Origin of the sequence: Vreelandella halophila (genome assembly GCF_009856365.1) — a bacterium.
GTDB classification, from domain to species: Bacteria; Pseudomonadota; Gammaproteobacteria; order Pseudomonadales; family Oleiphilaceae; genus Halospina; species Halospina utahensis_B.
Map to the genome: position 1 here is coordinate 1 of NZ_WMEX01000003.1, position 115343 is coordinate 115343.

Below are 115343 nucleotides of genomic sequence, written 5' to 3' on the forward strand. Positions count from 1 at the left end.
CAAAGACCGCACTCGAATCAACGAGCACTGACTTTGATGATCGCACCGACCACCACAGCCAGCGCCCACACAAATAACCTGACCCCATTGTTAAAGAACCTCAGAAGGCGTTAAGCCCCTGATTGGAGAAACAAAATTCTAAAGCATTTCAGAATTTTGTCAATCCCCGGAACAACTCATCTGCGCCCGAAAGCGCCGCCGCTGTGGGCCGTTGCCCCGAAAGAGATGCGTATTCTACACCCTGCGCCGTGAGCGTCAACACGTTTTAAAGCTCCCCTGGCACAGTGTTTCGGTTTCCACGTATCCAGGCGTAACAGGGGCTTTTTTCAGCCCTGGTCGCTGGCCCCGAATGCCGCCTTCAGCGCGGTTCGATAGCGCTCCGCATTCTCCACGTAATGCGCCGCGCTGTATTCCAGCATGGCCTTGTGCTCGTCACTCAGGGTGCGCTTGATGACGCCGGGCGAGCCCACAACCATGGAACCATCCGGCACCTCCATACCTTCCGGGATCAGCGTATTCGCCCCAATCAGGCAGTACCTGCCAATGCGCGCCCGGTTCAGGACCACCGCATTGATACCGATCAGGCTGTAATCGCCCACTTCACAGCCGTGGAGCATGGCCTGGTGGCCCACCGTAACGCCACGACCCAGAGTGAGCGGCAGGGATGGATCAGTATGGAGCACGGCCCCATCCTGCACATTACTGTCCTCGCCGATGGTCATCAATTCATTGTCGCCGCGGATAACGGCGTTGAACCAGACGCTGCTGCGTGCCTCAAGCAGAACAGAGCCAATAATGGTGGCGTTGTCGGCGATAAAGTGACCGTCGCCGCGGATTTCAGGCCGGCGGTCTTCCAGTTCGTAGATCATTCTCACCCCTCGCGTGGTGGCTTTGTTATATCAATGGCGGCATCAAAGGCCATGTTCAGGCATTCCACCAGAATGATGGCGGACAGACCCCAGATGTCATGCTCCTGCCAGCGGTAGCACGGCACGTACAGGCGCCAGTCGTGGAAACTGATCTCATCCGTCCGGCTGCGACGGTCATCCAGAAGCCACCGCACGGGCACCTGGAAAACGGTTTCCACCTCTCCCGGTTCGGCGCAATAGGGATAGGTTTCCGGAACAAGCCCCACATAGGGCGTCACCAGAATGCCGTGACGGGAGACCACCTGGCTCAGTTCGCCCAGCAGCTCCACCCGCTCGGGAGGCAACCCGACCTCTTCATGGGTTTCACGCAGCGCTGTAGCTTCAGGCCCCGCATCCTCCTCACTGGCCATGCCGCCGGGAAACGCGACCTGACCGCTGTGGGGGCCATTGCGGGCGGCCCGGCGCGTCAGAACAATCTCCGGATCCCGCGCGTTCGTAATGGGAACCAGCACACTGGCGCGCGGATAGGCCAGCGGCAGCGCCCTGGGCCGATATTGACTGAACCGTTGCAGAAGATCCTGTTTCAAAGGTGTGACCCCGAGTTCCCGATCGTATTCGACATTATGAGATAATGCGGGTGGCCGCAATGGCCGCCGAATCAACCAGTGGCGCCGGCCCGCCGAAAAGGGTCGGAAACAGAAGATGGCCAGGAGACGGGCATGCAGTACTGCAGCAGCTGCGGGGCAAACGTGGAATTCCGGATTCCCGAAGGTGATGACCGGGAGCGCCACGTGTGCCACAACTGCGGCACGATTCACTACATCAACCCACGGATCGTAGCGGGGACGATTCCGGTCTGGGAAGACCGGATCCTGCTGTGCCGGCGCGCGATCGAGCCCCGCTATGGGTTCTGGACGCTACCGGCGGGATTCATGGAGAACGGCGAGACCACCACGGAAGCCGCTATCCGTGAAACCCTCGAGGAGGCCGAGGCCCGTGTGGAACTGGACGGCCTCTACACCGTCCTCAACGTGCCGCACATCGACCAGGTACACATGTACTTCCGTGCCCGCCTGATCGATGGCCAGTTCGGAGCCGGCGCGGAATCACTGGAAACAGCCCTCTTCCGGGAAAGCGAGATTCCGTGGGAAGAGCTCGCCTTCCCCACTGTCACCGAGAGCCTGAACCGCTACTTCCGCGACCGCAACGCCGCGGATGCCCAATACGGTGTGGTGGTGGATGACATCCGGAGACGCCTCGAGCGCAACGGCTGAGCGCTCAGAAGTCCTCCATCCGATAGACCTCGTAGGCCGGCTCCTCGTAGGGATGCCCGGCCTTCATGGCCCTGATGACGGCACGGATCAGGTCCTCCTCGCAAACCAGCTCAACCCGGTACTCAGGAACCGTCTCAATCTGCCCCTGATGACCGAGAAACGGCTGACTGCCATCCATGGGACGGAACTGCCCCTGACCCTTCGTCTGCCAGCAGCAGCTGTCGTAGTTCCCGATCCGACCACCGCCAGCGGCAAAGACCGCGGTCTTGGTCTGCTCCAGATAATCCTCCGGAACGAAGAAACAGATCTTGTACATACGTGCCTCCCGAGAGCCCTGAAAGTTAACCACAGAATCTGTGGAAAACTCTGTGAACAATTTATGGGAACAGCCTCTGAAACCGCTCAGTGACGGGCTCAGCCTCTCATTGATGAGATTTTCACCGAAACCCGATAGTTCTTTATTTTCAGATAGTTACGAATATTGAACACTTATTCGGCAGTTCGATTCAGCTTGCTATCTAAACCCGCCTGAATCGATACTCCAATGTGAATAACGATGCTGTGTCAAGGCCTTAACCGACCCATTTACGGGCATTACGGAACAATCTGAGCCAGGCACCGTCCTCGCCCCAGTTATCCGGATACCAGCTGCACTGAACCGACCGGAACACCCGCTCCGGATGGGGCATCATGATGGTGGCCCGACCGTCTTCGGAACAGAGCCCGGTAACCCCTTCCGGGGAGCCGTTGGGGTTATGCGGGTAGTGTTCCGTCGGGCGCCCGTAATGGTCAGCGTACCGCAGAGCCACCTGGTTGCCTTCCCGGAGCCCCCGCAGATCCGAGCCGTTACGGAACTCGGCCATGCCCTCGCCGTGAGCCACCGCAATGGGCAGCCGTGAGCCCGCCATGCCCTGGAAAAAGGCGGAGCGGGATTCCGGCACTTCCACCATAACGGTGCGCGCCTCAAACTGTTCCGAACGGTTACGCACAAAGCGCGGCCAGTGCCCGGTTCCGGGAATCAGCTCCCGCAGCTCCGCCAGCATCTGGCAGCCGTTGCAGACTCCCAGGGAGAGCGTGTCCCCACGCTCGAAGAACGCCTGGAACTGGGCCCGGGCACGCTGATTGAACAGGATGGACTTGGCCCAGCCACCGCCGGCCCCAAGCACATCACCGAAGGAGAAGCCACCGCAGGCCACCATGACGTGGAACTCATCCAGGGTCATCCGGCCGGAGAGGATGTCGCTCATGTGCACATCCACCGTATTGAACCCGGCCCGATCGAAGGCCGCCGCCATCTCCACCTGGCCATTGACGCCCTGCTCCCGCAGCACGGCCACGGAAGGTCGCGCCCCTGTGTTCACCAGCGGCGCGGTGATGTCCTCGCCGGGATCAAAGCTGAGATCAACATGGAGACCGGGATCGGCATCATCCGCCAGGGTCTCGAACTCCTCATCGGCACAGTCACTGTTGTCCCGGATGGCCTGCATGCGATAGCTGGTCTCGGCCCATTTCTGCGCCAGTTCCGCGCGACCACGGTCAATGAGCGCTTCGCTCTGGAAACTGAAGGTCAGCCTCTGGTCCGAAGCCGGCGCCCCGATCATGGCGATATGACTGGAAAGCCCGGCTTCCTCCATGGCCGCCAGGACCGCACTCACATTGTCGCGCGCCACCTGGATCACCGCGCCCAGCTCCTCGTTGAACAGCTCGCGCACCAGATGGCTGCTGTCTTCCAGCAGTGAATCCAGGGTGATCCGGAGACCGGTGCGGCCGGCAAAGGCCATCTCGCAGAGCGTGGTGAACAGCCCGCCATCAGAGCGGTCATGATAGGCCAGCAGCAGCCCCCGGCGATTCAGCGACTGGATGGTCTCGAAGAAGCCCCGCAGCTGTTCCGGCTTCTCCACGTCCGGCGCCACCGCACCCATGGCGCCATAGGCCTGCGCCAGGGCCGAGCCGCCCAGCCGGTTCCGGCCCTCACCCAGATCGATCATGATGAGTTCGGTGGGGCCCTGGTCGGTCCGCAGTTCCGGCGTCAGCGTTCTACGGACGTCATCCACCGGCGCAAAGCCCGTGGTCACCAGCGACAGGGGCGAGGTGACGCTGCGCGATTCGCCCTCCTGTGACCAGACCGTCTTCATGGAAAGCGAATCCTTGCCCACGGGGATCGTGATTCCCAGCTTCGGGCACAGATCCATTCCGACGGCGCGCGCCGTCTCGTAAAGATTCTCATCCTCGCCGGGGTGGCCTGCGGGCGCCATCCAGTTGGCGGACAGGCTGATCCGGGTAATATCCCCGATGGGCGCTGCCGCCAGGTTGGTCAATGTCTCGCCCACCGCCAGGCGCCCGGAAGCCGGCGCGTTGATGCAGGCCACCGGTGGCCTCTCGCCCATGGCCATGGCCTCACCGGTGTAGCCCTCGAAACTGCTGGCGGTCACCGCCACGTCCGCCACCGGCACCTGCCAGGGCCCGACCATCTGGTCACGGGCCACCTGGCCGGTAATGGAACGGTCACCAATGGTGATCAGGAAACTCTTGGACGCCACAGCGGGAATCCGCAGCACCCGATCAATGGCCTCGTCCGGATTCAGCGCTTCACTGTTGAACACCGGCTTGGTGAAGCTGGCCCGCTTCACGTCACGGTGCATGCGCGGCGGCTTGCCGAACAGCACCTGCATGGGCAGGTCCACGGCATTGTTGTCGAAATAGGCATCATGGACAGCCAGATGCGGCTCTTCCACGGCATCGCCGACCACCGCGTAGGGGCAGCGTTCCCGGCGGCAGATGGCATCGAATCGATCCAGATCGTCCGCCGCCACGGCCAGCACATACCGCTCCTGGGCCTCGTTGCACCAGATCTCCAGTGGCGACATGCCGGGTTCCGCATTGGGCACTTCACGCAGCTCAAACCGGCCGCCGCAGCCGCCGTCCTTCACCAGCTCAGGCAGGGCATTGGAGAGCCCGCCAGCGCCCACGTCATGGATAAACGCGATGGGATTGCCCTCGCCCATCTGCCAGCAGCGGTCGATCACTTCCTGGCAGCGGCGCTGCATCTCCGGGTTCTCACGCTGGACGGATGCAAAATCCAGGTCTTCCGCGCTGGCCCCGGAATCCATGGAGGAAGCGGCACCGCCACCCAGCCCGATCAGCATGGACGGGCCACCCATCACAATCAGCCGTGATCCGGTCGGGATCGCATCCTTGTGGACGTGGTCCTCGCGGATGTTGCCGAGACCGCCGGCGATCATGATGGGCTTGTGATAGCCGCGGTACTCCACCCCGTTCACACCCGGCACCTTCTGCTCAAAGGTGCGGAAATACCCGGTCAGGTTCGGGCGGCCGAACTCGTTATTGAAGGCCGCTCCCCCAACGGGGCCGTCCAGCATGATCGACAGCGGCGAGGCCATGCGCCCGGGCCGGCCGGGACTGTCTTCCCATGGCTGCTCAAAGCCGGGAATCTGAAGGTTCGAGGTGGTGAAGCCGGTCAGACCCGCCTTGGGCTTGCCACCCAGGCCGGTCGCGCCCTCGTCCCGGATCTCACCACCAGACCCCGTGGCCGCGCCCGGATGCGGCGAGATGGCCGTGGGATGGTTATGGGTCTCAACCTTGGCCAGGATGTGGATCGGTTCGCTGTGATAGCGGTAGCGCTGGGAAGAGGGATCCGGATAGAACCGCTGACCCTGAGCGCCCTCAATCACCGCCGCATTGTCCCGATAGGCGGAAAGCACCCCGTTGCCCCCCACTTCGTGGGTATTGCGGATCATGTCGAACAGCGAGCGATCCTGCTCCACGCCGTCAATGGACCAGGAGGCATTGAAGATCTTGTGGCGGCAGTGCTCCGAGTTCGCCTGGGCGAACATCATCAGCTCCACGTCCGTGGGATCACGCTCCAGGCCGGCAAAGGACTCGGCCAGATAATCGATCTCATCCTCCGCCAGAGCCAGCCCGAGGCGTTCATTGGCCTCCGCCAGCGCGGCACGACCTTCCGCCTGCACCGGCACGGCCTCCAGCGGCTTCGGCGCCTCTTCGTCGAAGAGCAGCTCCGCGCCGGCCATTTCATGGAAGACCCTTTCGGTCATACGGTCGTGAAGCAGCGCCGCCAGCGCCTCGCGTTCAGCCAGTTCCAGCTTGCGGCCGGCGCGCAGGTAAAAGGCCGTGCCGCGCTCAACCCGGCGGACCTTCGTCAGACCGCAGTTGTGCACGATATCCGTGGCCTTGCTGGACCATGGCGAAATCGTGCCGGGCCGCGGCACCACAAGGAAAAGCACCCCGTCCACTGCCTCCGCCTGGGCCCTGGGCCCGTACGTCAGCAGACGGTTGAGGACATCCAGGCCACTGCTGTCGAGCTCGGCATCCAGGTCCACAAAGTGCATGAATTCAGCGTAGAGTGACTCGATGGCAGGGCAGGTCGCCTGTACCCGCTGCATCAGCCGTTCTCTGCGAAAGGCGGAAAGGGCCGGGGCGCCGCGAAGTTCCAGCATGGGTCTATGAGCCTCGTTGATGGGCCGGGATTCAGGTAGGTTCTGAGGAGCGCGTATCATACTCAAATCGACGGACAGGATACAGGGGCAAATGACGGATGAACGGTTGTGACAGGGCCATCAACCCATGTCCGTTTTTTAACGTAGAATAGAGTATGTTTCCATCTTTGCCGGACGGGACAATGCGCAGCAGTAACCCCAAGCGCCCGGGTCTCGAACCCGGTCTGGCAGTACGTCTGGCGGCGCCGGCCATCCTGGCACTGGTGCTTACGGCCTGCTCCCAGCCCACCACACTGGACCGCATCAACCAGGAGGGCGTGCTCCATGTGGTGATGCATCCCGCCTCCACGGTCTATTACGAGGAGAACGGCGAGCCCTCGGGGTTTGAATACGAACTGGTGCGGCGTTTTGCCGATTCACTGGGCGTGGAACTGCGCGTGGAGGTGGTGGATGACTTTCCCGAGCTCTATCAGCGCCTGGACGAACACCATACCCACCTGGCTGCCTCGGGCCTGGCGCTGACCCCGGAACTCCGCCGCCGTTACCGCCACGGTCCGGTCTACGACCGGAGCCGGCCGGTCGTTGTCTATAATGCCGACGTGGATCGCCCCCACACACCAGCGGACCTCATCAGCATGGACATCGCAGTGCGGGCCGGCAGCGCCGCCGAGCAACAGCTGGAACGGATCCGCGAAACCTTGCCGGAGCTGGCCTGGCAGTCGGAAAGCAACCAGGACCCAACTGAGCTCCTTCACCGGGTCAACAAGGGTGAACTGGATGCCACCGTGATCAACAGCCGTGAACTGGAAAACAACCAGGTTTTCTTCTCCAGCGTACGGGACGGACTGGCACTGAGCAGCCCGCGCCCCGTGGGATGGCTGCTCCCCCCCGAAGGCGACGGCTCACTCATGCAGGCAGCCCGCGATTACTTTCAGAAGATCCGCGCCAACGGCACACTCGCCCAATTCGAGGAGCGATTCTTCGGCCACCTGGACCGCCTGGATTACGTCGGCGCGAAAACCTTTACCACCCACCTTGAAAACCGGCTTCCGGACTACCGTGAGACCTTCAGGAAAGCCGCCAGCGCCCATGATCTGGACTGGCGCCTTCTGGCCGCCATCGGGTACCAGGAATCCCACTGGGAACCGCGGGCTGTCTCGCCCACCGGCGTGCGCGGACTGATGATGCTGACCCTGGACACAGCCGCCCTGATCGGCGTCAAGAACCGGCTGGACCCGGAAGCCTCCATCTGGGGCGGCGCCCGTTTCTTCCGGCGCCTTCACAACCGCATTCCCGACAACATCACCGAGCCGGACAGGACCTGGTTCGCACTGGCCGCCTACAACGTTGGTTACGGCCACCTCCAGGACGCCCGCCGCCTGGCCCGCAGGGACGGCAGCAACCCCGACCGGTGGCTGGACGTCAAGGAATACCTGCCACTGCTCGCCCAGCGCAAGTACTACACCCAGACACGATACGGCTACGCCCGTGGCTATGAGCCGGTTCTCTACACCCAGAATATCCGCCGCTATTACGACGTTCTGAAATGGATGTTCCCGGGAGAGGATACTTCCGTGGCGATGACCGAAAACGGGGTGGAATCCCCTCTGGAGGACCCCGAGGAGCAGCCCTCCCGGCCCCGGAAAACCAGGGAGCAGACCGCATCCGGCGACCAGCGCCGGGAGCTGCGCCGCGTCTCCCCCCTCCTCTAGCGGCCTCAGTCCGTGGGCAATCCGTCATCCGGTGTCATGGCCAGCGCCTTCTCAATGTGCGAGTGGCTGTACCCCTTCTGCGCCAGGAAACGCCCCTGCCGCCCCTTCTCCTTCCACTCCGCCGGTGCCTCTGGCCCGAAACGCTTCTGACGCTGTTCCAGCGCCATATTCACCCAGTCATCCTCCGCCAGGGCGGTCAGCGCCTGACTGTCCCCGCTGACACCACGCTGCTCCAGCTCGGAGCGGATCCGCAGTGGCCCGTAACCCGCCTCGATCCGCTGCCGGCTGAAGGACTCCGCAAACCGTTCGTCGCTCTGCCATCCCTCACCGGCCAGCTCATCCAGAACCTCCGCCAGCAGCTCCCCACTCTCCGCCGCCCTCTCCAGCTTGCGCCAGAGCTCCAGCCGACTGTGCTCCCGCCGCGCCAGAAGCTTCATGGCGCGCTCCCTGAGGTACTGCCTGTCATCACTCATATCACCACCCGCCCAATAGGCTGACGCCATTTCTGTGTGCTAATTTTAACGACCTGATTCCAACCACCTGCCCAAACTTGCCGGGCGGGCTTTTTCGGCATTAAAGGACACTCATCATGGCCGGCTTTCTGAAACAGTTCTTCAAACCCAGGCAACCCACAAGCGCCGCCGAACAACCGGAGCCTCAGGCCAGAACGGCCACACCGGAACGCCCGGCCCCGGACCCCGATATCGTAGCCAAAGCCACAACCACCGGCGAACTCGAAACACTGGCGAGCCAGGGCGAAACCGCTGCCATCCGTCGTGAAGCCATTGGCCGCATCCAGGACACCGAGGCGCTTGAGCGCATCAGCCGCGCCCTCAAGGGCCGGGACAAGGGCGCCTTCCAGGCCGCGCGCCGCAAACTGCGCGAACAGCGTGAGCAGGCCGAAGCCGAAGAGGCCCGCCAGGCTGACATAGAACGGATTCTCCAGGACATCGAGGAACTGGCCACCACCCAGGATACCAAGCTCTACCAGGCACGGCTCGACGCTCTCGTCAGCCGTTGGGGCAGTATCAGCGGCACAATCGAAAGTGCCCAGACACAACGATACGAAGCCAGCCTCGCCCGGTGCCGGGAGCGGGCACAGGCCATCGCCAACGAGGAGGCCCAGGCCCGGGCCGAACAGGAACAGGCGCAGGAGCAGCAGGGTGCGGTGGAAACCCTGGCGGCCACGGCTGCGCAGCTTGCCTCGGCATGGCCCGAAGAAGGGGCAAACCTCTCCTCACTGGACGCCATGATCAAGACCCAGCGCAACCGCTGGGAGCAGGCCACCGCCAACCGGACGCCCGACACCGAGCTGAAAGCGCGCTTTGAGCGACTGATGGCGCAGCTGGAAGCCTACTATCAGGCACTCAGCACCTGGCAGCAGCACGAAGCGCAGCTGGAGCAGGCCCTGCAGGAAAAAGATACTGCCACCGTCGAGGCCACCCTGACAGCCGTCAACTGGCCTGAAGACTTCCCCGCGCCGCCAGCGCTGACCCGAGCACGCAAACACAGGGATGGGGAGGCCAGATCCACCTCCGAACCGCAGCAGGATGCGCCCAGCGTGGACACCGGTGAGCTCAGCCGTACCCTGGACGCCCTGGAACAGAGCCTGGAACAGCAGCAGCTCAAGCCCTCACGGGAGCATTTCCGGGAGGCCCAGAAGCTCCAGGACCAGCTGCCGGAAAAGGAAGCCCGCCAGCACCAGGCCCGGATCACCCGGCTCGGCCGTCAGCTCCAGGAGCTGCGGGACTGGCTCGGCTTTGCCGCCCGGCCCAAGCTGGAATCGCTGTGCGAGCAGATGGAATACCTGGCCGACCAGCCCATGGAACCCGAGGCCAAGGCCGAACACATCCAGGATCTGAAGCAGCAATGGTATGACCTGGGCGGCACACCGGACCAGCAGCTGTGGCAGCGCTTCAAGGAGGCCACGGACCGTGCCTACGAGCCGTGCCACCAGTACTTCAACGAGAAGAAGCGCCTCAAGGAAGCGAACCTTGAGAAACGCCAGTACATTGTCGAACAGCTCCAGGAATTCGTGGATAACCTTGACTGGGCCGGCTGCGACTACAAGGCCGTCGACCGCATCCAGCGCACCGCCCGGCGCGAGTGGAGCGACGCCAAACCCGTGGACTACCGCGCCAACCGTCCACTCCAGAAACAGTTTGACCGGTTGATCAAGACGCTGAACGCGGGCCTCGAGCAAGAACGCGAACGTAACGATGCCCTGAAGCGGGATGTTGTTGAGCGGGCCGAAGCCCTGGTCGAGCATGAACCGCTGCGCGAGGCCACCGACGGCGCCAAAGCCCTGCAGAAGGAGTGGGAGGCCATCGGCATCACCCACCAGCAGGAGGACCGCCGTCTCTGGAAAGCGTTCCGCAGCGCCTGCGACCGGATCTTCGCGCGCCTGAGTGAAGAACGCGAAGCGCGCGACGAAGCATTCAATGCGGCCGCCGACGAGGCCGAAAAGCTCATCCGCCAGCTCCAGGATGTGGACCCGACGGAAACGGCCCCCGGCGAGCTTGAACAGTTCCGCAAAGCCTTCCGGGCACTGGAACTCCCCCGGGACCGTGCAAACGCCCTCGCCGACCGTTTCAACAAGGCCATGGACGGCGTTCAGGAGCAGCAGATGAGTGCTCTGCGCGCCCAGCGTTACCAGCAGTGGCTAGCGGCCCTGGACCAGCATCAGTCCGGTGAAGCACCTGGCCCGGAAAGCTTCCGTCACCCACCCATGCCTTTGGAGCAGGCGACCCAGGAGACGGATACCGCCAGCCAGGCCCGGGCGCTGTGCATCCGGGTGGAGATCGTATCCGGCGCCGCCACGCCACCGGAGGACCAGGCCCAACGCATGGCCCTGCAGGTCAGCCGGCTCAATGAAGGCATGAAGAGCGAACAGAGCCTGGAATCCCAGGAGGATGAGCTGGACAGTCTGCTGGCGACCTGGTGCGAGCTGGATGCCGCGGACGGCCTGACGCCGGAGCACTACCAGCGCCTGCGCGAAGCACTGAAGCACTGGTTCCTGCGCAGTAGCGGCGATGAGGCTTCGCCGCAGGAGTGAGCGCATCCGCCAACGGTTTTGATGGGTGGTGCCATTAACCCCGGGAGGGTGCGCCGCTATCGTGCCCTTGGACTTTGACACAAGCATGAAAACGGGCTGCGGGTGATCGGCAGGGAGTTCTTTCCGGGAATCGCTATGAATCCATCCATGGACGCTGCGCGATCGCCATCCATGGCGATCGAGCTTCCCTCCAAGCACTCCCTGCCGCTCACCTCCAGACGCATAGCTGATTTGAACCCCACATGACAGAGATCCCGAGATGACCGAAGAAGCCTACATTTTCGATGCCGTGCGGACACCGCGCGGTCGGGGTAAAGCCGATGGTGCCCTGCACGAGGTCAAGCCGGTAACCCTGCTCGGCCAGACTCTCACGGCCCTGCAACAAAGGACCGACCTGGACACCAGCCTGGTCGACGACATTGTGATGGGCTGCGTGACGCCCATCGGCGAACAGGGCGCGGACATCGCCAAGACGGCCGCCCTGGCTGTGGACTGGGATGAGTGCGTGTCCGGTGTCCAGCTCAACCGCTTCTGTGCCTCCGGGCTGGAAGCCGTGAACCTGGCGGCGATGAAGGTACGCTCGGGATTTGAAGATCTCGTAGTGGCCGGCGGCGTGGAATCCATGTCGCGCGTGCCCATGGGCTCGGATGGCGGTGCCTGGGCCACGGATCCGGAGACCAACCTGCACACCGGTTTCATGCCCCAGGGCATTGGCGCGGATCTGATCGCCACCATCGAGGGTTTCTCCCGCCAGGACGTGGATAACTTCGCCGCGGAATCCCAGCGCAAGGCGGCCGAGGCCTGGGAGAAGGGCTACTTCAAAAAATCCGTGGTGCCGGTTAAGGACAGGAACGGTCTGGTCATTCTGGACCGGGATCAACACGTGCGCCCCGGCACCACCGCCGAGGCCCTGGGCCAGCTCAAGCCGTCCTTCCAGCAGATGGGCGAGATGGGCTTCGACGGGGTGGCGCGGGAGAAATACCACTACGTGGAGAAGATCAACCACGTCCACACGCCGGGCAACTCATCCGGCATCGTGGACGGCGCGACCGCCATGCTGATCGGCAGTGAAGCCCGGGGTAAGCAGCTTGGCCTGAAACCGAGGGCGAAGATCATCGCCACCGCGGTGACCAGCACCGACCCCACCATCATGCTGACAGGCCCGGCTCCGGCCTCGCGCAAGGCGCTTGAGAAGGCCGGCATGACACCGGACCAGATCGACCTTTTCGAGGTGAACGAGGCGTTCGCGGCCGTGGTGATGCGTTTCCAGCGCGAGCTCAATGTCCCGGACGAGAAAGTCAACGTGAATGGCGGCGCCATTGCCATGGGCCACCCGCTCGGTGCCACCGGCGCCATGATCCTGGGCACCCTGCTCGACGAACTCGAGCGCAGGGACCAGCGCTTCGGCCTCGCCACGCTCTGCGTCGGCGGCGGCATGGGCATCGCCACCATCATTGAACGGGTTTAAGGGCAGGACGAACACCATGACGGCAATCAACTACGAGATCGACAACGACGGCATCCTGACCCTGACCATCGACATGCCGGGGCAGTCCGCCAACACCATGAACGCCGCCTTCCGCGAGGCACTGACCGAGACCGTCCAGAAGGTCGAAGGCGATGCGGAAAAGATCAATGGCATTATCATCACCTCCGCCAAGGACACCTTCTTCGCCGGGGGCGACCTGAACGAGCTGATCCAGGTCACCAACGACAACGCGGATGAGTTCTTCCAGACCATCCTCTCGCTCAAGGCCCAGATGCGGAAGCTGGAGACCCTGGGCAAGCCGGTAGTTGCCGCCATGAACGGCACGGCGTTGGGCGGCGGCTACGAGCTCTGCCTGGCGAGTCACCGGCGTATTGTGCTGGATGATCCAGGCATCAAGATTGGCCTGCCGGAAGTCACCCTGGGCCTGCTCCCCGGCGGCGGCGCCTGTGTGCGCCTGCCCCGGCTCCTCGGGCTTGAGAAGGCCTTCCCTTACCTGATGGAAGGCAAACAGATCGACCCGCAGACAGCGCTGAAGGAAGGCATGGTCGACGAGCTGGCCTCCTCACAAGAAGAGCTGCTCAAGAAAGCCCGCGAGTGGATCAAGGCCAACCCGGAAAGCAAGCAACCCTGGGACCAGAAAGGCTTCAGGATCCCCGGCGGCGGCCCCAACCATCCGGCCATGGCCCAACGTCTCGCCATAGGCCCGGCCATGCTCAAGGAGAAGACCAAGGGCTGCTACCCAGCTCCCGAACGCATCATGGCCGCGGCCGTTGAGGGCGCCAGCGTGGACGTGGATACCGCGGACCGTATCGAAGCTCGCCACTTCACCGAGATCACTTGCAGCCAGGTGGCCAAGAACATGATCCACACCTTCTGGTTCGGGCTGAACGCCATCAAGGCGGGCGGCAGCCGGCCGGATGCGCCGGCGAAATCGAAGGTCAAGAAGGTGGGCATCCTCGGTGCCGGCATGATGGGCGCGGGCATCGCCTACGTCAGTGCCAACCGGGGCATTGAGGTGGTTCTGAAGGATGTTTCCAGCGAGAACGCCGAGAAGGGCAAGGCCTACTCGGACAAACTGCTCGCCAAGAAGGTCTCGCGTGGCCAGCTGGACGAAGCGGGCAAACAGAAGGTGCTGGACCGGATCAACGCCACTGAAAACGCCGACGATCTGGCCGGCTGCGACCTGATCATCGAAGCGGTGTTCGAGGACAGCGACCTGAAGGCGAAGGTCACTCAGGAAGCGGAACCACACCTGGCCGACAACGGCATCTTCGCCTCCAACACCTCGACCATCCCGATCACCCAGCTGGCAAGGGCCTCCGCCAACGCGCAGAAGTTCATCGGCCTGCACTTCTTCTCCCCCGTGGACAAGATGCCCCTGGTCGAGATCATCAAGGGGGAGCAGACCGACGACGAGCCCCTGGCCAAGGCCTTCGACTACGTCATGCAGATCAACAAGACGCCCATCGTGGTCAACGACAGCCGGGGCTTCTTCACGTCACGGGTGTTCGGCACCTTCGTGAACGAGGGCATCACCCTGCTCTCGGAAGGCTTCCACCCCGCCTCTGTTGAGAACGCTGGCCTGCTTGCCGGCATGCCCGTAGGGCCACTGGCCATCTGTGACGAGGTGAGCCTGACGCTGACCCAGCACATCAGGGACCAGTCGAAGAAGGATACCGAAGCGGCAGGCGGCACCTGGGACCCACATCCGGCCGAGGCGGTGATCGATGCCATGGTTGATCAGCACGGTCGCAAGGGCAAGGCCGCCGGCGCTGGCTTCTACGAATACCCGGAAAACGGCAAGAAATACCTCTGGCCGGAGCTGGAAGCCCTCTATGTGGATCAGGACAGGGCCCGCAACGCGGACCTGACCCTGCTCAAGGAGCGGTTGCTCTTCATCCAGGCCATCGAGACGGTGCGCTGCCTGGAGGAAAACGTGCTGATGGAGGTGCGCGACGCCAACATCGGCTCCATCTTCGGCATCGGCTTCGCCGCCTGGAGCGGGGGCGCGCTGCAGTACATCAACCAGTACGGGCTGCAGGCGTTCACCGAGCGCGCGGATGAGCTGGCGGACCGCTTCGGCGAGCGTTTCCGGCCACCGGAGCTGCTGCGCGAGCATGCCGCGAAGCACCAGTATTTCGAATGAGCCACACCCCGACCAGTTCCGGCTGGTCGGGCCCCCTCCCTCCCCTACAATTCAGTGTCGAAGCATAGTATGGTGACTGAGACCACCTGATCAGGAGCAACGGCAACCTTGCGTATCCAAACCTTTCCTACTCTGTTCCTGGTGCTGGCGCTTCTGGTTACCGGCGCGGCACAGGCCAATCTCCAGACCGAACGCGACTACCAGGCGGTTGAGCCCACGGCCGACCAGGCTCGCGCCAATATCCTCATCGCACGCCAGCTCCAGTTCGGCCATTTCAAGGAGCAGGACATCGATGACGAGCTGGCCTCCGAGACCCTCGATGCCTACCTCGACCAGCTGGATGGCCAACGCCTCTACTTCACCCAGGGCGACATCGACCAGTTCGAGACCTACCGCGACTCCATGAAGCGCTCGCTGACATCCGGCAATCTCGAGCCCGCATTCCGTATCTACAACCATTTCCAGCAGCGGACCATCCAGCGCCTGGAATACATTCTTTCCCTGCTGGAAAAAGGCATCGATAATTTCAGCTTCGATGAGGACGACCGTTACCGGCTCGACCGCAGCGACGCCGACTGGGCAGCCAATGTGGAGGAGCTGGACGAACTCTGGCGGGATCGTATCCGCAACGCCGTCCTGAGCATGCGACTGGACGGCCAGCCGGATGAGGCGATCAGGGAAACCCTGACACGCCGCTACGAAAGCCAGCTGGACCGGGCCTACGACGCCCGCAGCGAAGATGCCTTCCAGCAGTGGATGAATGCCTTTGCCGGGCTCTGGGATCCGCACACCCAGTACCTGTCGCCACGCACCTCCGAGAACTTCGACATCAACATGAGCCTGTCCCTGGAAGGCATCGGTGCAGTGCTCCAGTCCGAAGACGGCTATACCAAGGTCTCCCGGATCGTGCCCGGTGGCCCTGCAGCCGAGGAGGGGTCACTGGGTGCGGCGGACCGGATCGTCGGCGTCGCCCAGGAAGACGAAAAGATGAAGAACGTCATCGGCTGGCGCCTTAGTGAAGTGGTGGACCTGATCCGGGGCCCCAAGGGTTCGAAGGTCCGGCTTGAGGTCATCCCGGCCGGTACCCAGAACGACATGAACACCCACGAGATCACCATTGTCCGGGACGAGGTGAAACTCGAGGAGCAGTCCGCACAGAGCGATATGATTGAAATGGAGAACGGCGGCGACCCGTGGCAGCTGGGCGTCGTCGACATCCCCACCTTCTACGCGGACCTCAAGGCCGCCCGCCAGGGCGACAAGAACTACCGCAGTACCACCAGGGACGTCCGGGCGCTTCTCGAGGACCTGAAGGCCGACGGCATGGACGGACTTGTGATCGACCTGCGCGGCAACGGCGGCGGTGCCCTCTCGGAAGCCAACCAGCTGGTGGGCCTGTTCATCGAGAGTGGCCCTACCGTCCAGGTCCGTGGCCCGGATGGTTCAGTGCAGGTGTTCCAGGACGACGGTAACAACGTTGCCTGGGACGGCCCCGTAGTCGTACTCGTCAACAATCTCAGCGCCTCCGCCTCCGAGATCTTTGCCGGCGCCATGCAGGACTACGGCCGCGGCCTGATCGTTGGCGCCCAGACCTTCGGCAAGGGCACCGTTCAGGCCATACGGCCGCTGAACCACGGCCAGCTCAAGATCACCCAGTCCAAGTTCTATCGGGTCTCCGGTGCCAGTACCCAGAACCGGGGCGTAGTGCCGGATATTGAGATCGAGGACCGTATACAGCGCGAGAACGTGGCCGAGTCCGCCCTGGACGGTGCCCTGACGTGGGATGAGATCGACACTCTCGACTATCACCGCTACTTCGAGTTCGGCGATGTACTGCAGACGATCACCAGCAAGCACGAGAAACGCTTCTCGGAGGTGCCGGAATACAAACTGCGCCAGCGCGAACTGGAACTGCTCAACGAACGCCGGGATCGGACCTGGGTCAGCCTCAATGCCGAAGAGCGGCGGGCCGAGCAGGAAGCCTTCCGCGACAAACAGCTCGCCATCGTTAACAAACGCCGCAAGCTGCAGGACGAGGAACCCTTCGACTCCTGGCAGGCGTACGAGGAGGATGCGGAATCCCGCCCGGCCATGGCCCGGCGCAGCGAACTGGCGGATGAAGGACCGGACTTTGTGGTGCGGGAAGCAGGCGCGATCCTCACCGATCTTCTGGCCCAGAGCCAACACTACGCCAGCATCTATCACGAAACTCCCGAAAAGGGAGCAGTGGCCGGCGAATAGAGCGGAGCAGGCGCCATGGCGAGCGACGACGAGAAATCCGAAGCGCTGGAAACCTTCCTCAAGGACTCTCTGCACGCCCTGGAGTCACTGGAAAAGGTTCAGGAGCTCGAAGACGAGGATCAGGACGGATCCAGCCCACAGGAAGGCACGGCATCAGAGCAGCGCACGGATGCCGATGGTGACGAGGAGCCGAACCTTCTCGACCGCCTGGCTGGCTACACCGGCTCCGCCTACAAGATCGCCCGGCGCACCACCGGCACCTCGCTCAAGGTGGGCCGAAAGCTCATGGGCAGCCAGGATCAGCTGCGCATGATGCTCGCCGCCGGTGAATCCCTGCGCGACCTGCGCGAGGTGGCCGGGCTCACTGTCAGCGACCTGGCCGAGTCTCTCAATCTCCGCGACAAAAGCCTGCTGGAAGCCGCCGAGGATGGCACCGCCGCCCTCCCCTTTGAACTCATCCTGCGCCTGGCGGCCGTACTGGCACGCAACGACCCAGTTCCGTTCATCCTCAGGTACACCCGCGCCTACAGCCCGGATACCTGGCGGGTACTCAACGACTGGGGCGTGGGCCGCCTGCCACTGCACTTCGAGCGCGAGCGCGAATTCATCAATATCTACCGGGGCCGCGACGAAGCCCGGGAACTCTCGGACGAAGGCTTCAAGCGCGTACTGGAGTTCACCCGCCAGTCATTCGAGATGTCCCTGCACTTCGTGGCCGAGGAAGAGGAGCGTCTCAACGAAGCCCTGGATGACCTGGAAGCCGAACGTGACGCCGCAAGGCAGGAAGGCCGGGAACCGGCCACGCCCAAGCGCGAACGGCGCCATCGCGGTCAGTCGCAGAAGCAAACCGAGGACAGCGCCACTTCCAGGACCGCCGGGAACCAATCCGGAAAGAGTAAGCAGAAGCAAAGCAGCAACAGCAGCAGAACGACGAGCGGCCAGTCCCGGAAAAAGACCGGCGGAAGCGGCCGTCAGTCAGGTGAGTGAATCCAGCGGCGTCACCTGATCCCCCGGCGCCTCACAGATCCCCTTCTCCGTCACAATCACATCCACCAGCGACGCTGGTGTCACATCGAACACCGGGTTGAAAACCGCCACTGAGTTCGGCGCCAGCCAACGCCTGCCGGAACGCCGCAGCTCCGTACCATCCCGCTCCTCGATCTCGATCCGATCCCCACTGGGTGTCTCTGCATCCAGGGTTGACGATGGCGCCACGACCATCACCCCCACACCATAGTGCCGGGCCAGGATCGCCAGCGGCAGGGTCCCGATCTTATTCGCTACATCCCCGTTCGCCGTAATCCGGTCCGCCCCAACCACGACCCAGTCCACTCTCCCCTGAGCCATCAGCGTCGCCGCCGCGCCGTCCACATTGAGCGAACAGGGCATCCCCTCGCGCTCACACTCCCAGGCTGTCAAACGCGCCCCCTGCAACCAGGGCCGAGTCTCATCCATATGCACACAGGTAAGCGCACCGCGCTGAAACAGCTCCCGCACCACGCCCAGCGCCGTCCCCTGGCCCCCGGTAGCCAGCGCCCCGGTATTGCAATGCGTCAGCACCTGCGCCGGCCCTTCACGCTCAGCCAGAATCCGATCCGCCCCGAGCACACCCATGGCCCGGTTCGCCTCCGCATCCTCTCGGTGAATGGCCAGCGCTTCCGCCTCAAGCATGGTTATAAGATCAGCCGAATCCGCCACCTGCGCGAGACAGGCACGCATCCGCTCCAGCGCCCAGACCAGATTCACCGCCGTAGGCCGCGCCTGCGCCAACCAATCCATGGTGGCACCCAGCCGCGAATACCAATCCGGTGCCTCCGCGCAACTGCGGGCAGCCAGAACCACCCCATAGGCCGCCGCAATCCCGATCGCCGGCGCCCCGCGCACCTGCATCTCATGAATCGCCCGGTACACCCCCTCAGCATCCGAATACGCCTGCCACACCTCCTCAGCCGGCAACAGCCGCTGATCCAGTACCTCCAGAACCTCGCCATGCCATCTAAAAGGGGTTACTTGATCCTGTGTCATTCAGAACGATCCTCAATCAACTCAATAAAGACAAATCCGCGGGCGCAAACCTAATCGAGGCGCTCAAAAGGCGGGTATGGGGTACGGCTCTCCGGGAAGCTCTGGAGCCATGGGTCAGGCCAAAAGGCCTGACGGGTTGCCATGGATGGTAACCCAGGACCGTCACGCGGAGCAGGATCGCGTAGCGTGACGGGCGGAAGAGCAGCCTACATGGACGTACTCGTGGCGATTCCCGGAGAGCCGTACCCCATGGCCGCCCGCAACAGGCCAACAGTCTTGAGACAAGGCAAAGCCATGGGACCCAAAGCCACCATCCGTTATACTTTCGAGTCTGAAGCCACAGGGCACCACCCACAAGTCCCTGAAAGCCGAGACCCGAAACCAGCAACCGAGCACTCCATGAGCCAGATGCAACCAATCGACCAACTCATCAGCGCCCGCTGGCTCCTGCCCATGACCGACCGGCAGGTCCTTGAACACCACAGTGTCGCCATCCAGGGCAACCAGATCCTCGATATCTGCCCCACGAACACCGCCCTGGAACGCTACCAGCCCAACCAGCACCGCGACCTCGGCGACCAACTGCTGATGCCCGGGCTCATCAACGCCCACGGCCACGCCCCCATGACCCTGCTGCGCGGCCTCGGCAACGACCTGCCCCTGATGGAATGGCTCCAGGACCACATCTGGCCCGCCGAGGGCCGCTTCGTGGACGAAGCCTTTGTGGCGGACGGCACCCAGCTGGCCATCGCCGAAATGCTGCGTACCGGCACCACCTGCTTCTCGGACATGTACTTCTTCCCCGAGACCATTGTGGAAACCGCCCAGCAGCACGGCATGCGCATCCAGTCCACCTTCCCGGTACTGGACATGCCAACCCAGTGGGGCAGCGGCCCGGAAGAATACATCCAGAAAGGGCTGGCCCTGCACGACCGCGTACGCAACAGCAACCTGGCCACCATCGCCTTCGGCCCGCACGCTCCCTACACCATTTCTGACGAACCACTGCGGCGCATCGCCACCCTGGCCGAGGAAGTCGATCTGCCCGTTCAGATCCACCTGCACGAGACCGCCGGGGAAGTGGATGACAGCATCCAGAACCACGGCCTGCGCCCCACCCGCCGACTGGCGGAACTGGGCCTGATCTCGCCGCGCACCCAGTGCGTGCACATGACCCAGGTGGACGATCACGACCTGAAGCTGCTGCAGGAAAGCGGCGCCCACGTGCTGCACTGTCCGGAAGCCAACATGAAGCTCGCCAGCGGCGCCTGCCCGGTGCAGCGCCTGCTGGATGCCGGCGTGAATGTAGGCCTGGGCACGGACGGCGCCGCCAGCAACAACAATCTGGACATGTTCGGCGAGATGCAGAGCGCCGCCCTGCTGGGCAAGCTCAGCACCCTTGAGGCCGGCGCCACGGACGCCTACAGCGTCCTGCGCATGGCCACCATCAACGGCGCGCAGGCTCTGGGCATCGACGACCGGGTGGGGACGCTTGAACCCGGCAAACAGGCGGACATGATCGCCGTGGACCTGGGCGATATCCTGGCACAGCCGGTCTACGACCCGATCCCGCATCTCGTCTACAACACCAACGGCCGCCAGGTTACCCATACGTGGGTCGCCGGCGAACCCCGGCTGATCGAGGGTGAGCTCCAGCGTATGGATCTTCACGGCCTGCGCGAGCGGGTCAACCAGTGGCAGCGCCACATCGCCGCAGCCGACCAGCACTGAGGACAGCGCCATGACCCCGAACGTCGACCAGAACGAAATCGCCAAATTCGATGCCATGGCCCAGCGCTGGTGGGACCCGGAAGGCGAATGCAAACCCCTGCATGAAATCAACCCGCTGCGCCTGGGCTACATCGAGCAGCACACCGGCAGCCTCAACGGCCAGACCGTGCTGGACGTGGGCTGCGGCGGCGGTCTGCTCAGCGAAGCCATGGCCCGCCGCGGGGCGACGGTGACCGGCATCGACCTGAGCCGGGAAGCCGTGGGCGTCGCTGACCTGCACGCTCTGGAAGCCGAAGTCACCGTGGATTACCGCGTGGAGGATGTGGAGGCGCTGGTGGAACAGGAAGCGGGCCGCTACGACACCGTCACCTGCCTGGAGGTCCTGGAGCACGTACCGGATCCGGCCGCCACGGTCGCGGCCTGCGCCCGCCTGCTCAAGCCCGGCGGCAGCCTGGTTGTCTCGACCATCAACCGCAACGCCAAGTCCTGGCTCTTCGCCAAGGTGGGCGCCGAATACGTGCTCAACCTTCTGCCCCGTGGCACCCATGAGTGGAAACGTTTCATCCGGCCTTCCGAGATGGACCGCCACTTCCGGCACGCGGGCATTGAGACCCGAGACACCACGGGCCTGACCTACAACCCGGTCACCGGCCAGTACCGGCTCGGGCGGGACATCGACGTTAACTACTTCATGCACGGCATCAAGCCGGAGGCCGACGCGTGAGCCGCTTCAGCGCCATCCTGTTCGACCTGGACGGCACCCTGCTGGATACCGCACCGGACTTCATCTGGTGCCTGAACACCCAGCGTGCACGCCACAGCCTGCCCCAGCTGGACGAACACAGTATCCGGCGAGTGGTCTCCAACGGAGCCCGCGGGCTGGTTCAGCTCGGTTTCGGGCTGCGCCCCGGCGATCATGGCTACGACGACCGCCATGCCGAGCTTCTGGAACTGTACATCAGCCATATCGCCGTCCACACCCGGCTTTTTCCGGGGCTGGCCGAGGTTCTGGCGCACCTGGAGGCGAAACAGGTGCCCTGGGGCATCGTCACCAACAAAGCCAGCCAATACACGCTGAAGCTGCTCGAGGACATGGACCTTCTCAAGCGCTGTGCCAGCGTCATCTGCCCGGATCATGTGGCCAACACCAAACCGGACCCGGAACCGGTACTGCTGGCCGCTGAGCAGATCGGTGTGGCGCCTGAAACCTGTCTCTACGCCGGTGACCATCGGCGCGATATTGAATCCGGCCTGGCCGCCGGCATGACCACCGTGGCCGCACGCTACGGCTACCTGGGCGCGGATGAGAACGTGGCGGACTGGAACGCCCACCACATCATCGACCACGGCCGCGAACTCTTTCACCTGATCGACACCCACCGACCCGAAACGGATTCCGCATGAGCGCACAGACCATCGAGAACTACCAGCCCACAGCGGACCTGTTGAAGGACCGCATCATCATGGTCACCGGCGCCGGTGACGGCATCGGCCGGGCCGCAGCAAAAGCCTACGCCGCCCATGGCGCCACCGTTATCCTTCTGGGGCGCACCATTAAAAAGCTGGAAAAGGTCTATGACGAGATCGACGCCGCTGGCCACCCGGAGCCGTTGATCCTGCCGCTGGATATTGAAGGCGCTGGCGCGGCGGACTATGACCAGGTGGTGGAACGCATCGAGGAGGACTTCGGCCGACTGGACGGCCTGCTGCACAATGCCAGCCGTCTCGGCGACCGCACGCCGCTGGAGTACTACAATCCGGAGGAATGGGAACGGGTGATGCGCACCAATGTAACCGGTGCCTTCCTGCTCAGCCAGGCCATGACCCCGCTGCTGCGCGCCGCTCCGGACGCCTCAGTGATCTTCACGTCATCAAGCGTGGGCCGTAAGGGGCGCGCCAACTGGGGCGCCTACGCCATCTCCAAGTTCGCCACCGAAGGCCTGATGGAAACCCTCGCCGATGAACTGGACGATGCGCGCACCGCCGTGCGGGTGAACAGCCTCAACCCCGGCGCCACCCGCACCTACATGCGCCACCTCGCCTACCCGGCCGAGGACCCGGCCAGCAACCCGGAACCGGACGCCATCATGGGCGCCTACCTGTACCTGATGGGCCCGGATTCAAAAGGCGTAACCGGCCAGCAGTTCGACGCCCAGATCAAGCGCTGAGCGCGGAACGGTCCTCGCCGCCAAAGGCCTCCAGCAGCGCCGGAACCAGGCGTGACAACTCCAGTGTCATCAGGCTGAAGGCGGCATCAAAGCGGGCGACGCGGTCATCCCCGGCATCGTCGTCCAGCTTCTCCTTCAGGTCATCCCCGAAGCGCAGCCGACGGATCGTCAGCTCATCGTCCAGCATGAACGACAGCTGATCCTCCCAGTCCAGCGCCAGCCGCGTCACGCTCATGGCGTTATCCAGATGGGCACGAACCTCATCCCCATCCAGACCCACGCCCTTGATGCGGACCACACCGCCCTGCTCCTCATCATCGCGCAGTTCACACTCATCCGCTGGCACCAACCCAGCTGGAGGATGCGCTTCACCGCGTAGCCATTGGGTCATAGTGAACGCCGGCGATTGCTGTACCGCCGGCGGGCGCACCGGCATGGAGCCCAACGTCTCACGCAGCTCCGAAAGCAGTGTCTCGGCCGCGTTACTGGCAGCGGAGTCCACCACAACCAGTTCCTGGGACGGCGCAATATAGGCATGAATGAACCGCGACTTGGTGAACGCCCGGGGCAACAGTTCCAGCGTCACCTGCTCCTTGATCTCCGTCTTATCCTTGCGCCGCAGCGGTTGCCCCCGCTCTTCCTCAGCCGCGGCAACGCGCTCATCCACCTCCTCGCGGATCACCGCCGGCGGCAGCACCTTCTCCTCGCGGCGCAGGCAAACCAGATGGCACTCTCCGGACGTAAACACCAGCTGATCGCCATCACGCCCAAGCGGCGACACCCAGCCCATACGCTCGGTGTCCTGGGGCCCGCAGGGCTGGAACGCCCGCTTTGCCAGCGCCTCCTCCAGGGCCTCGGCGGACCACTCGAAGGCTTTGGTGATACGATAGAGACGCGCGTTACGAAACCACATGAACCAGATCCCCGGCATTGACCAAACAGGGCCGGGATTATCCGGGGGAAGCCAGCACCATGTCCACAGGCACCAGCCTCTATTTCTACATCACTGAAAACTGCGAACTCTGCGAACAGGCCGAACAGATCCTCGTCCGCACCCCACTCGAGACCCCCATCCCGGTGGACGTCGTCGACATCAGCGAATCCGAGGAGCTGGTGGAACAATACGGTGAGCGCATTCCGGTTCTGCGTATGGAACCTGAAGGAAAGGAACTGGACTGGCCGTTTACGGCGGAGGATGTGATCGCGTTTCTGGGAAACCACTGACCGATAGTCGTGTGGGCTGGGCCAGATAAAGGGGGCGTTACTATCGCGGCTGTAGCCGCGACCCCCACGCCCACTCACCAGAAAAATGTTAGACTACCCCTAACAGAAACCTTGGGAGGATAGAAAATGTTAATGGTCGTCTCACCCGCCAAAAAACTCGACTACGAAAGCAAGCTCCCCACGAGCAGCTACTCCCAACCCCAGTTCCTCGAACACAGCCGGGAACTGATCGACGACCTGAAACAGCTGGAACCCCACCAGGTCAGCAACCTCATGGGCATCAGCCAGCAGCTCGGCGAACTCAACGCCCAACGCTATCAGGAATGGCACACCCCCTTCACGCCCGACAACGCGCGCCCGAGCGTCCTCGCGTTCAAAGGCGACGTCTACGAAGGCATGGCGCCGGAAAAGTTCACCCAGAACGACTTCGACTTCGCCCAGCACCACCTGCGCATCCTCTCCGGCCTCTACGGCGTGCTGCGCCCGCTGGACCTGATGCAGCCCTACCGCCTGGAAATGGGCACGAAGTTCCAGAATGCCCGGGGCAAGGACCTCTATGCCTTCTGGAAGGACACCATCACCGCCCACCTGAAGAATGAGCTGGAACAGGACGACGGTGTGCTGATCAACCTCGCCTCCAACGAATACTTCAAGGCCGTGGATCACAGGAAACTGGGTGCCCGCATCATCACACCCCAGTTCAAGGACTGGAAGAACGGCCAGTACAAGATGATCAGCTTCTACGCCAAGAAGGCCCGGGGCATGATGGCCGCCTACATCATCCGCAACCGCTTGACCGATCCAGAGGATGTGAAAGGCTTTGATACCGACGGCTATGCGTTCAACGAAGAGCTGTCCAATGGGGATAACTGGGTATTTACGCGGGGATAGAATGCCCATCGCGACCGAGGGTCGCTCCTACAGGCCATATGTCCTGTTCACAATGAACCAGGACCAAGTCTCTGTAGGAGCGGCGCCCCTCTCGTGACCCCCCAATTGCCTGCCGGCAAGACTTCGTCCGAGACCGGCCCTTCTGTTGACCTGAGCCTGAATGCTAGGCTTAGCATCAAGAGGGTCGAGCCAAAACCAGCCCTCCATCAAACAATCTGAAGACTGATAAAGGGAATTATCATGAACCAGTTGAGCACTAAAGGACTATCCCTCCTGAAAACTCTGGAAGGGTTCCGCAATGCTCCGTACGACGACCAAACCGGTAAAGACACGGATAGTTGGGTCGCGGGAGCGACTGTCGGCTTTGGCCATCTAATCGACAGAGATGAATGGGATGAGTTCAAGGATGGAGTTACCAGGGAAGAGGCTGAGCGACTGTTGAGACAAGATTTACGTCCTTTCGTTAACGCTGTCCGGAACAAAACCCAAACGCCGTTGTCCCAGCACCAGTTTGATGCATTGGTGATCTTTACGTTCAATATAGGTCGAACAGCTTTTAGAAACTCGTCCGTACTGAAACTGATCAACAGGCCTCAGGCAAACACCCAATACCGGAACCTGGAATCTGCCTGGAAAGCATGGAACAGATCTCAGGGACAGGTCATGGAAGGACTCAAGCGCCGCCGGGCGATTGAATGGCAGCTTTTTGAATCAGGGAGATATCGTAAATGACAGGGATTGGTTCACTACTGAAACACCAGGTTGCCGTATTACTTCTGGCCATTATGGTTCCAATGTTCGCATACGGGCTCGACAACCCGGACAAACCGGATCTGGTAGCATCCTTCCAGTCGCGTGCCGAACCTTATAAGGAACGAATCAGGAACAAGTCTGAAACAACCCAACAATACCGGAAAGCCTATTCAGACTATCGGGTATTTCTTGAAAAGGAACTCGAGTCCTCATATCAGAAGCTGATCCAAGCACTGCCTGACTCGAGGACGAAGTCTTTCAAACGTTCCCAGAAACAGTGGGCAGCATTCCAGGACTCGGAGTTCAGATTTATTGACGATAACTGGAGTCACACCAGCTTCGGCAGTTCATCTGTCATCTCCCGGGGCGGCTACAAAACCCAGGTTCTTGAAAACAGAATAATCCTCATCCTCCAGTATCTTCAGAACTATTAAGGCGGCCATTTGCTAAGGGTGGTTGAGGGCATGGGAGGCCCCTACAGCTCAGTATAACGCTCCCCTTGCAGGAGCGTACCCCACACGCGGTTCCTTGGTCTCCTTGCTCCTGCAAGTAAATGCCTGCCGCTGTACCATCGTCAAGGTGTCTCCACTCCCGCAATCCGCAACGCTGCCCGGTCAAAACTGTACAGTGGCTCAGCCCCCATGGACCGGGCCTTGTGAGCGATCAACGCATCCGGCAACCCAAAGCCAGTCTGGTCCACAAAATCGCAGTAGGCAGCCCATACCACCTGCTCATCCTCAAAGCCGAAGCCCGGTTCCTCCAAAAGAGCGAGCACAACCCGGGCCAGTTGATCCCGCGACAACCGGTAGCGTTTGCCGGCCAGCGTCCAGAGCGTTTCGCAGAGAACAACATCAGTAATCAGAACCTGCGCAGTGGCTCCAAGGCACGCTCTGGCGCGCCGCGTCTGCTCTGGATCATCGTTCAGCAGGTGGCGAAGCAGTACATTGGTATCAATGGCCACCATCCCTGGACTGCTGGATTCCGTCATCCCTGGACTCCTCTTCACTGAAACGCTCATCCGGCTGGATATCCCTCAGAAGGCCGTCACTGGCTCCTGGTGTCTGTTTGATCAGGGTGATGTGCCCATCGTGTTCCAGAACCTTGAACTCATCACCACTGCTCAGACCAGCCCTGTCACACAGGGATTTGGGAAGCGTAACCTGACGCTTGGAACTGAGTCTTGTCATGGTTTCCCCCAAGAGTTGGATCCCAACATAGTAAGAATTTACCATTCCAGACCCAGTAAAGCCATGCACCAGAAAATCGCGACCAAGGGTCGCTCCTACGCAATATCGTCCTCCCTTCGTAGGAGCGCGCCCTGCGCGCGATAGATCAAACTTTCCTTTCAGATCGGCGGCATCTCGCCATCCAGCCGATCCAGATGCCAGTCCTCCGTGGGCTTGTTCAGGGGCAGCTTCAGGGCCACAACGTCTTCTTCCTGATCGTAGGTGACCGAGAACCCGAGCGCCCTGGCAAGACCGGCCATGGCCTCATTGCCGGGGAGGACGTGACCCACCATCTCGAGGGTGCCGCGGGCCTTGCAGTAGCGGATCATCTTCTCCATCAGGATCCGGCCCAGACCCTCGCCGCGCAGATCGTCCCGCACCATAACGGCAAACTCGCACTGGATGTTGTCTGCATCCGTCCATACACGCACGGTGCCAAGGGTGCGTTCACTGCCATCCTCCAGCCACTCCGTGGCGATGAACACCATCTCCCGGTCGTAGTCGATCTGGACCATCCGCGCGATGTCATCGTGGGTGAAGCTGTTGCGATACTGGAAGAACCGGTACCGGATCGTCTCCGGGGATTGGCTCTGGTGGAACTCCAGGTGACCCGGCTCATCCTCGGCGCGGATCGGGCGCACCAGAACCTTGCGGCCGGACTTCAGGCTGACCCACTCCTCCAGCTCACGGGGATAGGGCTTGATCACCGGCCGAACCGGCTCGCCCAGATCAATGGCCACATCGCAGGCCACGGCACCATCCTCCCCAAACAGCAGGGGCAGGATCTCCAGCCCTCGGATCTCGGGAATGTCGCTGTTGATCTGGGAGAGCGTTACCAGCGTCTGGCACACGGCCCGGATGTCCTCCTCCGGTTTTGGGCTGTACTCGCGCAGCAATCGGTAAGCATTACTGCGCGCCAGCAGCTCATTGGCCAGGTTCATGTTCAGCGGCGGCAGTGCCACGCGCCGGTCGCTCATGATGTTCACCCGCGCGCCGGCGGAGCCACACACGATCAGGGGCCCGAAGACCGCATCCCGGGTGAGACCGAGGCTGAAACCAATCCCCTCCAGCCCGGCATTCGTCTGGTGCATGGCAAACCCCAGGAAGCCGCTGTTGGGGAAGTGCTTGCGGTACTGCTCCATGAGCGTCTGGCAGGCATTGGAGATGGCCGCCTCATCATTGAGCCGGCGGATGGTGTAGCGGTAACGCCCACGGCCGGAGGTCTCCTCCAGGTACGGATGGCAGCCGCGCTCATGCAACAGCGTGATGTTCACTGGCCCGCCCCACTCACGGAACGCCTCCACAGCCTCCTCTTCATCGTCGCAGTAGGCCGTCTCCAGGGTCTGGATGCCGTAGGCGGCCACCAGCTGGCGGGCCTCGCGGTTGGTCAGGTGGTTGCGGCGGCTGCGGATCACCTTCTGGACCATCTCCCGGGCCTCCTGGCGATTCACCTCCGGTTCTACCCAGGATTCCGGTGTCTCCGCCAGCAGCCGCTGGCCACGCTGGTGCTTCACAAAGTGCATAAAGGCACGGATCGCCTTCTCCGGTGAGAAGAAGGTGGGCACCCCGGCCTCGTAGAAGGCATCCCGGGCGTCCAGAACCGTGCTCTGGCCCAGCCAGCAGGTGAACACATTCAGGCGCTGGCGCCGGGCCACCTGCATCACCGAATCCGCAATGTGCAGGGTGTCCTCCAGCAGCGTGGGCGTGTACATCACCAGCACATTCGCAATGCCCGGGTCCTGCCCCAGGATCTGGAGGACATCCGCGTAGAGCTGGGGCGAGGCGTCATAGCCCAGGTCCAGTGGGTTGCGCACGCTCAGATAACCGGGCAGGCGCTGCTCCAGTTTCGCCACCGTCTCCTCGGAAAACTGCGCCAGCTCGCCCCCCTGGTAAAGCAGCCGGTCCACCGCCAGCACCCCGGGGCCCACGCCGTTGCACAGCACCACCAGCTCCTCACGGCGCACCCGGCGCATGCGTGAGAGGCTCTCCAGGGCATCGAACATCTCGTCCAGGCCGTTCACCCGCAGCACACCGGCACGCTGGAGCGCGGCATCGTAGATCGGATCCGTCTGGGTAATGCCATCCGGGAGTGTGTGCGGCAGATACTCGGACTCCGGGAAACGGCCACTTTTTACAGCGATCACTGGTTTGGAGCGCGAGGCGGCCCGTACCGAGGAGATGAACCGGCGCGGGTTCGGGATGTGCTCAATGTGCAGCAGGATCGCCCGGGTCCCCGGGTCCTCCGCCAGGTAGTCGATGAGATCGTCATGGGCGATGTCCACGCCATCCCCCAGGGTCAGCAGGCGCGAGAACCCCACACCCCGGGCAAAGGCCCAGTCGATGACCGCACTGGCCACGGTACCGGACTGCCCCACGAACCCAATCTTGCCGGGCAGCACGCCCATGTGGGCGTAGGTGGCGTTCAGCTGCGTGTCCGGCGACATGATGCCGATGGTATTGGGCCCCAGAATCCGCACGCCGGCCTTCTTGGCGGCATCCCGCACCGCGTACATCAGCGGTTCGCCATTGCGGCTGTAGGAACGGGACATACCACCGGTCATCACCATGGCGGTCCGCACCCCGCATTCGCCCAGCTGGCGCACCAGCTTGGGCACGGTTTCCGGCGGCGTACAGATGATCGCCAGATCCGGTGCCCAGGGCATCTGCTTGATGCGGCGCTCACAGCGGATGCCGTGCACCTTGTCGTACCCCTGGCGGTTCACCACCAGCAGCTGGCCCGGGTAATCCCCGGCCATGAGGTTGCGCAGCACCATGCCGCCCAGGCTTGTAGCCCTTTCGGACGCCCCGATGACGGCAATGGAACGCGGATTGAACAGCGCATTGAGATGCCGGGTGGACATACAGCCCCTCTTTCAGACCCTTTCCAGACGCCGGATTGCTTGCCACATCCATCCGCGCGGCTCACAATCCCTGTCAGAAGTGTAACCTGCATGGCGAGGCGCGACGATGGCAACAGCCTACTTCCATCACCCCGACTGTGAAAAACACGATATGGGGGATGACCACCCGGAAAGCCCGCGGCGCCTGAGCGCCATCCGTGAACACCTGCAGCAGACCGGCCTGTGGGAGCAGCTGGCCGTCAACGAAGCGGAAGAAGCCTCCCACGATGAACTGCGCCGCGCCCACCCCGACCGCTACATCAGCCAGCTGGAGCAGATGACGCCCAGCCAGGGCCGCATCATGGCGGACCCGGACACGGCCATGAACCCGCACACGTTCCGTTCCGCCAAACTCGCGGCGGGCTCCGGCATCCAGGCCGTGAACCAGGTGCTCACCAACCAGGCGCGCAACGCCTTCTGCGCCATCCGGCCGCCGGGCCACCATGCTGAACGCAATCGCACCATGGGGTTCAGCTTCTTCAACAACATCGCCATTGCTGCTCTGCACGCGCTCACTTTCCACCATCTGGAACGGGTCGCCATCCTCGACTTCGACGTCCACCAGGGTAACGGCACCGTGGACATCTTCCACCATGACCCGCGCGTGCTGCTGTGCTCCAGCTTCCAGCACCCCTTCTACCCCTTCAAGCACAGCCACGGTATGCCCGGGCACATCCTGAACGTCCCGCTGGAACCAGGCACGGACAGCGCCAGCTACCGCAAAGCGGTCACCGATGGATGGTTTGAGGAACTGGCGGCCTTCAAACCCCAGCTGATCCTGGTGTCAGCGGGTTTCGATGCACATCGGCTGGATCCACTGGCGGATGTGAACCTGGAAACCGAGGACTACACCTGGATCACGGAAGAGATCACCCGCCTCGCCTGGGAACTGTGCCGGGGACGGGTCGTGTCGATGCTGGAGGGGGGTTACCACCTGCAGTCACTCACTGAAGGTGTCGAGGCGCACATCCGCGGGCTGATTGCCGCCAGCTGATCACTCCCGGGCGATGTCCGCCTCATAGCGGTTGCGGAAGAGCCGCTCCATGGTGCCGTCCTCGTGCATGCCCTCAATGGCCGCGGCAATGGCCTCCGCCGCCTCTTCCCGAGGCGAGGATCGGGACATGAACACTTTTCCCTTCAGGGTATCCAGCCGCATCAGGGTGCGAACCGGCGCCCCGGAGCCATCCGGATTGAAACCAGCCGGGATGGCCAGCTCCGACGCCACTACCGCCCTCAGCCTGTCACGCTTCAGCAGCCTAAGGCCATGGGCCACATTGTTGACGGGAACCTTACGAATGGCCTCATTAGCAGCAAAGGTGTGCCCGTACCAGGTACCGCTGAGATAACCCACGTTCTCGCCTGCCAGTTCGTCCAATGAGTCAATGGGCTCATCCCCGGCACGCCCCAGAGCCAGAACCTGCACGTCCACCAGGTCAGCCACGGGTTCTGCGATCTGATTAATGCCGGGCGCGACGAAGGTGGGTACGAAATCCGCATGCCCCTCCTCCATTTCCAGAATGGCACGACTGTGGGGGCGGATCTGGTAACGGATGGGGATATCGGTACGACCGCGGATCGCTTCCACCAGATCCACAAGCAGACCACGGCGCTCGCCTTCCGGCGTGCGTTCAGCCCAGGGCTCTATGGCCGCGAGGCTGAATGTGACGGGGTCTTCAGCGGTGGAGTTGGCCTGCAGGGCAGCAGAGCCCAGCGAGACCAGCAAAACAAAGGCACCGTACAACAGGGCACGCAGCATGGATGACTCCAGTCCTCAGGCTCGCCCTGAATTAAAGCACAGGGACTGAAATCCGTCATCCCTCAGCCGGCGTCGCGCTGGCGCAGGAAGTCCAGGGCCTCTTCGCGGATGCCTTGCCAGCCTTCCTTGACCGTGCGTAGAAGCCCGGCAACTTCGTCCAGTTTTTCCACGTCATTGCGCATGCTGGCTTCCAGCAGAGCTCTCTCCATGTAGTCGTAGAGCCTCTCCAGTTCACCGGCCAAATCCCCGCCTTCTTCAAAATTCAGGGAGCCACGTAGCACGGCCACGATCTCCATGCTCTTGTTGATCAGATTTCCCTTGGCCGCGTAATCCTTTGCCTCAATCTTGCCCTTCGCCATATTAATGCGTTCAAGCGCCCCATCCAGAAGAAGCTGGACCAGCTTGTGGGGATCCGCATCCGTGATGCTGGTCTGGGTGTTAACCTGCTGGTAAGCCTGCAGTGCGTTCATGGTGTTACCCCTGTTGCCTGGCTTGGTTGTTCATGATCAGGAGGCGACGATCACCCGCCGCCAATCATCCCGCTGCCGCCGCTCATACCCGCCAGTTGCTGGCTCAGATACTGCTGCGTGCTGTTGAATTCGGCAATCCGCGCGTCCGCGGAGCTGAACTGGCTCGTCAGGCGTTCGCGGTAGGACTGGATACGCTCATTCAGGTCTTCACGCTCCTGCGCAATGTCGTCCAGTTCATTATTGAGTGCATCCGTACGGGAGCTCAGGGCACCATTGGAGCCGACCATGTTGGAAACGGTATCGACCATCCGTTCGCTCACACCCTGTATGAACTCAACCGTCCCACGATCACCGGTCTGGCTGCCATTAATGCGCACCTGGATGCCGTCTGCCGCATTGTCACTGCTATCCGACAGGCGCAGCACCCGACCATCACCTTCCGCCGTAGCGCCATTAATGGTGCCCGCAACGTCATTGCCTGTTGTTCCCGTCTCAACGGCCAGCCCGAACTCTGCCTCGGTGTTGGTATCAACGCTGGTGATGGCAACATTTGAGTCGCTGCCGTAACTGCCCGAGGTAAACGTGAGACTGCCGCTGCCATCAACGCCAACATTTACGCTACGGTCCGCCGAATTCAGCGCATCATTCTTGTTGAGCTGGGTCTGTATCTCAGTCGCAAGCTCCTGACGGGTATAGGTGCCCGCGGTCAGCTCGATGCTGGCGCTGGTCTGCCCGTCAACCTTGAACGTCAGGCTGTTGTTGTCCGCATCAACATTGATACCGGTCGCCGGAGTCTGGTTACTGGACACCAGCTGCCCCTGGGTCGCGGCCTGGCTTACGTTGATACTGTATTCACCCGCCTCGGTGTTCACACTGCTACGGACGAATTCCACCTGGGAATCGGATGTGCGGCCCTGCTCCGCGAAAAGCGCTGTTACATCGTCTGGATTGGCTTTCAGCTCTTCCTGAAACTTCTGCGAGTCAAATTCCAACTGCCCGGTCTGGAAATCCGTGCTGATGCCCACATCCGACAGACTGCGGACACTCGCATTCTCAAGACCCGGAACGATCTGGTTGAGCTCCCGCTTGAGCTGGTTCTCAACGTTCCGCACCGTGGCATCACCAGTCAGCAGACTGCCCCCGCTATCCTGACTGAAAGAGGTCAGCTCATTGACCGTGCTCTTGAAGGCATTGAACTTGTCGACGAACTTCTGGACCTTCTCGGCGACCGCGCCGGTGTCCTGGCTGACTCCGACGGACGTCGTGCCAGTTTCCTGAAGCTGGAACGTCAGTCCATCCACGACACCTTCCACGCTGTTGGAAGAACGCGTCACGTCAATGCCATTCACGCTCAGCTTGGCGTCCTGGGCAGCGACGGTCTCTTCCATGTTCTTGGTCGTGTCGTTAAATGCGAACTGTGATAGCCCCGCGTTGTCGGTATCGTTACCGTCGGAATCCGCAACCGAGATGGTTGCGCCGTTGGCCGTACCGCTTTCGTCCGACGACAGGGTCAACCGATAGCCATTACCCGTGTCCACGATACCGGCCGAAACGCCCGCGTCGGATTCATTGATGCTGTTGGCGAGCCCCTGAAGAGTGTCGTTGCTGCCATCGACTGTAATATTGGTCGTATTATCGCCAGTCTGAATCGTAAGCGTGCCCTCCCCGACGCTCGTGGTATTGCGGTCCGAGAACGAGCCGGACGCGAGGGACTGGTTGGTCGCGAGCTGCTGAACATCGAGGCTGTAGTTGCCCTCGCTGGCATTGGCGCTGTCCACGGAAACGCTGACACTATCTCCGTTGGTTGAGGCGGAATACGACTGCATCGCTTCCGGGGAGCCCAGTTGGCGCATGGGAAGCCTGAGATCGGTCACGGCACTACGGATCTTGCCGAAAGCCGAAATCATCGCCTCGGTTTCTTTCTGCTCCTGATCCAGGCGCGTCTTGGCCGGGCCACGCTCCGCCTCGACCAGTCGATCAACAAGGTCGGCGTTCAGAACACCCGAGCCTACGCCAAGGGATGATATGCCGCCCATGAACAACCTCCTCCCGAAGGTACTGTTACCTGTCTATAGAGTGTAACGGCCAATTGCGGCAAAACTTTGCCTCTTTACCGCCGCAAACCTGTTACTGATTGTAAGCAGGCCGGGTTTTGCCGTCTTTTGGACGATCAATGCACACCGCATGCCACCACTGGTCGTACGGCCTCCGGTAGGAGCGAGCTCGCTCGCGATCAACAACATTGAAACCAGAACCGATCGCCTGCAAGCAGGCTCCTACACACCAAACAGGCCCCCGCAAAAACAAAAAAGCCGCCATCCCGGAAGGATGACGGCTATCCCTTGAACCTCTGTTCTACAGGGCTTTACACCTTGATGTTCAGCAATGATAGAGGCTCGTCCTGCTGCAGATTCTCAGCCAGCTTGAGTGCCAGGTCATCGGGAATCTGGCGAACCACCTCATCAGTCTGCTGGTCGATGACGCGAACCACCGTCTGACCGGTGTCGTCGTTCACGTCAAACTCCAGGTCCCGCTGCACGGACTGGACGAAATCATTAAGGCGCGAGACCGCCTCGTTCAGCTCTTCGCGGATGGCTTCGCTCCGTTTTTCGGATTTTTCAGCCCGGGTTTCCCCGCTCCGCCCCGCTTCAATCGCCGTCACAGAACCGTTGTCACTACCTTCCCTGCTTGCGGAGGGCTGTGATGATGGCGCTGACACCCGCCCCGATTCGGGCTTTTCCAGGGCCTTGCGGTTCGGGTCGGGGCTGTTCAGGTTTATGTCACTCATATCACACCTCACCAGTGCGGTTACGCGGCCTGAACGCCACCCCGAAGGGTGGCGGCTGCCTTAACGTCCCGCTTACTGCAGGAGGGACAGGACCTGCTGCGGCGACTGGTTCGCCTGGGCCAGCACCGAGATACCGGCCTGCTGCAGCACGTTCGCCTTCTGCAGTTTGGCCGTCTCGGACGCAAAGTCCGCATCCAGGATCCGGCTCTTCGACGCCTCCAGGTTCTCAACGTTGTTGTTGAGGTTGGTGATGGTCGACTCGAAGCGGTTCTGGACGGCACCCAGTTCACTGCGGAAACCGTTGATCTTGTCCAGTGCACCGTCAACGCGAAGGATCGCATCATTGGCATTGGCAACAGTATCAACGGATGCTTCATTGAGGCTGCCATCGTCTACCGCTGCATCTGTGGTTGCATCACCAAAGTCGCCGGCATCCAAGGGGTTACCCCCGGTGATGGTTGCATCATTGATGGTCAGGTCTTCGGTCGAACGAAGCTCAAAGTCAGCATCATCATTCGATGCATCCGGCGAGAAAGAAGCGTATGCAGCATTGCCGAGTTGATCGTTGACTTGACGCGCCACCTCATCAAATACGGCCTGCTCATTGATCGCTGCATCACCATCAGCCTGATCAAAAAGGTCATTACTGAGGGTCAAAGACACATCGATCTGGTCACCATCGCCAACCGTTACAGAAAAGGCATCGGCGCCAGCATCGCCTACGGCATCAGTGAATGTTGCAAAGTTATCTGCATCCAGGTCGCCACTGTCTGCAAAGGCAAGCTGTCCGGTGTCACCGGTACGTGCACTGGTATTCAGGTCCACACCGATGGTCTGGCCCGCGTTGGCGCCCACCTGGAAGTCCTGACCGCTGAGGGTGCCATCCAGCACGTTCAGGCCGTTGAAGTCCGTCTGGCTCGCGATCCGGTCGATCTCTTCCAGACGCTGCTGCACTTCATCATTCAGCGCGGAGCGGTCAGTGTCGTTGTTGGTGGCGTTCGCCGCCTGTACCGACAGCTCACGTACGCGCTGCAGGTTATTGGTGATCTCATCCAGCCCGCCTTCAGCGGTCTGCGCCAGCGAGATACCGTCCTGCGCATTCCGGGTGGCCACGTTCAGCCCGCTGATCTGGGATTCAAACCGGGTTGAGATCGCAAGACCCGCCGCGTCGTCCGCCGCGCTGTTGATGCGGAGGCCCGAGGACAGGCGCTCCAGCGCCTCGTTCTTCGTCGACTTGGACGCGTTCAGCTCGTTCTGGGCATTGATCGATGCCACGTTTGTGTTGATACCGAGTGCCATAACCGTTCTCCTGCCTGTTCACTCGTTTTAGGGACCGGAGGCAACCACCGCCGATCCGATGGTCTCGCCTTCTGGCTTGAGTAACGGCAGAACCTGTCTGGTCTTTAATCCGGTTTCAGCGGATTTTGTTAATGGATGTAACGAAGACAAAAGATCGAGAAAATCTGCACCCATAAAAAAACCGCCACGCCCTGGTGGGAGAGGCGGTTTTGAAGAGCCAGCCGCCGTGGAAGGGGGCGGCTGCTTTAACGCCCTGCTTACTGCAGGAGAGACAGGACCTGCTGCGGCGACTGGTTCGCCTGGGCCAGCACCGAGATACCGGCCTGCTGCAGCACGTTCGCCTTCTGCAGTTTGGCCGTCTCGGACGCAAAGTCCGCATCCAGGATCCGGCTCTTCGACGCCTCCAGGTTCTCAACGTTGTTGTTGAGGTTGGTGATGGTCGACTCGAAGCGGTTCTGGACGGCACCCAGTTCACTGCGGAAACCGTTGATCTTGTCCAGTGCACCGTCAACGCGAAGGATCGCATCATTGGCATTGGCAACAGTATCAACGGATGCTTCATTGAGGCTGCCATCATCTACCGCTGCATCTGTGGTTGCATCACCAAAGTCGCCGGCATCCAAGGGGTTACCCCCGGTGATGGTTGCATCATTGATGGTCAGGTCTTCGGTCGAACGAAGCTCAAAGTCAGCATCATCATTCGATGCATCCGGCGAGAAAGAAGCGTATGCAGCATTGCCAAGCTGGTCATTGACCTGACGCGCCACCTCATCAAATACGGCCTGCTCATTGATCGCTGCATCACCATCAGCCTGATCAAAAAGGTCATTACTGAGGGTCAAAGACACATCGATCTGGTCACCATCGCCAACCGTTACAGAAAAGGCATCGGCGCCAGCATCGCCTACGGCATCAGTGAATGTTGCAAAGTTATCTGCATCCAGGTCGCCACTGTCTGCAAAGGCAAGCTGTCCGGTGTCACCGGTACGTGCACTGGTATTCAGGTCCACACCGATGGTCTGGCCCGCGTTGGCGCCCACCTGGAAGTCCTGACCGCTGAGGGTGCCATCCAGCACGTTCAGGCCGTTGAAGTCCGTCTGGCTCGCGATCCGGTCGATCTCTTCCAGACGCTGCTGCACTTCGTCGTTCAGCGCGGAGCGGTCGGTGTCGTTGTTGGTGGCGTTCGCCGCCTGGACCGACAGCTCACGCACGCGCTGCAGGTTGTTGGTAATCTCGTCCAGCCCGCCTTCCGCGGTCTGCGCCAGCGAGATGCCGTCCTGCGCGTTCCGGGTGGCCACGTTCAGGCCGCTGATCTGGGACTCAAACCGGGTCGAGATCGCCAGGCCTGCCGCGTCGTCCGCCGCGCTGTTGATACGGAGGCCCGAGGACAGGCGCTCCAGCGCCTCGTTCTTCGTCGACTTGGACGCGTTCAGCTCGTTCTGGGCATTGATCGATGCCACGTTTGTGTTGATACCGAGTGCCATAACCGTTCTCCTGCCTGTTCACTCGTTTTAGGGACCGGAGGCAACCACCGCCGATCCGATGGTGTCGCCTTCTGGCTTGAGTAACGGCAGAACCTGTCCGGCCTTTAATCCGATTTCAGCGGATTTTGTAAACGGATGTAACGCCCCGGGGAAATCACTCGCCAAACACGAACAGATCGCTGTTCTGGGAAAACAGCGCATTGCTTGCGCCCTGGGTCGCCGCCAGCCACAGCTGTGACTGCTGCTTCTCCAGCGTCTCGAAACGCTTCAATGAGACCAGGTGGGAATAGATCAATGGCAGGGCGCCGGGCTCACGCAACCGCAGAAAGGACTCATCATCCAGAGCCTTGATCGCCGCTTCGTCCACGGCGTATAGCTGGCTACTGGCCGTGCCTGATGCCTGCCCTCGCGGTTGCCAGGGAACAAGCAGACCCAGCTCGGCGAGAATGTCGGTCACGGCCCAGGTGGTCTGCTGCTGAGCCCGGATCTGCTCAAGAACCCGGAGCGCTGTACACGTCAGCTCCGAGGGTTCACCATCATCCTCGAACAGCGCCAGGCTCTCCTCCTCAAGTACGACCTCCCGCGTAAGCGCAGGGTCCTCTTCATCAATGCCGAGAACCGGTTCACCCTCCGCCGAGTCAATCGAATAGAACGGGTGGGCCCGCAGCACCGCGGGAATGTAGTCAGCCAACCACTTCCCTTTGGCGGATACACAGGGATTCTGGCCCTGCTGCAATCCCATCAGGGCCATGGGAATCCAGGTTCCGTCCTTGGGCATGAAAACAACCGGGAAAAAACGGGCCGCCTGGGGGATCTCCTGCCCCCAGACCGGCACCATCATCCGTTCACGCGCAAAGCTGAAATCGCTGTTTTTCTTGAGTCTCAGGTCCGAGTGGCGCGTGGCATCGAGCACCGTAAGGGCCATGATCCATCCCCCTGCTGTCGTCGGCTCCGGCCCGTCCCCCATCACCCCTGAGGGAATCGATGGAGGCAGAGCCGGATCTTGTCAAAAATGATGCCCACCTGCGCCAGTTCCTCCTGCAGGTGGTCGTGTGTCCTCGCACCATCATAGCACCCATCCGAAATGATCCGGGCGCCCATGCTGATCCGGAGCGCGGACGTGCCATGCCCCTCAACCGGAACCGGCTGACCAATATGGCAGCAGCGAGCCGCGAGGGCGCGCTCTTCTTCGAAAGTCAGTTCCGGTCGGTCTCCGAGGTCATGGTTCAACTGCTCATACAACGTTCGGGTCTGCTCCGGCGACAAATAGCCGCCTTCTGGATGCCGGACCAGGAACGGGAATATGCTGCGACGGCGCGAGAGCTCGCCCCCCTGCATCTCCGAGCGCTGCCACCATGGGCTCGCGGGCTCGAAGACAGGCTCAATATTCGGATCCGCCTGCATCATGCCAATTGTCCCCTCACTGAACCGGTCCAGGCCATTCGACCTGAGGGCCTCCGGAACGCGGTAGTAACGCCGGATCTCCGTCAGGGCGGCCTGCCAGCGCATGAGCATTCCGATCCCGAGGGATGGCCTGGCGTCCGGAAGCAGTGGCTCCCAGAGCCCAAGCTCATTGGAAGCCCGATAATCCGCCAGTCCGCTGGGCAGGTGCCGCCCTTTATTGATCAGCCTTTGGGTAAACGCAGCCGGAAAAACAGTGGCACCACTGAAGGGTGGCCCCGTAAAGAACTTGGAACCCGTGAGAAGAAGAATATCGCCCTGCTCCAGGCAGTATCGAAGATCCGGCGGATCCAGCCGCACCTGGCAGGCATCCATCACCACCTGCAGACGGTCAGGCCATCGGGAACGGAGGCGTTGCAGAACCTCCGTGGACGGTGCCCAGCACCCGAGCTTGGATTGGTCCATCGCGTGCAGAATGACCGAGAATCCGGATTCAATCCAGGCGCTGACCGACCGCTCGATATCCCGGTCCATCTGTTCCGGCCACTTGAGACGGCCATCATCGCTGCGAAAATCGATTCCCTCATGGTCAATCGCGGGCATTCCGCTCAACCGCTCGCCCCGCAAAACCGACTGCCCAAGGCAGGTGGTGGCATCAAAGTGGCGGCCGGTGACAGAGAATGGCGTTCCGCTGCCGGTTTCATCGGCGCCACACACGATGCTCACCCAATTGCCCGGCTGCTCAGTAACAATCGCAGCCACGGCATCCAGTTGGGCGTCGGTCCCGGAAGGCGACAGATGGATGTCCGGTGCCAGATCAGCGAGATGGAACGCCTCAGCAATCGCCGCCTCAACCTGACGTGCCTGTTCCCCAAGTGGCGTCGCCGATTCCTGGCTGATCACCTGGTGTGTCAGTTGCTGCCGGTAATCATCAGCCGCACGATAGGCTTTCGACGACACGGAGGTTGCTGTTGACGAGGCAAAGGTGAAGGCCTCCTCCCTTGGCGCCGGCGAACATCCGTAGCGGTTCAGTCCTGTATCGGGATCAATAACCAGCCGCTCATCCCCATCTTCCATCAGGTGCCAGTAGGTTGCTCTCAGAAGGCGGGAAAAACGGCTGTCGATGGTTTCTCCAAGCGACCGGATGGCACCAAGCAGCTCATCCATGTGCCGCTTTTCCGTGCGGTGATTCACGATGGCCACCCGGATGGCGAGTCGACCATCGAGGCGGGTGGTCGAAGGTGCCGCGAGCCCCTGCAACGAAAGCTGGGTAACAATGGTCCGGTTCAATCGGTCCAGTTCGGACTGCCCACTCTCCTCACATCCCTGGAGCCGGCGGGGAATGTAACGGAGACAGACGATGTTCATCGGAACCGGGGCCAGACACTCAAGATCCGGGCTCTCGTCCACCTGCTGCGCCGTATAGGTGGCAAGCTGACAGTGCTCCCTCACAACGGCCGCAAGCTTCTCGCTGCCAACGCCCTGAAGAGTGAACCAGACCTTGAGCGCCAGAAAACCGCGCGAGAGTTCGGGCCCGAAATCACAGGGCCATGGCGCCCCGGCATCGAGCCCGACCGCCTGCGTCGTGAGGTATTCACTGGGTTCCGAGAACGTCGCCTGGTGCATTGCCCGGTCGCGTACCAGCAAGCCGCCAACGGCATAGGGAGCCTGGAACCATTTGTGAAAATCAAAAGCTAGGGAGTCCGCGGCCTCAATGCCCTTGAGGCCCTCCCGGTATTCGTCAACGAGGGCAACCGCGCCGCCAAAAGCAGCGTCCACATGGAACCAGAGCTCCTCATGGGCACAGACATCATGAATCGCGCCAAGATCGTCGGTGGCCCCGGTGTTCACCGTGCCCACGGTCCCGATCACGCAGAACGGCGTGAACCCGGCTTCCCGATCCGCCCGGATTCTGGCCTCCAAGGCCGAAGCATCCAGCGTGTAATCATCATGCACCGGAATTGGACGCAACGCATCACTGCCAAGCCCAAGCATCTGAAACGCCTTGGCGACGGAGCTGTGCCCCTGGGATGAGCAATAGCCAACCAGGGGGGAGGTGCGCCCCTGGACGCCCTCACGCTTGACCGACTGACCGGTACACCACTGGCGTGCCACTGCCAAGGCTATCAACGTGGCCATGGACGTGCCACTGGTCAGCAAGCCCGAACTGGTTTCGGGGAAACCGAAAAGGTCGCGGCTCCACCGCAGTACCTGTTCCTCAACCTCATGAGCGATATGATCCCTGCCCCCGAGATTGTTGTTCAGGAGGGCAGCACAGAACTCCCCGAGGGCACCGTAGAGATTGCCGCCACCATGCACCCAACCGAAAAAACGCGGATGGGTGTTGCCGTTGCCATACGGAAGCAGTTCCTCCCGGAAACGGCTGATCAGTGATTCCAGTGACTGGGGCTGGCGCGGCATTGGCCCGCGGAATGCCTTCCTGACTGCATCCGGCACCGGGCGCCATACTGGCTGACTGTCGAGCCCCTGGTAATGGGTAACCCCCGCCGCGAGTGCGTCACGGAATGCTCTGTCCAGTTCCTCCCAGTCTCGTGGGTCAAGATCGGTCATGATGGCTCATCGGACTCCGCAGGTACTTCCGCCGCTTCCCGGATCTGCACCCGTTCTGGATGCCGTCCATACCAATCACGGACTTCCCTGGACTTCAGCTCTGCCGCTTCCGGCCCCATAGCCTGCCCCAGGAAGTGCTCCAGGGCATCCTCTGGCCCCGCTATAACCGCTTCAACACGACCATCGCCCAGGTTGCGGACCCAGCCATTCAATGCATGCCGGTGCAGCTCATGCCGCACCCACTGCCGGAACCCCACCCCCTGGACACGCCCACTGAACAATAGCTGGATGGCGCGGCTCGGCGCATCACTGCTGTCAAACCCATCTTCCGTCGCAGGGGTTGATTTACCCGCTGGCAACTGGAATGCCCAGGGTTCAATGCCGGCCTTCTCACAGAAATGGTCGTGCACGGCGACGATCACTTTCCGTGCCGCCTCATTTTCCGGTGTGTTCTGGTCCGTATCGATCAGGAAGCTGCGCATACTGGCATTGGCTTCAAATATGACGATATCCCCCTTGTGCCGGGGATCCGTGCAGACCGCAAAGTCCACCCCGAAATACCCGAGATCCAGGCGCTGAAGGGTGCGTTCAAGATTCTTCCAGACCCCGGGTGCGAAGGTTCCTTCCGGATCTTCCAGGAAGTCCTGCTCATCGTCATAGAGCCAGGGGAACTTCTGGAAGGTGCGATTCGACTCACCAATATGCACGTTCCAGTCGCCGTCATGCCCCACCCGCAGGTGAATCGGGTAAAGCCGCCCACCCACCATGAAGGCCCGATATTTGGGATGCAGCCGATGATCCGGCGCACGCGGGTCGGTGTAGGTCACGTCGTGATACTGGAGCAGGTAGACTTCAGCCGGTTCAACAAGGCGAACCTTGACGTTGGTGGGGTCCTCGATGAGGTGCATGTTGCGGCCATTCTGGAAACCGGCAGCGCGCATGATCACCGGTGCCTCAAGCTCGTGCTGTTCCACGGCCTCGCTGATCCGGTCACCGATTTCCTCTTCAAGGCGCCCCAGAGGGATGCTTCTGGGCACCAGAACGCCCTCCGCGTCACCCAGGCGCTGGGCATTCTCTTCCCGAGTGGTTCTGAGGACTTCGCTGGGATGGTTGATAACCGGCACGTTCATGCGGTCACAGAGCCATTCCGCCTTGTGCAGGGCCTCGGTGCATCGGCTGGCATCCGTGATCCCGTTGTAGATGATGTCCACCTCGGGAATCTGTTTGATCAGCTCGGGGTGATCATCCAGCCGATCCACACTGAAGCGGTAGCGCGTAACCGATTGGGCATCGAGCATCTGAGCCAGGTTGTTGTGCCCCTCAACCGTCGCGAGCACGCCATCCTGCGGTCTATAGCGGTAGCTGCCGCTGGCCACCGTTCCAAGGACCAGGACCCTCATACGCTCTGTTTCATTTGCCTGATTGGCACTGAGAGGCTGTACAAGAGCGGACTCACTGGCCCAATGCTGGCTCAGGGACTCCTTCCCCAACAGCCCGTAGAGGCCGGCAAGCACGCGCGCGGCTGCAGCGGGTTTTTCCACGGCAGCATCGACCCAATGACGCGCGGCGCACAGCGCATCCCAATGGGCACCCGCTTTCGCAGCCTGCCCGATGTACCGTTCCAGTAACGCTTCGTCATTCGGCGACACGCGCAAGGCTCTGGCAAATGTTTCCGCCGCCTCCTTCGGAACACCGCGTGCAATCTGCATCTCACCCAGATAGCGAAGCGCTTCCGGATCCGTAGGCTCAATCTGGAGTACAGCGCGAGCAGCCTTGACAATGGCCTCGAGTCCCCTAGCTCCCCGCATGGTCCGCTTGGCGTCAAACACCTCTGTTGCGGGCGGCGCTTTGAGACTGTAAGCCTTACCATCTCTGTGATTGCCGCCCCCCCTTCCCTTCGAACGTTTGTTCACGGCTACCTTTCTGTCTTTCGCTTTCGCCATTCCATCCTCCGGCAGTAGCTGCACCACCTTAACTATAGCCGGCCTATCTCACACCCTGACCTTCAGGGTCTTATTCACAAAGGCTTGTGCAAGCTGGTTCAGTTTTACATGTCAATGATAGTCAGCGGCAGCCGCGTCATGCCACTTTCTTCTTCCTGGCTCCGAACTGAAGTCCCAGATGCCACTTGGATTCAGCGGCGGGGATTGATCGATTCTGATTTTCCGGTCAGAGAAGCATAGTCACAACTTTGCGGACGGGCTAATATCGGACAGGTTTTTGTACACGTGGAGGTCATAGTCATTCTGACCTTCCCGATTTGACTATGGGGATACTGCGAACCAGGACCTGCCAGTTGACTACGCGCATCGCTCTCTTCGGCTACTCCGATTTAACCCGTCAGTGCGCCAGGGCCCTGCAGCAACTCGGGCACCAGATCGAGCTGTTCTGCCCACTCGAAGATGAGGCCTTGCTGGTTCACTACGGCCTCAACAGACTTGATTTACCGGTTCACTGGTTTGAAAGCATCAAGGATCCGTCTTTGCCAAAGGCATTGGATGCATTTGAACCGGACCTGATCCTTTCCATCATTTTCAACCACAGCCTTCCAGCGCCCGTCCTACAAAAGGCCAGCATAGCCGCGCTCAACATTCACCCAGCCCCTCTGCCCGCAGTGCGCACAGCGGCGGTCTGGTACTGGCCTCTGCGACTGGGCCTGACTCAGTCGGAGGTATGCATCCACCACCTGACTTCGGTGATGGATCAGGGGCCTGTGATTCTGCGCTTTCCCTTCCGGCTGCGTGAGTCTGAAACCCAGGGTACCCTCACTTTGCGGCTCGTTGATCTGGCTCCAAAGGTCATGAAACAGCTTCACAATCTTCTGACCACCGGCCCAATTCCAGAAGGTGAGCAGCAGAGTGAGGGCACCACCTACCCGTCGCTCCGGGAAGCGGACCTCTGGATCGATTTCAATGAATCCGCAGCATCCATCCGCAACCATGTGCGCGCCTGCACACCCTACCATCCTGCCCAAGCGCGCTTCCGTGGGCAGACCATTGCCGTTCATGAAGTTGGGTCTTTAACCAGCCAGCTGCCCCCGAACCGATCACCAGGTGAGCTGATTGTGGAAAATGGGCTATGGCTGACCTGCGGCGATAGTCTGGCGCCCATGACGGTTCTGGAAATTCCCGGCGAAGGTGTATTCAGTGGCGAATGCTTTGCCGAGCTGTTCAACCTGGAAAGCGGGGAGTCCCTGAACGCTGGCTAGGCCTTATCAGCCAAGCAGCCGGGCCAGATCCAGCGACGGCCGGGGTTCCGTCACCACGGTCTGTTCAATCAGGGAATGTGTGCCGTCATCACGTCGCAGGATGGGATCCAGGTAGAAGTGCCCCTGTGGATTGGCCACACACAGCATCTCCAGCGGGCGCTCCCCCAGGGCCCGCTTGGCCACCACTGCCGTCTCACCGTTCCTGAGCTGCACGAGTGCACCGGGAGGGTGGATGGTCAGGGTGTTGTAGAGCGCCCGATAGTGGGCCTTATTCGGATCCTGCCGAGCCACATCCAGAAGGTAGCGCAGGGCGTCGTCCGTACGGTAGCGCTCACGATAAGCCCGGCGGGTAATCAATGCCACATAGCGTTCAGCCATGGCCAGGATACGCGCCGGCTGGCTGATGGCCTTCGCCCTGAGCCCGTTGGGGTAACCGGAGCCATCCCACTCCTCATGATGCTGGCGAATTGCCGTGATGATCGGCTCATCCGCAACACCGGCGGCCGCCAGCACCTCCGCGCTGCGCTCCGGATGCCGGCGGATGATGGCCCGCTGCTGGTCGGATAGTGTATTGCGCGAAGCATTCAACCGGTCCTGGAACGGCATCAGCGCGATGTTGGCGCTCAAGGCTGCGGCCACCAGCTGCTGCAGAGCCTCCTCCTCATAACCGAGCTCGCTCCCTACAAACCAGCACAGGAATGCGTAGAACAGCGTCTGCTCATGGACACTGGGCCTGGCGGCGTACACATGAATCAGCGCCAGACAGGCCTCGGGGTTGCTCATACCAGCCAGGCGCACCCGCTGAACCAGATCCATAAGCCGCTGGCGTGCGTCCTTCTGGCCACGTGCCAACGCATCCAAAGCACGCTCAAGGGAAACCAGCAGGAAACCATATTCGGTGAAGGGATCTATGGGGTTGAGCGAGTCCACCGCCGCCGCTTCAGAGATAAGAACCTCTTCCAGCCGCTCGGGTGGATGATAATAGCCCTGCGCCCGGAACCGCGCGCACTCCCCCTCTGTCTGGATCACATGCCCCTGGGGAGCAAGCTGTCGGTCCGAGGCGCTGTAAAGCGGCCACAGCAGCGGCCGCCCCACCTCAAGCAGATCCGGCGCAACCTGAACGGGCTGGCTCATCAAAACTGAATCCTTGTTCATCATTCCCAGGCAATGGCGTGAAGTCTAGCGCATAAAGACCGCACACGGCGACCCCGGAAAAGCGGCAAAAGCCTGCCAGAAAGCCGGCACATCTTCCGCAGAACCATCCCTATATGCCCCAGACCCTATCCATTTTTTATTTTATAAACAGAAGCCTGAAAATCATTCACCAGAATTGGCACACCCTTCGCTTAACCGGCCTCAGCAGAACAATCTTTGATCGAACCAGTGCCGACACCGGCAATGCCCGACCGGCAAAGAGAAGGCGGAGGAAAAAGCCATGCCTCAGATCATCAATACCAACATCGCGTCCATCAACGCACAGCGCAATCTGGACCGAAGCCAGGAGGCAAACCAGACCGCGCTGGAGCGTCTGTCCTCTGGTCTGCGCATCAACAGTGCCGCAGATGACGCTGCCGGTCTTGCGATCTCAACACGCTTTGAGTCCCAAACACAGGGCCTGGCTGTTGGTATTCGAAATGCCAATGATGGCGTATCGCTGGCCCAGACCGCAGAAGGTGCTTTGGGCTCCATGACGGACAACCTCCAGCGCATTCGGGAACTTTCTCTGCAGTCTGCCAATGCGACCAACAGCGCTCAGGACCGGGAGTCGCTCAATCAGGAAGTGCAGGAACTGAAGGCCGAGATCGGCCGGGTTTCCAGACAGACCAACTTTAACGGCACCAACCTTCTGGACGGCTCATTCGAGGGAGCCAACTTCCAGATCGGTGCGAATCGCGGGGAAACCGTCTCGGTGAACATTTCCGGCGCTACCCCGGATGAACTGGGTGCGGCCCAGACCGACGGCATCACCTCCTCTCCCTCGGCACAAGCGATGCAAGGGGGTGACCTGGTCCTCAATGGATTTTCGGTGCCCTCGTCCGAGGCCGGCAGTGACGACACATCCTTCGCCAACAACAGCGCCAGTGCCATTGCCAAGGCAGCGGCCGTCAACGAGCGAACAGACCAGTCCGGTGTCAAAGCCGTTGCAAACCAGACCTCCGTCACCGGCTCTGCGGTCGGTTCCGTCGCTGGCTCAACAGCGACAATCACGCTCAACGGCGTGGACATCGACATGCCCGCCGGCACCGGCAACGATGTTGAAGGCTTCCTGAACTCAGTCGCAGAAAAAATCAACAAAAACACCGGCCAGACGGGCGTTGAGGCGACCTTCAATGGCGACCCGTCCGTCGGGATCACCCTGACGGCCGAGGACGGCCGCAACATCACGTTGAGTGATACGGATGGTGCAGCCGATGTGCCTGCCCAGTATGGCCTGGCAGGTTCCTCCGGTGACGGCAGCGCCGATGACTCACGGACTTATACCGGCACCTACACCCTCATTTCCGAAGATGGTAGCGACATTAACATTGAGAGCGACGGCGACATCAGTCGCGCTGGCTTCCAAGTCGGAACTTTCAGCGGCACAAACAGTGGTGCAGCCGGCCAGGTAGTCGGGGCCAGCGACATGGCCAGCGGCGACATCACCATCAACGGGGTTCCCATCGGCAAGAGCGTCGCCTCAGCCGATACATCCTCGTCCACAGCCCCCGCGTCCAGCGCAATCGCCAAGGCAGCGGCCATCAATGCGTCTTCAGACGCAACAGGCGTAACGGCCAGTGCCAATCCAACGCTCTACACAGCTGGCGCAATCTCGGACAACGTAGACGCCACATTCGATGTCAATGGCACGGAGATCTCAGTCAGTATTCCCTCCGGTGCGCAACCGGCCGAGCGCCAAACTGCCATGGTCGACGCGATCAATGCCAAATCCGGGCAGACGGGCGTCACAGCGGAAGCGTTCACTGATTCCGGAGGTAACGATACATTCCGTCTGGTAGCGGAAGATGGCCGCAACATCCAGGTTGATAACTTTACCTTCAACACGGGCACATCAGGGGACCTTGGTTTTGGAGGAGCCGTTACCCAGCGTTCCTCCATCTCGCTGCAGTCCGCCGGCAAGATCGAAATCGGCACTCTGACCGGCAACAACGCCTCTGCGGGCTTTGAGGTAGGCACCTACGGCTCCAACGAGTCCGGCCAGCTCCTGCGGGACGTGGATATCTCGACGGTCGAAGGGGCCAACGATGCGCTGAGCGCCATCGACAATGCCCTCAACCAGGTAAACCGCCAGCGCGCGAGCCTGGGCGCCATACAGAACCGGTTCGAATCGACCATTGAAAACCAGGAGGTAGCGTCCGAAAACCTCAAGGCCGCCAACTCCCGGATCCGTGATGCGGACTTCGCCAAGGAGACAGCGGAACTGGCCCGTACCCAGACACTGCAGCAGGCCGGCCTGTCGATCCTGAGCCAGGCCAACCAGCAACCGCAGCAGGTTCTCCAGCTGCTCCAGGGTTAACCGCAAAACGACTGAACAACGAGATAGGGGATGATCATGCAGGCGCAGACCCAGCTGGAACAGGTAACCCGCGAACAGGAAGCGGCCATGGCCCGTCGCCTGCTTCAGGCGAATGAGCTCTACCGTTTTGCCAACAGCCCGGAGACAGAGCCGGCCATGCGCGGCCACGCCCGCCAGCAGGTGCGCGAGGCCCTGGATGTGGTTCTCGGTGCCCAGCCGGAACACCCGGAGGCCCTGAACCTCCTCGGCCGTGTCGCCATGGACGAGGGGCGCCTCGAGGAGGCCGGCGAGGTGTTGGGCCGGGCCCGGGTTGCAGCTCCGGATTCCGGCCAGGTTCTGGCCAACCTGGGCTATCTTGCGCTGATGCGTGAGGAGGCGGAACAGGCCGAAGCTCTGTTTGACGAAGCCCTGACCCATGAGCGCCAGTCCGCCCCTGCCTTCGCCGGTAAGGCCCACGCCCTGCGCCAGCAACAGCGGTTCGATCAGGCCTACCTGCATTACCGCACGCTGCTCGATCACGGCGCTGAATGGGATTCCGTCTACGCCGGCATGCTCGAATGCGCTCGCCACCTGGACGTGCACCAGGCCGACAGCGCCCTTGCACAGGATGCCATCCGCCTCCTTTCCCACCCTGGCCTGCCCCATCAGGAGCTGAGCCGCTTCGTCACCAACCTGCTGCGCCAGCAGTACGCGCAGGAAATGGCGCCGGGCGACTGGTTGCTGGATGCGGTCTGCGCGGACGAACTCCTGCTGCTGGCACTGGAAACCACACTGCTGGCGGACGCCGAGCTGGAAAGACTGATCACCCAGGCCCGCCGTGCCCTCCTGCTGGAGGTCCGCGACACCGGCGAGCTGTATGAATCCCGCCAGCGCCTGGCCATGGCGCTGAGCCGCTACGCCACGCGCACCGGTTTTGCCCAGGTGGTTTCCGAGGAAGAGGATGCCTTCATCCGGGAACTGGATGCCAACCTCAAGGTGGAACTGCGTGACAGCTTCCAGCCGGAGGAAGTCGCCGCCGGGCTGATCATCCGCAGCCTCTACGGCGCTCTCTTCCACCAGAGCTATGCCCAGCACATCGGTCGTCTCGCCCTGGCGGACTGGCCGGAGGGCATGCAGCCACTGATGGCGGAGACCTATTACCACAAGGCCGATGAAGAAGCCTACAAGCAGCAGTTCCAGGAGAAGCAGGACGAGCTGGCCCTGGCGCGCGCGGACCTGCCCCACGCCTGGCCCTGCTGGCATAACCTGCGCATCCACCATGAGCAGCCGCTCAAGCAGGAACTGGAACAGAGCCTGGGCATCGACACCAGCGCCTGGCCCGAGACCGTGCGCATTCTGGTAATCGGCGCAGGCTCCGGCCAGCACGCCATGGAACTGGCGAACTACTTCACGGACGTGGAGGTGGTCGCGGTGGATGAGAACCTGGCGGGCCTGGCCCACGGCAACCGCCTGGCACAGGAGAAAGGCCTGCAGAACATTGTGTTCTGGCCCTATTCACTGGCCACGCGTTTCATCCAGGACGGCAACCAGGTGCAGATGGTGGAAATCCGCCAGTTGCCGTCAGAGGGCCATGACGGCACACCCATCAAGACGCTCGCCCAGCAGGCGCTGGGCAGCGGCGGGCTGCTGCACATCCACACCGGTGAGCACGGCGCCAGCCGCGTGGATGTGGCACTGCGCCGGATGATGGAGCGTCACAGACTGCAGCCGACCACGGAGACACTGCGGCGCCTGCGCCGGATGATCCTGAACAACCCGCAGCATGAGGCCTACCAGGAACTGCTGAACGAGCCGGATTTCTACGCTACGGCCGGGTGCCGCAAGCGCTGGTTCTTCCCGGAGGACGGCAACCAGCTTCACGCGCTGATGGACAACCTCAGCAGTGAGGTGGACTGGAAGCTTCTGCGGGCCCGGGATACGGACGGCGCCAATCTGGCCACCGCGCCCGTGGTGCGCCAGCTCCAGGCCCAGGCGTTCGGTTCCGGCACCCAGAGCCTGGTCGGCCAGGGGCTGAGCCTGTACTTTCAGCGCAGGCGCTGAAAGCGCGCCCAGTCCTCGGGCTCGTCCACATCCCAGAGGGGCTCCAGGCATTCCACCTGGAGCCCTTTTTCGTGGAGAGCCGCCTGGGTCTGCGCCAGCGCCTGCTCACTGCCCCAGGCCGGCCCTTCCAGCATGCCCGGCACTGATCGCTTGGCACCGATCAGGACAAAGCCCCCGTCGTTCGAGGGGCCAATCACCACGTCCGCCGTCTCCAGTGTCTGCGCCGCCCTTCGCACGTAATCCGGCGTGACCGCCGGGCAGTCACTGCCCACGATCATGCCCGCACCGGCATGGGCAATGGCCTCGTCCAGCGCGTTGGCCATGCGCTCCCCGAGACCCGCGCCCTGCTGGACCCGTTGCGGAATGCCGCCCTTGCGCAGGCGCAGGAGAATGCCTTCCGCTTCAATGGGGGTCTCCGTCAGTTCCCGGTCCCACCAGAATGTGAGCGGGTAACCGCTGTCCATCAGGTTCTTCAGAACCGTATCGGTGAGCACAAGATGGGCTTCCAGTGCCTTGCGCTCTCCCAGCTCGGCGGCAAGGCGGGTTTTGACCTGGCCCTTCTGGGGCCATTTGGCGAACTGCATCAACGCAGGTGGGTGCTGCATTATTATTGTTCCCTGTTCCGCTCCATGTCAGCTGCGATAGCGCCGGGCCAGCTCCTTCGGATCCACTCCCCGCCAGTAGGCCCAGCGCAGACGCCACATGAGTACGATGGTACGCCAGGGACCGTTCACCTCCCAGCGACGGCTGTCCGTGATTACCGAAGCCCGAATGCAGTAGGGGCGGGTGTAGCGCCGCAGTGTTTTACTCAACGCTACGTCCTCCATCAGCGGAATGGGTTCGTACCCGCCCACCCGTTCGAACAGGCTGCGGCGCACGACAATGGCCTGATCTCCGGTCGCAACGCCGGTCAGCCGCGAGCGCTGGTTCATGAACCAGGCGATCACTCGGAACAGCGGGCGGTTGCCGGAAAGGCGCACATCAAAACGCCCCCAGACCCGATCACTGGCGGCGAATCGCTCCAGCCACTGCAGCGCATTGGCAGGGAGCCGGGTGTCCGCATGCAGGAACAGCAGCAGCTCACCGGTAGCCGCTGACGCCCCCGCGTTCATCTGGTTCGCACGCCCTCGGGGAGCGCTAATCCACCGGTCGAAGCGATCGCCAGCCGCCTCGTGGGTACCGTCCTCACTGCCCCCATCCGCCAGGATCACCTCACAGCCAGCGACCCGGAGCGGCTGCAGCGCGGCCAGTGTGGCCCCGATGCCCGCGGCTTCATTGAGCACCGGCATAATGATGGAAATCCGCAAGCTCACCCCCGGAAACGGACGAAAAGAGGGGCAGTCTAGGCCGGCCCGGTCACCACCGGCAACAACATGATTTGATGCCGGATGCAGAGCCCGCTACCATACGCACCTCTCCGCCCCTGTAGCTCAGCAGGATAGAGCGACGCCCTCCTAAGGCGTAGGTCGCAGGTTCGAATCCTGCCGGGGGCACCATATTCTGGCCTGAATCCTGCATACCCCTGCCCGTGAACGACGGAAAACCGGCAAACCTCTGCCAGGAGTGAACCGATCATGGGTATTCTGGATGCGGCACTGAACTTCGGGGCCCGGGCCATTCAGGGCACTGAGACCAGCGGGGCGCAGCAGAAAGCACCGCAGCAGGCCCCTGGGAGCGAGCCCGCGCCGGCCAAGACGGCGACCTCCATTGCCGACGAACGCGTGACGCTGCAAGACCGTGGTGGCAGCAATGTCAGCCTGGCGGATCTGCCCATGCAGGAGTTCAAGAATGCTGTGGCGCGGGACAGTGGTTTTGTGAAGGAAACCATCGGCACCAAGCTTCAGGAGCTGGAGGTGGATCTTGGCACCCGGATGGCGGTGCGGCGCAACAATCTGGGGGACATCGAGATGGAAGCCCAGATTCCCCAGGAGACCCGGGACCGCATCGAGAACGACCTCAACCAGAACCGGGCCTTCAAGGCCGCTTTCAACCGCCTGAGCACCAACCAGCCCACGGTGGAGTATCTGGAGAACGTCTCACGCATCTCCCAGGCCTACGGGGAAGGCAATTCCATGCTGGAGAGCCTTGTGAGCGAAAGCCCGGAGAACAACCGCCTCCAGGACATTGCCCACCGCTACCAGGAACTGCGCAAGCAGGTCATGACCGATGAATCCGGCCAGGGTCAGGATCCGGCGGCCGGCTTCGAGATCCGCTTCAACCAGCCGGCCTGACCGGCTTCATTCCTACTGGAACGGCGTAACGTCGCCCTTGCCCTCACGCAGCAGCACGGGTACGTCACCACACAGGTCCACAACCGTGGTCGGCTCGCGCCCGCAGTAACCGCCCTCAATCACCAGATCCACGTGGTGCTCCAGGCGGTCACGTATTTCCTCCGCATCACTCATGGGCCACTCGTCACCCGGCATCAGCAGGGTTGAGCTCATGATGGGTTCGCCCATCTCCGCCACCAGCGCCTCCACAATGCGATTATCCGGCACGCGGATGCCGATCTGGCGGCGTTTGGGATGCAGCAGCCGGCGCGGCACCTCACTGGTGGCGTCCATGATCCAGGTATAGGGGCCCGGCGTGTGGGACTTGAGCAGCCGGAACTGGACGTTGTCCACCTTGGCGTAGGGGCCGATGTCCGACAGGTCCTTACACACCAGGGTGAAGTTGTGCTTGTCGTCCAGGTTGCGCAGCCACTTGATGCGTTCAGCCGCTTTTTTCTCGCCCAACGCGCAGCCGAACGCGTAGGCGGAATCCGTGGGGTAGGCGATCACGCCGCCCTTTTTCAGGATCTCCACGGCCTGGCGCACCAGCCGGGGTTGCGGGGTCTCCGGATGGATCTCAAAGAACTGGCTCATTTCCGCCTCCTCAGCCGGCTCTGGATCCGCCCATGCAGGGCGGGGACTCAGGCGCCCCACTCTCGCGGGACTGCCATTCGTCCGGAGTGTAGAGATGCAGCGTGAGCGCGTGGACCCCCTGTTTCAGCGGCTCATCCAGCGCGCCATAGACGGCCTGATGGCGACCCACGCGGCGTTTGCCCTCAAACGCACCCGCCACCATCACCACCTTGAAGTGGGTCTCGGAGTTGGGCGGCACCGCGTGCTGATGGCTTTCGTTCTCCACCGAAAGCACTTCAGGGCTGAAATGCTCCGTCAGGAGAGCCTCGATCTGGGAATGCAGCGACATGCCACCTCCGGCGTCCGCGGATTCGTTACAATGCGCAGTCGAGTCTAGCACAGCGTCCGGCAGGAGCCCGAATGCGCCTCTATATTGCGGAAAAGCCCTCACTGGCCCGCGCCATTGCCACCGCCATCACCAACAGCCCCCAGCGCCGGCAGGGCTACCTGGACTGTGGCGGCGGGGTATACGTGAGCTGGTGCGTGGGTCACCTGCTGGAGCCCATTGAACCCGGTGATTACCGCCCGGAATGGCGGCGCTGGCGCATGGAGCTGCTGCCCATGATACCGGAGGACTGGCAGCGCCGCCCCAAAGAGGACGTGCGCGACCAGCTGACGGTGCTTGAACGGCTGACGGCTCAGGCGCAGGAGGTCATCCACGCCGGCGACCCGGACCGGGAAGGCCAGCTGCTGGTGGATGAGGTGCTGGAATGGTGTGGTGTGCGCGGCGCCGTCCGTCGCGTGCTGATCAACGACCTCAACCCTCCTGCCGTGCGCCGCGCCCTTGAGGAAGAAAGCAGCAACCAGCGCTTCGCCCCGCTCAAGGCCTCGGCGGAGGCACGCCAGCGCGCGGACTGGCTCTACGGCATCAACCTGAGCCGCGCCTACACCCTTCACCACCAGCAGCAGGGCAAGGAGGGAGTCTTCTCAGTGGGCCGGGTCCAGACGCCTGTTCTCGGGCTGGTGGTCGCACGGGACCGGGCCATCGAGGAGTTTGAGCCCACGCCCTGGTTCCAGCTGGATGCCGCCCTGGCCCCGCCGGACACGCCGGACGCCCTGTTCCGGGCCCGCTGGCAGCCCGGCGAAGTACATTCCGCCCATATCGACGAGGAAGGCCGCCTGCTCCGGCGCAGACCCGCCGAGGACGTGAAAGCGAAGGTCACCGGGCAGGATGGCGAGATCACGGACGCCCGCTTCCGCGAACGCAACGAGGCACCACCGCTGCCGCTCTCACTCTCCGTGCTCCAGATCACGGCCGCCAAGCGCTACGGGCTGGGTGCCGAGCAGGTGCTCAGCGCCGCCCAGTCCCTCTACGAGAAACACCGCCTCATCACCTACCCGCGCTCGGACTGCCGCTACCTGCCCGAAGCGCACTGGGAGGACCGCCAGGAACTGCTCGAAGCCATCCAGCGCAACCTCCCGGACCTGGCCCCCGAGGGCGTGCCGGACGATCCCGGCCGCCGCAGCCGTGCCTGGGACGACGGGAAAGTAAGCGCCCACCATGCCATCGTTCCCACCCGCCGGGTGATGGACCTGCAGAAGCTCAGCACCAACGAGCGGGCCGTCTACGACCTGGTGGCCCGTTTCTACCTGATGCAGTTCGAGCACGACGCCATCCACCGCGAGGGGCACCTGAGCGCGACCATTGCCGGCGAGCATTTCCGGGCTCGGGAGACCGGCCTGCTGTACGCGGGCTGGAAACGGCTGGAACCCGTTCAGCGCCGCCAGGAAGCGGAAAAGCCAAAAGCCCCCCTGCCGCGGCTGGATCCCGGCACACCAGTCCATTGCCACGAGGCCCGCTGCCTGGAGAAAACCACCCGGCCCCCTCTCCCGTTCACGGACGCCTCACTGCTCTCGGCCATGACCGGCATCGCCCGCTTTGTAAAAGACGAGGCCCTGCGCCGCACCCTGCGGGAGACTGACGGCCTGGGCACGGAAGCCACCCGTGCGGCCATTATCCAGACTCTTTTCAACCGGGACTTCCTGTACCGTGAAGGCCGCTCCATCCATGCCACAGGCAAGGGTCGTGCCCTGATCGATGGCCTGCCGGAAGACGCGACCACCCCGGACCGCACCGCCATCTGGGAATCCCGACTGGAAGCCATCCGCCAGGGCGAGGCGGACACAGACGCCTTCCTGACCCAGCTCACCAGCGACATCCGCACCCTGATCGAACCCGCCCGCAGCGCCTTTGCGCCACCGGAACCGGAACAGACCGGTGTCCACTGCCCACGCTGCCGGGCCCCGATGCGCCGGCGCAGTGGCCCTTATGGGGAATTCTGGTCCTGTTCGCGCTTTCCCGGATGCAAGGGAACGCGCCGCATCACAGAGCAGCCGGAACCCCAGGATGAACCGCAGGCGCAGGCTGAAGGGACATCGGATGGCATGGACCAGGCGCCGGTGCCCTGCCCCTATTGCTATGCGCCACTGGTCCGCCGCAATGGACGCAACGGCCCCTTCTGGGGCTGCAGCCGATACCCTGGCTGCCGCACCACGGTACCGGACCGTGACGGGAGACCCGACACCCGTGCCGTTTGACATGATTTCAGGGAATACCGCCAACGCCTTGAGAAAGCAGTGGCACTGATCCATGTTACCCTTTACAACATTTCAACAACTGCACCACAGGATCGGCCTGTGGAACGCTGTATGAAGGAACCCGGAGGGCCCAATGCGCATTGCACTTCTGGAGGATGAGCAGGAACAGGCGGACCGCATCGCGGAGCTGCTGGAAAAAGACGGGAAACAGTGCGACTGCTTCCCGACCGGCCAGGCGTTTCTCAGTGCCGTCACCCACAAAAGTTACGACCTGCTGATTCTCGACTGGCAGATTCCCGACATCGACGGGATCGAGGTCCTGCGCCAAGTCCGGCTCAACCTGGATTGGCCCATACCGGTACTGTTCGTGACCCAGCGCGACAGCGAACAGGACATCATCCAGGCCCTGGACGCCGGTGCCGATGACTACCTGGCCAAACCGCTGCGCCCGGGCGAGCTGCTGGCACGGGTTCGGGCGCTGCTGCGCCGGGTTCATCCGGAAGTGGAGAAGGAGGAGCTGGTCTTCGGGCCCTTCGTGATCAACACCACCAAACGCACCATCCACTGCCACGGTGAACTGATCGAACTGACGGACAAGGATTTCGACCTGACCCTGTTCCTGTTCCAGAACCAGGGCCGCCTGCTCACCCGGGAAATGCTCCTTGAGCGGGTCTGGGGCGTATCCAGCGACATCAATACACGGACCGTGGACACACACATGAGCCGCCTGAGACGGCGGCTGGGCATCAAGCCGGAGAACGGCTACCGCATCAAGACCATCTACCAGCGCGGTTACCGGCTGGAAGCGGTGGACCAGGAGGCCGAAAGCGCCTGAAGGCGGGTTGGAGTTCCATGGGGCAGCAGGCAGTCGCAACCAGTTCAGTAGCACGCGGACCAATCCGTCTGTGGCCCTTCGTGATGGCCGCAATGGTGCTCTGCGCCATGCCGGCCAGCGGCGATGTCGCGCGCGGTTCCGCCAACGCGGAGCTCACCCTGGCACCGGCCCCCGCGGATTCCGATGGCGACTGGACCTACACCATCAAACCCGATGACACCCCAGCCGCCATCGCCGACCGCCTCCTCTCTGAAAACCGCAGTGCCGGCCAGCTCATGGGTTACAACAGCCGGGCACGGGATGCAGCGCTGGAGCCCGGCAACACGCTCCAGGTGCCCGTTCAGTGGCTGGAACGCCGCCCCAGACCGGCCAGGGCAATTGCCGTGCGTGGCCAGGCCTGGCGGACCAGTCACCCGGAAGGCACCCGGGATCTGCTGGACGAAGGCGACCGCCTGAACGTCGGTGATGGCGTACGCACCGCCAGTGATGGCTATGCCCGCATCAGGCTGGCGGACGGCTCCACTCTGGCCATCGAGCCGGACTCCCGCCTGCAGTTCAACCGCCTGACCCAGTATGGCCGTGGTGCCATGGCCGATACCCGCATGAACCTGAAGCAGGGCCGCATCGAAACGCATGTGGAACCCACGGAAGAGAACGGTTCGCGGTTCGAGATCCATACGCCTTCCGCCGTGGCCGCCGTGCGTGGCACCCGTTTCGGCCTCGAAACCCGCGAGGACGGCACCCTGCTGGAGGTGCGCGAGGGCGAGGTCTGGTTCGGTACCCGCCAGGACATGCAACCGATCCGCGAAGGCTATTCCGCCTTCCTTTCGCCCGGACCCGGCTCAGAGCCGGTGATCCGGCCCCTGCCACCCACATCACAGCTCGCCTCGAACGCGGACGGCCTTGAATCCGAGGTCCCCCTGCAGGCTCGGCCGGCAACGCTGCAGACCCCCGCCCAGGACGCCACCGTGAAACAGGGGCAACCGGAATTCGAGTGGTCTCTCCAGGGCGACTCCGAGCAGGCCCGTGTCGAAGTGGCACGCTCGGCCGCATTCGAGGAAACCATCGCCACCAGTACCTGGGAAACCGGTGACAGCGCACGCGTGAATGAACCACTGGAGCCGGGCCAGTATTGCTGGCGGGTGGCAACACGCGCCGGCGGCGATAGCACGGCGACCAGCCCGGTGAACTGTTTCAGGCTTGCCGGCAGCCTGGACGCTACCCGTGTCATCAGCGCCAATACCATCGACGACCGCGTCAACCTGTACTGGCAGAGCGTTGACAGTGCCGATGGGTACCGCATTCAGATCGCCGAAGACCGTGAGTTTGAGCGCATCGTGCAGGACCGGGAGGTCAGTGAACCCGAAATCCGGATGCGCCTGGACCCCGGAGAGCGCTATCATGTGCGCGTAAAGGGCCTGGCTCCACCACCCATGCACAGTGACTGGGGAGAGGTTCGCGAAATCGCCGTGGAATGAACCACGAACCGGAAGGGATCTTCCGTATTATGGAAACCGCCGAGCTGCTGCCCTCCCGCCGTCTGGCACGCTGGCATCTCGCCCTGCCCCTGCTCGCCGTGCTGGTTCTGCTGCTCAGTACCTCCGCCACCCAGCGGCTGGACTTCTGGCTGCACGACACCTTCATCCGCCTGATGCCGGTCACACCTCCGGACGACCTGGCCATTGTCGCCATTGATGAGAAGAGCCTCGAAGCCCTGGGCCGCTGGCCCTGGCCCCGCCACCGCCATGCCAGCCTGATCAATCGGTTGGATGAGGCGGGTGCCGGACCCATCGCACTGGATATACTGTTTACCGAGCCCTCGCAAAATGGTCACGACGACCGGCTCCTGGCCGAGGCCATGGAACGCCACGGCAACGTGATTCTGCCCCTGCATATCTTCCCGGGAGACAGTGAAACGCCGTTGCGGGAATTCCTGCCGACTGCCCGACTGACCCGGGCAGCAGCGGCCCTGGGCCATGTGCATGCGGAACTGGACGACGATGGCATCGCCCGCACTCTGTTCCGGCGCCAGGGACTGGGAGAGGCCACCTGGCCCAGCCTCGCCGATGCCGTGGCCATGCAGGCCGGAATCCAGCGCCGGGCACCTGCGGCGACGGAACAGGCGGCGCCCTACGTGAACGTACGCAGCCACCGGGTCCATGTTCCCTTCACCCGGACCGGAGCGATTCCGCGCTTTTCCTATATTGACGTACTGAAAGGCCGGGTACCGGATTCCCGGCTTGCCGGCCGCACGCTTTTTGTAGGCCACACCGCCGCCGGCTTTGGCGATGTGCTGCCCACGCCCCTGTCCGGGCGCGGCAACCCCCTGACCGGGGTGGAGTTCCACGCCAACGCCTATGCCGCCATGGCCAGGGACCGGCTGATCCATCCGGGATCGCTGTGGCCTGTGGCCGCTACCGGCATCGCTATCATCCTGCTGATCACACTGGCGTTTCCGCGCATGCGGCCAACGCGCACACTGCTGCTCAGCCTCGGCCTGACCGCTCTGCCCCTGCTGCTCAGTGCCCTCGCCATGCGCTGGCTCCAGCTCTGGATGCCCCCTGCGGCGCCGGCAGTGGTGGCGGCACTCGCCTTTCCCCTCTGGACGGCGGAGCGCCTGGCGCTGCTCACCCATTTCCTCAACCGCCAGCTGGACGCACTCGGCCATGAGCGTGATGTGCCCACCAGCGAGCTTGCGGATACAGCACCAGCACGCCTTCTGGAACATCTGGAGGAACTGCTGGGCGCACGGGATGGCTGGCTTGTTACCGAGGGGCAAGCGGTACGGGGGCAGCCTCCCGTGACCACCCACCAGTTCCAGCAACCCGGTAAGTGGCAGCACGAGGCCACCACCAGCCGTGTCCGCTTCCACCGCAACGGTGCCTGGCATGAGCTGGGCCTGGTCTGGCCCACGAGCGGTACGGACGATGCACGGCGCGCCTATCTGAACCGCCTGCCCCTGCACGCCGGAACCGCGTCCGCCGCCATCAAAACCAGCCGTGAACGACTGTCACGCCGTATCCAGCGCGTTCATTCCGCAGCGCTCAACCTGGCCGGCATGCGCCGGTTCATCGGCACAGGATTCGAGCGTATGCCGGATGGGGTCATTGTGACCGACGCCCTGGGTGTGATCGAGTTCGTTAACGGGCACATTGCGGCGTGGTTCGGCACCCCTCGCGAGAGCCTTCAGGGCATGCCACTGGCCCGGCTTCTGGCGGGTTCGGTACCCTACACGACCCCGCCACCCGGAACCCGGAACTGGCGCGACGCCGTCCTGTCGGTACTCACTGGCGGCACGCCCCTCACGGCGGAGCTGCCACTCGGGCAGCAGACCCTGCTGTTTCACCTGACGCCCTTCGGCCGGAGCCCCTGGCGCCAGCCCGGCCTGATTGCCAACTTCTCGGACATCACCGATCTGCGTGAGCGCCAGCGCCAGTATCGCGAAGCGATTGATTTCATCTCCCACGACATGCGCTCCCCCCTGGTCTCGCAGCTGGCGCTGCTGGATCAGCTCCAGCGCGAGAACCGTCATGCGGACCCGGAGACATTGGGCCAGATCGCTCGCCTGGCCCGGCGCAGCTATGAACTCGCGGAAGAATTTGTTCAGCTGGCCCGGGCCGAGGACCTCACAGAGAAACGCTTCTATGAATGCGAACTGCTGACCATTGCCGAGAACGCGGTGGATGCCGTCCAGCAGCAGGCCCGCAGCCGGGGAATCCGGATCGAACTGGAAGGGGAAGAGGATCTGTGGCTGCAGGGCAATGCGGAACTGCTGGAGCGGGCCGTGATCAACCTGCTGACCAATGCCCTGCAGTACAGCCCTGAATCCACGGAAGTCGCGGTCACAGTGGAGAAAGCCGGAGGCTATGGCATTGTGGCGGTGGCGGATCAGGGGCCAGGCATTGCCCCCGAGGACCAGCCCCTGGTGTTCCAGCGGTTCCGTCGCCAGCAGGACCAGGAGATGGGCGGCCCGCACGGGGCGGGCCTGGGTCTGGCCTTTGTCCAGACCGTGGCCGAGCGTCATGGCGGCACTGTGGATCTGGTCAGCACCCTGGGGCGCGGGGCCACCTTCCGGCTGTATCTGCCCCTGGTGGACTGAGGTGCGTCAGATGGTTTTGCTGGCCGGCTCAGCCCGGACGCTCTCACGGCCCTCGGAGTCCACTGTTTTTACAGAGAAGTACCATTTGCCTTCGTTCAGGTCTTCCACTGTGTACTCCATATCCTGACAGTCCTTGCAGGTCACTTCCGTGCTGTTGTTGAGCTGTTCCGGGTCCTGCCCCCAAAGCACCACATAATGGGAAATCTGACCGTCCGGAAGACCATCACCATTCACCCGATAACCTGGTGCATCCCAGCTCAGCACCGCACTGTCCGGCTTCACACTAGCCGTTTCCTGGGTGCTATCCTGATTACTGCTGCGATCAGCTTCACTGCCCTCCGATCCGGAGTCGGAACCGCCACCTCCCTGGCAACCGGCCAGAACCAGACCAAGGATCAGGCTGCTGGCCGCACGGATAACCAATTTTCTGGCGGGATATGACATCTTTTTGCACCGGTTTGTTGACATTTCAGTGCCAAGGCTACCCGCCAACTTTGTAAAAGTGTGTTTAATCCAGATGTGTTTTGGTACGTTGCCGGAGACAGCACTGAGGTCAGCCCCATGAACGCGATCCACTACCAGCGCCTGCTTCCGGAAGCGGACACCACCCCGCTTCTGAGCCTCTACAGACGCAGCATCGCCTCGGTGGATGACGGTTTCTATTCAGCGGCACAGCGCCATGCCTGGACCCAGTGGGCGGTGGATGCGGCGGGCGCGGATGCACAGCTGCGGCAGGGGCTGACCGTGGTAGCGCTGGCCGACGGCAGCTCCGTGGGGTTTGCCCAGCTCTGCCCGGCGCACCTGGTGAACATGCTGTATGTGGACGACAGCTGGCAGAGGCAGGGAATAGGAAAAACCCTTGTTACCCAACTCGAGACCGTTGCCCGCCAGAGCGGCATTGCCACCCTGAGCACGCGGGCAAGCGACGTCTCCCTGCCCCTCTTTCGCAGCCTTGGCTTCGAGCCGGTACGGCGTGAGCAGATCCGCGGCACCAGGGGCGTTACCCTGATGCGCACCCTGATGCACAAGCCGCTGCACCGCCACTCCGACCAGCGACCTTGACTGAGTGCACAGTCCTTTAAGGCAAATGCGTGCGCCCCTTCACACGTCGGGCACAAAATGAACTAGAGTTTGTAAACAGACGTAACATGATGTATTGGATGCTGCGGCCGCAAAGGCATAATGGCGGTTGATCCTAACCGCGCAGGCCGGCAGGCACAGGGGAGGCGATACAGGGTGCTGCTCAGATCTCTCTGGCGACGAAGCAGACGGCAATCGGAAAAATCCGGCAACAACGGGTTCCGGCTGCGTGATCATCTGACCTACACCGGTGACTACCACCTGGAGCGCCTGAGCAAACTGCTGGAACTGCGCTACCAGCGGAAATTCCCCTGGAACAGTGACGACAGTATCCGGGACATGATCCATTTCGCCTCCCGGGTTCAGGATCAGGATATCCAGCGCGAGCTGCTGCTGTTCTATCTGAACTGCTCCCCTGCCGTTCAGGAGTATCTACGCAGCGGCGGCATTGTCGACGCCTCCCATTACATCCACAATCCCAACCGCAACGGGGACGGTTCCGACTGACCCCGCCTGTCACGTTCCACAACAGGAGGCACCCCATGGAATACCTGCACACCATGGTCCGAGTCAGTGACCTTGAGCAGTCCCTGCACTTCTACTGCAACCTGCTCGGCATGGAAGAGGTCAGCCGCCGGGACAGCGAGAAAGGCCGGTTCACACTGGTGTTCCTGTGCGCACCGGGCGACCGTGATTCCGCACACGCCAATAAATCGCCCATGCTGGAGCTGACCTGGAACTGGGATCCGGAAGAATACACTGGCGGCCGCAACTTCGGGCATCTGGCCTACCGCGTGGAAAACATCTACGAGCTGTGCCAGCACCTGCAGGACAACGGTGTCACCATCAACCGCCCACCCCGGGATGGTCGCATGGCATTCGTGCGCTCGCCGGACGGCATCTCCATTGAGCTGCTGCAGAAAGGGGACGCACTGGAGCCCCAGGAACCCTGGGCCTCGATGGAGAACACCGGTACCTGGTGATCAGTCCAGGTCCCTGAGGGTATCCGCCGCAAGCTGTTCGAGCCCGGGCCAGTCCCGGGCCCAGATCCGTTCCTCCGGCACCAGCCAGGTACCGCCAACCGCGGCCACATTCGGCTCCCGCAACCAGGTCCTGGCATCCTCCCCGCTGATACCGCCGGTTGGCACCAGCCAGGCCTCAGCAAAAGGCCCCAGAAGGGAGCGCACCATGGGTAGACCTCCACTGGCCGCCGCCGGAAAGAACTTGAACCCGCGATAGCCGAACTCAAACCCTTTCAGCAGTTCCGTCGGGGTTGCGACACCCGGCAGCAACGGAATGCTGGCCGTAACACCATACCGCAGGAGGGTGTGCGAGGCTCCGGGGGAGACGGCAAAATCGGCCCCCGCATCAATGGCACTGTGATAATCCTCGATGGAGCGCACCGTCCCAGCCGCCAGCACCAGTTTCGGGAAGCGCCTGCGCAGGCGCTGGAGCGCCGGCAGGCCGGCGGATGTCCGAAGTGTGACTTCCAGAACGCGGATGCCACCGCTGATCAGCGCGTCGGCTACCGGTTCCGCGTCGGTTTCCTCGTCCAGGGTCAGTATTGGCACCACCCGGGCACGGCGCAGCCAGTGCTCAAGATCGTGCTGGTGATGGCAGCCAAAGTCGCTGTGCATATCAGGGGCTCCAGTAAACGCTCAGAGGGGCCGAAAGCAGACGGGCCACAGGGTATGCCTGCCAATCCAGGTCGCTTGCCTCAATCCGTTCCAGCAGCGCCCGCTTGGCATCCCCGGAAATCAGCAGCATCCGCTCCGTGGCCTGTGCCAGGGCCGGCCAGTTCAGGGTGAGCCGTTCAACCGGCCCGCTCGCGGCATGGGTCGCCACCACCGCGGGCCCGGCCGTGTTCCGGAGGGCCTCAAGTGATGCCGCATCCCCCGGAAACCAGGAGGCACTGTGCCCATCCTCGCCCATGCCCAGAACCGCCACAACCGGTGGCCATGGCACGCGGTCCATCAGGGCCCGGGCCTCCAGGGGCTGATCCAGGGGCACAAAGCGGGCACGGGTGGCCTTGCCGGTCAGGAGACTTCGGCGGATCAGCCATTCATTGCGGGATTCCGGCTCCGGCGGACTGGCCCGTTCGTCCACCGGCATCACCCACACCCCCTCCCAATCCAGGGCACAGTCAGCCAGGCATTCAAAGAACTGGACCGGTGAACGCCCTCCCGAGACCAGGAGGGTGACCGCCTCGCTCCGGGCCAGTACCCGGCCCAGGGCACTGGCCACATGATCCGCCAGCGCCTGGGCCTGAGCTTCCCTGTCGCTGAACAGGTGCCACTCTGGAGTATACCGGTTGCCATTCATGGTTTTGCGCCCTGCTGCCATTCCAGCCAGACTGTTGGCCTTACCGTCTCACAGAACAGGCCCTGAAACCATGGAAAACAAGCCCGAGATACTGGACACACGACTGGTCGCCCGCAGCCGACTGTTCGGGATCGAGGAAGTGCACCTGCGTTTCACCAACGGCACCGAATGCGAGTTCGAACGCCTGCGCACCCCGCCGATCGCCGGCATCATGTGCGTACCGCTTCTGGACGACGACACCGTGGTGCTGATCCGTGAATACGGAGTGGGAACCGAGGAATACCACATCACCCTGCCCAAGGGCGGTACCGAACATGGCGAGGACTGGCGCGAGACCGCCAACCGGGAGCTCCAGGAGGAAGCCGGATACCGGGCGGAACACCTTGCCTGGATGAAGGACATGACCCTGTCACCGGGCTACATGGGCCATCACATCCGGGTAATACTCGCCGAGGGGCTGAGCGAGTCCAGCCTCCCGGGCGACGAACCGGAACCGCTGGAAGTCTTCACCTGGAAGCTCTCACAACTGGACGAGCTCGTGGCCCGGGAGGACATGAACGAGGCCCGGGTGATCGCCGCCCTGTACATGGCCCGGGATCTGAAACAGGGCGGTAGGCCGGTTCAGGAGGCGTAGGCGTACTCGCCGCCGGCCTCCAGGGCGCGCCGGTAGGCCGGGCGCTGCTGGTAGTTCTGCACGTAACGGGCAATGTTGGGGTAACGCCGCCCCGCCATCCCGGAAGCCACCACCGCTTCCAGCGGGAAGCTCATCTGGATGTCCGCCGCTGTAAGGCGCCCATCCACAAACCAGTCCTCGCGCGCCAGATGGTCCTCCACAAAATCCAGGTGGGAGGCGATGAGCGGACCCAGGAACATCTTATGGGTCTTGTCGGCAATGCCTTTGGCTACGGGCCGCGCGAAGAACGGCATGGGCCCGGTGCGGACCTTCTCGAACACCAGCCGCATGACCAGTGGCGGCATGAGTGACCCTTCCGCGTAATGCATCCAGAAGGTCCAGTCCAGAAATCCCTCATCCCCTTCTTCCACCAGCAGACGCCGCTCCGGGTCCTTGCGGGCCAGGTAATCCACGATGGCGCCGGATTCGGCAATCACCCGCCCTTCGTCCTCAATGACCGGGGACTTTCCAAGGGAATGGACCCGTTTGAGACTTTCCGGTGCCAGGCTGGATTTCGGGTCCCGCTGGTGATGCTGGATGCGGTAGTCCATACCCAGCTCCTCCAGCATCCAGAGAATGCGCTGGGACCTCGAGTTGTTGAGGTGGTGCAGTGTGATCATGGGTGCTTCCTGCGTTGAGACGGGTGTACCGATTCACTACGCAGGGCGTGCGGCCACGGATCAATGGATTTCGACCAACGTCTAATTGCGGCAACCCCGTACGCCACGCAGGCTCATTCTTAACGGAAGACAGCAGTCGTTCCGGAATGAGCCGTGCTCAAGCTCTGTCTAAAAGGAGAAATCACAATGAACAAAAAACTCTCAGTGACTGCCCTCGCGATTGCCATCGGCGCCGCCTCCAGCGGTGTCCAGGCTCAGGATCTCGAGGAGCGGGTTTCCGCACTGGAGAACACGCCGCTGGCGAATACGAATTTTGATGTTGGTGGGTTTGTAAAAATGGATTCCCACGTCACACGAGCCACTGACAGCGCATCGGGTGAATATGGATTTGAGAATTTCCTTGTTCCTGGCGCAATTCCCACAGATAACGCAACAAACAGTAGCTATAACTACAACATGAACGCCCGCCAGAGCCGGATCTTTTTCAGTACCGACACTGAGACTGATATTGGCAATGTTGGCACTTATGTTGAAATCGACTTTCTCGGCTCTGACATCGACGAGGATGTCTCCAGCAGCTACAGCCCTCGCCTGAGGCATGCCTTCATGACCTTCCAGGATTTCACCATCGGCCAGACTTGGTCGACGTTTTTCAATGTGAGCTCACTGCCTGAAAACCTTGATTTCGTGGGCCCTGTCGGCACTGTATTTGTTCGCCAGACACAGATTCGCTACAGCCCCGGCAACTGGGATTTCGCGATTGAGAACCCGCAATCAACTACTGCCCCGGTAAGCACCGCTAGCGAGTCAGAATTTGATCAGAACCGCATGCCAGATCTGGTAGCACGTTATAACGCTCCCATCGATAACGGAAGCGCAAGTGTCGCTGTCATGGGTAGAGAAATAGCCTACCGCGACGCATCACTAAACAACGGTGATGATAGCCGTGAAAGCGCTTATGGCTATGCGGTATCACTCGCGGGTAAGTTCCCCGTTGGAGATAACGGCAGCGATATCCGCGCGCAACTCAATGCCGGTAACGCGCTTGGCCGCTACATCGCACTCAACGGGTTCCAGGCTGCACAAATCGAGGCCGACGGCGACGTCGAGCTGGTCGACCAAGTCAGTGGACATGTGTCCTATCGCCACATCTGGACCCCTCAGTGGCGCTCCAACCTTACAGTCTCTCACGCAAGTGCCGACAACCCTGACGCCACACTTGGCACGGCTGCGAAGAGCTACACCAGCACTCACGCCAACCTGATCTATTCGCCAATCTCCAATCTGGATCTTGGCGGCGAAGTAATCTGGGGTGACAAAGAGCTGGAAAATGGCAGCAACGGTGAGCTGCACAGGCTGCAGTTCACCGCCAAGCTCGGGTTCTGATCCGGACCCGTTATCCTGCGGATCATCATCCGTGCTCCGTTTGGCCGCCACCCTGTGTGGCGGCCTTTTTTATGGTATCCAGTGGGGTCAGCGTCCTGCGGATTCGGAGTCTGTGGCGGCCATTCAGCTGCTCCAACCGTTCAGAAAGTGCCCGGGAGAGCTGGCGCCTCAGATCATCACGCACGCCATTAAGCCCTTCCCTTAAACGCTGTTCCAGCCTGTCCCGATTCGCCCACTCGTCCGCCTCGATCATGGCCCAATCGATACTGATCCAGGCAGCGGTACCCGCAACAAGGCCACAGCCTACCGCCAGCGGCCCGGTCGCTCCGCAGATACCCAGTCCCGCCAGCGCCGCTGATCCGGCCCTTGAGGCGACCCTGCCCGCACCCCGGGCTGCTGCAGCGCGGCCTCCGGAGGCCACCGCCGCGCGTGTTGCCGCCCGCCACACCAGCGCCCCCGTCGCAATCCCCCCTGCACCGCTCAGGGCGAGGCGGTTCTTCAGCCTGCTGCGCTCATCCGCCATGACCCCTGACGACAGCCCATCCAGATCCAGTGCACGCGGATCATTCTCCCTGGCGTGGTTGAGGGGCGGGGGCACCTTATAGTCCGCCAGGGCGGCCTGCATCATACGGCGCCACCCCGTCCGGGTCCGCTCCGCATAGCGGCCCGCATCCGTTGCAAGCCCACGCTCCAGCACCACCAGACGCGAACGGAAATCCGTCTCCTCAAACAACAGTTCCTCGGTTCTGCCGACCACCAGCGCCCTGCCTTCAAAGCCCATTTTCTCCAGCGCCCATCCACTCAGGCGGGTGTATTCACCCCCGAGGCTGTAGTACCAGTCCAGAAACGCCGGGACCTGCTTCTCGACAGGTTCGAAGAGCCGGACCATACCCCGTTCGAGACGCTCCTCCAGCCCCTCCCGTGCGAGGGCACCCCCCTGGCGGAACCAGATCCCCGAACGCGCCTGAAGTGCCGGCAGGCGGGATTGCGGCACCCGATAGTGGCTGCCATCAAGCACCAGATGCAGACGTGCCTCTCTGGGCGCTTCCCGCTGATGGAATGCGCCGGCGCCGTACCAGCCGGCCACCAGCAACGCACCGACGAGAACCACCCCCAACCCTTTCAAGTGCTCACGCCCCGCCATCGCGCAGCCTCCCCGCCAGGACACCGTTGAACAGCACCAGCAGAGCCATTACGAACAGGCTCTGGCGCACCAGCACGGAAACCCATACCCCTGCCCTGAACCAGTAAGGCTGATCCAGGGCCGTAACCTGCTGCGCCAGCCACTGCTCCGCGCCCTGCCAGGCCGCAACCCACTGCGTGCCTTTCTCCACGACCACGCTCGCGGCCGCTTCACGGTCGGTAACGTGCCAGAGCGCCTGCTCCAGGGTCGCCTCCCGGAAATCCGGCTGAGGCTGCACGAGCGCCCATAGCATCAGACACAGAACCATGACAACGCCGGTACCCCACTGACCCACCCGCGCTAACAGCTCCGGGCGGTAAACCGGTGAGGCATCACGCCAGAACACCCGATCCGCGATGGCGCGCACCAGCACGAACAGCAATACCGCCACCAGCATCAACCGCCAGATCTCCGGCTCCTCCCCGATCCGGACCGCTGTCAGAAGCAGAATCGCGGCCAGTACGCCCGCTTTGCCCAGCTGGATGATGAACAGGCACACACCGCCGCGCAGACGCCGGTTCCATGGGCTTTCCGGGTAGAGATAGGCACTGCGCCAGGCCCTTCGCCTGATCCGTGCCCGCCGGAACAGGCCCCGGAGCATGACGAGCGAAACAACCACCCAGATCGCAACCACCCAGCCGGTTGCCAGCACCCGCCCCTGCAGCATGAACAGCCAGAGCGCGGCGACCCACAACAGCAGCATGGCCGCGTGCCCAATGAGACGGGACTGCTCTGCAGGAGCGTTCACAGGTAAGCGCGGAGTCATTGTCATGGGTTCATTCTGGCACAGCAGCCAATCATACTGCTTGAACACTTTCTGATCAGGTCGTACCTTGTAAGAACAGACCCCGAAGCACAGCGGTCTCGGAGCCTGTTCAACCCTGAATGAACAGGAGGTGCCCTATGAAACGCCTTTTCTATCTTGTCGACCAGATGGACAGCGTGGAAGCCATTTCCGAGGATCTGCATCAGGAAGGCATAACGGACTGGCGGTTCCATATCCTCAGCCGGGACGAAGCAGGCCTTTTCACCCGTAAACTGCACAGTGCCAGCCTTTTTGACCGCACTGACCTGGCCCGTTACACGGAACGCGGCGCGATAGTCGGCGGCCTGTTCGCCCTGGCTTTCATTGCGACGGCACAGTGGACCCAGGCATTCACCATGCCCGCAGCCGCCTGGATCGCCCTGTTCCTGTTCATGGTGGCGGCCGGCGCCTTTCTTGCGGGTTTCGGCGGGATCGGCGCGGAGAATTACCGGATCCGCCGGTTTCACGACGCCATCGAGAACGGCCAGCACCTGGTCATGGTAGATGTCCGGAAAAAGGACGAACAGCGCATGCGGGAACTGATGGCCCAGAGGCATCCGGAAGCGCAGCTCCAGAAAGAGACATCGGCCTTCAATAATCCCTTCGTGGAGGAAGACGGGAAGCTTCATCTGTTCTGAAGAAGGGATAAGCCGATTCAGGGAGGAATTGGTCGGGGCGCCGGTTTCCACCAGAATCCTATCGCCCCCCAACTACCCACCAAGTGATCCACGTTAATCGTGACCAGCCCCCCGGACGTGCCGGATGGCAGCAGTCTTCCGAGCTTGAACGGCGTATTGTCATCAGATTGAAATAAAGAGCGAGCGATTCAATCCTAGAATACGCCGAAAACTTCAACCCGAAATATGAGAATCCATGCAGATCATCGCATTTCATAACGTCAAAGGCGGTGTCGGCAAAACGTCGGCAGCTGTGAATATCGCCTATCTTGCCAGCCAGGAGGGCATACAGACCCTTGTATGGGATCTTGACCCTCAGGGCGCGGCGACGTGGTTCCTGTCTGAGGCCAACCCACAATCTGCACGGAAAATCGGCCCTCTTATCAAAGGCAAATCCCCTATTGGCGATTACATCCGCTCAACCCCCTACCCCAAGCTTGAGTTGATTCCAGCTCATCGCAGCGCTCGCAGCTTCGATATCAAACTCAATCAGTCCGGCTCTGGCAACGAACTCAAACAATGGCTCAAATCCCTGTCCGAGGAAACGGCCGTGGTTATCCTTGATTGCCCACCATCGCTTTCCGAACTCGCCGAACAGGTTATCGGCACTGCGAATGCGATCTATGTCCCTATCATCCCATCCAAGCTCTCACTGCAGAGCTGGGATCAGATCAAAGGTTTTGCGAAAGAGCAGAAGGTCAAACCCAAACGCCTGAGGCCTTTTTTCTCCATGGTTGACCGCCGGAAAACCCTGCACAGAAACTTGACGGAGAACCCTACCAAAACCCTGCCAACGGCACTGAACACCGTGATCCCGAACGCAAGTGCAATAGAGCGGATGGGAGAAGCCAGAGAGCCTCTGGAACTCATGGATCGGCGCAGCAAAGCCGCCCGGGCCTACCGGGATCTGTGGCAGGAAATTCGGAGTAGCCTGAAGCTGTAACCCCCTTGCCAAAGGGAACCACCTGGCAGTTCCGGAGGTGTCCACTAAGGCGGCCTCTGCTCATACGCCTTCATGCCGTGAAACGCGTCATCACCCAACCGGCGAGGACAATATGCCCCAGGGTCAGCCCGACAGAGAGTGAGTGCAGTGCCGTGAAGCGCCTGTTCTTTCCCTGATCGCGGGCGTTATTAATGGCGGGCATCAGAAGCTGTCGCGCCGGGACCGTGGTCAACGCAATCAGTCCGAGGGCAAAGGCGGCAACAGAATCCAGGGGCAACGTCAGTCCGGCGCTGACCAGGGCGACGACAATGACGAAAAGATAGAAGCCCGGGAATGTCTCACGCAGGACCCTTCCCGCCGTATCAGGCGGCAGGGACTTGAACAGCGCGCCGGCGAAACCGGCCGAGAAAAGCGCCATCCCACCGAACAGAAAGGCGGTTAGGAGCAAAGCAGTCGTTTCAATCATGATGAAGTCGCTCCACGAGCCAATAACCGTCACCCGGCGCAGACCAACCCCCGGGGGCAAACGTGCACGCTGGTTATACGCCCAATGCCATCCTCATAGGGGTTGGGCGTTGCTTGCAATTCGGTTTTACGACGCATCGCGGCGCAAGGCTCATTGATTTCAGAAGCCGGGTTCACTAAACCATGAGTCAGTGCGGTTAGCCGGCTAACGGCGTCCGGGCATTTTGCGCCCTCATGACCTTTTGGTTTGATCGTGTGTCAGTCCACAAAGACCAAGCAGGGACCGGGCAACGTATGCACATAAAGGCTGTTTCAGGCGCAATTAGCCTCAACCACTGTCAATGGGGGCGGTTATGTCGGGCACTTTGCTAGCCGTTGAAAGGCTGAATCTGGCGTTCGTCAGTGCCGGGCAACGGGTGCCGGTGATCAACAACCTGACCTTCAGCGTTGCTCCGGGAGAATCACTGGCAGTGGTGGGGCGCTCAGGGTCCGGTAAAAGCACGCTTCTGAACCTGTTATGCGGGCTACAGACACCGGATGACGGTGTCATCGCAATCGACAACGAGTCGTTCGGAAACGCGAGCGATGCAGTCAGTATTGCTCGTTGGGCCGAGTTGCGGCGGCAGCTCATTGGTGTCGTGTTTCAGCAAGCCAACCTCATGCCTGCGCTGTCACTGGTGGATAATGTGCGCCTGCGGACCCACCTGGCCGGACGCCACAAGCAGGACGAACGCTGGTGGCTTCAGCGCCTCGGGGTTGGGGACCAGGCTGATCGCTATCCGGACCGGGTCTCCGGCGGCCAGGCTCAGCGGGCAGCTTTGGCTATGGTCTTTGCCATGTCGCCATCACTGATCCTGGCGGACGAACCCACGGGAAGCCTGGACCGGCATACTGCGGATGAGGTGGCCGAGTCTCTATTCAATGTGCAGGTGGAGACCGGCTGCGCCCTGGTGCTGGCCACTCACGACTCGGAACTGGCCGCGTGCTGCGGCCGGGTACTTGATCTCAGCGCCGCGGGCTGAGCCTTTATGCTGATCCGCGCCTTCCTCAGCCACTACCAACGCCATCCGTTCCAGCTTGCAGCTCTGATGCTGATGATTGTGCTGGCGACCATGCTGTGGACCGGCGTTACCGTTCTGACGGACCAGGCACGGAGCAGCCTTGCCCAAAGTGAAGAAACGGTGGCAGCGCGTGCTCACATCGTGAGAACGGACGGCCAGCCTGTGGGTGTCGAAGATTTTGTCAGGCTGCGGAAAACCGGTGTCTGTGTTGCCCCCTGGCTTGAAGTGAAACGTCCGGCTCCAGAGGGTCAGGTGATCGGCGTCGACCCAATGAGCATGGCCTGTTTTGGCCGGTCTGCGCCTATCCAGGATGCAGCCAGTCTCGATGGGATGCCCTTCATGGACATCGGAGACGCACTAAGGGTGTCCCAGGAAGGCTATGACAGCCAGCTTTACCTGATTGCTCCCCGCGACGATATTGAACTGCCGCAAGGCTATGCGCTGCGTGCGTTCTCACTCGCACCGCCGACGGGCGAACTGGCCGATAGTTTCCTGCTGAACCTTGATGCGCTCTCCCTGCTGGTACTGCTGATCACCGGCCTGCTGATACGAAGCGTCTACCGCCTGGGCCTGGTCCAGCGCGAGGCCAGTTTTGAGCTTCTATACCGCTTTGGTGTGCTGCCCCGGCGAATCCGGCAGCTTTTGGTGCTCGAGCTGGTGGTGCTCACGGCTGTTGGTGTGCCACCCGGACTCTGGCTGGGCGCCAGTCTTGCTGAAGCGCTCGGAACGGGCTTTGGCCAGGCGCTGGGCAGTCTGTTTGATCTCACGCTCTACGCCGAGAGCTTCGGATCCCTTCCGTGGCGCGCTGCCGTCGTTATGGTGGCGCTGGTACTCACTGTCTGTCTGCTTGAATGGGTGTTCCCGCAGCCCCGCCAGCCCGCCATGGTTTCGGCGTATGCGCGATTGGGGGGTGGCGCCCTCCTGTTGGCTGGCGCTTTGGGCGTTGTTCTGGCAACGGAACTCGTCTGGGTTTTTGCCGGGACAGCCCTTGTTTTTGCCGGCGTTGGCTTGCTAACGCCCCCGCTCCTGGCCGCTGTCGAAGAGAGACGGTCGGTCCGTTCAGGTGCAACGGCATCCGTGGCCGATCCGCTGCGGCGGTGGCGGGCGCGGGAGCTGTCAGTCATGTTCCGCCAGCTGGCACTTCCCGTGGTGGCGCTTCAGTTCTCAATAGCGGCCGTGTTAGCCGTCCACGCCCTGGTGACCACTTTCGAGAGCACCTTTGAGCAATGGTTGGGCCAGCGCCTGGCGGCCGACTTCTACATCGAGGTACCTCAGGGGGGCGACTCCGCTACAGCAGCCCGGCGACTGAATGCGCTTGAGGGGCTGGGCACGTGGCACCTGGTGGCTCACGGCAAGGCTCAGGTCCGCCCGGAGGAGGCCGGTACAGGGGCTGATCCATTGACAGCGGACCTTATGGCCCTTACCCCAATCACCGACCTGGTGTCGGACTGGGCGCTATTGAGCAGCGCTGAACGCCCCTGGCGGGAGCTCGCGAGCGGCGCTGTCATGGTTAACGAACAACTGGCCCGACGCCATGATGTCGAGGTGGGCAGCCCTCTGGAACTGACGATCGCGGGGACCCGGATGCGTACCAATGTTGTCGGCATCTATGCAGACTATGGTCGCCCTGTTGCAGAGGTGCTGTTGCACGCCGACACACTGCCGGCGGCGTTCACCCCACGCAGCGAAAGCTTCTCGGTTAACAAGGGCGAGCTTTCAAGGGACGTGATCCACGATCGGCTTGCGGATACCTGGGGAGCGCCCGATCTCCAGGTTCGGGATAATGCCAGTATCCGGGAGCTCGCCTCCCAGATTTTTGACCAGACGTTTCTGCTCACGCGCGCCATCAGCGCGCTGACCCTCGTGCTTGCAGCGGTTGCCCTGCTCATCATGATCTGGGTGTTCTTCACAACCCGGGTCTGGTACTTCCGCTTACTGGGGGTGTGGGGATTGCAGGGGCATCAGGTGCGACGCCAGCTCCGCTTGCTGTCGGTGAGACTGACCCTGACCATTACCGCTGCTGCGCTTCCTTTAGGCATCTGGCTCACCTGGGTGCTCGTCAACCGCATCAATCCACTGGCGTTCGGGTGGTCATTGCCCATGGATCTGTACCCCGTTTTCTGGTTGGAACTGGGTTTGATGGCGGGAGCAGCCGGCCTTCTCGTGGCCCATCTGATGCGCAGACAACTGGAACGCGATGCCAATGGAGAACGACCATGAGGATACGAATGGCTGTCGTGGTGGGATTGAGCGCACTGGGAGCCGGCCTGAGCGGCTGTGACGACCCATCAGGCGAAAGCGGCTTTGCGGGCCTGGCCGAATCGGGCGGACAGGCAGAGGCCTCTGCATTCCTGCAACCGAAGCCCGGCACTCGCCTCGTCTTTCCGGATGACTGGGGGCCACACCCGCAACACCGCATTGAATGGTGGTACTTCACAGCCAACCTGACGACGCCAGAAGGAAGGCCCCTGGGCGTTCAATGGACCCAGTTCCGCCAGGCGCTGCAGCCCCGGCCCGCGGCGAAAGCGCCTCCCTCTCCCGCGACCTGGCCCATGGACTCAGCCTGGATGGCTCACGGAGCAATATCTTTCAATGGCGATCACTGGTTCGAGGAGAAAGTGGCTCGAGGTGACATCGGCCACGCGGGAGCCAGCGCTGACCCATTCAGGGTTTGGTTGGATGACTGGGAACTGGCGCCGATATCAGAATCCGATGCCTGGCATCTACAGGTCCAGGGCGATAACTGGGATTACGACCTGACGCTATCGAACACCGGTAACATCACTGCCCACGGGGATGGCGGTTTCAGCGCAAAATCATCGAGTGGTGAGGGCTCGATGTATTTCAGCCTTGCGCATCTGAACGTTACGGGAACCGTGACGGTTGCCGGTCGAACCCAGGCGGTGTCAGGCAAGGGCTGGTTTGATCGTGAGTGGAGCAGCCAGTTTCTCAAAGCGGGCCAACAGGGTTGGGACTGGTTTGGACTTCACCTGGAGGACGGCCAGAAGCTGATGGCTTTTCGCCTGCGGGAGGGAGACAGCACGTTTTCGTCCGGGAGCTGGGTCAATGCTGACGGTGATGTCGAGTCACTGCAGGAAGACGACCTGACACTGAGCCCTACCGCGTGGAAAGAATCGGCCAGAGGACGCGTCCCGGTGGTCTGGCAGCTGCGAGTTTCCGGGCGGGGAGTCGACCTTCGCGTTAAGGCCTCACCAGGCGAGCACTGGAATGCCGGTCTTGTCTCCTATTGGGAAAGCCCCGTCGCTGTCAGCGGATCCCACGATGGAAAGGGCTACATGGAACTGACTGGCTATGCCGACCAGGCCCCCTAGGCGCCGTCATCAACACCGATTCTGCCTTCAAGTCAGTCAGCCAACCGTCCCAGGCAGATGACGCCGGGCCCATTGCGCACACACAGCCTCTAGGTCGCTTCTGGTGTCTGGTTCGTTTTTTCCCAGTAGTCGTAGTACCAGTCCGCCAGATCCGCATCAGCCTCAACACCTTGGCCATTCTTGTAGGCCATGTGCAGAATCATGGCAGCCCATGGATAATCCTCGTAGCAGCTTCTGGCATGGGAAACGGCTTCTTCGTATGCTGAGTGGCGCCACAGAACACCCGTCAGAATGTGTCTGGCTGCTGCCTCATGATCGGGATAGGCCACTGCCTGTCTCAGGTGCGTTAGAGCCTGCTCGTTGCGGTTGTGCCCCTTCTCCCTGTCGTGATGCAGTATCGCCTCTCCCAGCCGCAGATGGAATTCTCCGCGTTCCCTGTCCGAGCACTGGGGATGGGATAGCAGCGCGTTATAATCCCGCTCAGCGCCGCGAAAATCCTGTTCGCGAATAAGGCGGTCAGCGCCGGGCTCTGAGACGCCATAAAGGTTCATGTGCGCGCGAAATCTCAGCGCCCGGAAATGCCCAGCATCGGCAGCCTGATCAAGCAACCGCAGCGCATCGGCAATTGCTTTCTTCCGCGTCGCCCGCTTTGTGCGGAGCAGCTTCCGCGCTCCTTCATAACCGCGATACAGAACCAGATCAGCAAAGTCGACACGCGCCTCATTATCGCCCTGCCTTGCGCGCTCTTTAATGGCCGAACCATCTTTCGATTGAATCAGCTCCTCGTTGTTGCCCATTGGTCAGACCGCTCCTTCACAACAATGACAGCCGCAACGCGGGCAAAGACAGGGTGCTCTGCAATCAAGAGGGGGCAGCTCGTGCCCGCAGGCCGGACAATGGCGTCCTGCGTCATGCTCCCCAGGTTCAGTAACGCGCACGCTGGCTTCAGTGCTGGATTCAATCACCATTGGTGGCTCTCTCTGAAGGTCGGCCCATGAAGTAAGTGAGTGCACGGACCAGTCAGGATCATCAACTTTAATAGGATAAGCCACTTGGATTGAACAATTCCAGCGGGTTCAGCCCTTGCCCAGAAGGCGCTTCCAGAGAGAGGGTTTGGAGGCTGCTGTTTTCCCCGCCTTATCAGCACTGTCGCTCGGATCATGGCCACGCGCACATGCCTCCAGAAGCTCCGCAAGCATCGAATCGCTGAACTGGTAAGGGTTGAACGCAGTGTTGTGGCGCTTCAGAAGGCGGGTAATTTCAGTTTCCACGGGCAGGTACTTCATCGACCAATCCGGGAACATACGGCGATCGATTTCTGTATACGAAAGGCGCTGCACATCCCGATGACGGCTGTCGCCACTGATTCGCTGGTAGCATTCCTCCACCGCTTCCCGCTCACCCTCAAGGCACTGGAAGAAGTAACCGTTACCGTAATGGAGCACGCCACCAATCCGACGCTTTTTATTGTTGCGGCGCGATTCGGCCAGGATCTGACCGACGGAGACCTCAATGCCACCAGCCTCATTAGGCTCAAACGTCGCAGTACTTGCATAGCTCAAACGGACCAACGCTGCGTTACTCACGCGCACCCCCATGGATTGTAGTTAACGCCGGATGACTTTACGCAGGAACCCGGGATCCGGATTGCTCCGCCTGTGGCGGATGCCATCACATCATCGCTCGGTTGAGTATGGTGGGTTTCGCAGGAATGGCTAATCCAGCGCACCGCATTCCGATCCATCACGCAATGAACTCAATCGTGCAGATGCCCGTAAGCCTAACCGTACCTTTCACTGGACAGGGGAAAGTCAGTACTCAAAAGCAGGGAAAAGGGATCGCCCATTGGGTTTCCCCAGTAACGTCACGACCGGAACTTTAAGGCCTATGCTATGAAAAGAGTGCGTTTTGAACCGGATGACCTCCAGAATGCTCTGTCCGGGATTAGCGACAAAGAAGTTAACGAACTGATGTTTGGAGCCATTGAATTAGACGCTAAAGGCACCATCCTGAACTTTAACCAGGCAGAATCGGACCTGACCGGACGGAAGCCGGAAGACGTTATCGGCAAAAACTTCTTCGACGATGTAGCGCCCTGCACGCGCAGCAACGAGTTTTCCGGGCGGTTTTTCGAGGGCGTCAGAACAGGGTCTTTCAATGCCCAGTTCGAGTATGTTTTTGATCACGAGATGACGCCTACTAAGGTCAGGATAATCATGGTCAAGGCGATCGAAAGCAACACATACTGGCTGTTCATCAAACGCAAGCTTACTGACGACAGGTAACGAAACGCCGTTTAATGATCTGGGTGCCGCCTGTCAGAAGTGTCCTCTCAGGGCGTTGGCGGTGCCGTGTACCTTCCCAGACAGCGATACTGCCTCTTGCTCGTCGAATCGGCAGATCCTTTGTTCAACAAACTGGAAACCCGCCAGAGCCGATGGTACCCACTGTGTACTCAAAGTAGATCAAATCAGAACGGAGATAAGTGCGAAATTGCGAAGGCGAAACAGCCTGAAGGCGCCACAAACGTACTGGCGGTAATGGAAGGACTGCAGGCTTTGTTAAGGCGCTGGAATAATCAGATAGGAATTGGTCGGGACGGCAGGATTTGAACCTGCGGCCTCTGCTCCCCCAGAGCAGCGCGCTACCAAACTGCGCCACGCCCCGACCCAAATAATGCTGCAGAACAGCGGTGCAAATAATACCGGATGGAACCGGTAAATAAAAGGGGGTCAGTTCAGGGCTCTGCCCAATTCCTTCAGCGCCACAAGCCGCGCAATGTAGGAGACCTTCACGCCCAGCGCGAAGATAAGCATGGAAACGTGAGCAGCGATCTGGCCCACCATGCTGATGTAGTCAGCGAAGGGATAGGCTACGAGCACACAGATGCCGATGGCGACGAGGCAAAGAGCCAGGGCACTGTTGGCGATGAGAAGAAAACGTTCCATCGGATCAGCCACCATATGATTCATTTTTCATGAATCATATTAGGGAAGGCGGATGACGAATTCAAGCCAGTGAGCTGACCTCAGGTGTTGAGAACGTTCAGAACGTCTTCCAGTTCGGTGATCATCTGGCGGATGAGCTGCTTGTACTGGGTATCTTCTTCTTTGGTGTCTTCACTGCTCAACTTCTGCTTGGCACCACCGATGGTGAACCCCTGATCGTACAGAAGGCTCCGGATCTGGCGGATGAGGAGGACGTCCGCGCGTTGATAGTAACGCCGGTTACCGCGCCGCTTGACCGGGTTGAGCTGCGGGAACTCCTGCTCCCAGTAACGCAGCACATGCGGTTTCACATAGCACAGTTCCGCTACTTCACCAATGGTGAAGTAGCGTTTGCCCGGGATGGCCGGCAGTTCGTTATTGTGGCTGGGTTCCAGCATAAGCTTCCACTTTCTGCTTGAGCTTCTGGCCGGGCCGGAAGGTCACGACACGCCGGGCGCTGATCGGGATCTCTTCCCCGGTCTTGGGGTTCCGGCCAGGGCGCTGACGCTTGTCCCGTAAATCAAAGTTGCCAAAGCCACTGAGCTTGACCTGCTCATTATGGCCCAGCGCCTCGCTGATTTCGCCGAAGAACGCCTCCACCATTTCCTTGGCTTCACGCTTATTCAGCCCCAGCTCTTCATAGAGCCGTTCTGCCATGTCGGCCTTGGTCAGTGCTGCCATTCGCTAACTCCTCAACTGCGCGCCCAGCCTTGTGCTCAGTGCGTTGGTCACGCCATCCAGCAGTTCCTGGACTTCAGCGTCACCCAGGGTGCGTTCCGGATGCTGCCAGAACAGGCTCAGTGCCAGGCTCCGGCAGCCTTCCTTCACGTGTTCGCCCTGATAAACGTCGAACACCCTGAGCCCGGTCAGCAGCTCCCCGGCCGCTTCCCGGGCTACATTCTCAACGTCGGCCCATTCCGTTTCCTCATCCACAAGCATAGCCAAATCACGGCGAACTTCAGGAAATTTTGAAAAAGCTTTGAAATGAGGGACATGCCCGTTGAGAACTGCTTCCAAGCTTAGTTCATAAAGACAGACGTTGCCATTCAGATCCAATGATTTCTGGATTCCCGGATGCAGTGTGCCGATCCAGCCCACCGGCTGCCCCTCGCTGTAGACCCGCGCCGACTGGCCCGGATGCAGCGCCGGATGGCGCTCACGGGCGAAACGGAAGCTCTGCCCCAGCATTGCCCCCAGGGATTCCAGGTCACCCTTGGCATCATAGAAGTCCACTTCCCGATTGCCGTTGACCCAGTTCTCACTGGCGACCGGCCCACTGAGCAATGCGCTCAGCATCCCCTCCTGTTCAATGGCCTGCGCCTGGCGCTCAAACCGGAGCCCGGTCTCAAACAGCCGCACCCGGTGCTGCTGGCGTTTCTGGTTATACGCCAGAGTCTCCAGCAGCCCGGGCCAGAGGCTGGAACGCATGACCGCCATGTCGGCGGAAATGGGGTTGGCCAGCTCAATGCCTTCCGCGTTCGGGGTTACCTGCTTCTGCCGCTCCGGCGAGATGAAGCTGTAGGTAATGGCCTCCTGGTACCCCAGGGCCACCAGATGATCACGAACCCGGTCCAGTGGCCGGCGGGATTCCGGCTCAGCGCGCAGACGCAGGCGTCCTTCGGGCTCGGTGACCGGCATGCGGTTGTAGCCATAGATGCGCCCGATCTCCTCGATCAGGTCCACTTCCAGAGCAATGTCAAAACGGAAGCTGGGGACTTCCACCTCCCAGCCATCGCGGTAAAGATGCACCACCCGCAGCCCCAGCCGGGCAAGAATTTCCTCGGCGGTGGTGCGGTCGATGGTCATGCCCAGAACCGCGTTGACCCGCTCTTCCCGCAGATGGACGGTCTGCTTGGCAGGCAGGTGCTGCTCGCTCACCACCTCAATGACTTCTCCCGGTTCACCACCGACAATGGAAAGCAGCAGCGCTGTGGCCCTTTCGGTGGCGGCCCGCTGCAGGCGCCAGTCCACGCCGCGCTCAAAGCGGTGCGAGGAATCCGTGTGCAGACCGTGCGCGCGCGCCTTGCCCGCCAGCCTGACCGGATCGAAGAACGCGCTTTCAAGCACAATATCCCGGGTGTGTTCCGATACACCGGAGCCTTCACCGCCCATGATACCGGCCAGCGCTACGGGCCTGCTGTGATCCGCGATCACCAGGTTATCCGTTCCCAGGGTCAGTTCCTGGCCATCCAGGAGGGTCAGCTTCTCCCCTTCCGAGGCCATCCGCACAACGATGCCCCCCTGTACATGGGCGCGGTCGAAGGCATGCATGGGCTGCCCCAGCTCAAGCATCACGTAATTGGTGACATCCACCACCGGGTCGATGCTGCGGATCCCCGAGCGGCGCAGGCGTTCCTTCATCCAGACCGGCGTTTCCACGGCAACATTCACGTTGCGGATGATGCGCCCGACATAACGCGGGCAGGCCGCGGCGGCGTCCACCCGGATGGAGGGAATCTCGGAATGCGTGGCCGGAACCGGGTCGGGCACCAGATCCTCAAAGGGCTCTTCGGTCAATGCCCCGAGATCCCGTGCCACACCACGAATGGAAAGGCAGTCGCTGCGGTTCGGGGTAAGATCCACATCCAGGCTCTGATCGTCCAGCTGCAGCCATTGGCGAAGATCCGCACCGGGTTCGGCTTCAGAGGGCAGCTCCATCAGGCCCTCGCTGGCTTCGGAGAGCGCCAGCTCCGATTCGGCGCAGAGCATGCCGTTGGACGTCTGACCCCGCACCTCGGTGCGTCGGATTTCCATACCTCCGGGCAGGCTGGCACCGGGCCGTGCCAGCGGTGCCCTGAGGCCAACCCGGACGTTGGGCGCCCCGCAGACCACATCCAGGGTTTCCCGGCCATCCCAGACCCGGCAGAGGCTCAGCTTGTCCGCCTCTGGATGGGACTCAACCGCCGTCACTTCCCCGACAACGACCCCCTCAAAGGCGCCGGCAACCGGCTCAACCTCATCCACTTCCAGGCCGGCCATGGTGATGGCCTCAACCAGTTCGTTGCTGCTCATGCGGGGATTGACCCATTCCCGCAACCACTGTTCGCTGAACTTCATCGGTCTGAATCCTGTTTATTCCAATCGGGCTTCAACGGAACTGGCGCAGGAAGCGCAGATCATTCTCAAAGAACTGGCGCAGATCGGTCACGCCATAGCGCAGCATCGCCAGGCGCTCCACGCCCAGGCCGAAGGCAAATCCGGACCACTGTTCCGGGTCCACGCCACAGTTCTCGAATACCCTGGGATGCACCACACCGCAGCCCATGACCTCCAGCCACTTGGTGCTGCCGTCCGCTTCCCGGCCCCATTCAATGTCCACCTCGGCGGAAGGTTCCGTGAAGGGGAAATAGGAGGGACGGAAACGCACCGCCAGGTCCTCTTCAAAGAACGCCCGCAGGAACGCCTCGATGGTGCTCTTGAGATCCGCGAAACTGGCGTGGCGATCCACCAGAAGCCCTTCCACCTGATGGAACATGGGCGTGTGGGTGAGATCCGAGTCACAGCGGTAGACACGCCCCGGGCAGATCATACGGAACGGCGGCTCGCCATTCTCCATGGTACGGATCTGTACCGGCGACGTATGGGTTCTCAGCACCGTGCCCGGATTGAAGTAGAAGGTGTCGTGCATGGCTCTGGCCGGGTGGTGCTCGGGAATGTTCAGAGCCTCGAAGTTATGGTGGTCGTCCTCGATCTCAGGACCTTCCGCCACCTCATAACCGGCACCACCGAAAATGGCCTCTATACGGCGCAGCGTGCGCGTCACCGGATGCAGACCACCCGCATCACGCCCGCGCCCCGGCAGGGTCACGTCGATGGATTCGGAAGCAAGCCGGGCCTCCATGGCCTCCGCTTCGAGCCGTTCCTTCTTTTCGGCAATAGCGTTCTGGACCTGCTCCTTGGCCTGGTTGATGCGCTGACCCGCCGCCGGGCGCTCCTCGGCGCTGAGCTGGCCCAGTGTCTTGAGCAGGGCCGTGAGATGCCCCTTCTTGCCCAGGTAGTCAACGCGGACCTGTTCAAGCTGCTTCAGGTCCGTACTCGCCTCAACCGCGTTCAGCCCCTGCTTGAGCAGGGATTCCAGGTTCTCCATGCAACGGACTCCAAAAAAATAGGGGAAGAGCGTGCTCTTCCCCTACTGATCCAGGTTGGGCCCTGACGGGCCGGTTTCAGCGGACGATGAAGAGCTCAGGCCGCCAGTGCGGTCTTGGCCTTTTCCACCACTGCCGAAAACGCCTGCTTTTCATTCATCGCCAGATCCGCCAGAACCTTGCGATCAATCTCGACGTTGGCCTTCTTGAGGCCCGCGATCAGGCGGCTGTAGGACAGACCGTTGGCGCGCGCGCCGGCATTGATACGGGCGATCCACAGCGCACGGAACTGACGCTTGCGCTGCTTGCGGTCGCGATAGGCGTACTGCTTCGCCTTGATGACCGCCTGTTTCGCAACACGATAGACACGGCTCCGGGCACCGTAGTAGCCCTTAGCCTGCTTCATAACCTTTTTGTGACGACGGCGCGCCACCACACCACGTTTAACGCGAGGCATAATCCAATCCTTTTATCTACTGACCTGAAACGGTTTACTGACGAAGCATGCGACGGATATGAACCTCGTCGCTCTTGTTCACCTGAGTCGTACCACGAAGCTGACGCTTCCGCTTGGGACTCTTCTTGGTCAGGATATGACTGGTATGCGACTGCTTGCGCTTGAAGCCGTTGGCCGTCTTCTTGAAGCGCTTGGCCGCCCCGCTGTTGGTTTTCATCTTGGGCATTTCAACTACTCCGCATTCGGTATCAGATAATGATGGATGACGGCTCGCAGAGAGGCCGTCATTTCTTCTTCCGGGGGGCAACCACCATGGTCATCTGACGACCTTCCATCTTGGGCCGCTGCTCAACCTGAGCCAGCTCCTCGATGTCGGATTCCACACGCTGCATAAGCTGCATGCCGATTTCCTGGTGGGCCATCTCACGTCCGCGGAAGCGGATGGTGACCTTGCCTTTGTCCCCCTGCTCAAGGAAACGTATCAGGTTGCGCAGTTTGACCTGATAATCCCCTTCTTCAGTTCCAGGCCGGAATTTGACTTCCTTGATCTGGATCTGTTTCTGCTTCTTCTTGGCGGCTGCCCGGGCTTTCTTCTCCTCGAACAGCTTCTTGCCATAATCCATGATCCTGCAGACCACGGGGTCCGCGTCTGAGGCCATCTGGACCAGATCCAGCTCCACCTCCGCGGCTTTTTCGAGCGCCTCTTCAAGAGGCACGATACCCACTTGATTGCCTTCTGAATCGATCAGGCGAACTTCGGATGCATCGATGTTCTCGTTGATCGGTGGACGCTGGTTGCGCCCACCACGCGGGTTCGACTTTTTGATAGTTAGGTCTCCGTTTCGACTCTGCCCTTGCGTTTGGATTCCGTCTCCAGACGGCCCTGGAGCTCCTCCAGAGTCATGGTACCCAGATCCTCGCCAGTGCGGGTCCGGACAGCCACCTCGCCTTTCTCGACTTCCTGATCGCCAACCACGACCAGGTAGGGTACCTTGTCAATCGTGTGCTCGCGAATTTTAAAGCCGATTTTCTCGTTTCTCAAGTCAGCATGGGCGCGAAAGCCCGATTCCTCAAGCTTCAGCGCCAGATTGCTGGCGTAATCGGCCTGATTGTCCGTGATATTCAGAACCGCCACCTGCAGCGGAGCCAGCCAGAGCGGGAATGCCCCCTCATATTCCTCGATCAGGATCCCGATGAAACGCTCGAACGACCCGAGGATGGCTCGATGGAGCATCACCGGCGTCTGACGCCCCTGCTCCTGGTCCCTGGGCACGTACTCGGCACCCAGACGGCCCGGCATGGCAAAGTCCACCTGAATGGTGCCGCACTGCCAGACGCGCTCCAGACAGTCCTTCAGTGAGAATTCGATCTTGGGCCCGTAGAAGGCGCCCTCGCCGGGGAGCAGCTCCCACTCAACGCCTTCATTGTTGAGCGCTTCCTCCAGCGCTTTCTCGGACTTGTCCCAGATTTCATCCGAACCGACCCGCTTTTCCGGGCGGGTGGAGAGCTTATACTGAATCTCCTGGAAACCGAAGTCCTGATAGACCTCGTGCAGCAGGTCCATGAACGCCGCCACCTCACTCTGGATCTGGGATTCCTCACAGAAGATGTGGGCGTCATCCTGGGTAAAACCACGCACCCGCATCAGCCCATGAAGCGCGCCGGATGCCTCGTTCCGGTGACAGGAGCCAAACTCGGACAGCCGCAGCGGCAGGTCCTTGTAGCTCTTCAGGCCCTGATTGAACACCTGCACATGGCAGGGGCAGTTCATGGGCTTAATCGCGTAGTCGTACTTCTCGGACTCGGTGGTGAACATGTCGTCCTGGAACTTCTCCCAGTGACCGGACTGCTCCCAGAGCGTGCGCGATACGATCTGCGGCGTACGGATTTCCTGGTAACCGTGCTTCCGCAGCTTGGCCCGAAGGTACTGCTCAATCTGCTGATAGACCGTCCACCCCTTGGGGTGCCAGAACACCATACCAGGTGCCTCTTCCTGCATGTGGAAGAGGGACAGCTTCTTGCCCACCTTGCGGTGATCGCGCTTTTCCGCTTCCTCCACACGCTTGAGGTAGGCCTTGAGCTGCTTCTTGTCCGGCCAGGCGGTGCCGTAGATCCGCTGCAACTGCTCATTGTCAGTATCACCCCGCCAGTAGGCTCCGGCAACCCGGGTCAGCTTGAACGCTCCGAGACGGCCTGTGCTGGGCACATGCGGACCACGGCACAGGTCGATGAACTCGCCCTGCTTGTAGAAGGAGAGCTGCTCCTCGCCCGGAATGTCGTCGATGATCCGGACCTTGTACTCCTCCCCCATGCGGTCAAAGAGCTCCTTCGCGCTTTCCCGGTCCATGAACGACAGCTCAATGGGGAAGTCCTGCTTCGCGAGCTCCTCCATCCGCTTTTCGATCTTTTCGAGATCGTCCGGCGTGAAGGGGCGGTCATACCTGAAGTCGTAGTAGAAGCCGTTTTCCACCACGGGGCCGATGGTTACCTGAGCGTCCGGGAAGAGTTCCTTAACCGCCTGCGCCATCAGGTGAGCCGTGGAGTGGCGGATCACCTCAATGCCCTCCTGGTCACGGTCCGTCACAATCGCCACTTCCGCATCATCGTCGATGGTATAGCCGGTATCCACCAGCCGGCCATCAACCTTGCCTACCACGGCGGCTTTGGCCAGACCAGTACCGATGCTGCGGGCCACTTCCTCGACGGTAACGGGGTGGTCGAAAGTGCGCTGACTGCCGTCCGGCAGGGTAATCACGGGCATAAACAGGCTCCTGTCAGTGGTGATCCCCACGAAAGATCACATGAATGTTGGTAAGCGGAGAATTCTAACAACGGAAAAGCCGCACGGCCATCCGGATTCACCACGAATCCGGCGGCACGTGCGGCCCTTGCCTGCGTAGAACCGTTCTATTACGGGCCGTTGCCTGCTTTCGCCGCAATCTTTTCCGGCTTGAGCAGGAACCGCGCCAGAGCCGGCATCAGCCAGATGGCACCGACCATATTCCAGAGGAACATGAAGGTCAGCAGCAGGCCCATGTCCGCCTGGAACTTGATCGGCGACAGCATCCAGGTGAACACGCCCAGCGCCAGTGTGATGCCCGTGAAGGCTACGGCCTTGCCGGTGCTGCGCAGCGTCTCGAAGTAGGCCTCCTGCAGCGGATAGCCTGCTTTCAGGAAGCGCTCCAGCTTGCTGAACATATAGATACCGTAGTCCACACCAATGCCCACACCCAGCGCGATGACCGGCAGCGTGGCGACCTTGATGGCAATGCCGGCCTGGGCCATGAGGGCTTCGGCGATGATCGAGGTCAGGCCCAGCGGCAGGATGACACAGAGCACGGCCCGCACGGAGCGGAAGCTGATCAGGCAAAGCAGCGAGACCACACCGTAGACGGCCAGAAGCATCTTGTTCTTGGCACTGGCAATCACCTCGTTGGTGGCAGCCTCAACACCAGCATTGCCCGCACCCAGCAGGAAACGGTGCCGGTCGTTGTTGTACTCATCCGCAAAGTCCTCCACCTCGTCGGTCACGCGGCGCAGGGTCTCTGCCTTGTGATCGTCGAGATAGGCCACCAGCGGCGTCAGGCTGCAATCGGTGTTGATCATGCCACTCGGCGCCTGCCGGATGGAGGCATTGATGATGGTCTGGTTCCGGGATATCTCGTACCAGTTCCAGTTGCCCTCATTGAGCGCCCGGGTCACGATCTTGGAAACATCCGCCAGCGAGCCGGTCGACTCCACCCCTTCGGTGTTCGCCAGCCGCCACTGGAGCCGGTCCAGGGAACGCAGCACCGGATACTCGGTACAGGTCTCGCTGGGTGTCTCAACCATGACCACCAGCACGTCCGCGGACTGACTGTAGTTGTCCACAATGAAGCGGTTGTCCTGGTTGTACTGGCTGTCAGGCCGCAGTTCGGGGGCGCCCTGGTCCAGGTCCCCGACCTTGAGATCCTGCTTGTAGTACATGGCAACACCAAAGCCCACCACTGCGATCAGCAGTGAAACCGGCGCCACGCCCGGATGGGCGAAGTAGGACATGAGACGCCACTTGCGGTCCGCCCCACCCTCGTGGTTCTGCACATGCTTGACGCCACCCTTGGTGATCCCGATGTAGGACATGATCACCGGATGCAGGACCAGGTTGGTGATGATGATCACCGCCACCCCGATGCCGGCCGCCACCGCCAGATCCCGGATCACGTCGATCTCGATGAACAGCAGCGTCAGGAAACCGAAGGCGTCGCTCACCAGTGCCACGATCCCCGGGATGTACAGGGATCGGAATGCTAGGCGGGCGCTGGTCAGCGGGTCAAAACCCTTGGCCGCCTCCAGCGCCATGGCATTGACCACCTGCACCCCGTGACTGATCCCGATGGCAAACACCAGGAATGGCACCAGGACCGAGTAGGGATCCAGGCCATAGCCGAGCAGGCGCAGAATGCCCATCTGCCAGAAAACCGCGATGATGGAGACGATCACCGGCACCACGGTTCCGGCGATGCAGCGCGAATACCAGAACAGGAACACCGTCGTCAGCACAATGGTGATCAGCGCGAACAGCGCGACGGACTCGATACCCTCAATCAGGTCGCCAACCAGTTTGGCGAAGCCGACAATGTGGATGTCGACGCTGGGGTTCTGTTCCTCAAACTGCTGGCGGATCTTCTCCTCCAGCTGGCGTGAGAAATTCCGGTAATCGATGGGTTCGCCCGTTTCCGGGTTGCGCTCAAGCAGTGGCGCGTAGATGATCGAGGACTCGAAATCATCCGCTACCAGTGACCCGATGGTGCTGGAGCGCAGGACGTTGTCCCGCAGTTGGTCCAGCGACTCCTCGGAGCCGTTATAGTCGTCCGGTATGACGGTACCGCCCTGGAACCCCTCCTCGGTCACCTCCTGCCACCGGACGTTGGGCGTCCAGAGCGATTTCAGGCCGGAGCGATTGACGCCATTGAGATAGAAGACCTCGTCCGTGATCTTCTCCAGGGTCTCCATGTACTCCTTTTCGAAAATGGTGCCATCCTCGTTCTCAACGGCAATCCGCACGAAGTTACCGAGATTCGAGAGATCCTCCCGGTGCTCCATCATATTGACGATGTAGGGATGCTCCAGCGGTATGAGCCGCTCGAAGCTGGCATCGGGCTGGATCTTCACCGCGTTGTAGCCGAGAAACAGGGTCAGCGCGAGAAAGACGATCAGGATGATCGGCCTGCTATTGAAAATCAGCCGCTCAATCATGGGCTCAGCGCCCGCGGACGGAGCGCGTCGCTCGCCGTCGGAGTTCCAGTTAGACATTCAGTAAATCCTCAAACCGTTTTGCTGGGGTACTGCTGCGGTTCAGTTGCGTTCGGGCGTCGGCGGGTCCGTTTCCTGACCCTTGCCGCGGCGGTCCGTACGGACCGCGCCGCGCTCACCCACCAGCACCAGGCCGTCATCGGGAATCAGTGTCACGCCCACATAGGAGTGCCGGGCCGGACGGACGTACTCGGAAAAGCTCTTCCCCCCGTCATCGCTGTAAACGACAGCGCCGTCGTTGGCCACAATGACCACTTCGCCACTGTCATTCACATCACCGGCATTGAGCGTGCGGTCACTGTCTGAATCCACGGACGTCCACTCCTCGCCGTTCTCGGAACGGTAGATATTGCCGCGGAGGCCATAGGCGAGCACGCCACCATCACCGGTGCCGACAACACCGAAGAAGGAGCCGGGATAACCGGGTTCAATGGTTTCCCAGCTGCTGCCATCATCGGTTGATCGATAGACGAAGCCGGATTCGCCGGCAATATAGAGGTCATCGCCCTCAACCTGTGTAATCTCGTTGAGGTGGAAGCGGCTTGGGTTATCAATACGCCCGGAAAGGGGCTGCCAGGTCTCACCGCCGTCCTGGGTCCGATAGATGAGGTTATAGGCGCCAATGGCGATACCATACTCAGCGTCCCGGAACCAGACGTCCAGCATCGGCTGCCAGGGACCGAACCGGTCCAGATCCTCCTGGAGGATGTCGCGCGTATAGACCAGGTCATCCAGCTCCCACTCCAGATCCGAGATCCGGTCCTCATCCTCGGCGGCCTTAATCTCCGCCTCCTTGGACTCGATCCGCTCCTCATACTGGGACACCAGCATCGGGATGCCATCACGCCCGTCAAACTGGTGATTCCAGGTCTCGCCACCGTCACTGGTGTGCAGGATCACACCACTGTGACCAACGGCCCAACCCTCTTCGGTGTTCCCCTCCGGAAAATCAACGCCAGTCAGGGTTGTTGAAACAGGCACCTCGGCTTGTGTCCAGCTTTCGCCGCCATTATCGGAGTAGACGATATGGCCACGCTCACCCACGGCCACCAGCCGCTCACCGGCGTACTCCACATCCAGCAACAGGGACTCGGCCGCAAGATCAGTCTCCAGTGCAGGGACCTCAAGGACGTCGCCCACACCATGCGCCGATCCGGCACCCCCGACAGCAATGGCCACTGTCACACCAATGCCGATAATACGTTTCCTGGTTCGAGAGAACATTCAGACTGCCTTTCTGATTGAACTGATTTAACAGGAACCCTGACACCAACAGACCCGGACTGTGCCGGGTCTGTTCGCATCGGGTCAGCGACGTCCCCTGCGCCGGAGCGCCTGGGGTGAGAAATAGCGCTTGTTCGGGACGCGATCCGTGAACACCAGGGTTTCCCCCTCTTCAGTATCAAGCCCCTGCACGTGGTAACGCTTGGACTGGAGATCATGGAACACGTCAAGCGCCGTCCAGACCGTCGGAACCTCGTAATAGCTCTTTTCCATGGCCTGGCTTACACGCCAGAGCTCGCCCCGACCGTCATACTGGTCGACACTCACCACCTTCCAGCTGTCCGCATCGATGTAGAACACGCGGCGCGAGAAGATATGACGCTCATCGTCCTTGAGATTCGCCTCAACAACATGCACGCGGTGCCGCTCCCAGCGCTGGAGATCCGGATTCAGATGCTTGGTACCGAGGATCTTTTCGTACTCAAGTCCGTCCTGTGCAATCTCATAGTTGTTATACGGGATGTAATACTGCTGAACGCCCCGATATTCCCAGTTGTATTTGTCCAGCGCGCCATTGAACAGGTCAGTTTCGTCCGCGGTTCGGAGATTGTCTGCCGCCGCAATCGGAGAGTCGTAAGCCAGGTTCGGCGCACGGCGCACCCGCCGCTGGCCGGCGTTGTAACCCCAGGCGCGGCGCGGCTCCTTGACCTGGTTCAGGGTCTCGTGGATCAGAACCGCCCCTCCGGCCAGACGGGCGGGGGATGTGGTCCGCGACAGATAGTAGAACAGCGTATTGTCCAGCGTGCTCTCATCGCCTTCCGGGTTGTAGAAGTTGTAGAACAGCTCCTGCTCGGACATGGTCATGCTGTAGTCGCCATCCGTCTCAACCGCCACTTCACCGGAACGGCGCTCGACGTAGATGCCACGCCAGCTTGTGAGATGGTTCCACATGGCCTGCTGCGCCTGCTCCTCGTTGCTGCCATGCAGAATCGGGAACGGAATGCCCCCGTAGGCGCCGTCAATCCCGTTGCCACCCCCCACAAGCTCCGCGTCCGTGGCGTTATCCTCGATGTTGTCCAGAATCCACTCCGGCCAGGCCATGGTCCGGCGTGAGGGGTAGACATTGATCTCGTAGGTATCCGGATAGGCCTGCAGGAGGGCCTTGGTCCCCTTGGTCAGATACTCATCGTACTGCTCCATGTTATCCGCCGTGACCGTGTGACGGATCTCATCGTCCGGGAAGGGATTGGGGTGGAAGTCCCCCGATTCGCCGTAATCCACGTTGTCCGGCGGCTCCGGCAGCCCGCCGTCATAGGCCGGAATCACGCCATCATCGCTGCCCGCTCGCAGGGCACCGAAACGGGTGATCTCTCCGCCACCCAGTCGCTGCGCCTCGGACTGGGAAACTTCCGCTGTCAGGCTGCCCGAGCCCAGCATCAAACCACCGGTAACAGCGGCAATCAGGGTAATGTTCAGGCGTGGTGCTTTCATTCGCATCGTTGGGATCCTGTTGTTGTTGTGCACCCGACCGTGGAAACGGCGCTGGTTGCAGACACGACTCTCCGAAAGCGTAGACGATTGCACCGCTTTGTCCATTCACCGGCGCATCAGCCGGATTCGCCCAGGCTCTTGGTAACAACCTCGTAGAGATCCCGGGAAAGGTCCGGCAGATCCCGCAGCTCCCGCAGGATGCCTGCCATGGAATCACGCAGGTGCGGTGCGTACTGGCGCCACCGTGTCAGTGGCTGAGCCAGCTGTGCCGAGATCTGTGGATTGAAGGCATCCAGTCTGCGGATCTGCTCACCCAGGAAGCGGTGCCCACTGCCATCCGGGCTGTGGAAGTGCGTCAGATTGCGGCCCGCGAAGACGCCGATAACCATACGAACCTTGTTGGGGTTTTTCCAATCGAAGGCGGGATGCGCCAGCAGTTCTGTGACACAGTTCACATTCCCTATCCAGGGGCTTCCGGACTGGACCGCAAACCACTGCTCGACCACCTGGGGGTCGTGGTGCCAGTCCGCATGGAACCGCGCAAGCGCGTCCTCGCGCTCCTGACTGAAGGGCGAGTCAACCAGCGCCTTGAGGGCCGCCAGACGGTCCGTCATGTTGGTGGCCTGCTCAAACTGGGCAAGCGCCTGCTCGCGGCCCTGCTCATCACCGATACGGGTCAGCAGCGTCAGCGCGCTGTTGCTCAGGGAGCGGGCGGCCACCTGCCCGGGCTCAAATGCATAGCTGCCGCCCGGATGATGGTCCGCCCTCACCTGCACCAGCTCATCCCGCAAGGCTCTGGCAACGGTCTGCTCCACCTGGTGGCGGGCCCCATCAATGGCTGCCACATCCGCCTCGTCGGTCAGCTCAATGAGCCAGGCCGTTGAAGGCAGCGCCAGCATGCGGGCCACCATGGCGCGATCCAGCCCCGGTGTGGTCAGCAGTGTCCGGTAGGCCTCGACCAGTCGCGGATCCACTTCCGTGTCACGCCCCTGCTGGATTGACAGGATCACATCCACCGCCAGCTTCTGCCCGGCATCCCAGCGATTGAATCCGTCCGGATCACGGCTCATCAGGAACATGAGCTGATCCCGCGTCCAGGGGTAGTCAAGCTTCACCGGCGCCGAGAACCCGCGCAACAGCGAGGGCACAGGGCGCTCTGCCAGCCCGCTGAACTGGAAGCTGTGCTCATCACCAGTCAGCTCGAGCACTGTTTCCGTATTCTGCTCAGCATCCAGTGGCAGGGCTTCCCCGTCACTGGCGATAAGCCCCATGCGCACCGGGATGTGGAACGGTTCCTTGTGGCTCTGCCCAGGGGTTGCAGGGCATGACTGGCGGATAGTCAGCGTGTAGGTTCCGGATTCAGCGTCGAACGTATCCGTAACGCGCAGCTCAGGCGTCCCCGCCTGCTCATACCAGCGCCGGAACTGGGTGAGGTCACGGCTGCTGGCATCCTCCATGGCGCTGACGAAATCATCGGTGGTGACGGCCTGGCCGTCATGGCGGGCGAAGTAGAGGTCACTGCCTTCCCGGAACATGTCCGGCCCCAGCAGGGTATGGATCATCCGCACCACTTCGGCCCCCTTCTCGTACACCGTCAGAGTGTAGAAGTTGGCGATCTCAATGTAGGAATCCGGGCGTACCGGATGCGCCATGGGCCCGGCATCCTCGGCGAACTGAGCCGTGCGCAGCATGTTCACATGATCGATGCGCTGGACCGTGGGCGACCCCATGTCCGCGGAGAACTGGTTGTCCCGGAAGACGGTGAAGCCTTCCTTGAGGCTGAGCTGGAACCAGTCGCGGCAGGTCACCCGGTTGCCCGACCAGTTGTGGAAGTACTCATGGGCAACGATGCTCTCAATGCGGTCATAGGCCGCATCGGTCGCCGTCTCGGGGCTGGCCAGCACGCAGGAGGAATTGAAGATGTTGAGCCCTTTGTTCTCCATGGCGCCCATGTTGAAATCATCCACGGCCACGACCATGAAGATGTCCAGGTCGTATTCCCGGCCATAGACCTCCTCGTCCCAGGCCATGGCCTTCTTCAGCGACGCCAGGGCGTGTTCGCACTTGGCCTCGTTGCGTGCCTCCACGTACATGCGAAGATCAATGGTACGCCCGGAGCCGGTCACGAATTCGTCGCGTTTCTCCACCAGATCGCCGGCCACCATGGCGAACAGATAGCTCGGCTTGGGATAGGGGTCCTCCCAGGTCACCTGGTGCCTGCCGTCTTCCAGCTCCCCCCAGTCAACCGGATTGCCGTTGGCGAGCAGGACCGGATAGGCCTCCCGATCCGCCTCAATGCGGGTGCGGTAGCAGGCCATGACGTCCGGCCGGTCCAGGAAGTACGTGATGCGGCGGAATCCCTCCGCTTCACATTGGGTGCAGAACATCCCGGAGGACTGATAGAGACCTTCCAGCCGCGTATTGTCCCGGGGATGGATGCGTGTGGTCACATCCAGATGGAAATGCTCCGGCACACTGGGCACCGTCAGGAAGCCCTCGTCCACACGATGGTTCTCAACCGGGCGGCCGTCGAGCATCAGCGATTCCAGCCCGAGTTCCTCGCCGTTCAGGACCAGATCCCGCGCCTGCGACTCGTCCGCCGGATTGCGGCGGATATTCAGGCGCGAATGCACCAGGGCACAGTCCTCAAACAGCTCGATACGCAGATCAACATGATCAATGAGGAAGGCGGGCACCCGGTAATCCGCCAGGTGAACGGCCTGGGGTTGCTCTGCTCTCATGACGGACACTCTTGTTGTTGGTGGGTTCTGTCGCTGCAGCGCGGATCAGTGGCGGGTATCGTGAACCTGCACGCCACCATTGCCATTGCCGGATTCCGGCCGCTCGATGGTGCCGGTCCGTTCCTCCTGGGGAATGCCGTGCTCGTTCTCATACCAGATGATGGCTTCCATGCAGATGCGCTTCTGCTCCTCGCTCAGGGACGTGCCGTCCGGCCACTTGCCCAGCTGCAGGGATTCGCGCAGACGCTGATAGATGCGCGGATCAAGCTGTCGGATCAGCTCCTCGTAGGTCATTGCCCTCTCCTCATGTCATTGGCCGACCGCACCATGGCATAGGCGAGCCCGCTGAGCAGTCCGCCCAGATGGGCCGCGTTCGCCATGCTGGCCCCCAGAAGGGCTTCGGTCAGCGGTGTGAAACCGATCAGCAACCATACCACCGCCACTGTCATCAGTGCCGGGGGGAACTGGAAGCGCGGACGCCCCTGGTTACAGAGCCAGACGTACCCGAGCACGCCATACACCACCCCGGAAAGACCACCGAACAGTGGTCCGGAAAACAGGAACTGGGGGATGTTGCCGCCCAGTGACGTTACGAGCACCAGTGCCACCATGTGGCCCCGGCCATCGATGGCCTCGATCTGGCTGCCAAGGAACCAGAGCATGACGCCGTTGAAGATCAGGTGCATCAGGCTGAAATGCAGCAGGTCCGGCGTTACCAGCCGCCAGAGCTGCAGGCTCGCCACCGTCTGGGTCAGAGCCTCCAGGCGGTATTCAAAACTGGAGACAGGCCACTCGTAGGGATTCACGATGGTCAGCAGCACCATCAGCTGCTCTCGGGCCCCGAAGGCGGTCATCCAGGCGATCAGGGCAGCGGCCACGATCAACGCGAAGGTAAAGGGAGCATCCCTGGGGCCGGCCTGCCAGTGCCCAGCCACGACACGGCGCGTGCGTGGCCTCGTGAACCCCTCGGGCGCGCCGGAGTGGCGGGGATCCTCAAGGTAGCGCGTAAGCGCCTCGGTAACCGGCTGGCGCAGCTGTTCGCCCTCGATGAACAGCACCTGGTGACCCTCGTCATGCTCGATTACATGGGTCACACCCTGGGAATCCAGCCAGCGGCTGAAAGGCGCCAGATCCACCCGTTCCGGAATCGCTGCGATGCGAATCATGCGCCCTGCTCCGAACGGTTCACCTCAACCCAGACAAAATGGTCCGGGTCCAGGGTCTGCTCATCATCCAGCCGGTAGGCCACCATGCGGCCGTATTTCACCGCGCTGTAGTCCAGGCAGGCAACGTTGGGCGTGATCGGTTCGGGCACACCCTCCAGCCAGTAGTGGCCCACGAAGACCGGCGGTTCGTTACGGTCGTAGGTGAGCAGCCGTTCCCGGTCTTCAGGATGCAGTGGCCGATTGGCCACGTCCTCCGGCAGCGGATCGGGCTGGAAGACGATGTCGCCATAGGTCTCGGCCTGCTCCGCCCAGAACTTGGTGCGGAAGAACTGGCGCTGGAAGCCGTCGCGACCGGTCATGACACGGTCATCCGGCAGCTTCATGGCAGTCCCCCGCAGCAGCCGGTCCATCACCCTGCCGGCGAAGGAATGCGGCGCCATCGAGGCATGCAGGAACTCCTCGTTGATGCAGGCATCCGGGTGCATCCGCTCAAACTGGCGGATCAGGTGTTCATCCCAGCAGGCGTGCACCACCCGGAAGCCGTCCCGCTCCAGGAACAGGGGCAGCTCGTAGAACCAGTTCAGGAAATCATGCCACTCGTTATCGTAGTGCTCGAACTGTTCCAGTGTTGCGCGGATCAGGCGGTTGTGCCGCTCGTTGTGCTCACGCACGTGCCGGCGACCACTGCCCGGACGCGCCAGGGTGCAATAACCCAGGGCGTTGTACTCATGGTTCCCCATCACGATCAGTGCGGACCCACGATCCACCATGTCCCGCACCAGGTGCAGCGCCTCCCGTATGCGCGGGCCTCGGTCGATGATATCGCCCAGGAAGATCGCCATGCGCGAGGGATGCTCGTAAACGCCCTGACGCTGGCGGTAGCCCATCTGCTCCAGAAGCCGCTCCAGCGTCAGCGCACAGCCATGGATATCGCCGATGATGTCGTAGCCCTGCGAGCGCTTCATGACTGTCCCATTCAGCTTGCCGCGATGGTGCTTGCCCAGCCCAGCTTCTCGCGGCAGGTCGCGTAGAAGTTGTGGTCGCTGGGGTGGATCAGGTTCAGGCGGAAGGGGCGTTTGGCGATGGAGATCGCATCACCGGGGCCGCAGGAGAGTTCCTTCTGGCCATCACAGCTGACCTGGGGCCAGGACTCGTTGGCCTCGTCGATGATCAGCTTGATCTCGCTGTTGCCATCCACGACGATCGGCCGGCTGCTCAGGGTATGCGGGAACATCGGCACCAGCACGATGGCATCCAGCTTCGGATGCATGATAGGCCCGCCTCCGGACAGCGCGTAGGCCGTGGATCCCGTGGGCGTTGAGACGATGAGCCCATCGGAACGCTGACTGTAGACGAACTGACCCTCGATATAGAGATCGAAGCCGATCATGCGGGTGGAACGGCCCGGATGCAGCACCACATCGTTGAGCGCCGTGCCGAAGCCGGTAGGCTCACCGTTGCGCTTGATCTCGGTGTCGAGCATGAAGCGCCGCTCCTGGATGTAGTCCCCTTCCAGGACGGCATTCAGCCGGGTTTCGAGTTCATCCGGAGAGATATCGGTGAGAAAGCCGAGACGCCCCCGGTTGACCCCCAGGATGGGAATGCTCGACTTGGCCAGATCCCGCACGGCGCCCAGAAGGCTGCCGTCTCCGCCCACGACGATGGCCAGATCACAGATCTCACCGATCAGCTTCTTGCTGGCCACCTGCAGACCGTGCCCGGGCAGCATGGAGGCGGTATCGGCCTCAAGCACCACCTGGTAGTCGTTCTCGATGAGGTAGGTTTTGAGCCGGCGCAGTGTCTCGACAACCTTGACACTGCCCATGCGCCCGATCACGCCGATGTTCTTGAAGGTCTCCATGAACCGCCTTAATCCGCCGGTAGCCCGTGGGTAACAGACCCACAGTCTACCGGATCACGCCCGACCACGGGAATCACCGATTACAGCGCGGCGGCCACACGGCTGCCCTGGTCAATGGCTCGCTTGGCATCGAGCTCGGCGGCCACATCGGCACCGCCGATCAGGGTCACTGTCTCGCCAGCGTTCTCAAGATCCGCCTGCAGTTCGCGCAGCGGTTCCTGACCGGTGCACACGATGATGTTGTCCACGGCCAGCACCTGTGGCTCCCCGTTGATGCTCACATGCAGCCCCTCGTCATCGATGTGGTGGTATTCCACCCCGGGCACCATGCGCACGTTGCGCATTTTCAGCGAGCTGCGATGGATCCAGCCCGTGGTCTTGCCCAGGCCCTTGCCGGGCTTGGACGTCTTGCGCTGGAGCAGCGCCACCTCACGCGGCGGCTGCGGCGGATTCGGCTGCAGGCCTTCCACACCACCCGGGGTCTCGACGCTGACGTCAACGCCCCACTCCTTCATGAAGTGGTCCGGGTCCAGCGAGGGCGACGGCCCTTCATGGGTCAGGAACTCGGACACATCGAAGCCGATGCCGCCAGCGCCCATGACCGCCACACGGCGCCCCACAGGGGCTTCCTTTTTCAGCACATCGATGTAACCCAGCACGGAGGGATGATCGATGCCCGGAATCTCCGGCGTGCGCGGATAGACGCCCGTCGCCATCAGGATCTCGTCATAGCCCTGACCGGCCAGCGTTTCCTTCGTCGCCCTGGTGTTCAGGTGCAGGTTTACCCCGTACTTCTCAATCATGCGCCGGTAGTAGCGCAGCGTCTCGTGGAATTCCTCCTTGCCGGGGATCTTCTTGGCCATGTTGAACTGCCCACCGATCTCGCTGGCGGAATCGAACAGGTCCACCTGGTGGCCGCGCTCGGCCGCCACGGTGGCAGCCGCCAGGCCCGCGGGACCGGCGCCGACAACCGCGATGCGCCTTGCCTGGGTGACCGGCTCATAGACCAGCTCCGTCTCATGGCAGGCCCGCGGGTTCACCAGGCAGGAAGTGAGCTTGCCCTGGAAGGTGTGGTCCAGGCAGGCCTGGTTGCAGGCGATGCAGGTGTTGATCTCGTCCGCCCGGTCCTCCGCCGCTTTGGCGATCAGGTCCGCGTCCGCCAGGAAGGGCCGCGCCATGGAAACCATGTCGGCATCTCCCTCGGCGATCACTTTCTCGGCCAGGTCCGGCATGTTGATCCGGTTGGTGGTCACCAGCGGGATACTGACCTCGCCCTTGAGACGCGCCGTCACCTTGCTGAAGGCGCCACGCGGCACCATGGTCGCGATGGTGGGCACCCGCGATTCGTGCCAGCCAATGCCGGAATTAATGATGTTGGCACCGGCCTTTTCAACTTCCTTCGCCAGATGCACCACCTCTTCCCAGGTGCTGCCCTCGTCCACCAGATCGATCATCGAGAGCCGGTAGATGATGATGAAGTCCTCGCCCACGACTTCACGCACACGGCGGATAATCTCCAGAGGCAGCCGGATACGGTTCTCGAAGGAGCCGCCCCACTTGTCAGTGCGGTGGTTGGTGCGCCGGGCGATGAACTGGTTGATGAAGTAGCCCTCGGAGCCCATGATCTCCACGCCATCGTAGCCGGCCTCGCGGGCGAGGCGTGCGCAGTTGGCGTAATCGTCGATCTGCTTCTCGACCTCGTCGGTTTCCAGTGCCCTGGGCGTGAATGGGTTGATCGGTGCCTGGATGGCCGAGGGCGCCACAAGGTCCGGCGAGTAAGCGTAGCGGCCCGTGTGCAGAATCTGCATGCAGATCTTGCCGCCGGCCCGGTGGACGTGATCAGTCACGACGCGATGCTCACGGGCTTCCTCATCGGTATCCATCTTGGCACCCCCCTTCATCACCGCCCCTTCCGGGTTGGGCCCGATACCACCGGTGACGATGAGCCCTACACTGCGCGCCCGTTCCGCGTAGAACGCCCCCAGGCGCTCGAAGCCATTGGGCGCTTCCTCCAGACCGGTATGCATGGAGCCCATCAGCGCGCGGTTGCGCAGCTGGGTGAAGCCCAGATCCAGCGGCTCCATGAGATGGGGGTAGGCGTTGCTGTCGGATGGGGTGCGGGTCATGGCGATCTCCTTGTTCTGAATGCGGTCAAATTACCCGCCTGGCCCGGATGCTACAATACGGCTACATTGGTTTGGATTATTTTCAGGTTGGTTTTATGGTCAGTAGCCGCCCCAATCGGCTGGGCGATATCAGCGTCAACCATGTGGCGGTCATGGCCCGCACCCTGCGCAGTCGCGGCCACGACCCCGGACCATGGCTGGCCCGTTACCGGGTTTCCCGACGCCTGTTGAATACCCCCGGAGCCCGTATCAGCATCCCCCGGTTCATGCGTATGGGCCATGCCGCCATCCAGATGACGGAGGAGCCGGCACTGGGGATCGACTTCGGGCGCCATACCCGCATGACGGACCTGGGACTGGCCGGCATGGCGGCCGCGAGTGCGCCCTCGCTGGGAGAGGCCCTGGAAACCCTGGTGCGCTATGAGCGGCTGATGAGCACCAACAGCCGCGGCCAGTCACACACCACGCACACGGCCGATGGCGGGCTCCATGCCGTGTTCTACTCCATCAGCCCCTATAACCGCTACAACTGCTTTGTGGTGGATTCGATCCTGGCCGGCTGGGTGGCGCTGCTGCGGGAGCTCGGCGGGCCGGCAACACAGCCTTCCGCGGTCACCATTGAATACGCCGGGCCAGCCAACAGCGAGCCTCATGCCGAGTGGTTCGAATGCCCGATTCAGTTTGATGCGCCACAGAACCGTATTGAGCTGCACCCGGAAACAGCCGCACAACGTAACCGGCTGGCCCAGAATGCCCTGTTCCAGGAGCTGTGCCAGCACTGCGAAACGGAACGTCAGAGGCTGATCTGGGGGCAGAGCACCACCGAAAGGGTGCGTGAGGCCATTGCCCGGCGCATGGGCTCAACGCCGCCCAGCATGCACGCTGTGGCACTCGCTCTGGGGACCACGGAATGGGGACTGAGGCGGGCTCTGGAGCAGGAAGGCATGACCTACCGTTCCCTGCTCGATCGTACCCGGCGGGAACTGGCCGAGGACTACGTGCGTGGCACGCCGCTGTCGTTCTCGGATATCGCGTCACTGGTCGGGTTTGCAAACCCCAGTGCCTTCCACGGAGCATTCCGGCGGTGGTACGGGTGCAGCCCCGGGCGGTACCGGCGCCGGTATGGAATGGCGCGCTGAGTCAGAGGTCGATGCCGTCGTCGCATTCGGCGTCCTCCGCGTCATCGTCCTGAAGGCCCAGCTCCAGCAGTTCTTCTTCGTATTCGCGCATGACAACCTCCCGGTTACCGTTCAGTTTCCCGGTCAGCGTGCCAGCGGGAGGTGACAGCATTGTGACACCTCCCATGAGCGCGCGGATCAGCTGGCCATTTCCTCATCGTGTTCCGCGGAACGCCGCCGGTACTCAATAGGCGTCATGCCGGACCAGCGCTTGAACGCCCGGTAGAAGGTGCTGGGCTCGGAAAAGCCGGTGAGATAGACGATCTCGTCAATGGACTCGTCCGTGGCGGCGAGAAGCCGGCACGCCAGCCGGTAACGGAACTGGGAGACCACCTGGTTGAAGGAGGTGTTGGCCTCGGTCAGGCGTGTGCGCAGGGTGCGTGGCTTCATGTTGAGGCGCGTCGCCACCGCGTCCAGGGTGACCTCGCCGGAATCCAGCTGCTCGGCTACCAGCCGTTCCACATCCCCGACAATATCCTGCTTCTCAAGCTCGGCGACCTGCTCACTGGCAAAGCGCTCGTGCAGCGCCAGGAGTCCCGGCTCGTGGTGCGGCGAGGGGTGCTCGAGAAGACTCGCCGGAAAGTACAGCCGGGTATCCTCCTGCCCGAAACTCACCGGACAGCCCAGAATCTCGGCAACCCTGTCCTGGCCCTGGGCCCGTTCGTGCTCGAAATGAACCGCTGTGGGCCGGAACTCCCCGTCCGTAACGGAATCAAAGAAGGTCAGCACACCCTGGACGAAGCATTCCGAGAAATGCCCGATCCGCCGGATCTCTTCGGCGGCGGCGTTGAGCACCAGGTAGCACTCCTCGCTTCCGTCTTCATGGAGTTCCAGGTCCGCGGCGTCGGTAAGCAGGCGCTGGTAGTTCTTAGCCCGCCTCAGCCCATCGCCGAAATTTGGGCTGGACAGGAACAGGTATTCCAGAACCTGCCCCTTGTAGGTGGGCACATGCAGACCCAGGTGCAGGCCGATATCCGGATCCCCGGTGACATCCTCCACCACCTGCCAGAACAGTACCTGAGCCGCGTGCGGCGTCCTCAGGTTTTCCCGCTGAAGGTAATTCTCGTCCACCCCCAGGCGACGGAATATGGCGTCGGTATCGACTCCGGCCCGCTGCATCGCCTGGTAGACCAGACGAAACAGGACCCCTGAATCCCTCTGTTCCTGCATACTGTCGTTTCCCGGCCTGTTGTTGTTTTGACCTGAGTGCCGTGCAGCGCCGGAACTTGCGCAATTGACGCTGTCACAGCCCGTGTGCATTCTTCGTGGCATCATACAGGGCGGTTGGCCCAAATGACATCCACCTGTGACTCAACTCTCAGTCTAGACACAAACCGGACGCTTATGAACCAGACAGCCCATTACCGTTTCAGCGGCCCCGCGCTGCTGCCCATGTACGGCAAAGCCCTGCTCGCCAGCAGCAAGGGCGGCCGCCACGCCGCAGCGGACATGCCCGAACTCAGTGCCGACATTGAGGGGGTGCGCACCGACACCGCTGAGCTGCGCCGTTACCGGGAGGTCTGCGGCTTCATGACCAGCAGCCTGTGCCCGGTCACCTGGCCGCATATCCTGGCCTTTCCGCTGCACATCCGCCTGATGACTGATGCCGCTTTCCCCCTGCCTCTGATGGGGCTGGTGCACATCGGCAACCGGATCGAACAGCAGCGGGCGATACGCCAGGGGGAGATTCTCGAGCTCCGGGCGCGGATCGCCAACGCCAGGGACACCGATCGCGGACTGGAATTCGACATCCTGACCGAGGCAAGCTCCTCGGGGCATGTCATCTGGAAGGAATACAGCACCCTGCTCTACCGTCAGCCTACCGGGAACAACGGAAAAGACGGGAAAAAGCAGCCCCCTGAAGCGCCACAGATGCTCTCCGGCCAGGCCACGGTCCAGGCCCCCGGCAACATTGGTTACCGCTACGGCCGGGTCTCCGGGGATATGAACCCGATCCACCTGCACCCGCTATCGGCCAAGGCCTTCGGCTTCCCGCGTAATATCGCCCATGGCATGTGGAGCAAGGCACACTGCCTGGCGCTGATGGAGAAGGCCGAGGGGCCATTGGAGGCGGTAACGGTGGACACCCAGTTCAAGAAGCCGTTCTTCATTCCCGGAACCGGCATCCTCACCTGGGAGCGCAACAGCACCGAAACAGCCTTCCGTCTTCTGAACAAGGACGCCTCCGCGCCCCATCTGGAGGGAAGCCTCAGCCGCGGTTGAGGGTCATTCGGGATCGGGCACGGTGCCGTCCGCCAGCGGCAGGGAGAACCAGAACACGGTGCCCCCGCCCTCGCGGCGCTCAAACCCGATCTCACCGTTCTGGCCAGTGATCAGGCTGCGGCAAAGCGACAGCCCGATCCCCATGCCCTCATCCTTGTTGGAATAGAACGGCTGAAAAAGGCGCTCCTCCGCGTCTTCCGGCAGCCCGCAGCCGCGGTCCGCCACGCGCACGCACACCGCATCCTCCAGCGCCTCCGCACTGACTTCAACGGGCTCCTCGCTGCCGCAGTTGCGTGAGGCTTCAAGCGCGTTGCGGATCAGGTTGAGTACCACCTGCTGCACCTGCACGGGGTCCGCGACCGCATAGGGCAGGTGCTGCGGGATCGACAGACTGACCTCGATCGCGTTGTTGCGCGAATCCACCTCGGCGAACTCGCGGCTCTCCACAAGCAGTCGGGCCACATCCACGGTCTCCTTGCCGGTAGCGGGCTGGTGCACGAACTGCCGGATGCGGCGGATAACCTCACTGGCGCGGTGGGACTGGGCCGTGATCTTCTCCAGCACCTCCGCGAGCGCGTCCTGGTCCAGGGTATCCTTCTCCATCATTCGAGAGACCAGGCTGACGTAATTGGCGATGGCGGTCAGCGGCTGGTTCACCTCATGGGCCACGCCGGCTGCCATCTCGCCCATCACTGACAGACGCGAGGCATGCGCCAGCTGTTCACGCTGTTCCGCAACCAGGTCCCGTGTCTCCTCCAGCGCCCGCTCCTGGGCCAGTTCCTCGGTAATGTCCCGGAACACCAGGACGCTCCCGGTCAGTTCACCGTTCTCGAAGCGGGGCGCCGCCCGGTACTCTGCCTGGAAGCTGGTGCCATCCGCACGGGTCATGGTCACGCCCCGCCGCAGTACCGCTGCGCCGTCCTGGCACAGTACCCGCCCGGCGTGGGAAGCCTCCTCGCCGGAGTCATGGGTGAAATGCAGATCCCCGATACGACGCCCCACCAGCGCGTCCTGTTCCGCCCCTGCGATTTCCGCCGCCGCCGGGTTGGCGAAGGTGATCACACCCTGGGGGTCGAGCCCATAGATGCCCTCGAAGATGGCGTTGAGCAGGCTGGCCTGTTCGCTTTCAAGCTGGCGATTGCGCGCCTGCATGACGCGCTCCAGCTGGATCACCCGGATCTGGGTATCCACCCGCGCCATGACCTCCTGGGCCTGGAAGGGCTTGGCGATGTAGTCCGCACCGCCCATGTTGAAGCCCCGGACCTTGGCATCAATGTCGTTGAGGGCGGACAGGAAGATGATGGCACTCAGGGCCGTGTCAGTGTCCGCGCGCAGATGCTTGCAGACCTCGAAACCATCCATGCCCGGCATCATGATGTCCAGCAGGATCACCTCAGGGTGATGCCGGCGCGCCAGCTGCAGTGCCTTTTCGCCGTCGTTGGCGATCAGAAGCTGGTAGCCCTTGTCCCTCAGGGTTTCGTAGAGCACCTTGAGGTTCTGGGGATTGTCGTCCACCAGCAGGACACAGGCCTGCTCCGGGTCGGTGGGCGTTTCGCTGACCGTGCTCATTCCGGGTCCCCGTCCCGCACGCTCATGACCATGCGCACCAGCTGGGCGAGTGAATGGGTTCCCATCTTGTGCATCACCCGGGAGCGGTGGATTTCGACGGTGCGCTGGCTGATGTCGAGCTCAATGGCGATGACCTTGTTGGCCTGGCCGGCGACCATGCGATCCATGATCTCACGCTCACGCGGCGTGAGCTGGGCCAGCTGCTCCTCGATCAGCCGCTTCTCCTCCCGGCCCTGATGCTGCTCCGCATCCGTGGCCAGGGCAGCCCGGATCTTCTCCAGAAGCTGGTCTTCACGGTAGGGCTTCTCGATGAAGTCAACGGCGCCCTTGCGCATCGCCTCCACGGCCAGGGGCACGTCACCGTGGCCGGTTACGAAGATGATCGGCAGGTGGGAGCCCCGCTCAATGAGTTCCTCCTGCAGCTCCATGCCATCCATCTCGGGCATGCGGATATCCAGCACAATGCAGCCCTGCATACCGCCATGCCAGTCTTCCAGAAAGCGGGTGGCGCGCTCGTATCCCGCAACCGCCAGCCCTTCCGAGCGCAGCAGCATGGACAGGGAATCCCGGACCGCCTCGTCATCCTCTACGATGTAGACCGTCTGCTCGGTCTCCGCCATTGGCATACTCCTTTACTGATTACTGTCGCCCGCACCGGGCATGGTGGTGGCACCATCAACCAGTGGCGGCGCCACCGTCATCGGATCCACCCGTTCCTGCTGCCAGTTCATGCGCCAGTCCAGGTGCGGGCCGGTGGCGCGGCCCGAGGCACCCACTTTTCCCAGAGCCTCGCCCTGTGCCACCTCATCGCCCTCGCTCACATGGATCTCGCTCAGATGCAGGAAGGTGGAGGAGACCCCGTATCCATGATCCAGGATCAGGGTCCCCCCGGAGAAATACAGATCCGGCTCAACCAGCACCACACGCCCGCCTGCCGGCGCCGCTACGGGTCTTCCCGTTTCCGCGGCTATATCAATGCCGTAATGCGGCTGACGGGGTTCGCCGTTGTAGAAACGCTGGCTGCCGTAGACCCCGGTAACGGTTCCCGCCACCGGCCAGATCCAGGAACCAGCAAAGTCCGGGCGGCGTGACTGGTCCTTCCGCGCCGCGCTCACCCGCAGCGCTTCCGCCCGGATCCGCTCCAGCGCCTCTTCATCGGGGGTCACGGTCTCCTGGGGAACGCCCTCCACCCGCTGGATGTCATAGTCCCGCTTCTCCAGCTCGATGGTTCGGCTGTTGCGCTCACCCTCAGGGCCGACAACCACCAGTTCATGGCTCAGTTCCGCGTCACGCCCGAAGCCGACGGCGAAGCGCCCGGATTCAGTGGTGGCCACGGCATCACCATTGAGGCGGATCTCACTGCCCGGCTCCACACTGCCCCTGAGCAGGGTCCCCTGGGTTCTGGGCCCTTCCAGCTCGAGAGCCACACCCGCAGCGGGAAGAAAGACAAGACAGAACAGCCAAAGAAGGCGCGACACGCGGAACCTCCGGGTTTGAGAGCGGGCAGACGCCCGTTATTGTTAGCGAACCTGATGAACAACTGCAACCGCGGAGCCATGCCGGTGTACGAACTGCCCCCCTTCCAGCTGCCCTTCCATCACCCCTTTCTGGCGCCCGAAGAGGCGGATGAACTGCTGGCGCTGCTGCTTGAGCGCATTCCCTGGAAGCAGGACCGCATCACCCTTTTCGGCCGGGAACACCTGATTCCCAGGGAGCAGTGCTGGATTGCCGAGGACGGCCTGAACTACCGCTACTCGGGCCAGACACTGGAGCCGGCCCAGTGGCCGGACTGGCTCAGGCCGCTCGCGCGCCAGGTGGGTGACATCGCCGGAGAGCATTTCAACAGTGTGCTGGCCAACCGTTATCGCGATGGCAGTGACAGCATGGGCTGGCACAGTGACGACGAACCCGAACTGGGACCCTCCCCGGTAATCGCTTCACTCAGCCTGGGCGGCACCCGGCGCTTCCGTTTCCGGCACCGAGAGGATCATGGCCGTACCCTGAGCATCGACCTGCCCCACAACAGCCTCCTGGTAATGCCGGCAGGCGTCCAGTCCCACTGGCACCACGCCCTGCCGAAAACCCGGAAACCGGTGTCGCCGCGGATCAATCTGACTTTTCGTCGTCTTGTCGACGCCTGAGATCGGCCAGGCGCTGCTCAATGCGCCCGAAGAGGCTGTCAGCCGGATAATGGCCATTGCGATCCGGTTCACCGACCGGCAGCTCCAGCATCAGCGCCAGCACTTCCTCTACCCGTGACACGGCGTACACCCGGAAGCCGTTCGCCTTCACGGCGTCCCGCACGCGCCTCGCCAGCATCAGGTTCTGCACGTTCGAAGCCGGCAGGATGACCGCCTTGTCCTGCGCATCCCCCCGAGCCACACAGGCATCCAGGAAGCCTTCAACTTTCTCGTTGAGCCCCCCGACCGGCTGCACATCCCCGTGCTGGTTGACCGACCCCGTAACCGCCATGTCCTGGCGTACCGGCTGCTCGGCCAAAGCCGAAACAATGGCACAGAGCTCGCCGAGGGACGCGCTGTCCCCATCGATCTCAGCGTAGGACTGCTCGAAGGTGAGGGTCGCGGTAAGCGGCATGGGCTGTTCACGGGCAAAATGCGCCGAAAGCCATGCGGAAAGGATCATCACCCCCTTGGAATGAATGGAGCCACTGAGCTTCACATCCCGCTCAATGTGGATGACATCCCCGTCCCCGTACTGGCAGGTCCCGCTGATCCGGTTGGGCAGCCCGAATTCGTAGCCGCCAGTGGAGAGTACGGAAAGCCCGTTGACCTGTCCCACAGCACGGCCGCTGAACGACAGCAGCATGGAACCGTCGGCAAAGCCCTGCAGGAACTCGTCCCGGATACGCCCGCTGCGGTAGTCCGCACTGACCAGGGCCTGGTCCACATGCTCGGGATCAATCCCGTCCTCGCCACCGCTCCGGGCATGGAAGTCCGCCTCGCGCAGCACATTGGCGATGTCCACAGCATGCAGCGACAGCCGGTTCTGGTGCTCCGCCAACCGTGAGCTGTATTCGATCACCCGTGCCACAGCCTGTTTACTGCACGGCAACAGGCCCTTGTCCTGACACAGACTGGCTATGAACTTGGCGTAGAGCACCTGGCTCTCGGTGGTACGCGGCATCTCATTCTCGAAATCCGCCGTCACCCGGAACAGCTCCGCGAACTCAGGGTCATATTCCTGAAGCAGCAGCCAGGTTTCGCGATCCCCGAAGAGCACCAGCTTGACGTCCAGCGGTACCGCCTCCGGCTCCAGCGAAATGGTTCCGGACAGCGTCAGCTCACGCTCAAGAGAGTGGATGCTGATTTCCCGCGAACGGATGGCGCGCTTGAGCGCATCCCACACGAAGCCGTGCTCAAGCACCTTGGTGGCGTCCATGAGCAGGTAGCCGCCATTGGCCCGGTGCAGGCTGCCCGGCCGGATCAGCGAGAAATCCGTGTAGACCGTGCCCTTGTAGGTCACGGTCTCGATGAACCCGAACAGGTTGTGGTAGGTGGGATTGTCCTCCACAACCACCGGCACGGACTCATCCTGGCGGGATACAAGCAGGTTGATGCGATAGCGCCGGGGCAGGCGCTGCTCCATGGAGGCATAGGCAAAGGCGGCCTTATCTTCGCTATCCTCCAGAAAGATGTCGAGATTATTCGCGATATCCTTCTTCATGGCCCGGAAGTGGTCGGGCACCCCTTCATAGTCACTGTAGCGCTCGGACAGCTCATCAATCAGATGGGCCCCGACATGCTCGACCGTTTCCTCGTTCAGCTTCTGCTGCTGCTCGGCGTGTTCCTCTTCCCATTCCGCGATCTGGCGCATGACACGCCGCAGCTTCTTCTCAAGCTCACGGATGATTTCCTCGAACGCCCGCCTCTCCTCCTCGGAAAGCGCATTGAAGGACTCGTTGGTATGCGGCTCACTGCCGTTGAGTGCCGTCAGCCGGTATCCCCCGGGCGTCGTCATGGACAGGTCCACGCCCTGCTCACGCGCCTCGCGTGCCAGGGCATTCAGTGCCTCTTCCTGGCGCGCGGCATAGCTCTGCTTGAGATCCTCGTAGCGGCTCTGGAAGGTATCGCTGTCGAAGGCCTGGGGGATGACCTTGACCAGGCGCGAAACCAGCCGATCCACATCATGGCGCAGCCGTTCACCGACGCCGGCCGGCAGCTTCAGGACCCTGGGATTGCGCGGGTCGTCATAATTCGCCACGTAGCACCAGTCGCTGGCCGGTGCGTGGGTCTCATCCCGATGCGCCAGGTAACGCAGCATCATGGTGCGCTTACCCAGTCCGGATCGGCCCAGCGCGTAGACGTTGTAGCCGTTGTGGGGCATGGCGAGGGCGAATCGGACCGCCTCCCGGGCACGGTCCTGGCCAACGATCTCATTCAGGGGATCCAGCGCATCCGTGTTACGGAACGGCAGATCCTTCAGGACACAGGTCCTGTACAGCTGTTTCTGGGGAAGTGGCTTCAACTCAATCAATCCGTCATCTGTGGGGAACGGTCAGAGATCGCACTTTACAGGCCTCAACAGGATTCACAAAGCACCTCCTGTAATGTGACCTGCGTCACAGGCCACCCGGACCCCGGTTTGACTCGGTTACCGATTGAGCGACAATCCAATGTTAGCAATAAGCAGAAACCTCGATCCGATTCAAGAGGCAGCAACCGCCCATGAGTACTCAGAGTGACTCCTCCGGGATCACAATGCATCTCGCGGACGTGCCCCTTGCACTGCGCAGGGATCACAAACGCCGTAATCAGGGTCGCGGTGACCCATCACTGACCACCTCCTGGTCCGGTCAGTGCAGTGCAAGCGAGCAGCGGATCCAGCCCCGGTTTGCCGCCCCCGGGCTCAGCGTGCGCGTGCGGGCACGGCGCCTGCTGCACTGGGAACGCCAGAGCCGGCCCGTGGAATGCCTGGACATCAACCGCTACGGCGTCGCCATTATGGCGGAGGAGGCCTTCCGGGAAGGCACTTCCATGCGCATGGATTTCCGCGGCGAGTACATCACGCAGTCGGATGTGAACGGCCGGGTCAAGAGCTGTGTCCGGGAAGCGGATGGGCATTACCGACTCGGCATCCAGTTCACCTACTGCTCAATGCGGGGCCATTACTCCCGCGCCATCGACAACGCCCTCTCCCAGATCGAGGCGTTCTGCCGCCGCCAGATGGCCCGTTACCGGCGCTGAATTGGCGGTTCAGCGCATTCCGCTGAACAGCATGGTCAGTACGATCATCACAATGATCCAGCCGATCAGCGCAAACCCGAAGCCGTTCGGCATGGGATTCCCGGTGCCCTCCGTCTCCCCCGCTTCGGGAAAAGGCCCTTCCATATCCAGGGGGGACTCGGCGCTGTGAGGGCCACCACTGAGAAGCAGCCTGACCCGCTCCTGCGGAAAGGCTTGTTCCAGCTGGGCCCGATGCTGGTGCCAGCCAAGGCGCTCATCCAGATAGGCCAGGACCTCCTCGGTCACAGGTGGCTCACCCGGCCTGGACTGACGGGACAGGAAGTCAAACAGGCTGAAGCGCAGTACCTCAGTCACACCGGGCTTGTGGGCCCGTTCGCTCTCAAGCTGGGCCCGCCAGCGGCGCAGATCGTCCCGCCAGCCGGGATTTGAGAACACGGTTTCCAACTCCGTCATCACCCGGCCCGCCTGGATCTCAGCCTCCTGACTCGCGGGCTCCGGCATCTGGACAGATTCAACGCCCTTCCCCGATGCCGCCCCGTCATTCCCGACATCAACTCCGAAATCCCGGGCCTGCGGTGCTGCTCCCGCCTCCCGCATGGCCGCCTCGTAGGCCTGCACCAGTGTCTGATAGCGCTCCGGAGTGGAATCCGGATCCACGAACCTCAGTTGATGCTCGAAAGCGGCCTCAATGGCCTCTGGATCATGGGTCTGCTCTATCCCGAGTGTGGACCACTTATTCACGGTGCCGATTCCCCCTGCTGTTCGTCCGGAACCTCATTGTCGTCCAGTTGATCAGCCGGCACCAGCGTGGCTACCTGGTTGGGGTTATAGGGGGTATACAGAACGACCAGCTGGCCACGGGCCACGGCCCGCGCCACCTGCTCGCGGCAGTCAGACAGAGGATCCTCGACATCCGCTCCCCCGGCTTCCCGGAGGCAATACTCCTCGATCAATGCCTCGAGCGCCTCACCTGAAAGCTGATCCGACGGGATCACCATGTCTCAGAGCAGATCCTCACTGGCGTCCTCGGCCAGCGCATCGTCTCCGGATGCCTCGTCTTTCTTGCCAGCGGCTTCATTGGGTTTGGGCATCAGCCGCTCGCGGATCTGGGTTTCGATCTCGTTGGCGATTCCGGGATTGTCACTCAGGAACTTGCTGGCATTCGCCTTACCCTGGCCGATCTTGTCGCCTTTGTAGCTGTACCAGGCACCGGACTTCTCAACCAGGCCTTCCTTGACCCCCATATCAACAATTTCGGCCATGCGGTTGATGCCGGTGCCGTACATGATCTGGAACTCGGCCTGTCGGAAGGGAGGCGCCACCTTGTTCTTGACGACCTTCACCCGGGTCTCATTACCGACCACTTCCTCGCCTTCCTTGACCGATCCCGTGCGCCGGATGTCCAGGCGGACCGAGGAGTAGAACTTGAGGGCGTTACCGCCCGTTGTGGTCTCGGGCGAGCCGAACATCACGCCGATTTTCATCCGGATCTGGTTGATGAACACCAGCATGGTGCCTGACGTCTTCACGCTGGCGGTGAGCTTACGCAGTGCCTGGGACATCAGCCGCGCCTGCAGACCGACGTGGGAGTCGCCCATCTCGCCCTCTATTTCGGCCTTGGGTGTCAGAGCCGCCACAGAGTCCACCACAACCGCATCGACTGCGCCGGAGCGCACCAGCATGTCGCAGATCTCAAGCGCCTGCTCACCTGTATCCGGCTGGGACACCAGCAACTCATTGATATCCACGCCCAGTTTTTCAGCATAGATCGGGTCCAGGGCATGCTCGGCATCCACAAAGGCGCAGGTCTTGCCCTCGCGCTGGGCTTCCGCAATCACCTGGAGCGTAAGCGTAGTCTTGCCGGAGGACTCCGGCCCAAAGATCTCGACCACCCGCCCCAGGGGCAGGCCACCGATCCCCAGGGCGACATCCAGCCCCAGGGAGCCGGTGGACACCGCCGGCATGGCCTCCCGCGGCTGGTCGCCCATCTTCATGACCGCCCCCTTGCCGAACTGGCGTTCAATCTGGGAAAGCGCGGAATTCAGTGCCTTTTTGCGGTTGTCATCCATTGTTTCTGCCTTCTGGTCGGTTGGTGCCTGCCGTAGTCACGACGTTGTCCAGGAACCCTGAACTGTATGTATGGACAGTATTATGCACAGACCTGATCAGTGATTCAACGGTCATCCCTGCAGCCAGCGCTTGAGGCGCTTCAGGGCGAACTCAACCGCCTCGCGCCGGACCTGATCACGGTCTCCTTCAAACTGTTTGCAGGTGGTAACGGGGGTGCTGCCCGCCACCCCCCAGCCGAACCAGACAGTGCCCACGGGTTTTTCCGCGCTGCCGCCGCCAGGCCCGGCAATACCGCTGACGGCCAAAGCCACATCCGCCCCGGTTTTCTCGAGTGTGCCGGAGACCATGGCCGAGGCCACGGCGGAGGATACCGCTCCGTGCCCGGCAAGAATGCCCGCGGGCACGCCCAGAAGCTTTTCCTTGGCCTCGTTGCTGTAGGTGACCAGCCCGGTCTCAAAGTAATCGGAACTGCCCGATGTATCCGTCAGGCATTTGGCGACCCAGCCGCCGGTGCAGGATTCGGCGGTCGCGATCACGCGCCCCTGGCCACGCAGGCATTCGCCCAGTGAGGCGGCCTTGCGCGCCAGGGTGGCGTCCGATGGCTCTCCCATACGGCTCTCCGTTTCGTTCGCGGGTTCATGGGACTAGAATCGTGCATTCCACCAGATCAGCAGGCTCAATAACAGCATGTCCGCAGCGGAACCCGATCTCAACAGCCACACGCCGATGATGCGCCAGTACCTGCAGCTCAAGGCCCAGCACCCGAATGAGCTGCTGTTCTACCGCATGGGCGACTTCTACGAACTGTTCTACGAGGACGCACGCCGCGCCGCCGAGATGCTGGACATCACCCTGACCGCACGCGGCCAGTCCGCCGGTCAGCCGGTGCCCATGGCCGGTGTGCCCTACCATTCGGCGGAAAACTACATCGCGCGCCTGGTCCGCGGCGGCCACGCCATCGCCATCTGTGAACAGACCGGTGACCCGGAAACCAGCAAGGGGCCGGTGGACCGCGAGGTGGTGCGCATCGTCACCCCGGGCACCCTGAGCGACGAGGCGCTGCTGGAGGAACGCCGGGACAACCTGCTCATGGCGATACATTCCCACAAGGGGGCCTTCGGCATCGCCACCCTGGAGATCTCCTCCGGTCAGTTCGTCGTTGAGGAGCTGGATTCGGAAGAGGCCCTGAGCGCCGAACTGGAACGTCTGCAGCCCGCCGAGATCCTGATCAGCGAGGACTTCCCCAGCCCGGAACTGCTGGAAGGCTTCAGCGGTATCCGCCGCCAGGGTCCCTGGCTGTTCGAGATGGAATCCGCTCACCGGCTGCTGACGCGCCAGCTGCAGGTGCGTGACCTGCGTGGTTTCGGCTGCGAGGATCTGACCCTGGCCATACAGGCCGCCGGCTGCCTGCTGCAGTACGCTCGTGACACCCAGCGCAACAACCTGCCGCACATCCGCAGGCTCAGCCGCGAACGGCGTGAGGAGAGCGTCTCCATGGACGCGGCCAGCCGCCGCAACCTGGAAATCGACACCAACCTTGCCGGCGGCCAGCAGAACACGCTGGCCTCGGTCATGGACCGCACTGCCACCGCCATGGGCGGGCGGCTGCTGCGGCGCTGGCTCAATCGCCCCCTGCGCGATGCCGGGACTGTGCGCCAGCGCCGCGACAGCGTCAGCGCCCTGCTGACCGATCATCAGCATGAGGCCATCCACGAACGCCTGCGCGGGATCGGTGATATTGAGCGCATTCTCTCCCGGGTCGGTCTGGGTTCCGCCCGGCCCAGGGACCTGGCGCGGCTGCGCGATGCCCTGATCACCCTGCCCGAACTCCAACAGGACATGGCGCGCCTGGAGTTGCCCCACCTGCAGGCAATCGCCGAACGCATAGCAACCTACCCGGTGTTGGCGGAAACGCTGGAACGGGCGATTGTGGACAACCCACCGGTGGTAGTACGCGACGGTGGCGTGCTGCGTGCCGGCTACGACGGGGAACTGGACGAACTCACCAGCCTCAGCGAGAACGCCGGCGACTACCTGATGCAGGTGGAAGAGCGCGAACGGGAGCGCACCGGAATCAATACTCTCAAGGTGGGCTACAACCGGGTTCACGGCTACTACATCGAGATCAGCCGGACCCAGTCCCACAATGCGCCCACGGAATACATCCGCCGGCAGACGCTGAAGAACGCCGAACGGTTCATCACCCCCGAACTCAAGGAGTTCGAGGACCGCGCCCTGAGTGCGAAGAGCCGCGCCCTGGCGCGGGAGAAGTATCTCTATGACGAGCTCGTGAAGCATCTGGGCGAACATCTTTCGGACCTCCAGGAAACCGCAGGTGCCCTCTGCGAGCTGGATGTGCTGACCAATTTCGCCGAAAGGGCCCAGAGCCTGCGCTTCAATGCCCCAGCATTCAGTGACGAACCCGGCATCGCCATCAGCCAGGGCCGTCACCCGGTGGTGGAATACCTCCAGGATGCCCCCTTCGTGCCCAACGACCTGCACCTGGACGACCGCAACCGCATGCTGGTGATCACAGGCCCCAACATGGGCGGTAAATCCACCTACATGCGCCAGACCGCGCTGATCACCCTGCTCGCCTACTGCGGCAGCCATGTACCGGCCGAAAGCGCCACCCTGGGCCCGGTGGACCGCATCTTCACCCGCATGGGCGCCTCGGACGACATCGCCAGCGGCCGCTCCACCTTTATGGTGGAAATGACCGAAACCGCCAACATCCTGCACAACGCCACGCCCGAGAGCCTGGTACTGATGGACGAGGTGGGTCGCGGCACCAGCACCTTCGACGGCCTGTCGCTGGCCTGGGCAGCGGCCGAGCGTCTGGCCCGGGATGTCGGCAGCTACACCCTGTTCGCCACCCACTACTTTGAGCTCACCAGCCTGCCGGAGCAGGCCGGTAGCGCCCGTAACGTCCACCTTACCGCCACGGAGCACGAGGACAGCATCGTCTTTCTGCACAGTGTCCATGAGGGCGCCGCCAGCCGCAGCTACGGGCTGCAGGTGGCGCGGCTTGCCGGGGTACCGGTGGACGTCATCGACAATGCCCGGCGCAAACTGGACGAACTCGAGGGCAGCGCCGGCGCAACACGCGCCGAACCGGCTCCGGCCTCGGCCATGCAGGCGGACATGTTCGCCAGCCTGGAACCCTCGCCGGAGGAACGTGATATCCTAGGAATCGACCCGGACGGCATGAGCCCGCGTGAAGCGCTCAACACCCTGTATGAGCTGCGGGCCCGTCTGCGGGAACGCCTTGGCGGCGATTGAGCCGGGTCATTGCAGACCCCGTCGCCCGACCCTAGAATAGCCGCCTGAACCATCGCCAGGATGTAACCATGACGTTTGTCGTTACTGAAAACTGCATCAAGTGCAAGTACACCGACTGCGTGGAAGTCTGCCCCGTGGACTGTTTCTACGAGGGGCCGAACTTCCTCGCCATCGACCCGGACGAGTGCATTGACTGTGCTCTCTGTGAACCGGAGTGTCCGGCCGAGGCCATCTATTCCGAGGACGAACTGCCCGATGACCAGGAGGAGTTCCTGGAGATCAACGCGGATCTGGCGGCCAAATGGCCGAACATCACAGAGAAGAAGGATCCGCCGGAAGACGCCGAGCAATGGGATGGCGTCAAGGGCAAGAAACAGTACCTGGAGCGCGACGGCGCCTAGACCGGTTTCCGCATAAGAGCCACGTCCTTGCGTGGCACCTCACAGTGCCAGCCGAACCGCGCCGCGACCCGATGCAGCGTGGCTTCCCTGTAGAACACCACATGGGTCGGATCCCGCCGGTAGTGCCAGCCGGCGAACCGGTCGTCGTCCGTCTGGAAACAGGTCATCACGCCCAGCCAGCCCCCAGGCAGCAGCAGCCGGTCCAACAGCCGGAAGGTAGCTGCCGGGTCATGCAGATGCTCAACCACCTCGGTGCAGGTGATCGCCTGGTACGAGCGCCCTAGAAGCGCCTCGTCCGGCGCGTAGAAGGGATCATAGCCGTCGGCGGCGAACCCCGCCTCGCGCAGCATGGTC

General features: G+C 62.0%; 103 protein-coding genes and 2 tRNA genes (1 of these 105 running past the window's edge). 42 read left to right on the forward strand and 63 right to left on the reverse strand.

Features of this window, described 5'->3' with window-relative positions; translation table 11 throughout:
- Window positions 1–326 precede the first annotated feature (326 nt).
- Both GLW01_RS05610 and GLW01_RS05615 read right to left on the reverse strand, forming a co-directional pair.
- A complete protein-coding gene (locus GLW01_RS05610) occupies window positions 327–869 on the reverse strand; it encodes a gamma carbonic anhydrase family protein (protein ID WP_160898461.1) in 543 nt (180 codons plus the stop codon).
- Between the two features lie 2 nt (window positions 870–871).
- Window positions 872–1456 carry a CoA pyrophosphatase gene (locus tag GLW01_RS05615; RefSeq protein ID WP_151441623.1) on the reverse strand — a complete coding sequence of 195 codons (585 nt, stop codon included), beginning with the start codon at window positions 1454–1456 and terminating at the stop codon, window positions 872–874.
- Between the two features lie 132 nt (window positions 1457–1588).
- Here GLW01_RS05615 and GLW01_RS05620 point away from each other — a divergent pair, with 132 nt between their 5' ends.
- Window positions 1589–2143 (forward strand): NUDIX hydrolase, encoded by a 555-nt coding sequence (locus GLW01_RS05620; protein ID WP_095617830.1) that lies wholly within the window; start codon window positions 1589–1591, stop codon window positions 2141–2143.
- 4 nt (window positions 2144–2147) lie between these two features.
- Here GLW01_RS05620 and GLW01_RS05625 read toward each other — a convergent pair whose 3' ends face one another.
- Window positions 2148–2459 (reverse strand): YqfO family protein, encoded by a 312-nt coding sequence (locus GLW01_RS05625; RefSeq protein ID WP_151441624.1) that lies wholly within the window; start codon window positions 2457–2459, stop codon window positions 2148–2150.
- Between the two features lie 256 nt (window positions 2460–2715).
- A complete protein-coding gene (purL, locus tag GLW01_RS05630) occupies window positions 2716–6618 on the reverse strand; it encodes a phosphoribosylformylglycinamidine synthase (RefSeq protein ID WP_160898462.1) in 3903 nt (1300 codons plus the stop codon).
- A 182-nt stretch (window positions 6619–6800) separates the two neighbouring features.
- Here purL and mltF point away from each other — a divergent pair, with 182 nt between their 5' ends.
- Complete coding sequence (mltF, locus tag GLW01_RS05635; RefSeq protein ID WP_151441626.1) at window positions 6801–8330, forward strand: membrane-bound lytic murein transglycosylase MltF; 1530 nt, start codon at window positions 6801–6803, stop codon at window positions 8328–8330.
- A 5-nt stretch (window positions 8331–8335) separates the two neighbouring features.
- Here the strand turns inward: mltF and GLW01_RS05640 are convergent, their stop codons facing one another.
- Entirely contained in the window at window positions 8336–8803 is a 468-nt protein-coding gene (locus GLW01_RS05640; protein WP_151441627.1) for a regulatory protein RecX, read from the reverse strand.
- Window positions 8804–8919: 116 nt separating this feature from the next.
- Here GLW01_RS05640 and GLW01_RS05645 point away from each other — a divergent pair, with 116 nt between their 5' ends.
- From GLW01_RS05645 to GLW01_RS05665, 5 genes are all read left to right on the forward strand, one after another.
- A complete protein-coding gene (locus GLW01_RS05645) occupies window positions 8920–11385 on the forward strand; it encodes a DUF349 domain-containing protein (protein ID WP_160898463.1) in 2466 nt (821 codons plus the stop codon).
- 259 nt (window positions 11386–11644) lie between these two features.
- Entirely contained in the window at window positions 11645–12853 is a 1209-nt protein-coding gene (locus GLW01_RS05650; protein WP_160898464.1) for an acetyl-CoA C-acetyltransferase, read from the forward strand.
- Between the two features lie 16 nt (window positions 12854–12869).
- The gene (locus tag GLW01_RS05655; protein ID WP_160898465.1) at window positions 12870–15020 is read left to right on the forward strand and encodes a 3-hydroxyacyl-CoA dehydrogenase NAD-binding domain-containing protein; all 2151 of its coding nucleotides are present in this window, start codon (window positions 12870–12872) and stop codon (window positions 15018–15020) included.
- A gap of 108 nt (window positions 15021–15128) precedes the next feature.
- Complete coding sequence (locus tag GLW01_RS05660; protein WP_160898466.1) at window positions 15129–17261, forward strand: carboxy terminal-processing peptidase; 2133 nt, start codon at window positions 15129–15131, stop codon at window positions 17259–17261.
- A 15-nt stretch (window positions 17262–17276) separates the two neighbouring features.
- On the forward strand, window positions 17277–18248 hold the full coding sequence (locus GLW01_RS05665; RefSeq protein WP_151441632.1) for a helix-turn-helix transcriptional regulator: 972 nt from the start codon (window positions 17277–17279) through the stop codon (window positions 18246–18248).
- Here the strand turns inward: GLW01_RS05665 and mtnA are convergent.
- A complete protein-coding gene (gene mtnA / locus GLW01_RS05670) occupies window positions 18237–19286 on the reverse strand; it encodes an S-methyl-5-thioribose-1-phosphate isomerase (RefSeq protein WP_160898467.1) in 1050 nt (349 codons plus the stop codon). The genes GLW01_RS05665 and mtnA overlap by 12 nt on opposite strands.
- Before the next feature lie 399 nt (window positions 19287–19685).
- On the opposite strand from mtnA, the gene GLW01_RS05675 reads away from it, so the two are divergent.
- The 4 genes from GLW01_RS05675 to GLW01_RS05690 are packed head-to-tail and all read left to right on the forward strand — an operon-like array spanning window position 19686 to window position 23185.
- A complete protein-coding gene (locus tag GLW01_RS05675) occupies window positions 19686–21017 on the forward strand; it encodes a TRZ/ATZ family hydrolase (RefSeq protein ID WP_160898468.1) in 1332 nt (443 codons plus the stop codon).
- Between the two features lie 10 nt (window positions 21018–21027).
- Window positions 21028–21741, forward strand: a complete 714-nt coding sequence (ubiG, locus tag GLW01_RS05680) for a bifunctional 2-polyprenyl-6-hydroxyphenol methylase/3-demethylubiquinol 3-O-methyltransferase UbiG (protein ID WP_095617818.1) — start codon at window positions 21028–21030, stop codon at window positions 21739–21741.
- Window positions 21738–22421 carry an HAD-IA family hydrolase gene (locus GLW01_RS05685; RefSeq protein ID WP_151441635.1) on the forward strand — a complete coding sequence of 228 codons (684 nt, stop codon included), beginning with the start codon at window positions 21738–21740 and terminating at the stop codon, window positions 22419–22421. The genes ubiG and GLW01_RS05685 overlap by 4 nt, the downstream gene beginning before the upstream one ends.
- The gene (locus GLW01_RS05690; RefSeq protein ID WP_202405593.1) at window positions 22418–23185 is read left to right on the forward strand and encodes a YciK family oxidoreductase; all 768 of its coding nucleotides are present in this window, start codon (window positions 22418–22420) and stop codon (window positions 23183–23185) included. The genes GLW01_RS05685 and GLW01_RS05690 overlap by 4 nt, the downstream gene beginning before the upstream one ends.
- On the opposite strand, the gene rdgC is transcribed toward GLW01_RS05690, so the two are convergent.
- Window positions 23175–24098 (reverse strand): recombination-associated protein RdgC, encoded by a 924-nt coding sequence (gene rdgC / locus GLW01_RS05695; protein ID WP_160898469.1) that lies wholly within the window; start codon window positions 24096–24098, stop codon window positions 23175–23177. The two genes, GLW01_RS05690 and rdgC, sit on opposite strands and share 11 nt — an antisense overlap.
- Before the next feature lie 59 nt (window positions 24099–24157).
- Between rdgC and GLW01_RS05700 the strand changes: the two genes are divergently transcribed.
- The 4 genes from GLW01_RS05700 to GLW01_RS05715 all read left to right on the forward strand — a co-directional run bounded on the left by GLW01_RS05700 (window position 24158) and on the right by GLW01_RS05715 (window position 26487).
- The gene (locus GLW01_RS05700) at window positions 24158–24409 is read left to right on the forward strand and encodes a glutaredoxin family protein (RefSeq protein ID WP_151441637.1); all 252 of its coding nucleotides are present in this window, start codon (window positions 24158–24160) and stop codon (window positions 24407–24409) included.
- A gap of 126 nt (window positions 24410–24535) precedes the next feature.
- Window positions 24536–25300 (forward strand): peroxide stress protein YaaA, encoded by a 765-nt coding sequence (yaaA, locus tag GLW01_RS05705; RefSeq protein WP_160898470.1) that lies wholly within the window; start codon window positions 24536–24538, stop codon window positions 25298–25300.
- 240 nt (window positions 25301–25540) lie between these two features.
- Window positions 25541–26032, forward strand: a complete 492-nt coding sequence (locus tag GLW01_RS05710; protein WP_160898471.1) for a lysozyme — start codon at window positions 25541–25543, stop codon at window positions 26030–26032.
- A complete protein-coding gene (locus GLW01_RS05715; RefSeq protein WP_160898472.1) occupies window positions 26029–26487 on the forward strand; it encodes a lysozyme inhibitor LprI family protein in 459 nt (152 codons plus the stop codon). Before GLW01_RS05710 ends, GLW01_RS05715 begins: the two co-directional genes overlap by 4 nt.
- Before the next feature lie 140 nt (window positions 26488–26627).
- Here GLW01_RS05715 and GLW01_RS05720 read toward each other — a convergent pair whose 3' ends face one another.
- From GLW01_RS05720 to GLW01_RS05730, 3 genes are all read right to left on the reverse strand, one after another.
- Window positions 26628–27041: a PIN domain-containing protein gene (locus GLW01_RS05720; protein ID WP_202405594.1), complete on the reverse strand. Its 414-nt coding sequence runs from the start codon at window positions 27039–27041 to the stop codon at window positions 26628–26630.
- The gene (locus GLW01_RS05725; RefSeq protein WP_160898473.1) at window positions 27004–27240 is read right to left on the reverse strand and encodes an AbrB/MazE/SpoVT family DNA-binding domain-containing protein; all 237 of its coding nucleotides are present in this window, start codon (window positions 27238–27240) and stop codon (window positions 27004–27006) included. Before GLW01_RS05725 ends, GLW01_RS05720 begins: the two co-directional genes overlap by 38 nt.
- Window positions 27241–27398: 158 nt before the next feature.
- Window positions 27399–30140, reverse strand: a complete 2742-nt coding sequence (locus GLW01_RS05730; RefSeq protein ID WP_160898474.1) for a bifunctional acetate--CoA ligase family protein/GNAT family N-acetyltransferase — start codon at window positions 30138–30140, stop codon at window positions 27399–27401.
- Window positions 30141–30246: 106 nt separating this feature from the next.
- On the opposite strand from GLW01_RS05730, the gene GLW01_RS05735 reads away from it, so the two are divergent.
- Window positions 30247–31173, forward strand: a complete 927-nt coding sequence (locus tag GLW01_RS05735) for a histone deacetylase family protein (RefSeq protein WP_160898475.1) — start codon at window positions 30247–30249, stop codon at window positions 31171–31173.
- Here the strand turns inward: GLW01_RS05735 and GLW01_RS05740 are convergent, their stop codons facing one another.
- From GLW01_RS05740 to GLW01_RS15790, 9 genes are all read right to left on the reverse strand, one after another.
- Window positions 31174–31935 (reverse strand): transporter substrate-binding domain-containing protein, encoded by a 762-nt coding sequence (locus GLW01_RS05740; RefSeq protein ID WP_160898476.1) that lies wholly within the window; start codon window positions 31933–31935, stop codon window positions 31174–31176.
- Window positions 31936–31997: 62 nt separating this feature from the next.
- The gene (gene fliS / locus GLW01_RS05745; RefSeq protein ID WP_160898477.1) at window positions 31998–32405 is read right to left on the reverse strand and encodes a flagellar export chaperone FliS; all 408 of its coding nucleotides are present in this window, start codon (window positions 32403–32405) and stop codon (window positions 31998–32000) included.
- A 50-nt stretch (window positions 32406–32455) separates the two neighbouring features.
- Complete coding sequence (gene fliD / locus GLW01_RS05750; RefSeq protein ID WP_160898478.1) at window positions 32456–34441, reverse strand: flagellar filament capping protein FliD; 1986 nt, start codon at window positions 34439–34441, stop codon at window positions 32456–32458.
- 329 nt (window positions 34442–34770) lie between these two features.
- Window positions 34771–35193: a flagellar protein FlaG gene (locus GLW01_RS05755; protein ID WP_160898479.1), complete on the reverse strand. Its 423-nt coding sequence runs from the start codon at window positions 35191–35193 to the stop codon at window positions 34771–34773.
- Window positions 35194–35265: 72 nt separating this feature from the next.
- Window positions 35266–36492, reverse strand: coding sequence for a flagellin (locus tag GLW01_RS05760; RefSeq protein WP_160898480.1), 1227 nt, complete (start codon window positions 36490–36492; stop codon window positions 35266–35268).
- A gap of 257 nt (window positions 36493–36749) precedes the next feature.
- Window positions 36750–37976: a flagellin gene (locus GLW01_RS05765; RefSeq protein WP_160898480.1), complete on the reverse strand. Its 1227-nt coding sequence runs from the start codon at window positions 37974–37976 to the stop codon at window positions 36750–36752.
- A 154-nt stretch (window positions 37977–38130) separates the two neighbouring features.
- Window positions 38131–38901: a SapC family protein gene (locus GLW01_RS05770; protein WP_160898481.1), complete on the reverse strand. Its 771-nt coding sequence runs from the start codon at window positions 38899–38901 to the stop codon at window positions 38131–38133.
- Window positions 38902–38942: 41 nt separating this feature from the next.
- Window positions 38943–41948, reverse strand: coding sequence for a pyridoxal phosphate-dependent decarboxylase family protein (locus tag GLW01_RS05775; RefSeq protein ID WP_160898482.1), 3006 nt, complete (start codon window positions 41946–41948; stop codon window positions 38943–38945).
- Window positions 41945–43597 carry an acylphosphatase gene (locus tag GLW01_RS15790; protein WP_340162434.1) on the reverse strand — a complete coding sequence of 551 codons (1653 nt, stop codon included), beginning with the start codon at window positions 43595–43597 and terminating at the stop codon, window positions 41945–41947. The genes GLW01_RS05775 and GLW01_RS15790 overlap by 4 nt, the downstream gene beginning before the upstream one ends.
- 647 nt (window positions 43598–44244) lie before the next feature.
- Here GLW01_RS15790 and GLW01_RS05785 point away from each other — a divergent pair.
- A complete protein-coding gene (locus GLW01_RS05785) occupies window positions 44245–45156 on the forward strand; it encodes a methionyl-tRNA formyltransferase (protein WP_160898483.1) in 912 nt (303 codons plus the stop codon).
- Between the two features lie 6 nt (window positions 45157–45162).
- Here the strand turns inward: GLW01_RS05785 and GLW01_RS05790 are convergent, their stop codons facing one another.
- Window positions 45163–46290, reverse strand: coding sequence for an HD-GYP domain-containing protein (locus GLW01_RS05790; RefSeq protein WP_160898484.1), 1128 nt, complete (start codon window positions 46288–46290; stop codon window positions 45163–45165).
- A gap of 301 nt (window positions 46291–46591) precedes the next feature.
- On the opposite strand from GLW01_RS05790, the gene GLW01_RS05795 reads away from it, so the two are divergent.
- On the forward strand, window positions 46592–48670 hold the full coding sequence (locus tag GLW01_RS05795) for a flagellin (RefSeq protein WP_160898485.1): 2079 nt from the start codon (window positions 46592–46594) through the stop codon (window positions 48668–48670).
- A 36-nt stretch (window positions 48671–48706) separates the two neighbouring features.
- The gene (locus GLW01_RS05800) at window positions 48707–50710 is read left to right on the forward strand and encodes a class I SAM-dependent methyltransferase (protein WP_160898486.1); all 2004 of its coding nucleotides are present in this window, start codon (window positions 48707–48709) and stop codon (window positions 50708–50710) included.
- Here the strand turns inward: GLW01_RS05800 and GLW01_RS05805 are convergent.
- Entirely contained in the window at window positions 50695–51315 is a 621-nt protein-coding gene (locus tag GLW01_RS05805; RefSeq protein ID WP_202405595.1) for a TIGR04282 family arsenosugar biosynthesis glycosyltransferase, read from the reverse strand. The genes GLW01_RS05800 and GLW01_RS05805 overlap by 16 nt on opposite strands.
- Window positions 51316–51342: 27 nt before the next feature.
- Window positions 51343–52023 carry a TIGR04283 family arsenosugar biosynthesis glycosyltransferase gene (locus tag GLW01_RS05810; protein WP_340162435.1) on the reverse strand — a complete coding sequence of 227 codons (681 nt, stop codon included), beginning with the start codon at window positions 52021–52023 and terminating at the stop codon, window positions 51343–51345.
- Window positions 52024–52129: 106 nt separating this feature from the next.
- On the opposite strand from GLW01_RS05810, the gene GLW01_RS05815 reads away from it, so the two are divergent.
- Together GLW01_RS05815 and GLW01_RS05820 are read left to right on the forward strand one after the other, a co-directional pair.
- Window positions 52130–52206, forward strand: a tRNA-Arg gene (locus GLW01_RS05815).
- A 78-nt stretch (window positions 52207–52284) separates the two neighbouring features.
- A complete protein-coding gene (locus tag GLW01_RS05820) occupies window positions 52285–52941 on the forward strand; it encodes a hypothetical protein (protein ID WP_095617797.1) in 657 nt (218 codons plus the stop codon).
- Window positions 52942–52953: 12 nt separating this feature from the next.
- On the opposite strand, the gene GLW01_RS05825 is transcribed toward GLW01_RS05820, so the two are convergent.
- Both GLW01_RS05825 and GLW01_RS05830 read right to left on the reverse strand, forming a co-directional pair.
- Window positions 52954–53574 (reverse strand): L-threonylcarbamoyladenylate synthase, encoded by a 621-nt coding sequence (locus GLW01_RS05825; RefSeq protein WP_095617796.1) that lies wholly within the window; start codon window positions 53572–53574, stop codon window positions 52954–52956.
- Window positions 53575–53584: 10 nt separating this feature from the next.
- Complete coding sequence (locus GLW01_RS05830; RefSeq protein WP_160898487.1) at window positions 53585–53902, reverse strand: BolA family protein; 318 nt, start codon at window positions 53900–53902, stop codon at window positions 53585–53587.
- A 71-nt stretch (window positions 53903–53973) separates the two neighbouring features.
- On the opposite strand from GLW01_RS05830, the gene GLW01_RS05835 reads away from it, so the two are divergent.
- From GLW01_RS05835 to GLW01_RS05850, 4 genes are all read left to right on the forward strand, one after another.
- A complete protein-coding gene (locus tag GLW01_RS05835) occupies window positions 53974–56151 on the forward strand; it encodes a DNA topoisomerase III (RefSeq protein WP_160898488.1) in 2178 nt (725 codons plus the stop codon).
- Window positions 56152–56284: 133 nt separating this feature from the next.
- Window positions 56285–56986: a response regulator transcription factor gene (locus GLW01_RS05840; protein ID WP_151441607.1), complete on the forward strand. Its 702-nt coding sequence runs from the start codon at window positions 56285–56287 to the stop codon at window positions 56984–56986.
- Window positions 56987–57003: 17 nt separating this feature from the next.
- Window positions 57004–58464 (forward strand): FecR domain-containing protein, encoded by a 1461-nt coding sequence (locus tag GLW01_RS05845; protein WP_160898489.1) that lies wholly within the window; start codon window positions 57004–57006, stop codon window positions 58462–58464.
- Entirely contained in the window at window positions 58461–61085 is a 2625-nt protein-coding gene (locus tag GLW01_RS05850; RefSeq protein ID WP_202405596.1) for a CHASE2 domain-containing protein, read from the forward strand. The genes GLW01_RS05845 and GLW01_RS05850 overlap by 4 nt, the downstream gene beginning before the upstream one ends.
- A gap of 6 nt (window positions 61086–61091) precedes the next feature.
- Here the strand turns inward: GLW01_RS05850 and GLW01_RS05855 are convergent, their stop codons facing one another.
- Window positions 61092–61661, reverse strand: coding sequence for a fibronectin type III domain-containing protein (locus tag GLW01_RS05855; protein ID WP_160898490.1), 570 nt, complete (start codon window positions 61659–61661; stop codon window positions 61092–61094).
- Here GLW01_RS05855 and GLW01_RS05860 point away from each other — a divergent pair.
- The 3 genes from GLW01_RS05860 (at window position 61647) to GLW01_RS05870 (ending at window position 63148) form a co-directional block, all read left to right on the forward strand.
- Entirely contained in the window at window positions 61647–62147 is a 501-nt protein-coding gene (locus GLW01_RS05860; RefSeq protein ID WP_160898491.1) for a GNAT family N-acetyltransferase, read from the forward strand. The genes GLW01_RS05855 and GLW01_RS05860 overlap by 15 nt on opposite strands.
- Before the next feature lie 174 nt (window positions 62148–62321).
- Entirely contained in the window at window positions 62322–62672 is a 351-nt protein-coding gene (locus tag GLW01_RS05865; RefSeq protein WP_095617789.1) for a hypothetical protein, read from the forward strand.
- A gap of 35 nt (window positions 62673–62707) precedes the next feature.
- Entirely contained in the window at window positions 62708–63148 is a 441-nt protein-coding gene (locus GLW01_RS05870; RefSeq protein WP_160840013.1) for a VOC family protein, read from the forward strand.
- On the opposite strand, the gene eda is transcribed toward GLW01_RS05870, so the two are convergent.
- Together eda and GLW01_RS05880 are read right to left on the reverse strand one after the other, a co-directional pair.
- Window positions 63149–63802, reverse strand: coding sequence for a bifunctional 4-hydroxy-2-oxoglutarate aldolase/2-dehydro-3-deoxy-phosphogluconate aldolase (eda, locus tag GLW01_RS05875; protein WP_202405597.1), 654 nt, complete (start codon window positions 63800–63802; stop codon window positions 63149–63151). It abuts the gene before it with no gap.
- A gap of 1 nt (window position 63803) precedes the next feature.
- Window positions 63804–64487: a 6-phosphogluconolactonase gene (locus GLW01_RS05880; RefSeq protein ID WP_160898493.1), complete on the reverse strand. Its 684-nt coding sequence runs from the start codon at window positions 64485–64487 to the stop codon at window positions 63804–63806.
- 70 nt (window positions 64488–64557) lie between these two features.
- Between GLW01_RS05880 and nudE the strand changes: the two genes are divergently transcribed.
- A complete protein-coding gene (nudE, locus tag GLW01_RS05885; protein ID WP_160898494.1) occupies window positions 64558–65121 on the forward strand; it encodes an ADP compounds hydrolase NudE in 564 nt (187 codons plus the stop codon).
- On the opposite strand, the gene GLW01_RS05890 is transcribed toward nudE, so the two are convergent.
- Window positions 65109–65780, reverse strand: coding sequence for a glutathione S-transferase (locus GLW01_RS05890; protein WP_151441599.1), 672 nt, complete (start codon window positions 65778–65780; stop codon window positions 65109–65111). The genes nudE and GLW01_RS05890 overlap by 13 nt on opposite strands.
- Window positions 65781–65966: 186 nt before the next feature.
- Between GLW01_RS05890 and GLW01_RS05895 the strand changes: the two genes are divergently transcribed.
- The gene (locus GLW01_RS05895; protein WP_160898495.1) at window positions 65967–67166 is read left to right on the forward strand and encodes a DcaP family trimeric outer membrane transporter; all 1200 of its coding nucleotides are present in this window, start codon (window positions 65967–65969) and stop codon (window positions 67164–67166) included.
- 25 nt (window positions 67167–67191) lie between these two features.
- Here GLW01_RS05895 and GLW01_RS05900 read toward each other — a convergent pair whose 3' ends face one another.
- Together GLW01_RS05900 and GLW01_RS05905 are read right to left on the reverse strand one after the other, a co-directional pair.
- Window positions 67192–68310, reverse strand: coding sequence for a hypothetical protein (locus GLW01_RS05900; RefSeq protein ID WP_160898496.1), 1119 nt, complete (start codon window positions 68308–68310; stop codon window positions 67192–67194).
- A complete protein-coding gene (locus tag GLW01_RS05905; RefSeq protein WP_160898497.1) occupies window positions 68297–69121 on the reverse strand; it encodes a hypothetical protein in 825 nt (274 codons plus the stop codon). The genes GLW01_RS05900 and GLW01_RS05905 overlap by 14 nt, the downstream gene beginning before the upstream one ends.
- Before the next feature lie 131 nt (window positions 69122–69252).
- On the opposite strand from GLW01_RS05905, the gene GLW01_RS05910 reads away from it, so the two are divergent.
- On the forward strand, window positions 69253–69792 hold the full coding sequence (locus GLW01_RS05910; protein WP_160898498.1) for a hypothetical protein: 540 nt from the start codon (window positions 69253–69255) through the stop codon (window positions 69790–69792).
- 235 nt (window positions 69793–70027) lie between these two features.
- Complete coding sequence (locus GLW01_RS05915; protein ID WP_160898499.1) at window positions 70028–70774, forward strand: ParA family protein; 747 nt, start codon at window positions 70028–70030, stop codon at window positions 70772–70774.
- 70 nt (window positions 70775–70844) lie between these two features.
- Here GLW01_RS05915 and GLW01_RS05920 read toward each other — a convergent pair whose 3' ends face one another.
- Window positions 70845–71240 carry a DUF4149 domain-containing protein gene (locus GLW01_RS05920; RefSeq protein ID WP_160898500.1) on the reverse strand — a complete coding sequence of 132 codons (396 nt, stop codon included), beginning with the start codon at window positions 71238–71240 and terminating at the stop codon, window positions 70845–70847.
- A 352-nt stretch (window positions 71241–71592) separates the two neighbouring features.
- Between GLW01_RS05920 and GLW01_RS05925 the strand changes: the two genes are divergently transcribed.
- Genes GLW01_RS05925 through GLW01_RS05935 form a run of 3 tightly spaced genes read left to right on the forward strand, consistent with a single transcriptional unit; the run spans window position 71593 to window position 75632 of the window.
- Window positions 71593–72261 (forward strand): ABC transporter ATP-binding protein, encoded by a 669-nt coding sequence (locus tag GLW01_RS05925; RefSeq protein WP_160898501.1) that lies wholly within the window; start codon window positions 71593–71595, stop codon window positions 72259–72261.
- 6 nt (window positions 72262–72267) lie between these two features.
- On the forward strand, window positions 72268–74520 hold the full coding sequence (locus GLW01_RS05930) for an FtsX-like permease family protein (protein WP_160898502.1): 2253 nt from the start codon (window positions 72268–72270) through the stop codon (window positions 74518–74520).
- On the forward strand, window positions 74517–75632 hold the full coding sequence (locus tag GLW01_RS05935) for a lipocalin-like domain-containing protein (protein ID WP_202405598.1): 1116 nt from the start codon (window positions 74517–74519) through the stop codon (window positions 75630–75632). Before GLW01_RS05930 ends, GLW01_RS05935 begins: the two co-directional genes overlap by 4 nt.
- An 89-nt stretch (window positions 75633–75721) precedes the next feature.
- On the opposite strand, the gene GLW01_RS05940 is transcribed toward GLW01_RS05935, so the two are convergent.
- Both GLW01_RS05940 and GLW01_RS05945 read right to left on the reverse strand, forming a co-directional pair.
- On the reverse strand, window positions 75722–76429 hold the full coding sequence (locus tag GLW01_RS05940; RefSeq protein WP_160898503.1) for a hypothetical protein: 708 nt from the start codon (window positions 76427–76429) through the stop codon (window positions 75722–75724).
- Between the two features lie 279 nt (window positions 76430–76708).
- Window positions 76709–77218, reverse strand: coding sequence for a BLUF domain-containing protein (locus tag GLW01_RS05945; protein ID WP_160898504.1), 510 nt, complete (start codon window positions 77216–77218; stop codon window positions 76709–76711).
- Window positions 77219–77524: 306 nt separating this feature from the next.
- Between GLW01_RS05945 and pyp the strand changes: the two genes are divergently transcribed.
- Window positions 77525–77917: a photoactive yellow protein gene (gene pyp / locus GLW01_RS05950; protein WP_160898505.1), complete on the forward strand. Its 393-nt coding sequence runs from the start codon at window positions 77525–77527 to the stop codon at window positions 77915–77917.
- 305 nt (window positions 77918–78222) lie between these two features.
- On the opposite strand, the gene GLW01_RS05955 is transcribed toward pyp, so the two are convergent.
- The 19 genes from GLW01_RS05955 to GLW01_RS06045 form a co-directional block, all read right to left on the reverse strand.
- A tRNA-Pro gene (locus GLW01_RS05955) sits at window positions 78223–78299 on the reverse strand.
- A 65-nt stretch (window positions 78300–78364) separates the two neighbouring features.
- Window positions 78365–78580, reverse strand: a complete 216-nt coding sequence (locus GLW01_RS05960; RefSeq protein ID WP_160898506.1) for a hypothetical protein — start codon at window positions 78578–78580, stop codon at window positions 78365–78367.
- An 80-nt stretch (window positions 78581–78660) separates the two neighbouring features.
- Entirely contained in the window at window positions 78661–79017 is a 357-nt protein-coding gene (locus tag GLW01_RS05965; protein WP_095617775.1) for a MerR family transcriptional regulator, read from the reverse strand.
- Window positions 78995–79300 (reverse strand): integration host factor subunit alpha, encoded by a 306-nt coding sequence (ihfA, locus tag GLW01_RS05970; RefSeq protein ID WP_077528965.1) that lies wholly within the window; start codon window positions 79298–79300, stop codon window positions 78995–78997. The genes GLW01_RS05965 and ihfA overlap by 23 nt, the downstream gene beginning before the upstream one ends.
- Before the next feature lie 3 nt (window positions 79301–79303).
- The gene (gene pheT / locus GLW01_RS05975) at window positions 79304–81676 is read right to left on the reverse strand and encodes a phenylalanine--tRNA ligase subunit beta (protein ID WP_160898507.1); all 2373 of its coding nucleotides are present in this window, start codon (window positions 81674–81676) and stop codon (window positions 79304–79306) included.
- 31 nt (window positions 81677–81707) lie between these two features.
- The gene (gene pheS, locus GLW01_RS05980; protein WP_160898508.1) at window positions 81708–82706 is read right to left on the reverse strand and encodes a phenylalanine--tRNA ligase subunit alpha; all 999 of its coding nucleotides are present in this window, start codon (window positions 82704–82706) and stop codon (window positions 81708–81710) included.
- 95 nt (window positions 82707–82801) lie between these two features.
- The gene (gene rplT, locus GLW01_RS05985; RefSeq protein WP_077528962.1) at window positions 82802–83161 is read right to left on the reverse strand and encodes a 50S ribosomal protein L20; all 360 of its coding nucleotides are present in this window, start codon (window positions 83159–83161) and stop codon (window positions 82802–82804) included.
- A 34-nt stretch (window positions 83162–83195) separates the two neighbouring features.
- Window positions 83196–83387, reverse strand: a complete 192-nt coding sequence (gene rpmI / locus GLW01_RS05990) for a 50S ribosomal protein L35 (RefSeq protein WP_095617772.1) — start codon at window positions 83385–83387, stop codon at window positions 83196–83198.
- A 58-nt stretch (window positions 83388–83445) separates the two neighbouring features.
- Entirely contained in the window at window positions 83446–84027 is a 582-nt protein-coding gene (infC, locus tag GLW01_RS05995) for a translation initiation factor IF-3 (RefSeq protein ID WP_425356590.1), read from the reverse strand.
- Window positions 83991–85922, reverse strand: coding sequence for a threonine--tRNA ligase (thrS, locus tag GLW01_RS06000; RefSeq protein WP_160898509.1), 1932 nt, complete (start codon window positions 85920–85922; stop codon window positions 83991–83993). The genes infC and thrS overlap by 37 nt, the downstream gene beginning before the upstream one ends.
- Before the next feature lie 149 nt (window positions 85923–86071).
- Window positions 86072–88453: an efflux RND transporter permease subunit gene (locus GLW01_RS06005; protein ID WP_160898510.1), complete on the reverse strand. Its 2382-nt coding sequence runs from the start codon at window positions 88451–88453 to the stop codon at window positions 86072–86074.
- A 42-nt stretch (window positions 88454–88495) separates the two neighbouring features.
- Window positions 88496–89677, reverse strand: coding sequence for a WD40/YVTN/BNR-like repeat-containing protein (locus GLW01_RS06010; RefSeq protein WP_151441591.1), 1182 nt, complete (start codon window positions 89675–89677; stop codon window positions 88496–88498).
- A gap of 84 nt (window positions 89678–89761) precedes the next feature.
- Window positions 89762–91168 carry a DUF1329 domain-containing protein gene (locus tag GLW01_RS06015; RefSeq protein ID WP_237416513.1) on the reverse strand — a complete coding sequence of 469 codons (1407 nt, stop codon included), beginning with the start codon at window positions 91166–91168 and terminating at the stop codon, window positions 89762–89764.
- 116 nt (window positions 91169–91284) lie between these two features.
- A complete protein-coding gene (gene pepN / locus GLW01_RS06020; protein ID WP_160898511.1) occupies window positions 91285–93909 on the reverse strand; it encodes an aminopeptidase N in 2625 nt (874 codons plus the stop codon).
- 45 nt (window positions 93910–93954) lie between these two features.
- A complete protein-coding gene (locus GLW01_RS06025; protein WP_151441589.1) occupies window positions 93955–94203 on the reverse strand; it encodes a DUF1315 family protein in 249 nt (82 codons plus the stop codon).
- Window positions 94200–95075 (reverse strand): rhomboid family intramembrane serine protease, encoded by an 876-nt coding sequence (locus GLW01_RS06030; RefSeq protein ID WP_151441588.1) that lies wholly within the window; start codon window positions 95073–95075, stop codon window positions 94200–94202. The genes GLW01_RS06025 and GLW01_RS06030 overlap by 4 nt, the downstream gene beginning before the upstream one ends.
- A complete protein-coding gene (locus tag GLW01_RS06035; protein ID WP_160898512.1) occupies window positions 95072–96040 on the reverse strand; it encodes a metallophosphoesterase in 969 nt (322 codons plus the stop codon). The genes GLW01_RS06030 and GLW01_RS06035 overlap by 4 nt, the downstream gene beginning before the upstream one ends.
- 11 nt (window positions 96041–96051) lie before the next feature.
- The gene (locus tag GLW01_RS06040; RefSeq protein WP_095617764.1) at window positions 96052–96936 is read right to left on the reverse strand and encodes an NAD(+) kinase; all 885 of its coding nucleotides are present in this window, start codon (window positions 96934–96936) and stop codon (window positions 96052–96054) included.
- 80 nt (window positions 96937–97016) lie between these two features.
- Window positions 97017–99062, reverse strand: a complete 2046-nt coding sequence (locus tag GLW01_RS06045) for an NADPH-dependent 2,4-dienoyl-CoA reductase (protein ID WP_160898513.1) — start codon at window positions 99060–99062, stop codon at window positions 97017–97019.
- A 95-nt stretch (window positions 99063–99157) separates the two neighbouring features.
- On the opposite strand from GLW01_RS06045, the gene GLW01_RS06050 reads away from it, so the two are divergent.
- Window positions 99158–100201 carry an AraC family transcriptional regulator gene (locus GLW01_RS06050; protein WP_160898514.1) on the forward strand — a complete coding sequence of 348 codons (1044 nt, stop codon included), beginning with the start codon at window positions 99158–99160 and terminating at the stop codon, window positions 100199–100201.
- 1 nt (window position 100202) lies between these two features.
- Here the strand turns inward: GLW01_RS06050 and GLW01_RS06055 are convergent, their stop codons facing one another.
- Complete coding sequence (locus tag GLW01_RS06055) at window positions 100203–100352, reverse strand: hypothetical protein (RefSeq protein WP_160898515.1); 150 nt, start codon at window positions 100350–100352, stop codon at window positions 100203–100205.
- Between the two features lie 26 nt (window positions 100353–100378).
- On the reverse strand, window positions 100379–101410 hold the full coding sequence (locus GLW01_RS06060) for an AraC family transcriptional regulator (protein ID WP_151441585.1): 1032 nt from the start codon (window positions 101408–101410) through the stop codon (window positions 100379–100381).
- 174 nt (window positions 101411–101584) lie between these two features.
- Here GLW01_RS06060 and GLW01_RS15615 point away from each other — a divergent pair, with 174 nt between their 5' ends.
- The gene (locus GLW01_RS15615) at window positions 101585–102463 is read left to right on the forward strand and encodes a MaoC family dehydratase (protein WP_151441584.1); all 879 of its coding nucleotides are present in this window, start codon (window positions 101585–101587) and stop codon (window positions 102461–102463) included.
- Between the two features lie 3 nt (window positions 102464–102466).
- On the opposite strand, the gene GLW01_RS06070 is transcribed toward GLW01_RS15615, so the two are convergent.
- The 3 genes from GLW01_RS06070 to GLW01_RS06080 are packed head-to-tail and all read right to left on the reverse strand — an operon-like array spanning window position 102467 to window position 105510.
- Window positions 102467–104032, reverse strand: coding sequence for an ATP-binding response regulator (locus tag GLW01_RS06070; RefSeq protein WP_151441583.1), 1566 nt, complete (start codon window positions 104030–104032; stop codon window positions 102467–102469).
- Window positions 104029–104652, reverse strand: a complete 624-nt coding sequence (gene fixJ, locus GLW01_RS06075; protein WP_151441582.1) for a response regulator FixJ — start codon at window positions 104650–104652, stop codon at window positions 104029–104031. The genes GLW01_RS06070 and fixJ overlap by 4 nt, the downstream gene beginning before the upstream one ends.
- 12 nt (window positions 104653–104664) lie before the next feature.
- Complete coding sequence (locus tag GLW01_RS06080) at window positions 104665–105510, reverse strand: M23 family metallopeptidase (protein ID WP_160898516.1); 846 nt, start codon at window positions 105508–105510, stop codon at window positions 104665–104667.
- Window positions 105511–105594: 84 nt separating this feature from the next.
- Here GLW01_RS06080 and GLW01_RS06085 point away from each other — a divergent pair, with 84 nt between their 5' ends.
- On the forward strand, window positions 105595–106173 hold the full coding sequence (locus GLW01_RS06085) for an alpha-ketoglutarate-dependent dioxygenase AlkB family protein (RefSeq protein WP_340162436.1): 579 nt from the start codon (window positions 105595–105597) through the stop codon (window positions 106171–106173).
- Here GLW01_RS06085 and GLW01_RS06090 read toward each other — a convergent pair.
- A complete protein-coding gene (locus tag GLW01_RS06090) occupies window positions 106139–108517 on the reverse strand; it encodes a Lon protease family protein (RefSeq protein ID WP_160898517.1) in 2379 nt (792 codons plus the stop codon). The two genes, GLW01_RS06085 and GLW01_RS06090, sit on opposite strands and share 35 nt — an antisense overlap.
- A gap of 200 nt (window positions 108518–108717) precedes the next feature.
- Between GLW01_RS06090 and GLW01_RS06095 the strand changes: the two genes are divergently transcribed.
- Entirely contained in the window at window positions 108718–109236 is a 519-nt protein-coding gene (locus GLW01_RS06095; RefSeq protein WP_151441580.1) for a hypothetical protein, read from the forward strand.
- A 9-nt stretch (window positions 109237–109245) separates the two neighbouring features.
- Here GLW01_RS06095 and GLW01_RS06100 read toward each other — a convergent pair whose 3' ends face one another.
- The 4 genes from GLW01_RS06100 to GLW01_RS06115 form a co-directional block, all read right to left on the reverse strand.
- The gene (locus GLW01_RS06100) at window positions 109246–109977 is read right to left on the reverse strand and encodes a hypothetical protein (RefSeq protein ID WP_160898518.1); all 732 of its coding nucleotides are present in this window, start codon (window positions 109975–109977) and stop codon (window positions 109246–109248) included.
- On the reverse strand, window positions 109974–110234 hold the full coding sequence (locus GLW01_RS06105) for a YheU family protein (protein ID WP_151441578.1): 261 nt from the start codon (window positions 110232–110234) through the stop codon (window positions 109974–109976). The genes GLW01_RS06100 and GLW01_RS06105 overlap by 4 nt, the downstream gene beginning before the upstream one ends.
- A gap of 3 nt (window positions 110235–110237) precedes the next feature.
- The gene (recA, locus tag GLW01_RS06110; protein ID WP_160898519.1) at window positions 110238–111305 is read right to left on the reverse strand and encodes a recombinase RecA; all 1068 of its coding nucleotides are present in this window, start codon (window positions 111303–111305) and stop codon (window positions 110238–110240) included.
- 111 nt (window positions 111306–111416) lie between these two features.
- The gene (locus GLW01_RS06115; RefSeq protein WP_151441576.1) at window positions 111417–111917 is read right to left on the reverse strand and encodes a CinA family protein; all 501 of its coding nucleotides are present in this window, start codon (window positions 111915–111917) and stop codon (window positions 111417–111419) included.
- A gap of 76 nt (window positions 111918–111993) precedes the next feature.
- Here GLW01_RS06115 and mutS point away from each other — a divergent pair, with 76 nt between their 5' ends.
- Complete coding sequence (mutS, locus tag GLW01_RS06120) at window positions 111994–114588, forward strand: DNA mismatch repair protein MutS (protein ID WP_151441575.1); 2595 nt, start codon at window positions 111994–111996, stop codon at window positions 114586–114588.
- Window positions 114589–114656: 68 nt separating this feature from the next.
- On the forward strand, window positions 114657–114989 hold the full coding sequence (gene fdxA / locus GLW01_RS06125) for a ferredoxin FdxA (RefSeq protein WP_151441574.1): 333 nt from the start codon (window positions 114657–114659) through the stop codon (window positions 114987–114989).
- Here fdxA and GLW01_RS06130 read toward each other — a convergent pair.
- Window positions 114986–115343 carry the 3' portion of a class I SAM-dependent methyltransferase gene (locus GLW01_RS06130; RefSeq protein ID WP_202405600.1) on the reverse strand. 296 nt of this gene lie beyond the right edge of the window, so 358 of the gene's 654 nt are visible here — the last part of the coding sequence; the start codon falls outside the window, past its right edge; its stop codon occupies window positions 114986–114988. The genes fdxA and GLW01_RS06130 overlap by 4 nt on opposite strands.

Bases quoted from the DNA above. Each gene is read 5' to 3' on its own strand.
- GLW01_RS05610 (WP_160898461.1), bottom strand. From the start codon at position 869: ATGATCTACGAACTGGAAGACCGCCGGCCTGAAATCCGCGGCGACGGT.
- GLW01_RS05620 (WP_095617830.1), top strand. From the start codon at position 1,589: ATGCAGTACTGCAGCAGCTGCGGGGCAAACGTGGAATTCCGGATTCCC.
- GLW01_RS05625 (WP_151441624.1), bottom strand. From the start codon at position 2,459: ATGTACAAGATCTGTTTCTTCGTTCCGGAGGATTATCTGGAGCAGACC.
- purL (WP_160898462.1), bottom strand. From the start codon at position 6,618: ATGCTGGAACTTCGCGGCGCCCCGGCCCTTTCCGCCTTTCGCAGAGAA.
- mltF (WP_151441626.1), top strand. From the start codon at position 6,801: ATGCGCAGCAGTAACCCCAAGCGCCCGGGTCTCGAACCCGGTCTGGCA.
- GLW01_RS05640 (WP_151441627.1), bottom strand. From the start codon at position 8,803: ATGAGTGATGACAGGCAGTACCTCAGGGAGCGCGCCATGAAGCTTCTG.
- GLW01_RS05645 (WP_160898463.1), top strand. From the start codon at position 8,920: ATGGCCGGCTTTCTGAAACAGTTCTTCAAACCCAGGCAACCCACAAGC.
- GLW01_RS05650 (WP_160898464.1), top strand. From the start codon at position 11,645: ATGACCGAAGAAGCCTACATTTTCGATGCCGTGCGGACACCGCGCGGT.
- GLW01_RS05655 (WP_160898465.1), top strand. From the start codon at position 12,870: ATGACGGCAATCAACTACGAGATCGACAACGACGGCATCCTGACCCTG.
- GLW01_RS05665 (WP_151441632.1), top strand. From the start codon at position 17,277: ATGGCGAGCGACGACGAGAAATCCGAAGCGCTGGAAACCTTCCTCAAG.
- mtnA (WP_160898467.1), bottom strand. From the start codon at position 19,286: ATGACACAGGATCAAGTAACCCCTTTTAGATGGCATGGCGAGGTTCTG.
- GLW01_RS05675 (WP_160898468.1), top strand. From the start codon at position 19,686: ATGAGCCAGATGCAACCAATCGACCAACTCATCAGCGCCCGCTGGCTC.
- ubiG (WP_095617818.1), top strand. From the start codon at position 21,028: ATGACCCCGAACGTCGACCAGAACGAAATCGCCAAATTCGATGCCATG.
- GLW01_RS05690 (WP_202405593.1), top strand. From the start codon at position 22,418: ATGAGCGCACAGACCATCGAGAACTACCAGCCCACAGCGGACCTGTTG.
- rdgC (WP_160898469.1), bottom strand. From the start codon at position 24,098: ATGTGGTTTCGTAACGCGCGTCTCTATCGTATCACCAAAGCCTTCGAG.
- GLW01_RS05700 (WP_151441637.1), top strand. From the start codon at position 24,158: ATGTCCACAGGCACCAGCCTCTATTTCTACATCACTGAAAACTGCGAA.
- yaaA (WP_160898470.1), top strand. From the start codon at position 24,536: ATGTTAATGGTCGTCTCACCCGCCAAAAAACTCGACTACGAAAGCAAG.
- GLW01_RS05710 (WP_160898471.1), top strand. From the start codon at position 25,541: ATGAACCAGTTGAGCACTAAAGGACTATCCCTCCTGAAAACTCTGGAA.
- GLW01_RS05715 (WP_160898472.1), top strand. From the start codon at position 26,029: ATGACAGGGATTGGTTCACTACTGAAACACCAGGTTGCCGTATTACTT.
- GLW01_RS05720 (WP_202405594.1), bottom strand. From the start codon at position 27,041: ATGACGGAATCCAGCAGTCCAGGGATGGTGGCCATTGATACCAATGTA.
- GLW01_RS05725 (WP_160898473.1), bottom strand. From the start codon at position 27,240: ATGACAAGACTCAGTTCCAAGCGTCAGGTTACGCTTCCCAAATCCCTG.
- GLW01_RS05730 (WP_160898474.1), bottom strand. From the start codon at position 30,140: ATGTCCACCCGGCATCTCAATGCGCTGTTCAATCCGCGTTCCATTGCC.
- GLW01_RS05735 (WP_160898475.1), top strand. From the start codon at position 30,247: ATGGCAACAGCCTACTTCCATCACCCCGACTGTGAAAAACACGATATG.
- GLW01_RS05740 (WP_160898476.1), bottom strand. From the start codon at position 31,935: ATGCTGCGTGCCCTGTTGTACGGTGCCTTTGTTTTGCTGGTCTCGCTG.
- fliS (WP_160898477.1), bottom strand. From the start codon at position 32,405: ATGAACGCACTGCAGGCTTACCAGCAGGTTAACACCCAGACCAGCATC.
- fliD (WP_160898478.1), bottom strand. From the start codon at position 34,441: ATGGGCGGCATATCATCCCTTGGCGTAGGCTCGGGTGTTCTGAACGCC.
- GLW01_RS05755 (WP_160898479.1), bottom strand. From the start codon at position 35,193: ATGAGTGACATAAACCTGAACAGCCCCGACCCGAACCGCAAGGCCCTG.
- GLW01_RS05760 (WP_160898480.1), bottom strand. From the start codon at position 36,492: ATGGCACTCGGTATCAACACAAACGTGGCATCGATCAATGCCCAGAAC.
- GLW01_RS05765 (WP_160898480.1), bottom strand. From the start codon at position 37,976: ATGGCACTCGGTATCAACACAAACGTGGCATCGATCAATGCCCAGAAC.
- GLW01_RS05770 (WP_160898481.1), bottom strand. From the start codon at position 38,901: ATGGCCCTTACGGTGCTCGATGCCACGCGCCACTCGGACCTGAGACTC.
- GLW01_RS05775 (WP_160898482.1), bottom strand. From the start codon at position 41,948: ATGACCGATCTTGACCCACGAGACTGGGAGGAACTGGACAGAGCATTC.
- GLW01_RS05790 (WP_160898484.1), bottom strand. From the start codon at position 46,290: ATGAGCCAGCCCGTTCAGGTTGCGCCGGATCTGCTTGAGGTGGGGCGG.
- GLW01_RS05795 (WP_160898485.1), top strand. From the start codon at position 46,592: ATGCCTCAGATCATCAATACCAACATCGCGTCCATCAACGCACAGCGC.
- GLW01_RS05800 (WP_160898486.1), top strand. From the start codon at position 48,707: ATGCAGGCGCAGACCCAGCTGGAACAGGTAACCCGCGAACAGGAAGCG.
- GLW01_RS05805 (WP_202405595.1), bottom strand. From the start codon at position 51,315: ATGCAGCACCCACCTGCGTTGATGCAGTTCGCCAAATGGCCCCAGAAG.
- GLW01_RS05820 (WP_095617797.1), top strand. From the start codon at position 52,285: ATGGGTATTCTGGATGCGGCACTGAACTTCGGGGCCCGGGCCATTCAG.
- GLW01_RS05825 (WP_095617796.1), bottom strand. From the start codon at position 53,574: ATGAGCCAGTTCTTTGAGATCCATCCGGAGACCCCGCAACCCCGGCTG.
- GLW01_RS05830 (WP_160898487.1), bottom strand. From the start codon at position 53,902: ATGTCGCTGCATTCCCAGATCGAGGCTCTCCTGACGGAGCATTTCAGC.
- GLW01_RS05835 (WP_160898488.1), top strand. From the start codon at position 53,974: ATGCGCCTCTATATTGCGGAAAAGCCCTCACTGGCCCGCGCCATTGCC.
- GLW01_RS05840 (WP_151441607.1), top strand. From the start codon at position 56,285: ATGCGCATTGCACTTCTGGAGGATGAGCAGGAACAGGCGGACCGCATC.
- GLW01_RS05845 (WP_160898489.1), top strand. From the start codon at position 57,004: ATGGGGCAGCAGGCAGTCGCAACCAGTTCAGTAGCACGCGGACCAATC.
- GLW01_RS05850 (WP_202405596.1), top strand. From the start codon at position 58,461: ATGAACCACGAACCGGAAGGGATCTTCCGTATTATGGAAACCGCCGAG.
- GLW01_RS05860 (WP_160898491.1), top strand. From the start codon at position 61,647: ATGAACGCGATCCACTACCAGCGCCTGCTTCCGGAAGCGGACACCACC.
- GLW01_RS05870 (WP_160840013.1), top strand. From the start codon at position 62,708: ATGGAATACCTGCACACCATGGTCCGAGTCAGTGACCTTGAGCAGTCC.
- eda (WP_202405597.1), bottom strand. From the start codon at position 63,802: ATGCACAGCGACTTTGGCTGCCATCACCAGCACGATCTTGAGCACTGG.
- GLW01_RS05880 (WP_160898493.1), bottom strand. From the start codon at position 64,487: ATGAATGGCAACCGGTATACTCCAGAGTGGCACCTGTTCAGCGACAGG.
- nudE (WP_160898494.1), top strand. From the start codon at position 64,558: ATGGAAAACAAGCCCGAGATACTGGACACACGACTGGTCGCCCGCAGC.
- GLW01_RS05890 (WP_151441599.1), bottom strand. From the start codon at position 65,780: ATGATCACACTGCACCACCTCAACAACTCGAGGTCCCAGCGCATTCTC.
- GLW01_RS05895 (WP_160898495.1), top strand. From the start codon at position 65,967: ATGAACAAAAAACTCTCAGTGACTGCCCTCGCGATTGCCATCGGCGCC.
- GLW01_RS05900 (WP_160898496.1), bottom strand. From the start codon at position 68,310: ATGGCGGGGCGTGAGCACTTGAAAGGGTTGGGGGTGGTTCTCGTCGGT.
- GLW01_RS05905 (WP_160898497.1), bottom strand. From the start codon at position 69,121: ATGACAATGACTCCGCGCTTACCTGTGAACGCTCCTGCAGAGCAGTCC.
- GLW01_RS05910 (WP_160898498.1), top strand. From the start codon at position 69,253: ATGAAACGCCTTTTCTATCTTGTCGACCAGATGGACAGCGTGGAAGCC.
- GLW01_RS05915 (WP_160898499.1), top strand. From the start codon at position 70,028: ATGCAGATCATCGCATTTCATAACGTCAAAGGCGGTGTCGGCAAAACG.
- GLW01_RS05920 (WP_160898500.1), bottom strand. From the start codon at position 71,240: ATGATTGAAACGACTGCTTTGCTCCTAACCGCCTTTCTGTTCGGTGGG.
- GLW01_RS05925 (WP_160898501.1), top strand. From the start codon at position 71,593: ATGTCGGGCACTTTGCTAGCCGTTGAAAGGCTGAATCTGGCGTTCGTC.
- GLW01_RS05930 (WP_160898502.1), top strand. From the start codon at position 72,268: ATGCTGATCCGCGCCTTCCTCAGCCACTACCAACGCCATCCGTTCCAG.
- GLW01_RS05935 (WP_202405598.1), top strand. From the start codon at position 74,517: ATGAGGATACGAATGGCTGTCGTGGTGGGATTGAGCGCACTGGGAGCC.
- GLW01_RS05940 (WP_160898503.1), bottom strand. From the start codon at position 76,429: ATGGGCAACAACGAGGAGCTGATTCAATCGAAAGATGGTTCGGCCATT.
- pyp (WP_160898505.1), top strand. From the start codon at position 77,525: ATGAAAAGAGTGCGTTTTGAACCGGATGACCTCCAGAATGCTCTGTCC.
- GLW01_RS05960 (WP_160898506.1), bottom strand. From the start codon at position 78,580: ATGGAACGTTTTCTTCTCATCGCCAACAGTGCCCTGGCTCTTTGCCTC.
- GLW01_RS05965 (WP_095617775.1), bottom strand. From the start codon at position 79,017: ATGCTGGAACCCAGCCACAATAACGAACTGCCGGCCATCCCGGGCAAA.
- ihfA (WP_077528965.1), bottom strand. From the start codon at position 79,300: ATGGCAGCACTGACCAAGGCCGACATGGCAGAACGGCTCTATGAAGAG.
- pheT (WP_160898507.1), bottom strand. From the start codon at position 81,676: ATGAAGTTCAGCGAACAGTGGTTGCGGGAATGGGTCAATCCCCGCATG.
- pheS (WP_160898508.1), bottom strand. From the start codon at position 82,706: ATGGAGAACCTGGAATCCCTGCTCAAGCAGGGGCTGAACGCGGTTGAG.
- rplT (WP_077528962.1), bottom strand. From the start codon at position 83,161: ATGCCTCGCGTTAAACGTGGTGTGGTGGCGCGCCGTCGTCACAAAAAG.
- rpmI (WP_095617772.1), bottom strand. From the start codon at position 83,387: ATGCCCAAGATGAAAACCAACAGCGGGGCGGCCAAGCGCTTCAAGAAG.
- thrS (WP_160898509.1), bottom strand. From the start codon at position 85,922: ATGCCCGTGATTACCCTGCCGGACGGCAGTCAGCGCACTTTCGACCAC.
- GLW01_RS06005 (WP_160898510.1), bottom strand. From the start codon at position 88,453: ATGTCTAACTGGAACTCCGACGGCGAGCGACGCGCTCCGTCCGCGGGC.
- GLW01_RS06010 (WP_151441591.1), bottom strand. From the start codon at position 89,677: ATGTTCTCTCGAACCAGGAAACGTATTATCGGCATTGGTGTGACAGTG.
- GLW01_RS06015 (WP_237416513.1), bottom strand. From the start codon at position 91,168: ATGAAAGCACCACGCCTGAACATTACCCTGATTGCCGCTGTTACCGGT.
- pepN (WP_160898511.1), bottom strand. From the start codon at position 93,909: ATGAGAGCAGAGCAACCCCAGGCCGTTCACCTGGCGGATTACCGGGTG.
- GLW01_RS06025 (WP_151441589.1), bottom strand. From the start codon at position 94,203: ATGACCTACGAGGAGCTGATCCGACAGCTTGATCCGCGCATCTATCAG.
- GLW01_RS06030 (WP_151441588.1), bottom strand. From the start codon at position 95,075: ATGATTCGCATCGCAGCGATTCCGGAACGGGTGGATCTGGCGCCTTTC.
- GLW01_RS06035 (WP_160898512.1), bottom strand. From the start codon at position 96,040: ATGAAGCGCTCGCAGGGCTACGACATCATCGGCGATATCCATGGCTGT.
- GLW01_RS06040 (WP_095617764.1), bottom strand. From the start codon at position 96,936: ATGGAGACCTTCAAGAACATCGGCGTGATCGGGCGCATGGGCAGTGTC.
- GLW01_RS06045 (WP_160898513.1), bottom strand. From the start codon at position 99,062: ATGACCCGCACCCCATCCGACAGCAACGCCTACCCCCATCTCATGGAG.
- GLW01_RS06050 (WP_160898514.1), top strand. From the start codon at position 99,158: ATGGTCAGTAGCCGCCCCAATCGGCTGGGCGATATCAGCGTCAACCAT.
- GLW01_RS06055 (WP_160898515.1), bottom strand. From the start codon at position 100,352: ATGCTGTCACCTCCCGCTGGCACGCTGACCGGGAAACTGAACGGTAAC.
- GLW01_RS06060 (WP_151441585.1), bottom strand. From the start codon at position 101,410: ATGCAGGAACAGAGGGATTCAGGGGTCCTGTTTCGTCTGGTCTACCAG.
- GLW01_RS15615 (WP_151441584.1), top strand. From the start codon at position 101,585: ATGAACCAGACAGCCCATTACCGTTTCAGCGGCCCCGCGCTGCTGCCC.
- GLW01_RS06070 (WP_151441583.1), bottom strand. From the start codon at position 104,032: ATGAGCACGGTCAGCGAAACGCCCACCGACCCGGAGCAGGCCTGTGTC.
- fixJ (WP_151441582.1), bottom strand. From the start codon at position 104,652: ATGGCGGAGACCGAGCAGACGGTCTACATCGTAGAGGATGACGAGGCG.
- GLW01_RS06095 (WP_151441580.1), top strand. From the start codon at position 108,718: ATGAGTACTCAGAGTGACTCCTCCGGGATCACAATGCATCTCGCGGAC.
- GLW01_RS06105 (WP_151441578.1), bottom strand. From the start codon at position 110,234: ATGGTGATCCCGTCGGATCAGCTTTCAGGTGAGGCGCTCGAGGCATTG.
- recA (WP_160898519.1), bottom strand. From the start codon at position 111,305: ATGGATGACAACCGCAAAAAGGCACTGAATTCCGCGCTTTCCCAGATT.
- GLW01_RS06115 (WP_151441576.1), bottom strand. From the start codon at position 111,917: ATGGGAGAGCCATCGGACGCCACCCTGGCGCGCAAGGCCGCCTCACTG.
- mutS (WP_151441575.1), top strand. From the start codon at position 111,994: ATGTCCGCAGCGGAACCCGATCTCAACAGCCACACGCCGATGATGCGC.
- fdxA (WP_151441574.1), top strand. From the start codon at position 114,657: ATGACGTTTGTCGTTACTGAAAACTGCATCAAGTGCAAGTACACCGAC.